This is a genomic window from Blautia sp. Sow4_E7, assembly GCF_052116245.1.
In the GTDB taxonomy this organism is placed as follows: Bacteria; Bacillota; Clostridia; order Lachnospirales; family Lachnospiraceae; genus Blautia_A.
This window is the reverse complement of sequence record NZ_JBQKLL010000009.1, coordinates 1-109,904: the sequence shown is the minus strand read 5'-3', so window position 1 is coordinate 109,904 and position 109,904 is coordinate 1. Positions and strand designations below refer to the sequence as shown.

At 44.8% G+C, this 109,904-nt stretch carries 97 protein-coding genes, 1 pseudogene and 2 riboswitches; of the genes and pseudogenes, 14 read left to right on the top strand and 84 right to left on the bottom strand.

The genetic code is table 11. From position 1 onward, the window contains the following. The coding region (locus ACTQ50_RS07855; RefSeq protein ID WP_441483724.1) for a transposase at positions 1 to 264 on the top strand (264 nt) is incomplete at its 5' end. Between the two features lie 300 nt (positions 265 to 564). Further along, positions 565 to 674: riboswitch (glycine riboswitch) on the top strand. Between the two features lie 2 nt (positions 675 to 676). Beyond that, positions 677 to 2,086, top strand: a complete 1,410-nt coding sequence (locus ACTQ50_RS07850) for an alanine/glycine:cation symporter family protein (RefSeq protein ID WP_441483723.1) — start codon at positions 677 to 679, stop codon at positions 2,084 to 2,086. Between the two features lie 150 nt (positions 2,087 to 2,236). Here ACTQ50_RS07850 and phoU read toward each other — a convergent pair whose 3' ends face one another. The 5 genes from phoU to ACTQ50_RS07825 form a co-directional block, all read right to left on the bottom strand. Then, positions 2,237 to 2,917 (bottom strand): phosphate signaling complex protein PhoU, encoded by a 681-nt coding sequence (phoU, locus tag ACTQ50_RS07845; protein WP_441483722.1) that lies wholly within the window; start codon positions 2,915 to 2,917, stop codon positions 2,237 to 2,239. 1 nt (position 2,918) lies between these two features. Continuing rightward, entirely contained in the window at positions 2,919 to 3,668 is a 750-nt protein-coding gene (gene pstB, locus ACTQ50_RS07840) for a phosphate ABC transporter ATP-binding protein PstB (RefSeq protein ID WP_441483721.1), read from the bottom strand. A gap of 86 nt (positions 3,669 to 3,754) precedes the next feature. Next, on the bottom strand, positions 3,755 to 4,612 hold the full coding sequence (pstA, locus tag ACTQ50_RS07835; RefSeq protein WP_441483720.1) for a phosphate ABC transporter permease PstA: 858 nt from the start codon (positions 4,610 to 4,612) through the stop codon (positions 3,755 to 3,757). Beyond that, complete coding sequence (gene pstC, locus ACTQ50_RS07830; RefSeq protein ID WP_441483719.1) at positions 4,605 to 5,459, bottom strand: phosphate ABC transporter permease subunit PstC; 855 nt, start codon at positions 5,457 to 5,459, stop codon at positions 4,605 to 4,607. Before pstC ends, pstA begins: the two co-directional genes overlap by 8 nt. A 117-nt stretch (positions 5,460 to 5,576) precedes the next feature. Continuing rightward, positions 5,577 to 6,437 carry a substrate-binding domain-containing protein gene (locus tag ACTQ50_RS07825; RefSeq protein ID WP_441483718.1) on the bottom strand — a complete coding sequence of 287 codons (861 nt, stop codon included), beginning with the start codon at positions 6,435 to 6,437 and terminating at the stop codon, positions 5,577 to 5,579. Between the two features lie 283 nt (positions 6,438 to 6,720). On the opposite strand from ACTQ50_RS07825, the gene ACTQ50_RS07820 reads away from it, so the two are divergent. Beyond that, positions 6,721 to 7,401, top strand: coding sequence for a GTP pyrophosphokinase (locus tag ACTQ50_RS07820; protein ID WP_441483726.1), 681 nt, complete (start codon positions 6,721 to 6,723; stop codon positions 7,399 to 7,401). 57 nt (positions 7,402 to 7,458) lie between these two features. Here the strand turns inward: ACTQ50_RS07820 and ACTQ50_RS07815 are convergent, their stop codons facing one another. The 6 genes from ACTQ50_RS07815 to ACTQ50_RS07790 form a co-directional block, all read right to left on the bottom strand. Then, positions 7,459 to 7,788 carry a hypothetical protein gene (locus ACTQ50_RS07815; RefSeq protein ID WP_441483717.1) on the bottom strand — a complete coding sequence of 110 codons (330 nt, stop codon included), beginning with the start codon at positions 7,786 to 7,788 and terminating at the stop codon, positions 7,459 to 7,461. A gap of 57 nt (positions 7,789 to 7,845) precedes the next feature. Continuing rightward, complete coding sequence (locus tag ACTQ50_RS07810) at positions 7,846 to 8,853, bottom strand: ABC transporter ATP-binding protein (protein ID WP_441483716.1); 1,008 nt, start codon at positions 8,851 to 8,853, stop codon at positions 7,846 to 7,848. Then, a complete protein-coding gene (locus tag ACTQ50_RS07805; protein ID WP_441483715.1) occupies positions 8,846 to 10,042 on the bottom strand; it encodes an ABC transporter ATP-binding protein in 1,197 nt (398 codons plus the stop codon). The genes ACTQ50_RS07810 and ACTQ50_RS07805 overlap by 8 nt, the downstream gene beginning before the upstream one ends. Before the next feature lie 8 nt (positions 10,043 to 10,050). After that, complete coding sequence (locus tag ACTQ50_RS07800) at positions 10,051 to 11,793, bottom strand: ABC transporter permease (RefSeq protein WP_441483714.1); 1,743 nt, start codon at positions 11,791 to 11,793, stop codon at positions 10,051 to 10,053. Positions 11,794 to 11,803: 10 nt separating this feature from the next. Further along, positions 11,804 to 12,790: an ABC transporter permease gene (locus tag ACTQ50_RS07795; RefSeq protein WP_441483713.1), complete on the bottom strand. Its 987-nt coding sequence runs from the start codon at positions 12,788 to 12,790 to the stop codon at positions 11,804 to 11,806. Positions 12,791 to 12,895: 105 nt separating this feature from the next. Next, positions 12,896 to 13,003: a DUF6783 domain-containing protein gene (locus ACTQ50_RS07790; RefSeq protein WP_441483725.1), complete on the bottom strand. Its 108-nt coding sequence runs from the start codon at positions 13,001 to 13,003 to the stop codon at positions 12,896 to 12,898. Here ACTQ50_RS07790 and ACTQ50_RS07785 point away from each other — a divergent pair. After that, positions 12,962 to 13,117 (top strand): annotated as a pseudogene (locus ACTQ50_RS07785) (DUF6783 domain-containing protein); the annotation flags it as partial. The gene ACTQ50_RS07790 and the pseudogene ACTQ50_RS07785 sit on opposite strands and share 42 nt — an antisense overlap. Before the next feature lie 23 nt (positions 13,118 to 13,140). Here ACTQ50_RS07785 and ACTQ50_RS07780 read toward each other — a convergent pair. The 16 genes from ACTQ50_RS07780 to ACTQ50_RS07705 form a co-directional block, all read right to left on the bottom strand. Continuing rightward, entirely contained in the window at positions 13,141 to 15,402 is a 2,262-nt protein-coding gene (locus ACTQ50_RS07780; RefSeq protein WP_441483712.1) for an ABC transporter substrate-binding protein, read from the bottom strand. A 202-nt stretch (positions 15,403 to 15,604) separates the two neighbouring features. Then, positions 15,605 to 16,177 carry a hypothetical protein gene (locus tag ACTQ50_RS07775; RefSeq protein WP_441483711.1) on the bottom strand — a complete coding sequence of 191 codons (573 nt, stop codon included), beginning with the start codon at positions 16,175 to 16,177 and terminating at the stop codon, positions 15,605 to 15,607. 100 nt (positions 16,178 to 16,277) lie between these two features. After that, entirely contained in the window at positions 16,278 to 17,954 is a 1,677-nt protein-coding gene (locus ACTQ50_RS07770; protein WP_441483710.1) for a M3 family oligoendopeptidase, read from the bottom strand. Positions 17,955 to 18,121: 167 nt separating this feature from the next. Beyond that, the gene (locus ACTQ50_RS07765) at positions 18,122 to 19,420 is read right to left on the bottom strand and encodes a hypothetical protein (RefSeq protein WP_441483709.1); all 1,299 of its coding nucleotides are present in this window, start codon (positions 19,418 to 19,420) and stop codon (positions 18,122 to 18,124) included. 217 nt (positions 19,421 to 19,637) lie between these two features. Then, positions 19,638 to 20,630: an ABC transporter permease gene (locus tag ACTQ50_RS07760; protein ID WP_441483708.1), complete on the bottom strand. Its 993-nt coding sequence runs from the start codon at positions 20,628 to 20,630 to the stop codon at positions 19,638 to 19,640. Further along, positions 20,631 to 21,728, bottom strand: coding sequence for an ABC transporter permease (locus tag ACTQ50_RS07755; protein WP_441483707.1), 1,098 nt, complete (start codon positions 21,726 to 21,728; stop codon positions 20,631 to 20,633). Then, a complete protein-coding gene (locus ACTQ50_RS07750; RefSeq protein ID WP_441483706.1) occupies positions 21,729 to 23,261 on the bottom strand; it encodes an ABC transporter ATP-binding protein in 1,533 nt (510 codons plus the stop codon). It abuts the gene before it with no gap. A 213-nt stretch (positions 23,262 to 23,474) separates the two neighbouring features. Further along, positions 23,475 to 24,779, bottom strand: coding sequence for a BMP family ABC transporter substrate-binding protein (locus ACTQ50_RS07745; protein ID WP_441483705.1), 1,305 nt, complete (start codon positions 24,777 to 24,779; stop codon positions 23,475 to 23,477). 305 nt (positions 24,780 to 25,084) lie between these two features. After that, positions 25,085 to 26,068 (bottom strand): AraC family transcriptional regulator, encoded by a 984-nt coding sequence (locus ACTQ50_RS07740; protein WP_441483704.1) that lies wholly within the window; start codon positions 26,066 to 26,068, stop codon positions 25,085 to 25,087. Between the two features lie 226 nt (positions 26,069 to 26,294). After that, positions 26,295 to 28,319 (bottom strand): beta-galactosidase, encoded by a 2,025-nt coding sequence (locus ACTQ50_RS07735; RefSeq protein ID WP_441483703.1) that lies wholly within the window; start codon positions 28,317 to 28,319, stop codon positions 26,295 to 26,297. 48 nt (positions 28,320 to 28,367) lie between these two features. Then, positions 28,368 to 31,469: a glycoside hydrolase family 2 TIM barrel-domain containing protein gene (locus ACTQ50_RS07730; RefSeq protein WP_441483702.1), complete on the bottom strand. Its 3,102-nt coding sequence runs from the start codon at positions 31,467 to 31,469 to the stop codon at positions 28,368 to 28,370. 290 nt (positions 31,470 to 31,759) lie between these two features. Then, complete coding sequence (locus ACTQ50_RS07725) at positions 31,760 to 32,587, bottom strand: carbohydrate ABC transporter permease (protein ID WP_441483701.1); 828 nt, start codon at positions 32,585 to 32,587, stop codon at positions 31,760 to 31,762. Further along, entirely contained in the window at positions 32,580 to 33,479 is a 900-nt protein-coding gene (locus tag ACTQ50_RS07720) for a carbohydrate ABC transporter permease (protein WP_441483700.1), read from the bottom strand. Before ACTQ50_RS07720 ends, ACTQ50_RS07725 begins: the two co-directional genes overlap by 8 nt. Before the next feature lie 124 nt (positions 33,480 to 33,603). Next, the gene (locus ACTQ50_RS07715) at positions 33,604 to 34,890 is read right to left on the bottom strand and encodes an ABC transporter substrate-binding protein (RefSeq protein WP_441483699.1); all 1,287 of its coding nucleotides are present in this window, start codon (positions 34,888 to 34,890) and stop codon (positions 33,604 to 33,606) included. Positions 34,891 to 35,177: 287 nt separating this feature from the next. Further along, the gene (locus tag ACTQ50_RS07710) at positions 35,178 to 35,690 is read right to left on the bottom strand and encodes a hypothetical protein (protein ID WP_441483698.1); all 513 of its coding nucleotides are present in this window, start codon (positions 35,688 to 35,690) and stop codon (positions 35,178 to 35,180) included. A gap of 1 nt (position 35,691) precedes the next feature. Further along, positions 35,692 to 36,624 carry an AraC family transcriptional regulator gene (locus ACTQ50_RS07705; RefSeq protein ID WP_441483697.1) on the bottom strand — a complete coding sequence of 311 codons (933 nt, stop codon included), beginning with the start codon at positions 36,622 to 36,624 and terminating at the stop codon, positions 35,692 to 35,694. A 230-nt stretch (positions 36,625 to 36,854) separates the two neighbouring features. Between ACTQ50_RS07705 and ACTQ50_RS07700 the strand changes: the two genes are divergently transcribed. Then, a complete protein-coding gene (locus ACTQ50_RS07700; RefSeq protein ID WP_441483696.1) occupies positions 36,855 to 37,238 on the top strand; it encodes a DUF3783 domain-containing protein in 384 nt (127 codons plus the stop codon). A gap of 170 nt (positions 37,239 to 37,408) precedes the next feature. On the opposite strand, the gene ACTQ50_RS07695 is transcribed toward ACTQ50_RS07700, so the two are convergent. The 4 genes from ACTQ50_RS07695 to ACTQ50_RS07680 form a co-directional block, all read right to left on the bottom strand. Beyond that, on the bottom strand, positions 37,409 to 38,431 hold the full coding sequence (locus ACTQ50_RS07695; protein ID WP_441483695.1) for a substrate-binding domain-containing protein: 1,023 nt from the start codon (positions 38,429 to 38,431) through the stop codon (positions 37,409 to 37,411). Between the two features lie 108 nt (positions 38,432 to 38,539). Continuing rightward, positions 38,540 to 39,544, bottom strand: a complete 1,005-nt coding sequence (locus ACTQ50_RS07690; protein WP_441483694.1) for an ABC transporter permease — start codon at positions 39,542 to 39,544, stop codon at positions 38,540 to 38,542. A gap of 2 nt (positions 39,545 to 39,546) precedes the next feature. Beyond that, positions 39,547 to 40,542 carry an ABC transporter permease gene (locus ACTQ50_RS07685; protein ID WP_441483693.1) on the bottom strand — a complete coding sequence of 332 codons (996 nt, stop codon included), beginning with the start codon at positions 40,540 to 40,542 and terminating at the stop codon, positions 39,547 to 39,549. Then, the gene (locus ACTQ50_RS07680) at positions 40,542 to 42,053 is read right to left on the bottom strand and encodes a sugar ABC transporter ATP-binding protein (RefSeq protein WP_441483692.1); all 1,512 of its coding nucleotides are present in this window, start codon (positions 42,051 to 42,053) and stop codon (positions 40,542 to 40,544) included. Before ACTQ50_RS07680 ends, ACTQ50_RS07685 begins: the two co-directional genes overlap by 1 nt. Before the next feature lie 256 nt (positions 42,054 to 42,309). Between ACTQ50_RS07680 and ACTQ50_RS07675 the strand changes: the two genes are divergently transcribed. Both ACTQ50_RS07675 and ACTQ50_RS07670 read left to right on the top strand, forming a co-directional pair. Continuing rightward, the gene (locus ACTQ50_RS07675) at positions 42,310 to 43,857 is read left to right on the top strand and encodes a response regulator transcription factor (protein ID WP_441483691.1); all 1,548 of its coding nucleotides are present in this window, start codon (positions 42,310 to 42,312) and stop codon (positions 43,855 to 43,857) included. An 87-nt stretch (positions 43,858 to 43,944) separates the two neighbouring features. Beyond that, positions 43,945 to 45,792, top strand: a complete 1,848-nt coding sequence (locus tag ACTQ50_RS07670; protein WP_441483690.1) for a sensor histidine kinase — start codon at positions 43,945 to 43,947, stop codon at positions 45,790 to 45,792. Between the two features lie 166 nt (positions 45,793 to 45,958). On the opposite strand, the gene ACTQ50_RS07665 is transcribed toward ACTQ50_RS07670, so the two are convergent. The 16 genes from ACTQ50_RS07665 to ACTQ50_RS07590 form a co-directional block, all read right to left on the bottom strand. Next, on the bottom strand, positions 45,959 to 47,377 hold the full coding sequence (locus tag ACTQ50_RS07665) for an arabinose isomerase (protein WP_441483689.1): 1,419 nt from the start codon (positions 47,375 to 47,377) through the stop codon (positions 45,959 to 45,961). Between the two features lie 36 nt (positions 47,378 to 47,413). After that, a complete protein-coding gene (rhaB, locus tag ACTQ50_RS07660) occupies positions 47,414 to 48,817 on the bottom strand; it encodes a rhamnulokinase (protein WP_441483688.1) in 1,404 nt (467 codons plus the stop codon). A gap of 276 nt (positions 48,818 to 49,093) precedes the next feature. Next, the gene (locus ACTQ50_RS07655) at positions 49,094 to 50,206 is read right to left on the bottom strand and encodes a substrate-binding domain-containing protein (protein ID WP_441483687.1); all 1,113 of its coding nucleotides are present in this window, start codon (positions 50,204 to 50,206) and stop codon (positions 49,094 to 49,096) included. A 181-nt stretch (positions 50,207 to 50,387) separates the two neighbouring features. Continuing rightward, on the bottom strand, positions 50,388 to 51,365 hold the full coding sequence (locus tag ACTQ50_RS07650) for an ABC transporter permease (protein WP_441483686.1): 978 nt from the start codon (positions 51,363 to 51,365) through the stop codon (positions 50,388 to 50,390). A 10-nt stretch (positions 51,366 to 51,375) separates the two neighbouring features. After that, the gene (locus ACTQ50_RS07645; protein WP_441483685.1) at positions 51,376 to 52,887 is read right to left on the bottom strand and encodes a sugar ABC transporter ATP-binding protein; all 1,512 of its coding nucleotides are present in this window, start codon (positions 52,885 to 52,887) and stop codon (positions 51,376 to 51,378) included. A 20-nt stretch (positions 52,888 to 52,907) separates the two neighbouring features. Continuing rightward, on the bottom strand, positions 52,908 to 53,885 hold the full coding sequence (locus ACTQ50_RS07640; RefSeq protein ID WP_441483684.1) for an ABC transporter permease: 978 nt from the start codon (positions 53,883 to 53,885) through the stop codon (positions 52,908 to 52,910). Positions 53,886 to 54,280: 395 nt separating this feature from the next. Continuing rightward, entirely contained in the window at positions 54,281 to 55,267 is a 987-nt protein-coding gene (locus ACTQ50_RS07635) for a substrate-binding domain-containing protein (protein ID WP_441483683.1), read from the bottom strand. Beyond that, positions 55,254 to 57,068, bottom strand: coding sequence for a sensor histidine kinase (locus ACTQ50_RS07630; RefSeq protein WP_441483682.1), 1,815 nt, complete (start codon positions 57,066 to 57,068; stop codon positions 55,254 to 55,256). The genes ACTQ50_RS07635 and ACTQ50_RS07630 overlap by 14 nt, the downstream gene beginning before the upstream one ends. After that, positions 57,065 to 58,186 (bottom strand): FAD:protein FMN transferase, encoded by a 1,122-nt coding sequence (locus tag ACTQ50_RS07625; protein WP_441483681.1) that lies wholly within the window; start codon positions 58,184 to 58,186, stop codon positions 57,065 to 57,067. Before ACTQ50_RS07625 ends, ACTQ50_RS07630 begins: the two co-directional genes overlap by 4 nt. Beyond that, positions 58,183 to 59,805 carry a response regulator gene (locus ACTQ50_RS07620; RefSeq protein WP_441483680.1) on the bottom strand — a complete coding sequence of 541 codons (1,623 nt, stop codon included), beginning with the start codon at positions 59,803 to 59,805 and terminating at the stop codon, positions 58,183 to 58,185. Before ACTQ50_RS07620 ends, ACTQ50_RS07625 begins: the two co-directional genes overlap by 4 nt. 338 nt (positions 59,806 to 60,143) lie before the next feature. After that, positions 60,144 to 61,154 carry an aldo/keto reductase gene (locus tag ACTQ50_RS07615; protein WP_441483679.1) on the bottom strand — a complete coding sequence of 337 codons (1,011 nt, stop codon included), beginning with the start codon at positions 61,152 to 61,154 and terminating at the stop codon, positions 60,144 to 60,146. 172 nt (positions 61,155 to 61,326) lie between these two features. Further along, positions 61,327 to 62,256, bottom strand: coding sequence for a 1-phosphofructokinase (gene pfkB, locus ACTQ50_RS07610; RefSeq protein ID WP_441483678.1), 930 nt, complete (start codon positions 62,254 to 62,256; stop codon positions 61,327 to 61,329). Positions 62,257 to 62,260: 4 nt separating this feature from the next. Then, a complete protein-coding gene (locus ACTQ50_RS07605; protein ID WP_441483677.1) occupies positions 62,261 to 63,310 on the bottom strand; it encodes a galactitol-1-phosphate 5-dehydrogenase in 1,050 nt (349 codons plus the stop codon). Between the two features lie 14 nt (positions 63,311 to 63,324). Further along, complete coding sequence (gene xylB / locus ACTQ50_RS07600) at positions 63,325 to 64,839, bottom strand: xylulokinase (RefSeq protein WP_441483676.1); 1,515 nt, start codon at positions 64,837 to 64,839, stop codon at positions 63,325 to 63,327. Then, positions 64,836 to 65,843: a LacI family DNA-binding transcriptional regulator gene (locus ACTQ50_RS07595; RefSeq protein ID WP_441483675.1), complete on the bottom strand. Its 1,008-nt coding sequence runs from the start codon at positions 65,841 to 65,843 to the stop codon at positions 64,836 to 64,838. Before ACTQ50_RS07595 ends, xylB begins: the two co-directional genes overlap by 4 nt. Positions 65,844 to 65,854: 11 nt before the next feature. Next, the gene (locus ACTQ50_RS07590; protein WP_441483674.1) at positions 65,855 to 66,703 is read right to left on the bottom strand and encodes a class II fructose-bisphosphate aldolase; all 849 of its coding nucleotides are present in this window, start codon (positions 66,701 to 66,703) and stop codon (positions 65,855 to 65,857) included. Between the two features lie 257 nt (positions 66,704 to 66,960). On the opposite strand from ACTQ50_RS07590, the gene ACTQ50_RS07585 reads away from it, so the two are divergent. Beyond that, positions 66,961 to 67,404: an RbsD/FucU family protein gene (locus ACTQ50_RS07585; protein WP_226817955.1), complete on the top strand. Its 444-nt coding sequence runs from the start codon at positions 66,961 to 66,963 to the stop codon at positions 67,402 to 67,404. A gap of 94 nt (positions 67,405 to 67,498) precedes the next feature. Here the strand turns inward: ACTQ50_RS07585 and ACTQ50_RS07580 are convergent, their stop codons facing one another. Further along, complete coding sequence (locus tag ACTQ50_RS07580) at positions 67,499 to 68,608, bottom strand: hypothetical protein (protein WP_441483673.1); 1,110 nt, start codon at positions 68,606 to 68,608, stop codon at positions 67,499 to 67,501. 235 nt (positions 68,609 to 68,843) lie between these two features. Beyond that, positions 68,844 to 70,640, bottom strand: coding sequence for an L-fucose isomerase (locus ACTQ50_RS07575; RefSeq protein ID WP_226817957.1), 1,797 nt, complete (start codon positions 70,638 to 70,640; stop codon positions 68,844 to 68,846). Between the two features lie 238 nt (positions 70,641 to 70,878). Between ACTQ50_RS07575 and ACTQ50_RS07570 the strand changes: the two genes are divergently transcribed. The 3 genes from ACTQ50_RS07570 to ACTQ50_RS07560 all read left to right on the top strand — a co-directional run bounded on the left by ACTQ50_RS07570 (position 70,879) and on the right by ACTQ50_RS07560 (position 72,914). After that, positions 70,879 to 71,727: an AraC family transcriptional regulator gene (locus tag ACTQ50_RS07570; RefSeq protein ID WP_441483672.1), complete on the top strand. Its 849-nt coding sequence runs from the start codon at positions 70,879 to 70,881 to the stop codon at positions 71,725 to 71,727. 579 nt (positions 71,728 to 72,306) lie between these two features. Further along, positions 72,307 to 72,543: a hypothetical protein gene (locus ACTQ50_RS07565; protein WP_441483671.1), complete on the top strand. Its 237-nt coding sequence runs from the start codon at positions 72,307 to 72,309 to the stop codon at positions 72,541 to 72,543. Between the two features lie 110 nt (positions 72,544 to 72,653). Next, positions 72,654 to 72,914: a heavy-metal-associated domain-containing protein gene (locus ACTQ50_RS07560; protein ID WP_441483670.1), complete on the top strand. Its 261-nt coding sequence runs from the start codon at positions 72,654 to 72,656 to the stop codon at positions 72,912 to 72,914. Positions 72,915 to 73,092: 178 nt separating this feature from the next. On the opposite strand, the gene ACTQ50_RS07555 is transcribed toward ACTQ50_RS07560, so the two are convergent. The 16 genes from ACTQ50_RS07555 to ACTQ50_RS07480 form a co-directional block, all read right to left on the bottom strand. Next, a complete protein-coding gene (locus ACTQ50_RS07555) occupies positions 73,093 to 74,208 on the bottom strand; it encodes a cob(I)yrinic acid a,c-diamide adenosyltransferase (protein ID WP_441483669.1) in 1,116 nt (371 codons plus the stop codon). Between the two features lie 139 nt (positions 74,209 to 74,347). Further along, positions 74,348 to 75,499 carry a 1-propanol dehydrogenase PduQ gene (locus ACTQ50_RS07550; protein WP_441483668.1) on the bottom strand — a complete coding sequence of 384 codons (1,152 nt, stop codon included), beginning with the start codon at positions 75,497 to 75,499 and terminating at the stop codon, positions 74,348 to 74,350. Between the two features lie 48 nt (positions 75,500 to 75,547). Beyond that, positions 75,548 to 76,321 carry a DeoR/GlpR family DNA-binding transcription regulator gene (locus tag ACTQ50_RS07545; RefSeq protein WP_441483667.1) on the bottom strand — a complete coding sequence of 258 codons (774 nt, stop codon included), beginning with the start codon at positions 76,319 to 76,321 and terminating at the stop codon, positions 75,548 to 75,550. 42 nt (positions 76,322 to 76,363) lie between these two features. Then, positions 76,364 to 76,912: a BMC domain-containing protein gene (locus tag ACTQ50_RS07540; RefSeq protein WP_118577770.1), complete on the bottom strand. Its 549-nt coding sequence runs from the start codon at positions 76,910 to 76,912 to the stop codon at positions 76,364 to 76,366. Between the two features lie 16 nt (positions 76,913 to 76,928). Next, positions 76,929 to 78,257 (bottom strand): 4Fe-4S dicluster domain-containing protein, encoded by a 1,329-nt coding sequence (locus ACTQ50_RS07535; RefSeq protein ID WP_441483666.1) that lies wholly within the window; start codon positions 78,255 to 78,257, stop codon positions 76,929 to 76,931. Positions 78,258 to 78,261: 4 nt separating this feature from the next. Next, on the bottom strand, positions 78,262 to 78,528 hold the full coding sequence (locus ACTQ50_RS07530; RefSeq protein WP_117850917.1) for a EutN/CcmL family microcompartment protein: 267 nt from the start codon (positions 78,526 to 78,528) through the stop codon (positions 78,262 to 78,264). A 106-nt stretch (positions 78,529 to 78,634) separates the two neighbouring features. After that, positions 78,635 to 79,279, bottom strand: a complete 645-nt coding sequence (gene pduL / locus ACTQ50_RS07525; protein ID WP_177290545.1) for a phosphate propanoyltransferase — start codon at positions 79,277 to 79,279, stop codon at positions 78,635 to 78,637. 47 nt (positions 79,280 to 79,326) lie between these two features. Next, positions 79,327 to 79,605, bottom strand: a complete 279-nt coding sequence (locus ACTQ50_RS07520) for a BMC domain-containing protein (protein WP_005427721.1) — start codon at positions 79,603 to 79,605, stop codon at positions 79,327 to 79,329. Positions 79,606 to 79,808: 203 nt separating this feature from the next. Next, complete coding sequence (locus ACTQ50_RS07515; protein ID WP_226817965.1) at positions 79,809 to 80,111, bottom strand: BMC domain-containing protein; 303 nt, start codon at positions 80,109 to 80,111, stop codon at positions 79,809 to 79,811. Positions 80,112 to 80,132: 21 nt separating this feature from the next. After that, a complete protein-coding gene (locus ACTQ50_RS07510) occupies positions 80,133 to 80,408 on the bottom strand; it encodes a BMC domain-containing protein (protein WP_118577773.1) in 276 nt (91 codons plus the stop codon). A gap of 126 nt (positions 80,409 to 80,534) precedes the next feature. Then, on the bottom strand, positions 80,535 to 80,849 hold the full coding sequence (locus ACTQ50_RS07505; protein ID WP_226817966.1) for a BMC domain-containing protein: 315 nt from the start codon (positions 80,847 to 80,849) through the stop codon (positions 80,535 to 80,537). A gap of 23 nt (positions 80,850 to 80,872) precedes the next feature. Then, positions 80,873 to 82,108 (bottom strand): zinc-binding dehydrogenase, encoded by a 1,236-nt coding sequence (locus ACTQ50_RS07500; protein WP_441483665.1) that lies wholly within the window; start codon positions 82,106 to 82,108, stop codon positions 80,873 to 80,875. A gap of 17 nt (positions 82,109 to 82,125) precedes the next feature. After that, positions 82,126 to 83,514 carry an aldehyde dehydrogenase family protein gene (locus ACTQ50_RS07495; RefSeq protein WP_226817968.1) on the bottom strand — a complete coding sequence of 463 codons (1,389 nt, stop codon included), beginning with the start codon at positions 83,512 to 83,514 and terminating at the stop codon, positions 82,126 to 82,128. A gap of 72 nt (positions 83,515 to 83,586) precedes the next feature. After that, positions 83,587 to 84,450, bottom strand: a complete 864-nt coding sequence (locus tag ACTQ50_RS07490; RefSeq protein WP_441483664.1) for a class II aldolase/adducin family protein — start codon at positions 84,448 to 84,450, stop codon at positions 83,587 to 83,589. A 196-nt stretch (positions 84,451 to 84,646) separates the two neighbouring features. Then, a complete protein-coding gene (locus ACTQ50_RS07485) occupies positions 84,647 to 85,153 on the bottom strand; it encodes a EutP/PduV family microcompartment system protein (protein WP_441483663.1) in 507 nt (168 codons plus the stop codon). A gap of 6 nt (positions 85,154 to 85,159) precedes the next feature. Beyond that, complete coding sequence (locus ACTQ50_RS07480; protein WP_021924989.1) at positions 85,160 to 85,537, bottom strand: BMC domain-containing protein; 378 nt, start codon at positions 85,535 to 85,537, stop codon at positions 85,160 to 85,162. Between the two features lie 272 nt (positions 85,538 to 85,809). On the opposite strand from ACTQ50_RS07480, the gene ACTQ50_RS07475 reads away from it, so the two are divergent. Further along, positions 85,810 to 86,523, top strand: coding sequence for a phosphatase (locus ACTQ50_RS07475; protein WP_441483662.1), 714 nt, complete (start codon positions 85,810 to 85,812; stop codon positions 86,521 to 86,523). 162 nt (positions 86,524 to 86,685) lie between these two features. Here ACTQ50_RS07475 and ACTQ50_RS07470 read toward each other — a convergent pair whose 3' ends face one another. From ACTQ50_RS07470 to bsh, 13 genes are all read right to left on the bottom strand, one after another. Then, a complete protein-coding gene (locus ACTQ50_RS07470; protein ID WP_441483661.1) occupies positions 86,686 to 86,997 on the bottom strand; it encodes a cysteine-rich small domain-containing protein in 312 nt (103 codons plus the stop codon). Between the two features lie 381 nt (positions 86,998 to 87,378). Then, a riboswitch (cobalamin riboswitch) is annotated at positions 87,379 to 87,565 on the bottom strand. A gap of 152 nt (positions 87,566 to 87,717) precedes the next feature. Further along, positions 87,718 to 88,749 carry a GDSL-type esterase/lipase family protein gene (locus ACTQ50_RS07465; RefSeq protein WP_441483660.1) on the bottom strand — a complete coding sequence of 344 codons (1,032 nt, stop codon included), beginning with the start codon at positions 88,747 to 88,749 and terminating at the stop codon, positions 87,718 to 87,720. 203 nt (positions 88,750 to 88,952) lie between these two features. Continuing rightward, a complete protein-coding gene (locus ACTQ50_RS07460) occupies positions 88,953 to 90,293 on the bottom strand; it encodes a C40 family peptidase (protein ID WP_441483659.1) in 1,341 nt (446 codons plus the stop codon). Between the two features lie 314 nt (positions 90,294 to 90,607). Then, positions 90,608 to 92,128, bottom strand: a complete 1,521-nt coding sequence (locus ACTQ50_RS07455; protein WP_441483658.1) for an N-acetylmuramoyl-L-alanine amidase family protein — start codon at positions 92,126 to 92,128, stop codon at positions 90,608 to 90,610. Positions 92,129 to 92,460: 332 nt separating this feature from the next. Beyond that, a complete protein-coding gene (locus tag ACTQ50_RS07450) occupies positions 92,461 to 93,447 on the bottom strand; it encodes a diaminopimelate dehydrogenase (RefSeq protein WP_441483657.1) in 987 nt (328 codons plus the stop codon). Positions 93,448 to 93,592: 145 nt separating this feature from the next. Further along, positions 93,593 to 94,252: a J domain-containing protein gene (locus ACTQ50_RS07445; protein WP_441483656.1), complete on the bottom strand. Its 660-nt coding sequence runs from the start codon at positions 94,250 to 94,252 to the stop codon at positions 93,593 to 93,595. Then, positions 94,236 to 95,090, bottom strand: a complete 855-nt coding sequence (locus tag ACTQ50_RS07440; RefSeq protein ID WP_441483655.1) for a DUF5685 family protein — start codon at positions 95,088 to 95,090, stop codon at positions 94,236 to 94,238. The genes ACTQ50_RS07445 and ACTQ50_RS07440 overlap by 17 nt, the downstream gene beginning before the upstream one ends. A gap of 1 nt (position 95,091) precedes the next feature. After that, positions 95,092 to 95,505, bottom strand: a complete 414-nt coding sequence (locus ACTQ50_RS07435; protein ID WP_441483654.1) for a hypothetical protein — start codon at positions 95,503 to 95,505, stop codon at positions 95,092 to 95,094. Between the two features lie 120 nt (positions 95,506 to 95,625). Continuing rightward, entirely contained in the window at positions 95,626 to 96,828 is a 1,203-nt protein-coding gene (locus tag ACTQ50_RS07430; protein ID WP_441483653.1) for a class I SAM-dependent rRNA methyltransferase, read from the bottom strand. A 233-nt stretch (positions 96,829 to 97,061) separates the two neighbouring features. Beyond that, complete coding sequence (locus ACTQ50_RS07425) at positions 97,062 to 97,670, bottom strand: ECF transporter S component (RefSeq protein ID WP_441483652.1); 609 nt, start codon at positions 97,668 to 97,670, stop codon at positions 97,062 to 97,064. Between the two features lie 362 nt (positions 97,671 to 98,032). Then, positions 98,033 to 99,673, bottom strand: coding sequence for a DUF1002 domain-containing protein (locus tag ACTQ50_RS07420; protein ID WP_441483651.1), 1,641 nt, complete (start codon positions 99,671 to 99,673; stop codon positions 98,033 to 98,035). 189 nt (positions 99,674 to 99,862) lie between these two features. After that, entirely contained in the window at positions 99,863 to 102,127 is a 2,265-nt protein-coding gene (lon, locus tag ACTQ50_RS07415) for an endopeptidase La (protein ID WP_441483650.1), read from the bottom strand. A gap of 195 nt (positions 102,128 to 102,322) precedes the next feature. Next, positions 102,323 to 103,297: a choloylglycine hydrolase gene (gene bsh / locus ACTQ50_RS07410; protein ID WP_441483649.1), complete on the bottom strand. Its 975-nt coding sequence runs from the start codon at positions 103,295 to 103,297 to the stop codon at positions 102,323 to 102,325. 295 nt (positions 103,298 to 103,592) lie between these two features. On the opposite strand from bsh, the gene ACTQ50_RS07405 reads away from it, so the two are divergent. Further along, positions 103,593 to 104,828 (top strand): nucleotide sugar dehydrogenase, encoded by a 1,236-nt coding sequence (locus ACTQ50_RS07405; RefSeq protein ID WP_441483648.1) that lies wholly within the window; start codon positions 103,593 to 103,595, stop codon positions 104,826 to 104,828. 187 nt (positions 104,829 to 105,015) lie between these two features. Here ACTQ50_RS07405 and ACTQ50_RS07400 read toward each other — a convergent pair whose 3' ends face one another. From ACTQ50_RS07400 to ACTQ50_RS07375, 6 genes are all read right to left on the bottom strand, one after another. After that, complete coding sequence (locus ACTQ50_RS07400; protein WP_226817985.1) at positions 105,016 to 105,738, bottom strand: LytR/AlgR family response regulator transcription factor; 723 nt, start codon at positions 105,736 to 105,738, stop codon at positions 105,016 to 105,018. Next, the gene (locus tag ACTQ50_RS07395; protein WP_441483647.1) at positions 105,732 to 105,884 is read right to left on the bottom strand and encodes a hypothetical protein; all 153 of its coding nucleotides are present in this window, start codon (positions 105,882 to 105,884) and stop codon (positions 105,732 to 105,734) included. The genes ACTQ50_RS07400 and ACTQ50_RS07395 overlap by 7 nt, the downstream gene beginning before the upstream one ends. 196 nt (positions 105,885 to 106,080) lie before the next feature. Further along, the gene (locus ACTQ50_RS07390) at positions 106,081 to 107,019 is read right to left on the bottom strand and encodes a hypothetical protein (protein ID WP_226817986.1); all 939 of its coding nucleotides are present in this window, start codon (positions 107,017 to 107,019) and stop codon (positions 106,081 to 106,083) included. 267 nt (positions 107,020 to 107,286) lie between these two features. Further along, positions 107,287 to 108,042: a tRNA threonylcarbamoyladenosine dehydratase gene (locus ACTQ50_RS07385; RefSeq protein WP_441483646.1), complete on the bottom strand. Its 756-nt coding sequence runs from the start codon at positions 108,040 to 108,042 to the stop codon at positions 107,287 to 107,289. Positions 108,043 to 108,147: 105 nt separating this feature from the next. Continuing rightward, entirely contained in the window at positions 108,148 to 108,702 is a 555-nt protein-coding gene (locus ACTQ50_RS07380) for a flavin reductase family protein (RefSeq protein WP_441483645.1), read from the bottom strand. A 166-nt stretch (positions 108,703 to 108,868) separates the two neighbouring features. Continuing rightward, entirely contained in the window at positions 108,869 to 109,219 is a 351-nt protein-coding gene (locus tag ACTQ50_RS07375) for an arsenate reductase family protein (protein ID WP_441483644.1), read from the bottom strand. 177 nt (positions 109,220 to 109,396) lie between these two features. Here ACTQ50_RS07375 and ACTQ50_RS07370 point away from each other — a divergent pair, with 177 nt between their 5' ends. After that, complete coding sequence (locus ACTQ50_RS07370) at positions 109,397 to 109,669, top strand: hypothetical protein (protein ID WP_441483643.1); 273 nt, start codon at positions 109,397 to 109,399, stop codon at positions 109,667 to 109,669. Positions 109,670 to 109,904: the final 235 nt, after the last annotated feature.

Sequence of the window (109,904 nt, the reverse complement as noted above, 5' to 3'; positions counted from 1 at the left end):
CATACCAGAATCGTAAATGCAAACAGACTTCAGGTACACGCGCTTGCTTATAACATATTTAATTGGTTTAGACGATTGGCGTTATCAGCAAATATGCGAAAACAACGCATTGATACCGTCCGTTTAAAACTGCTGAAGATTGCTGCAAAAGTAGTTCATTCAGCAAGATATATCACATTCAAGCTGTGTAGCAGCTGCCCTTATAAAAATGAATTCTATGAGACACTTTCAAATATCGGTAAGCTGAATGTACAGCTGGAATAGCAACTATTAACAAACCTTGACAGCTTAATAACCGCTCAGAACTCTGCCACAGGGATTTTATACCCTTTTTGGAAACTGATTGAGCGATGTTTAGGCTACATGGGTCAATTTTCGGATTCATGGTACAGTTATCAGTTTAGATACTGTTCCGTGAATAATTCAGGATAAAATATTTTTCTAATATTTTCATTGAAATTTATGATCGTATATGATATTCTGTGTGTTAGTGTGTTTCTGCACAGTACGAATGACCGTCATGTCCGTACATTTTTTTTATAAAGAATGTATAGGCAACCGTTTTTTCGTAACTCAGGAGAGTCTCTTCAAAAAAATTTATGGAAGAGCGCCGAAGGTGTACGCAGCATTTGTAATGCTGTTAATCTCTCAGGCAAAAGGATGGAGGAAAGAGAACATGTTTACACAAATCAACAACTTTATCACCTGGTTTGACGGAGTCGTTTGGGGACTTCCGTTGATCATTCTGATCCTGATCACAGGATTCCTTTTAACCGTTCGGTTAGGCTTTTTACAGGTAAGACATCTTGGAAAAGCACTGAAATTCATGGTAAAAAATGAAGATGGCGGTGAAGGTGAAGTCACAAGCTTTGGTGCACTCTGCACAGCTTTATCGGCAACCATCGGAACTGGTAATATTGTAGGTGTTGCCACAGCTATCGCAGCAGGCGGACCTGGAGCCCTGTTCTGGATGATCGTTGCAGCATTTTTCGGAATGGCTACCAAGTACGCAGAAGGACTTCTGGCCATCAAATACCGGACCATTGACAAGGACGGACACGTTCTTGGCGGACCATTTTATTATATTGAGAATGGTATGGGAAAACAGTGGAGATGGCTTGCGAAGATTTTCGCATTCTTTGGAGCTGGCGTTGGTCTTTTTGGAATCGGTACCTTTACACAGGTAAACGGTATTGCTTCTGCTGTAAAGAACTTTTTTGATCCGGATACGGTACACACCGTTTCCCTTTTTGGAAATACATATTCCTGGGCAACTGTAATCGCCTGTCTGATCCTTACCTTATGTGTAGGACTTGTAGTTCTTGGCGGAATCCAGCGTATTGCAAAGGTTTCCCAGATCATCGTGCCATTTATGGCAATTTTATATGTAGTACTTGCCCTGATCATTGTGATCACAAATATTACAGCAGTTCCTGGTGCCATCGCTACAATCGTAAAAACAGCATTTAGCGGAAGCGCCCTCGCAGGCGGTGCTATGGGAACCATGGTTGTGGCAATGCAGAAAGGTATTGCCCGTGGTATTTTCTCTAACGAATCTGGTCTTGGTAGCGCTCCTATCGCAGCTGCTGCCGCTCAGACAAAGGAACCGGTTCGCCAGGGACTTGTTTCCATGACCGGTACTTTTATTGATACCATTGTAATCTGTACGATGACAGGTCTTGCAATTGTCATTACCGAAACCTGGAATACAGGACTTGAAGGTGTGGCCATTACTACTGCTGCCTTCCAGAAGGGACTTCCCTTCCCTGCACAGTTTGCATCCTTTGCACTTATGCTGTGCCTGGTATTCTTTGCATTTACAACCATCCTTGGATGGGATTATTACGGTGAGCGCTGCCTGGAATATCTGTTCAACCGCAACATGACCGCAGTAAAAACTTACCGCTGGTTATATATCATCTGCGTTTTCTTCGGACCATACATGACAGTTGCAGCTGTATGGAACATCGCAGATATCTTCAACGCCCTGATGGCTTTCCCGAACCTGATCGCCCTGCTTGCTTTAAGCGGTGTGGTTGTAAGGGAAACAAAGGATTTCTTTAAAAAACATAAAAATTACGAATAAGATAAAATATAAGAAAGAATTCCTCTCCTGAAAAACATAGAGCCTTGTCTGATACGATGCTTTTAGCCAGTCAGACAAGGTTCTTTTATATGTAACTTTCCTGCTAAAAAGAGGCAAAGCATGTTTGCCCCTGTCTTTGTTCCAATCCTTTTATAAGGAATCCGGATTAAACAGATCGCTGATGCTGTCGCCGTTTCTGTGGATTCCATCTACGGAGAATTCTGCCCACTCACCGATGTTGGTGGCGTGGTCGCCAATCCGCTCGTAATATTTGGAGATCATCAGAAGGTCAAGGACCTCATCACTGGAAAAGCCTATGGTGTTCTGATCCAGTGCATTTCTTACCTTGTCAAAAAGGTTGTCCAGAATATCGTCGCTGTCGATCACCTTTTTCGCTAGATCACTTTTTCCCTCCACGTAAGCGGTAACACTGTCATTTACCATGCGCATGGCGTGGTCAGCCATTTCCTGAAGGGGAATCTGTGTCACTGGAACATGGACGCTTCCTGTGTTCATGATCTCTGCAATATCTGTTGCCTGGTCACCGATCCGCTCCATATCTGTCACCATCTTAAGAGCTGCAGAAATTTTGCGAAGGTCAGCGCCAACCGGCTGCTGCTTCAGAAGAAGCTGCATGCACAGAGCCTCAATATTGTGCTCTTTGTCGTCAATCTCCTTCTCAATTCTTCCAATCTCCTTTGTGGCAGCCTCACGGATATCCACACTTGCCAGAAGCTGACAGGTCTTCATGATGGCCTGACCGCACAAATTTCCCATTTCCAGGATCTCATCTGTAAGCCTGGAAAGCTTTGCGGTATACACATCTCTCATATCAACCAAACCTCCCTGTTATATACTCTTCTGTTTTCTTGTTCTGTGGTCTGGAAAACAGTTCTGTAGTATCATTGTATTCAATGATCTCACCCAGCAGGAAAAATGCGGTCTTATCGGAAATACGGGCTGCCTGCTGCATGTTGTGGGTTACGATCACGATGGTGTAGCGGTCTTTTAATTCCAGGGCCAGATCCTCAATGTGGGATGTGGAGATCGGGTCAAGTGCTGAGGTAGGCTCATCCATAAGAAGCACCTCCGGCTCTACTGCAAGAGCTCTGGCGATGCAAAGTCTCTGCTGCTGTCCACCGGACATACCAAGGGCGCTTTTTTTCAGGCGGTCCTTTACCTCATCCCAGATGGATGCGTTTCGAAGGGCCCGCTCTACAATGTCGTCCAGTTTCTCTTTGGAACGTATCCCGTGAGTACGTGGTCCGTATGCAATGTTGTCATAAATGCTCATTGGGAAAGGATTTGGCTTCTGGAAAACCATTCCCACACGTTTTCTAAGAAGGTTTACGTCAATGTCGCCGTAAATATCCTCCCCGTCCAGGCGGATGTCACCTGTGATCTTGCAGCCTTCCACAAGATCGTTCATGCGGTTTAAGGATTTCAGCAATGTGGATTTTCCGCAGCCGCTTGGACCAATAAAAGCGGTAATCTTCTTTTCCGGAATCTCCAGATTAATATTTTTTAAGGCATGGAAGCTGCTGTAGTACAGATCCATATTTTTTACATCTATTTTACCCATAATTCTCCTTGCTGCAAAAGTTTTCAGTTCATTTTCTGAAAACCTGCTGAGTGTGAATTTTCACAAAAATTCTCTTATCAAAACGTTCACTGTCCGTTTGTGGCTTTGCTCAAATGTTTTGCACAGAAACCGGATACCCAGTTCAGCACAAGTACGAAGATCAGCAGAATAACCGCTGTGGCATATGCCTGATCCATATAAAGTCCCTCACTGGAAAGCACATACATGTGTACAGCCAGGGTACGTCCGGATCCCATCAGGTTGGATGGAACCTTTGCCACAGAACCAGCAGTGTAGATCAGTGCTGCGGTCTCACCAACAATACGTCCTGTTGCAAGTACGACTCCGGAAAGGATTCCTGGGATGGCACTTGGAAGTACCACTTTGAAAACGGTACGGAGCTTTCCTGCACCAAGACCTAAGGAAGCCTCCCTGTACGCATCCGGCACACCCATAAGTGCCTCTTCTGTGGTACGGATGATCAGCGGCAGGATCATGATCACCAGTGTCATAGCGCCAGCCAGAAGGGAATATCCCCAATAGAGGGCGGTACTGAAAAACAGAAGACCGAACAGACCATAGATAATGGACGGGATTCCCTGAAGGGTTTCTGTTGTAACGCGGATGACTTTAACCAACTTGCTGCCTTTTTTCGCATATTCAACCAGATAGATTGCTGCGAAGATTCCAAATGGCACCGCGATCACCAGAGATAACAGGGTGATGATCAGGGTGTTGATCAGCGCCGGCATAAGAGAAGCATTGTCGGAATTGTATTCCAGTGCAAATAAGTCTGGTGTAAGATTTCTGACACCTTTTATCAGAATAAAACCAACGAGAAACGCCATAACTGCCACTGTAACAATTGCAGATAACCATACCAGGAGCCTTAGGATGGCAGAACCAGGATGATTTTTCCAGTAGGATAATTTGCTTTTACTCATCTTCTGCTCTCCTTTTCAGGGCTGATACACACAGGTTGATAATCAGGATGAATACGAAAAGTACTACACCTGTAGCAATCAGCGCTTCCCTGTGAAGATCGGTTGCATAGCCCATTTCAATTACAATATTTGCGGTCATGGTTCGAAGTCCTTTGAAAAGGCCCTGGGGCATCCATGTCTGGTTGCCTGCTACCATGATCACTGCCATCGTCTCGCCAATGGCACGTCCGATTCCAAGAACCACGCCAGCTAACACACCGGATTTTGCAGCCGGGAAAACAGTGCCAAACACACTTTTTTCGTGGGTTGCTCCAAGTGCCAGCGCCCCTTCGTAATAACTTGTGGGAACACTTTTTAAGGCTGGTTCTGCGACGCCGGTTACCGTTGGGAGGATCATAATTCCAAGAAGTACGGAAGCCGTCAGCATGGTACTTCCATCATGACCGGTAAGCTGCCGAAGCAGAGGTACAAACACAGTCAAACCGAAAAATCCATATACAACAGATGGGATTCCTGCAAGAAGGTTTACCATTGCCTTTAATGGTGCATACAGTTTTTTCGGACAATAAAATGCAAGGAAGATTGCAAGCAGAAGGGCTGTTGGAACTCCCACCACTATTGCCCCGGCTGTTACATAAATACTTCCAAGAATGAATGGAAAAATTCCATACATTCCATTGGATGGTTTCCATTTCATTCCAAACAGGAAATCTGGCAGACCAATTTTCGCCATTGCCGGGATTCCGTTTGCAAACAGGAAAATGCAGATTAATGCAACGGCTAATACGGAGGTACAGGCCGCTGCAAGGAATACGAATTTCATTCCAGTTTCTTTGATTGATTTCATATAAAGTAAGTTCCTTTTTATTCGGAAAATTGGGATCCTGCAAAACTTTTTGGCGGCTTTGCAGGATTCCTTATTCCTGTTTCATGTTTCGTAACTGTAAAGGTACTTTATTTCTTATTATTTGGTAAGGTCTTCCCAGGTTGTGATGTTGCCTGTGTAAACATCTTTTACCTGCTCACTGGTAAGTTCCTCAACACCGCTGTCGTTGTTTACGATTACTGCGATACCATCTTTTGCGATAACAGTTGCGGTAAGGCCAGCCTCAAGCTCGCTGTCTTTTAAGTCACGGGATGCCATACCAATGTCGCAAAGTCCGTCGATTGCAGATGTCATACCAGTTGTAGAATCGCTCTGCTGAACCTCGATGTCTACTTTATCGTTTACTGCTTTGTAGCCCTCTGCAAGTTTCTCCATAACTGGTGTTACAGAAGAAGAACCAGCTACTACAACTTTTCCTTCAACGTCAGCTGCTGCATACTCTGGTTTGTCGCCAACTGCGATGTAGCCGTTGTCTTCGATGATCTGCTGTCCTTCAGCGCTCATGATGTATGTAATGAAATCCTGTGCAGCTTCGCTGACATCATCTTTTGTTGCAATGTTGAATGGACGAACAACTTTGTAGTCACCAGATTCGATGTTCTCTGCTGTTGCCTCTGCACCGTCGATCTTTACTGCTGTTACGCTGTCATCCAGGGAACCAAGGGATACATATCCGATCGCGTTCTCATCCTGAGCTACTGTGCTAAGCATAACGGATGTGCTGTTTGTGATCTTTGCTGCTTCTGTTGTGTTGTCTACTTTATTTCCATCTGCGTCTTTTTCTTCAATTCCAAACAGTTCGATGAATGCGCCTCTTGTACCGGATCCGTCCTCTCTGGAGCAGATTGTAATATCTCCTGAAGCTGCTGCCATAACTGTTGTTCCCATTGTTGCTACTCCTAATAATGCCGCCATTGCTACTGCTAAACCTTTTTTCATGATTCATTTCTCCTTTTCTTCGCGGTCCTTATGTTTTTTACCTCTCTCGCGATTACAGTATGTATCTTACTGTCCGGATGTAAAATACACTAGCTTTGGAATGTAAAATCATAGTAAAATATAGCAGGGGTATTTTATATGTTTTTTAACAATATTTTCTTTCCTTTCACCAGACATTTCGAAGGGATTATCCGTTGCTTCCACAGCGTTTTTCTTATATAATAGGGCTATATAAAATTCTGTATACAGAATAATCTGTATGTTAAAAATGAAAGGATCTGCCATGAACGAAGAAGAAAAGAAAGCGCCCTGGCTGGATACGCCGGATCCACAGCGTTTTATTAATAATGCAGCGAAGTTTAATGATCTGATGATGATGTACCGATGTGCCATCCGGGAGGTACAGACCAAGCTGGAGGTTCTGGATGATGAATTTTCCGTGGAATATAAGAGAAATCCTATTTCTTTTATTAAGACAAGGATCAAGAAACCGGAGAGCATTTACCGGAAGCTGCAGAAGCTGGGATATGATTTTACAGCGGAGAATATTCAGGAGCAGTTAAATGATGTGGCTGGTGTCCGGGTGGTCTGTGCTTTTATTGACGATATTTATACGGTAGCTGATCTGATTGCCGGACAGGATGATATTAAAGTCATCAAGATCAAGGATTATATCAAGAATCCCAAGCCAAATGGTTACCGCAGTTATCATATGATTGTGGAAATCCCCGTCTTCTTTTCCAAGGGAAAAACACCTATGCGAGTGGAACTCCAGATCCGCACCAACGGCATGGACTTCTGGGCCACACTGGAGCACCAGCTCCGCTACAAAAAGGGAATCGAGGACCTGCCAGGATATGCGGAGATCAGCGAGGAACTGCTCTGCTCGGCCCAGGCGGTGATCGAGACGGATAATGAGATGCAGCGGATCAAGAATAAGATTGGGATGTTTCATGATATCTAACTTACAAAAAAGCGGCTTTACCTATGAATCTTATCTTTCACAGGTAAAACCGCTTTTTTATTTCAGCCACACAAATACACAAAATAGAATAAATAAAAACGCTGCGCCACCAAAAATCAAGCCAACCGTCAGTGACGCCTTCAGCGAAAGCCAGATCATTCCTCTCCGCTCTTCCTTTGTCATCGGCGGATTTTGAAAAGCAGTCAGCTCATCCGGCACATCACTTTCCATCCCCGGCTCTGGCACCTTTACATCAAATTCTCTCCTGCGTTTCGCTGGATCTCCCGGAAGTATCTGCCACGGTCTTCTTGAATTCCAAGGCATACCATCCACATCCATGTTGGCAACCGTATAATCCGGTAATTCTTCTTTCTGCTTCTTTCCCATGATAGAACCTCCTGATCAAAAACTTACAGGCCAGGAAGTCCCCGGCCTGCTTTCTTCTTAGTCATACAGATGACAACGCACCTTATGCCCATTCCCCATATCCTTAACTTCCGGAACCTGAGTCTTACAGATTTCCATGCATTTCCGGCATCTGGTATGGAACTTACATCCCTTAGGCGGATTCGCCGGAGAAGGAATATTTCCTTCCAGGATAATACGGTTTCTCTTCAGATCCGGATCCGGCATAGGAATAGCAGAGAACAGAGCCTCTGTATACGGATGAAGAGGATTTGCAAAAATATCTGCTGTAGTACCAGTCTCCACAAGACCTCCCAAATACATAATACCGATGGTATCGGAAATATGTTCTACAACAGAAAGGTCATGAGAAATAAACAAATAAGTCAGATTTCTCTTCTCCTGAAGTTCCTTTAACAGGTTAATAATCTGTGCCTGTACAGAAACATCAAGCGCAGAAACCGGCTCGTCACACACAACAAACTCCGGATTCAGAGCAAGTGCTCTTGCAATACAGATACGCTGTCTCTGTCCACCAGAGAACTCATGAGGATAACGGTCTTTATGATAAGACTGAAGTCCACAGTCATCCATGATCTTGGTCACATAATCTGCGTATTCAGACTTGGGAACCAGGTTATGCTCTCTTACTGCTTCCCCAATGATTTCACCGACTGGCAGTCTTGGAGAAAGGGAAGAATAGGGATCCTGGAAAATGATCTGCATCTTGGTACGCATATCGCGCATTTCTTTACCAGAAAGACCATAAACATCTTTTCCATTGAAGAGAACCTGTCCGTCTGTTTTCTCAATCAGTCTTAAGATGGTTCTTCCTGTGGTAGATTTACCACATCCGGACTCTCCAACAAGTCCCATTGTGGTTCCTCTTTTTAAAGTAAAGGAAACATCATCAACTGCCTTTACGGAACCAACCTGCTTACCGAACATTCCACCCTTGATCGGGAAATATTTCTTAAGATGGGATACCTCCAGAATGTTATCGGACTGCTGATTCTTTGTATTTTCTGCTGTCTTATTCTCACTCATGAGTTTTTCCCCCTTCCCCTGGATGAACATTTGCCAGCCATCCTGCTTCCGGACGGTCTGCATAGCGATAACAGCTTACTTCATGTGTAGGACTTAATTTGATCACGCCTGGATAGCTTCCCTGACACTTGTCACAGCTAAGCTCACAACGGTCACGGAAATAACAGTAATCCGGCATATCAATAGGGTTCGGAACCTTACCTGGAATACTGTAAAGCTTGTCAACCTTTTTGCCTACAACCGGTTTGGAACGCATAAGTCCAATGGTGTATGGATGAGACGGGTTCTTAAAAATCTCACTTGCAGTACCTTTCTCAACTACACGACCGGCATACATAACAACTACATAATCTGCCATCTCTGCAATAACACCCAGGTCATGAGTGATCAGCATAATGGAAGAATTGATCTTATCCTTCAGGTTACGCATCAGGTCCAGGATCTGTGCCTGAATGGTAACGTCAAGAGCTGTAGTAGGCTCATCTGCGATGATCAGTCTTGGATTACATGCAAGACCGATTGCGATACATACACGCTGACGCATACCACCGGAAAGCTCATGAGGATACATCTTATAAACGCCCTCACTGTTGGCAATTCCAACCAGCTCCAGCATTTCGATGGTTCTGGCCTTTATCTGCTCTTTGCTCATATCCGGATTGTGAAGCTTGGTGATCTCGTCTACCTGCTCTCCAATACGGAATACCGGGTTCAATGCTGTCATAGGCTCCTGGAAAATCATGGAAAGCTCATTTCCGCGAAGCTTCTGCATTTCACTTGTAGGAGTATTTACAATATTGTAAACCTTATCTCCGGTATTAAAACGGATTTCGCCTTCTACAGTCTGTCCCTGAGGACGCTGTACCAGCTGCATAAGAGAAAGGCTTGTTACAGACTTTCCACAACCGGATTCTCCAACAACACCAACTGTTTTTCCCTGGGGAATTTCAAAGCTTACACCGTCAACGGCTTTAACAGTTCCGATATCTGTAAAGAAATAAGTATGAACATTGTCAAACTCAACTACGTTTTCCGGATTCTTCATGGTAGTGATATACTCTGACTCCGGAATATTCTTTCTGTTTCTCTTCTTCTCTATCTCATTGGTGATCTTTCGATTCTCTTTGGAGATTCTTTTGGTTTCCTTAGCTGAGATATAGTTTGCGTTTTTCTTACCAAATAATGCCATATTCGCACCTACCGTTTCATTTTCGGGTCAAATGCATCACGAAGACCATCACCCACAAAGTTAAATCCAAGAACGGTCAGCAGGATTAAGAATCCGGCCGGGATCCATACGAACCAGAAGTTGGTCAATACGTATACATCATTTACCGCATTTACAATATTACCCCAGGAAGCGTATGGGAATTTAACACCGATTCCAAGGAAGCTAAGAGTTGCCTCCATCAGGATAACATCACCAAGTCCCATTGTTGCAATAACGATCAGCTGTGGAATAACGTTCGGAATCAGGTGACGGAAAATACGTCTTGAAATACGAACACCGGTAGCTTCTGTAGCAACCATAAATTCCTGCTCACGAAGAGACAGGATCTGTCCTCGAACCATACGGGCAATTCCCGGCCATCCTACGATACCAAGAATTGCACAAAGTGCATAAATTCGGATTCGCGGATCAATTTTGTAATAATCCATGACAGAACCGATGATAATGTACAGTGGCATTGCCGGAATACAGATTACAACATCAACCACACGCATGAGAATGGTATCTACCCATCCTCCAAAGTAACCGGACACACCACCGATCAGAATACCGATAATACCTTCAATAATGATAACAACGAAACCAATCATCAGGGAAATACGTCCGCCATACATCAGTCTGGTCAGCATATCCATACCGTTTCCGTCTGTTCCTAACCAGTGCTTTTTACTTGGTCCGGAATAAGTATCATTTACAGTAGTTGCCTTCTGGCTTCTTACAACATACTGTGTATTCTTGGTCTGAAGCTGATAGGTTTCTTCTTCACCAGCCTCATTAATGGCTATAAATGTAGAAGCTTTGTCAGCAATTGCCTGTTCTACTGCCTCTTTAAAGGAAAGAGAAAGGAACACACCCTTTGCCTGAGGAGATACCAGAAGATTGGAAACAGTGGCATAAACTTCGCCATCCTTTACAACCTCTATGGAGGACTCTTCCTCTGTTGTAGTCAGCTCATAGGTTGCGCCATCGTATTCAAAGGAAGTATCTCCTGCTTCAATTGCATCAAGTGCTGCCTGCTGGAAATCAAATCCCATCTCTGCATCATTTGCCGCTGCGCTGAATACTTTCTTGGTTGCAAATGCAACTTCGCCGGAAATTGTGATCTGATTCTCACGTCCGGCTTTCTCAATTGTGTAGGTAGTTCCATCTACTTCAAAGGTATTGGCATCATTTGCCACTGCCTCTTCATAGCCTTCTTTGATTTCATCTGTTACTTCTGTATTTCCAGCCTGTTTATAAGTAGATTTCCCTTTCAGTGTAAGAACGGTTGCTACTGATTCTGAAGAATAAATAGCCCAGTAATCTTCACCTTTTTGTTCCAATCCGTAGGTTACGCCATTTGCTTCAAAGGAATCATTTCCCTTGTTTGTGGCAAGAATAAATTTCTGCTGTCCCTGCGCTGGAAATTCTGCACCATTTGCTGTTGTAAAAATATAAGATTTATTATAGGTAGCTCCTGCATAGTCTTTCCATACATGATCTGTTTTACGGAATACCTGGCTCTCATTGTAAGGGCTTACCATACCACCTATAAATGAAAACAAAAACATCGCTACCAGAATTACAAGTCCTGCCACAGCCAGTTTATTGCGGAAGAAGCGCTTTGCAACAAGCATTCCTGGTGAAAGGACTTTTACACGCTGTTCATCATCCAGTGCCTTGGAGGTACTGACATGATCGTCTTTTTTCTTTGTTGGATCTGTACTCATGTTTTTCCTCCTAATTTACTCGTACCCTTGGATCTGCCACAGCGTACAGGATATCTGCGATCAGATTGCCGGTTAATGTCAGAAATGCCAGAAATACCATATAGAACATGGTAAATGGAATATCTCCCTGGGTTAAAGCCTGGTAGGAGGTATATCCAATTCCCGGAATCTGGAACAAAGTCTCTGTAATCATTGCTCCACCGAACAGGTTCGGAAGTGTACTTCCAAGGATGGTGATGATCGGAATCAGAGTATTGCGGAATGCATGATGAGAAACCACCTTTTTCTCCGGAACACCTTTCGCTCTGGCAGTACGGATATAATCTGCATTCAGAACCTCCAGCATATTGGTTCTGGTATAACGCATAAGAGAACCAACACTTACAATGGTCAGGGTAATAACCGGAAGGATCATATGCTGTGCCATATCCAGCACCTTGCCTACACTTCCGTAGGACTCATGCATACGGCTTACAATACCATACAGGTCAACCCATTTCAGATTAATAGAGAAAATCCATTTCAGAATGGTAGCAAAGAAAAAGGACGGCAGCGAAATACCGATCAATGCAAAAACGGTGACTGCATAATCAATCCTGCTGTACTGCTTCGTTGCCGATATAATACCCAAAGGTATGGCAATTATAATTTCCAACAGGAATGCGGCCAGTGCCAGTGCAAAAGAATACCAGATAACGCTGGCAAATTTCTGGGTTACCGGCTGATGGAAAATCCAGGATTCTCCAAATTCACCATGAACAGCTTTTCCAAGCCAGATAAAATAGCCTTCCAGAACCGGCTTATCCAGTCCATAAGCAGCATTTAACTCAGCAACCAACTCATCATAAGGCTTTGCACCCTGTTTCATTGACATATCACGAGCTCTTCCCTCTACATAAGAAGTCGGAAGGGCTCTCTCAATTGAATAAATGATCATGGAAACGAAGAACAGAATCATCGCTCCAAGAAGTACACGACGTACAATAAATTTTTTCATTATATATATTATCCTTTCAGTATCGGGCGGGAAGACTGACTTACCTTGTTCTTACTGGCAGTGTGTCCTGCCGGTTCTGTCCGTTTTACCGGACCGGGTTCCAGATCATGTTTGAAAAAGGCTTTCTGCAAGATGTGCGTCACAATTTGTGGGAGATTTTGTCCGGATGAGGGCGCCGTAGCGGGCTACGGCAACCGAATTCGGGCAAAATATACCGCAAAGTGGGGCGTGCAGATTGCGGGAATGATTTTTCAAACACGCTCTAGCCCAAGGCATACTGCCAGTAAGGCAGTGGGCCCACTTATTATGGTGGACCCACTGCGCTAACAGGTCAATCTTCTTTTATACCTTTAGTTCATTTCGATATTAATGATATCTCCATACCATGGATAGAATGTAGTAACATCTTTCGTAAAGGTATCTGCATTGATACGCTCAGGGCTATAAATAACGCAGTTCTGTCTCTGATAGATCGGAATCTCAACTGCCCAGTCAAGAATAATATCCAGACACTGTTTGTAAACAGATTTTCTGTATTCCTGATCAGCTGTAGAACGGGCATCAATAATATCCTGATCCAGTGTTTCATCATTGATGTGGTAGTAATTGCTCTTTACACTTGCGCTGTGGTAAACCTGATACATATCAGGATCCACTGTTGCCTGCCATGCAGCTGCCCACATTTCTACGGTACCTGCATTTAAAGCATCCCACATAATGTTGGAGTCTGTAACATCATTGATCTCAAGTGTAAATCCGATGGACTCAAGAGCTGCCTTAGCATCTGTAAGGATTGCAAAGCTTGGGTGATCTCCACTTCCGTCAGCGCCGATGATGATCTCATAAGTCATCTTCGCACCTTCCGGAGCTGCTGTTACCTTGCCATTCTCTACAGTGTATCCGGCTGCTTCGAAGAAGCCAAGAGCTGCCTGTGTTGCTGCTGCAAACTTCTCATCATCCGTCATATCGTCTGTGTAAAGCGGATTTCCATCAACATCTACAGAGTAAGCTACCTGATAATCTGCATCAGATTTCTGAGGAGCTGCCCAGGATGTATTGGAGATCGGGTAGTTGATTACGGAAGCAGCATCTCCATAATAGGAATCGATTGCTACATCACGATATACAGCAAGTACAGTTGTAAGTGCTTTTCTTAAGTTCTTGGAAGCGTCAGATCCTGGCTCTCCGCCAACGTTGATTGTGTTAGCGTTAAGACCGATATATCCGTATCCAAGGTTGTCTGTTGCGTTAACGATGATCTTATCACCGCTGAGCTCATCGTTTCCGTTAATGCTCTTGATCTGATCAAATGCAGATTTGCTTCCGGATGGATCGGAAAGGTCGATTGTACCCTGCTCAACACCGGCAATCTTATCTGCGTCAGAAGTCTCACGCCACTGGAGGTACTTAGTCTTAGGAGCACCCTTGTAGTAGTTCTCGTTTGCTTCCATGTATACAGTCTTGTTCTCATATTTCACAAATTTGTACGGACCTGCACCAAGTGGCTGATTGGATTTATCACGTACAGCGGAGAGATCTCCTCTTGTGAAACCGAACTGATTGTTGTCATAATCATAGAGAGAAGCATCCCCATAATAATGCATTGGCTCAACGATTACGCCAAGCTGATAGATTGTAGTTGCCTCGAAACCATCTGTGGTAACCTCAACTTCGTAATCACCAAGCTTCTTGATTCCCTCAATGTTCGCAACTTCTTCACCTTCACCTGCTGCAGTTTTCTGCTCTACCAGGTATTCGGAAGCGATTGTTGCTGCATCTTCATCGAAGTATGCTTCATCGCCATATGCGGCTGCAAGTGCAAGATAGTCCTTGCCATACTGGTCTGCGATCTCATGAATGATCGTATCCTGATCTTTGCCATCTACAGAATAGTTCTCATCTGCTGCGTAAAGCATTCCAAAGAACTCATCTCCGTTAGTAACACCATAAGCATCTGCATAATCTTCCCATGCAGTCTGTGCCCACTCATACTCAGACGTAAGAAGCGGAACAATCAGCTCATCTTTCACTCTTGCAGCAACTTCATCCGGCATATCTGCAAGTGTATTTGCAACATCCTCATCTGTGATGGAATCTGCGGCTGTGGAATTCAGACGGTAGTTTTTCATACCTTTGATATTGGTGGAGTAGAAGGTTGCATTTCCATCATAATCTGTATCAGAAAGTACATAATATGTGAAAATCAGGTCATCTGCGGTAAGAGGCTCACCGTCAGAAAAGGTTACATCCTCACGAAGCTTGAAATTATATACAGTCTCATCCTCGCCCTCTGTAACAGTTACGTCGGAAAGTCCTGTGTAAGTATAATCCGTTCCGTTATACTCATGTGTCTCACCCTCGATACCATTGTAAATAATAGCACCTGTACGGTCACTTCCAAACAGAACTTCACCTACATTCTCTGCGATCTGCTGATCCGGAACTGCCTCGTGGAATAATCCACTGAATTTCTCGGAGAAGTTAGTCTGTCCAATAACAAGTGGTGTATCAGAAGAACCTCCCTCAGCTTCTTCAGCAAAAACAGGTACACTCACTGTTGATGCTGCCATGACACCTGTTAATAACAGGGCCATTAACTTCTTCTTGCTCATATCTTATCCTCCTTTTTTAAGATATTTTATTGTAACTATTCATCAGAGCCTGTTGGAGACTCCTGAGGCCAGCTACTACAGACAACCTGAAAATTTGTTGTCTTATACCTCTCTATTTTACCATGTTTTATTACATGTGCAATAGCTATATGGCGAAATATGTCTGGAATTTTGTCCATAATTGTCAAAAATTGAAAGATTTTCACTCAAAATTTGTAAATTTTGCTTTAATCCGCCAACTTTGCACAGCACTAACACTTCCCAGTACTAAAATCAGCACAGCTGCCGCCTCGAATAATAGTTCCCTTGTTAAGATAAGATTTTCGGAACCTTTTAAAAGAAAGATCAGGTTCGCCACGCTTGTGAAAAGCCCCAGCACTGTGATGGCAATGCTGCATCTCGCCGGACGGCGCACCCCTTTTTCATATTGGGCGCGGGTCATGTGGTCTATATGTTCTTCTGGAATCACCACCTGTGAGTTATCCACCTTCCCCTCCTGCTTTCTGCAAAAAAGGAATAAGGAGACACCTCCCATGATTCCATAGGAAACAGGGAAGACCACCACCATATAGGGAAGCAATATCCAGAAAATCCTGCTGCCTTCGTTATTCAGCATTAGACTGGCAAAATAGATCACAAGGGCGACTGCCATAAACCCGGTATAAAGAAGCGCATAACTTTTCAGCTCTGCGACAGACAGATTGCTGCCGTACCATTTCCCCGTATATTCAAATTGTTTCCCGCTCTGGCGGTAATCATTCCCATATTTTTTCACAAATCTTCCTCGGCTTTCCTATAAGATTACTGTCATTATCTAAACAGTACTCCCGTACGTTCCAAATCTCTTTTCTCCGGATTTTGCCGGAGCAAAATTCTCAGTCCAGTTTCTTATCCAGCTCATCCACGATTTTCTGGATGCAGCCATCTGTAAACGGAACGATAAGTCCCACCTGTTTCAGCATGGATGGATAGAAATCGCTTGCAGACAGACGACAAAGCTTCATATAGTCAGCCCATGCCCCAACCTGGTCTTTCTCCATGCGGATCTTAAACTGGAATGCACAAAGCTGTGCAAGTACATAATCAATATAGTAGAAAGGCATCTCAAAAATGTGATGCTGTCTCTGCCAGTAGCCGCCCTCTTCCATAAACTTACAGCCTGTGGAATCCATATACGGACGGTACTCCTGCTCCAGCCTGTTCCATGCATCTCGGCGCTCCTTCGGAGTCAGCTCAGGATTGCCGTATACAATGTGCTGGAATTCATCTACCATTGTTCCATAAGGAATAAAATCGATGGCATCCTCAAGGTGCATCTTGCGGTAGTCGTCTCCTCTTTCTCCGAAGAACAGCTCGATCCAAGGCTCAGCAAAGAATTCCATGGACATGGAATGAATCTCAGCAGTCTCCATGGTCAGATATCTGGAATGATCACTGATGGGATCCTTGCTGGATACAAAGTTCTGGAAAGCGTGTCCGCACTCATGTGTGATCACATCCACGTCCCCGCTGGTTCCGTTAAAGTTTGCAAAAATAAACGGTACCCCATAGTCCGGAAGCTCTGTCATGTAACCGCCGGTGGCTTTATTTTTACGTCCTAATACGTCAAAAAGCTCATTCTCCATCATCATGTTGAAGAAATCCTTTGTCTCCTCGGACATCTCGGTGTACATCTTACGGCCGCTCTCAAGGATTTCCTCAGGTGTACCGATAGGTGCCGGATCTCCCTGTGGGAAATAAACGCCCATATCATAATAGCGAAGGGCATCTACTCCAAGACGTGTCTGACGGTTCTTGTGCATCTTGGAAGCTAACGGTACAAAAACGTTCTTGATCTGCTCACGGAGCTTCTGCACATCTTCCTTGGTATAAGAATTACGGTTCATACGGCAGTAGCCCATATCAATGTAATTCTCAAAGCCCAGCATCTGTGCCTGTTTGGTACGGTTCTTCACCATCAGGTCATAGATTTCATCGATTTCAGACTGATTTTCCTCAAAGAAAGCGGAAAAAGCATCCCATGCTTTCTTACGGGTATCACGATCCTGGGAGCGCATATGCTTACGCATAAGGGAAAGGTTCAGTTCCTCTCCTTCCCACATGATCTTGGCAGAAGCGATCAGCTTGCTGTAACGGGAAGCAAGGGCATTCTCCTCCTGCATCAGCGGGATCAGGCTGTCATCAAAGGATTTCATCTCCAGTTCCATAGATTTAAATGCAACTGGTCCGATCTTCTCTTCCATATACGCACGGTATGGAGTGGCAAAAAGTACCTTCTTATACTCATTGGTCACTGCATCCAGTTCTGGAAGCTTCTCATTGTAGTAAGTCTTCTCGCCATCGTAAAACTCATTTGTCACATCCCCATCTCTGCGGATATGGGCGATGGTGTAAAGAGTTCTCACGTGATCCATCAGCTTATTAAATTCCTCATGGAGCGCAAACTGCTCTTCCCCGCTTTTTGCAGAGGATGCACGCTGGATAATCTCTTTCGCCTGTGCGATCACTGCTGGAAAATCCACACGGGTGTAAGGCATTTCTGAAAATTTCATCTCGTTCCTCCTTTATAGACGTAAATGGGCGGACAAACTTCCCGAAGCTTCTCCTTCAGAATGCTGTCCGTCCATTGTCGCGTATTATCTACTATAGCATAACTGGATTTAAAATAAAAGGCTTTAAATTATTAAAAAAGCATAAAAACATTCCAATAAGAATTGTCCTACTCTGCTACGCCTTCCTCACCCTCTTCTACGATCTCCATATCATCAAGAGTCTCATCCATCTCTTCGTCTTCCTCATATTCATCCTCTGTATAAGGCGCCTCTGTTACATTGGCTTTCTCCAGAAGAAGATCTGTCACCTTGCTCTCATAAAGGGCATTTACCAGTGTCTCACGGGTATACAGTGCCTCGAAATCAGATGCGGTTTCTCCATAGTAGTCTGCATATTCATTTACATAATCCACATATTCGTCTTCGGTTACTTCCACATTATTTGCCTGTGCATAAGCGCTGATGAAAAGGCGGCGGTTTACAAGGTTCTTCGCCTCTTCCTCGATGTCGCTGTCTGTAACACCAAACATATCCAGCACATCACTTACGTCTCCCCCTTCATCCACAAACATGGAATAACCGGAAAGTGCTTCCTCCTTGCAGGAAGCAAACAGATCATCCGGATACTCTCCTGTAAAATCTGTTTTCTCAATGCATGCGTTGATCAGCTCTTCTGCCTCATCATAGGTGCTCTGTTCCTCGTAGGACTGCTCCAGATATTCCTTTACAGCGGCTTCGTATTCTTCCTTCGTGTCATAACCGGTGTAATCCTTTACATAGTCATCTGTATACTCCGGTGTATTGGAGGTGGTAACATCTGTCACTTCCACAGAGAAATCAACTGTTTTTCCCTGCCAGTTCTCCTGCCAGGTATCGTCATCGTATGTGATGGTAAAATCAAGTTTATCACCAGTGGAAACGCCAGTCATTTTCTCATCAAATTCTGCACCGAATTCTTCCTGTCCAAGAGTGATAAAAGTCTCCTCCGGATCGTCAGCGTCCTCCCCTTCTACAGTGGCAGTAAGTGTCATGTATACAATATTTCCATCCTCAGATGGGGCATCCGTGGACTCTTCCTCGCTGGCATCTGCCAGTTCTTCCTGGATTTCCTCCTGGACCATGTCGTCTGTGATCTCATACGTATACTTCGTCACCTCAACTCCGTCGTAATCTCCCATAGTTACATAATCGGAGGCATTCTGGACCAGATAGTCAGATGGAGTGATCGGGTCAAGGGCAACTTCTTCCTCTGCGTCATCTGCATCGATCACTTCATTATTCTCTACATCCTGGGAAAATTCCGGATCCAGCTCCTCGCCGTTCTCATCCGGATCAGCGACGGTCAGATCCTCATCTGTGCTCTCTGTGGCTGTATTGTCTGTGCTCTCCTGTTTGGAAGAATTGTCTCCGCAGCCTGCCAGAACAGTCATAGCTGCAAGAGCAGCAAGTACATATCTTTTCTTCATATTTTTAATCCTTTCTGTATGTTTCAGGTGTGTCAGTTAATATCAATATAACATTTTCGCAATATTTTGTAAACTTTCTTTTCCAAAGACACTGTTTTTTCACAGATTGCGGTCCTCTATATAAAAAACCTCCATCCAGACTGTACCTTTTGGCAGTCTGGATGGAGGTCTTAAAATTTCAATTCATAAACCGATTCGCCTAAAACGCGGACCCTTTTTATCGTTCCTCGCGGAAATAGGAAAGTCCCAGGCTTTCCGGAGGCTGATTCTCTTTCTTCTTCCGGAAGCTTACCACAACCAGCACGATAATGGTAACCACATAAGGAACCATCTGGATCAAATCTGTAACGTAGCTTGCAACCTTGATTCCAAGAATACTTGGAAGGAACTGATACAGCCAGTAGAGCATACCGAAAAGGTAAGCGCCCCAGATGGCGTTCAGCGGTTTCCAGGTGGTGAAGATTACCAGTGCAACGGCCAGCCAGCCAAGAGCCTCAATCTGCTCTGTGGTCGCCCAGATTCCCTGGTTGTAATCCAGTACGTAGTACAAGCCGCCGATTCCGGAAAGACCGGCACCGATACAGGTTGCCAGGTATTTGTACTTGGTTACGTTGATTCCGGCAGCATCTGCTGTTCCCGGATTTTCACCAACTGCACGAAGATTTAAGCCCACTCTTGTCTTATTCAGCACATAGTGGAGAACCACCGCAAGGATAATTGCCACATATACCAGGAACCCATAACAGAAAACGGTTTTGCTCAGGATTCCAAGCTTGCTTGACAAAAACGGGATCTTCTTGGAAAAAGAAGCATAAGCCATCGGTGCTGCAGTATAACTTGCGCCGTTCAGGATAAATACGCCAAAGAAATTGGCAACACCCATACCAAAAGTGGTAAGTGCAAGACCGGTTACATTCTGGTTTGCACGAAGGGTGATGGTCAGGAAACTGAAGATCAGTCCGCCTAACATGGAAGCCGCGATGGCAGCCACAAGTGCCAGGATCACACAGATCCAGCCCTTTGGATCTGCGGAATTTTTCTCATAGAAATAGGAGCTTGCAAAACCTGCAAAACCGCCAAGATACATAATTCCAGGAACACCCAGGTTCAGGTTTCCGGATTTCTCAGTGGTGATCTCACCCATGGAACCAAACATGATGATCGTTCCAAATGGAATTGCCCTGATGATCCATGCAATCAGATTACTCATTTAGTGCACCTCCTTTTTGGAACCACGGAAAATCATCTTATAGTTGATAAAGAATTCACTTCCAAGGATAAAGAACAAGATCACACCTTCAATAATACTTGCCGCATAGTCATTCAGGCTGTATGCGGAAGCGATCTCTGCTGCACCTTTGGAAAGGAAGATCAGCAGGAAGGAGATCAACGCCATATAAAACGTATTAAACTTGGCAAGCCATGCAACAATAATAGCTGTAAATCCGTTTCCGCCTGCAGAGGTAGTGGAAATGGTCTGGTCTCTTCCGGCTACGATCAGGAAACCAACCAGACCGCAGATTGCACCGGAAATGATCATGGTACGGATGGTCACCCATTTTACATTGATTCCTGCATATCTTGCAGTGTTCTCAGATTCTCCAACAACAGTGATCTCGTATCCCTGTTTGGAATACTTCAGATAGAAAAACATGACGAACATCAGGATCACAACGATCAGGATGTTGATGTTATATCTCTGTCCCAGGAACTGTGGGAACCATCCAACCTGTGTGGACATGTTCAGTTTACCAAGGCTGGAAGCCTTTCCACGAAGGATGTTGGTCATGCAGGCCACAATACTGGTTGCCACATAGTTCATCATCAGGGTAAAAAGTGTCTCATTTGTATTCCAGTATGCCTTAAACACAGCTGGGATAAAGCCCCACAGACCACCTGCGATGACGCTGGTAAGGAACATTACCAGGAAAAGCACCGGTGTGGGAAGGCTGGCTCCGCATTTTACCATGACCATGGCAGTGGCAAGACCGCCCATGAGCACCTGTCCCTCTGCACCAATGTTCCAGAAACGCATTTTAAATGCAGGTGCAAGGGCGATACCAATACAGAGCAGAGTTACCAGGTCCCGCATAGCCCAGGAAAAACGGATGCTTGTCATAAAAGTACCGTTAAACATAACTACATATACAGATAAAGGATTCAGTCCGGTTACGCTGTAGATAAAAACTGCATCTACAACCAGCGCCAGTAAAATGGCAGCTGCGCGAACCCATACTTTGTAGCCGAAGCTGCTTCTGTCACGCTTTATAATTCGGACTAAGGGTTCTTTTGTTTTCACTTCACTCATTTATTTCCCCTCCTTCCGAAGATTTGTCATCAGCAGACCAACCTCTTCCTTGGTGGTTGTTCTTGCATCCAGAATGCCGTTCTCCCTGCCTCCGCAGAGAACCAGAATACGGTCGCACAGATCAATGAGCACATCCAGGTCCTCACCAACATAGACAACTGCAACGCCTTCTTTTTTCTCCTCGTCCAGAAGATTATAGATTGTATAGGAGGTATTGATATCCAGACCACGTACTGCATAGGCAGTCATCAGGACAGTTGGTGCCTCTGCGATTTCACGGCCTACCAGAACCTTCTGTACATTACCGCCGGAGAGCCGGGATACAGGAGTATTTAAGCTTGGGGTAACAACCTCCAGCTCTTTTTTTACCTTTTCTGCCATTTTCTTCGGGGCACGCATATCGGTAATCGGAGATGGACCATTTCCATAACTCTTTAACAGCATATTTCCAGTCATACCCATGGAACCAACAAGTCCCATTCCAAGACGATCTTCTGGAACAAATGCAAGATGCACACCGGCATCCCGGATTTTCTTTGGTGTTTTGCCAACCAGCTGAAGGGGCTGGTCTTCTTTACCTTTTTCATAGAATTCAATGCTGCTGCCCTGAGCTGTAATCTGAAGTCCTGCAATGGCTTCCAGAAGCTCCTTCTGGCCATTTCCGGAAATTCCCGCTATACCAAGGATTTCTCCGCTGAAAACATCGAAGCTTACATCGTCCAGCACCTTGACTTCCTCACGGTTATAAACAGTCAGATGGGAAACGGAAAGGCGTTTCACAGGATTTACAGGCGCAGAGCGTGCAATATTCAGTTCCACCTTCTTGCCAACCATCATCTCTGTAAGGGAATTTTCTGTAGCTTCACTGGTCTCTACTGTACCTATGTACTCCCCTTTTCGAAGGATTGCCACGCGGTCAGAAATCTCCAGAACTTCGTGAAGCTTGTGGGTAATGATGATAACAGATTTGTTATCTGCTTTCATGTTTCGGATCACTTCAAAAAGTCTCGCCGTTTCCTGAGGAGTCAGAACTGCCGTAGGCTCATCCAGGATCAGGATGTTTGCTCCTCTGTAGAGAACTTTTACAATTTCCAGAGTCTGTTTCTGGGATACACTCATCTCATAAACCTTCTGGTTTAAATCCAGGTCAAAGTGATATTTATCGCAGATAGCCTGGGCTTTTTTCTTAACCTCTTTCAGGTCAAATTTCTGTTTCTTATCAAGACCGAGGGCGATGTTCTCAGTGGCACTGAATACATCGATCAGTTTAAAATGCTGGTGGATCATACCAACCCCCAGATCGTAGGCATCTTTCGGAGAGCGGATCTCCACCTTCCTGCCGTCTATCATGATCTCGCCGGAATCCGGAAAATAGATACCGGAGATCATATTCATAAGAGTGGTCTTGCCACTTCCGTTTTCTCCCAGAAGGGAGAGGATCTCACCTTTTTTTACGTCAAGGTTGACATTTTTGTTGGCAACAACTTTTCCAAATGTTTTGGTAACATTTTTTAATTGAATGGCATATTCCAAAGTGTTGTGCCTCCCTTCCTGTTTTTATGCACAAGACAAACCCGGTTCTTCTGATTTTGCCCTGTTTCGGAGCGTTTTGCTAAAATCTTACGTCCGTGTAGACTTTAACTTCCCACTCACGTAACAAAAGGGAAGCCTTTTATAGCTCCCCTTTTGGATTTCATGTAATTCGTTACTGTCTGTAAATCACAGCAGCATGGTTCGCATTACTGCTTATTCAACAGCGTCTGCGTCCTCTGTAATTCCATCAATACGAAGTGTAAAGTATGGAGCGCTTCTGAATGTGGACTCTGCAAAGTGTCCATCCTCGATAGCCTCAACAGTCTCGCCCTGATATACAACAGTTGCAGGATCAGTTGTGTAATCCATGAAGGAAAGGTCAACCGGTGCAGAAGTAACTTCCTCACCGCCTACAGTAAATGTAGAGGTATCAAATACCTGAAGAGAACCATCTTTCAGTTTGCTCTCTACGTCAGCAACGTAGTCTGCAGTTCCTTCTGCACAGGACTCACCAAGCTCTGTGATTCCTACTGCATTGTCATTATATCCTGCTGACCAGTCCTGCTCAAGATCACCGCCGCCCATTACAGTTGCGATGGCATGTTTGTAATATACTGCCCAGTTATTTGTAGCAGAGGTAAGTGCTGCTGTAGGAGCAGTCTCAAGCATATCAATGTTATATCCTACAGAGTAGCAGATCTTGCCATCATCATGAAGCTTCTGTGTAGCTGCAGGAGCACCTGTAGAATCAGCATGCTGTCCGATGATCACACAGCCGTTTGCAATAAGTGCCTCAGCTGCTGCACCCTCTTTGTCAATATCGAACCAGGAGTTTGTGTATTTCACTTCCATTACTGTGTTCGGAACAACGCTCTTAACACCAAGGTAGAATGCAGTATAACCGGAAACAACCTCTGCGTAGCTGAATGCTCCAACATAACCGATCTTTACATTGCCATCTGCATCAAAGCTGTCTGGCTGTGTTTCTGTGGTAAGAGTGCCATCCTCAAGAATCTCTTTCAGCTTCAGACCAGCTACAACACCGGATACATAGCGGGATTCATAGATGTTAGTAAATGCGTTCTTAAAATTCTCGCATCCGCTGATTGCTGCAAAATCACCTGTCATGGAAACGAATGTTACATCCGGGTATTCCTGGGCAGCCTGTACCAGATAGGTCTGATGTCCATAACTGTTACCGATCACCAGGGAACATCCCTGTCCAACAAGATCGATTGCTGCATCATAGCAGCTGGAATCTTCCGGAACTTTGTATTTCCAGATGATCTGGCTGTCGTCAAGGCCCAGCTCTTTCGCAGCTTCCTTAACACCAGCGATATGAGCTGCAGAATATCCTTCTGTCTCATCACCTACAAGAATAACTCCCATCTTGAAGTTCGGATCAGCTTCTACGCTGTCCTCGTCAGCGGCATAAACAACAGAAGCGAAGGCGGTCATTGCGAGCACCATCACTGCTGCAAGAAGAAGACTGACAACTTTTTTACACATTTTCTTCATTTTACTTCCTCCTTGATATTTGTAATTTGCCTGAGACTTCCTACGATTTCTGTAATTTCCGGCTGTGGATATTGAAATATCGGCCGTCGGACATTACAATACGTAAGAAAAATCTTAAACGTTATGACCATTGTATTTTTTTTCCAATTGAATGTCAACCATTTGCATACAATTCAAAAAATCTTTTTGAACAAATGATAAACTTTTTGAAAATTTATTCACACTCTTGTCAACTTATGAACAGTTTTAGAGTCATATTTCTGCTGAATATTAAATCCAGCCTTTATTTTCGTTAAATCCAGGTGTTACAGCCGCACATGATCATTCTTCTTATTTTTCATGCGAAATGCCCGCGGTGTCTCATGATAGCGCTCCTTAAATACCCTGTGAAAATAACTGTTATTCTCATACCCCACTGCCGCGATCACGTCACTGATGGGAAGGTCGGTGTCACACATCAGCTCCACCGCCTTGCTGAGACGTTTTCGCTGCAGAAGTTCCTTAAAATTAAAACCAGTGGTTTTCTTGATCATTTTGCTCAGCACATGCATAGGAAGATGAAGCATGTCGCAAAGCTCGGTCAGGGTGGCGGTGCGGTATTTCTGCTCGATATAGTCCAGTGTGGTCATGGAGATCATATTTTCATACTGGTTTGGAAGACGCATCTCCACATACTGGACGGAATCCAGAAGATAAAGGAAAATAAGCCCCATAGTAGTCTGGTTGATCCGGTTCTGGTTGCCCCTTCCCGTTACCAGGGAGTAGATCATATTTTCCAGAAGGTTCTGGATCTGAAGCACCTCGGATACTTTGAAATGAAGATATTCCCCCTGCTGGTTGTCCCGGCGGAGCACATTTACCAGAAAATCAGCCAGCACGTTATTGCTTCCTGCCATGGAATATGCTACATCGAAAAACTCCGGCAGAACCATGAAATTAATGGCGATATCGTTCTTTCCCGCTGCCAGGATCTCGTGATGAGTGAACTGGTTCAGAAATAGCAGCTCTCCTTTTCGCACAATGACCTGTTTGCCATCTATAATATTGGTAAGGGAACCCTCACAGACGTAAAGCACTTCCACATAATTGTGGCGGTGAAGGGGAAAATGCACGAAGCGGGTGTGGGTGCGCACTGCGATCAGCTTTCCCTCTTCCAACATCTTGCCACTGTCCACAGTGAAATCGCTGCCGGAGGTGTAGAGATCTTTGTCCACCTCTGCTTCCCCATTTAAGATTCGTTTTTCTTCTTCTGTAATTTCCCGAAGCTGTTCCAAAAGTTCCCGCTGCACTATACACACCTCCCATCAAAGTTCTTATAAAGCGCGCCGCCTGTTCTGTGGACAGCTGCCTCAACTTTGCCCTGGCTCCTTTTTTCATACGCACATTATACACATAAAAAGAAGTTAGTGTCAAAAATTCTTTTCACACTAACTTCTCTTCTTATCTTATTCCGTTGCTGTCCACAGCCTGACCAGTAACCTTATTTCATTCCCTGGGGCAAAATGGGCCACCGTCTTATTTCTTTTTTCTTAAAACCCTGGTCGCCAGCGGCTGCATAACTTCCTCTTTGGTTCCATAGAGCACTTCATATCCTGCCGGAACCGGGACTGCCTTTGTTTCTCTTGCATAGTTCTGGATAAACAGATATTCATTTTCCTGGTTTTCACGTAAGGTGACGGAAACGCCTGCCGGTATAAATTCCAGCGGTGTCTGAACCTTGGCCTCTTTCGCAGCACGTCCGTAGAAATCGCTGTAGAAGGCCTGTTCCATATCTGCACCAACATAATATACGTGGCCTTTTCCATATGCTTTATGTGTCACCACCGGAGTTCCTGCATAGAAATCTTCGCCGTAATGCATAAGCACCTCTGCATCGGAAACCTTTACCAGCTCGCATAAGTTTTTGCAGGTATAGGTTCCGCTGATTCCAAGATGATTGCCAGGCTCTGAAACTCCATGGTTCTCTTCCCAGTCATAAAGGGCATCGATCTCCGCAGCGCGAAGTCCGGCTGCTTCCATAAGCCCGTATGGGGTGCCGCCAAGGAAGCACTTGTCTGTCTCATCCACAAGGCCGGTCCAGTAGGTGATCACCAGTGTTCCGCCATTTTCTGCAAATGTTCTTAATTTCTCTTCGTATCCATCCTTGAACATATAAGCCATTGGCGCTGCCACAATCTTATAATCGGAAAGATCGTGTTCCATAGAGATCACATCCACGTTCAGCCCCTGCTCCCGCAGAGCCCGGTACTGCTTCTGTACTGCTTCTGTGTAGAACATATTCTCATTTCGTGGTCCCTGTACCTCCTGGATAGCCCAGTTGTTCTCTCTGTCATAAAGAACTGCTGCCGGAGCATTCATCTGGCTGCCGCAGACTTCCTTCAGTGTCTCCAGAGCCTCTCCAACCTCAGTCACTTCTTTAAATACACGGGTGTCGTCTCCGCCGTAGTGGTCGATCACAGCTCCGTGGAATTTCTCAGAAGCACCCTGGCTCTGGTGGAGCTGGAAGTACAGCACACTGTCAGCACCGTGTGCCACAGCCTGCAGGGATGCTGCAAGGAGCATTCCCGGCTTTTTCAGCTTATTGATTGGCTTCCAGTTGGTTGCAGATGGGCAGGATTCCATAAGAAGGAATGGCTGTTTTTTAATGCTGCGCATAAGATCATGCTGCATACCAGCATCAATGGCAGTAAGAAATTCCTCTTTTTTGTGCCAGCCCGGATAATTATCCCAGGATACCACATCCAGAATGTCACGGAATTTCTTGTAGTCCAGTCCGTTGTAATCGTACATCAGATTGGCAGTTACCGGCAGCTCGGAACCGCCCTCACGGATCGCAGATACCTCTTCTTTGATAAAGTCGATGGTACGGTCTGTGACAAAGCGTCTCCAGTCCAGATTCAGTGCGTGAAGAGCATCTTCTCCCTTAGGTGAGGGTGCCTCGATCTGATCAAAGCTGTTGTAAATATGGCTCCAGAAGGTGGTGCACCAGCTGGAATTTAAATTCTCAATGGTTCCATATTTCTCTTTCAGCCATTCCCGGAATTTCTGCTGGCAAAGCGGGCAATAGCATTCTCCTCCAAACTCATTGGAAATATGCCACAGAAGCACGCCCGGATGACTGCCAAGTCTCTGGGAAAGCAGCTTGTCCATTGCATGGAGCTTCTCACGATATACCGGAGACGTATAGCAGTGATTGTGTCTGCCTCCGAAAAATCTTCTGGTGCGGTCCGGATCCATACGGAGAACCTCCGGATATTTGTCCGCCATCCACTTTGGTCTTGCGCCGGACGGAGTTGCAAGGATCGTGTAAATGCCTTCTTTATACAGATTGTCAATGATCTGCTCCAGCCAGTCCAGATTGTACTTTCCTTCTTCCGGTTCCAGCACAGCCCAGGAAAAAATTCCTACAGATACGGTATTGATATGTGCTTTTTTGAAATATTCAATGTCTTTTTCCAGAATGTCCGGGCGGTCCAGCCACTGTTCCGGGTTATAATCACCGCCGTGTAAAAAACGGCCGTATTCTATTTTTTTCGCCATTTTGTCCCCTTTCTGTTACTGGTCACAGGGTGAACAGTAACCCCTTTCTCAGATTCCCTTAAATACAAAGGAAAATTCCATTGGCTTACTTACATCCAGCAGATACTCTTCGTGAGTACGTGCTCCCCAGCTGTCGTCTCCTCCGATTCCCATCTGGTCTTTTGCCACACGGACTACGGTATAGTGAACTTCCGGCAGCTCATATGGATGCATGGCATTCTCCATCTCATGTGGGGTATAAGGAAGTGCTGAGAACATCATCGGACCATTTTCCTGATCCATTTCAAAGAGCATTCCTCTGCCCTTTCGGTCTGTGATCTTCGCCCATCTTACCTCTTCCTTGGCACCGCATTCCTGTGGAACCATGTATCTGGCTACGTTATCCTTTACCATATTGCTGTAGATTCCAAGCTTAGCGCCTTTCTTGCGGTCTGCATAAGTCTCGGATTCTCCAAGGCCATACCAGGTTACATGATCATAATCCGCATTGAATTTGAAGATCACGCCAAATTCCGGCATATCGCCAAGTTCCTTCACCGGATCATAGGAAAGGGTGGTACGTACTCTTCCATCGCCGTAAACCTCATAAGCAAGTGTACATTCAGCTGCCGGAGTGGTAGGAAGGAAGTACCGGTAGGATACTTTTACAGAATGCTCTTTTTCCTCTACCTTCGGCTCATTTCCAGGACCGTAGGCAGCGCCCCGGTATTCCTTATGGCTGGCATACAGGCTGGCAAGTTTCCACTGTCCATAGCGCATGGCCATCAGGTTTCCACAGTCGTTGTCTGTTGGTGCACGCCAGAAGTTTGGCTTCGGGATTGCCTCGATCATTTCTTTTCCTGCATATTTATAAGAGACAAGTCCGCCGTTCAGTACGGAGAAAAGCACCTCAAATTCTGCGCCTCTTACCCCGATATTGTGGGTGCTGCGGATCACATCCAGATGGTCGGTGCATGGTTTCACAGGTGCTTCCACCTGGTATACATACTGTCCGAAGGCTACCTCATGACCAGCCTTCGCCCACGGCTTGTCCTCTTTCAGATGGAAGGAAACAGTCACGGTGTACTCGCCGGATTTCTCTTCTTTCTTAAATGGAAGGGCATATTCTTTTTCGCTTAAAGGAGGGACTGCTGTGTCCATAGCTGCGGTACGGATCACTTTTCCGTCTTTCTGAAGAATCACCTTGCAGGCAAAAGTATCTGTATTTACAAACAGATTCTTGTTGATCACTTTCACTGAATCAGCAGTTACCTGTGCGGTAATGTTCTGGTAATTGAATTTCACTTCCTGCATTTTCGGGGAAGCATCACGGCTGCCGCCGTAGGCAATTCCGTTTCCACTGAAGTTATAGTCTGTAGGACGCTCGCCGAAGTCTCCGCCGTAGGCCTGGAATTCCTTTCCATAACGGTCTTTTTTGTAAATGGACTGGTCAATGTAATCCCAGATAAAACCGCCCTGGTATTTCGGTTCTGTGTCTGTGAGATCTGTATATTTATGCATTGCACCGCAGGAATTTCCCATAGCGTGTGTGTATTCGCAGCAGATGAATGGCTTGGACGCATCTTTTGCAAGGAATTCCTTGATTGCTTCTACAGATGGATACATCTGGCTTTCCATATCACTGGTGTCGTTGTATCTGCGGTCATGGCACAAGCCCTCATAATGTACCAGTCTGGTCGGATCTACCTTTCTGAAGAACTGGGACATTTCAAAAATATCCTTTCCTCCGAAAGACTCATTTCCACAGGACCAGATCAGGATGGCCGGATGGTTCTTATCTCTCTGGTACATGGAATTGGTGCGGTCCAGCATCATCTGCAGCCATTCTGGTTTGTCGTGGGGAACTACATAGGTGTAATCCCTGGTAAACTCAGCTACATCCCAGGAACCATGGCTCTCCAGGTTTGTCTCATCGATCATGTAGAGACCGAATTCGTCACAAAGCCGGTAGATCATGGAGGCATCCGGGTAATGACAGGTACGGATGGCGTTGATGTTGTTCTGCTTCATGGTTGTCAGGTCTTTGCGCAGCTCTTCTTCGGATACGCATCTTCCTGTGATGGAACTGAATTCGTGGCGGTTTACGCCTTTAAACACAATTCGTTTTCCATTTAAGGTCATGATTCCGTCTTTCATTTCAAAGCAGCGGAAACCAACTTTCTGAGGGATCACTTCCTGGAGGGCACCGTTCTCGTCAAAAACCTCCAGAACCAGGTCATAAAGCTGTGGATCCTCTGCACTCCAGAGAACCGGGTTCTCCACGGTCCAGGAAAATGTATCCAAAACGCCCGCTCCGGCACTCTCTTTCTCAGTACCAGTAGTGCCTGCCTCTGCAGTATTTTCGCCAAGGCACTTCTCCTCATCAATTACGGTCTGTCCATTTTTCGACAGAACAAAATGTACTTTTCCTTTTCCCCAGGTGTTGGTCTTAACCTCAAACTGGGCTTCCTTAAGGCTCTCATCCGGGATGGCGCGAACCTGAAGATCATACACATGTACTGCCGGCACTGTGTACAGATAAACCTCTCTGTAAATTCCGGAGAAACGGTAGAAATCCTGGTCCTCGCACCAGCTGCTTGCGGTCCACTTGAACACCTGGGCTGCCAGCTTGTTTTCCCCTTCTTTCACATAATTGGTAAGTTCAAATTCTGACGGGGTAAAAGAGTCTTCACTGTATCCCACAAACTGTCCGTTCAGCCAGAGGGCAATTCCACTCTCAGCACCCTGGAAAGAAATGAAAAGACGTTTTCCCTTCATCTGCTCTGGAACTGTGAAATACTTCACATAGCTTGCCACCGGATTGAAATGCTCCGGGATCTCACCTGGATGAATGTCCTCATGGCCTTCCCATGGATACTGTACATTGGCATACTGAGGTGCATCGTAGCCCTCCATCTGGATATGGGCTGGTACCCGGATATCGTCCCAGTCTTTGCAGGAGTACTCTTCTTTTTCGAAGCCTTTTATGGTATTTCCATAGTTGCGTGCATAGTGGAACTTCCAGATTCCGTTTAAGCTGTGGCGGTAGGAAGTCTCACCTGCGGATGCTTCTTCCTGGTTTGCATAGCTGATATGGTCGGAATGGGCGTCCATTCTTCCATCTTTAAAATACTCGGGATTCTTAACTAATGAATAATCAAATTCCTTCATATATGATCCTTTCTGCTACTGTTCACAGGTAATATTCCGCGAAGCGTGCTGCTGTGAACGAAGTGAACAGTAACTCCTTTCTCTACAAACATTGCGGTCAATATTTTGCGCAGATTTTATTATAGTAATGTAACTCTTTTATTTCCATGGAATTTCTGTAGAACATTATATAAAAATCATCCATATATTACTGTCCCTTCCATTCACAGACTCTTTCCTGTAAATGACCATCATCCATGTTCAAAAAAAGGGCGCCGCAAATAAATCGCAGCACCCTTAAATTTTCAATCTTATTTCACCGCACCGGTGATACCTTCTGCAAACTGTTTCTGCAGAACGAAGAATACAACCATGGTCGGAATGGAGCAGAACAATACACCGCACATCAACATACCGTAGTCAGTTACATAACCTGTGATCAGGTTGGCGATCAACATTGGCATTGTGATGGCTTTGTTGTCTGTCATAATTACCTTCGGCCATAAGTATGCGTTCCATGCGTTCATGAAGGTAATAACAGCGGCTGCCGCATAGGTAGATTTCATTGTCGGAATAAACATCTGGAAGAAAATTCTCACTTCGCTTAAGCCGTCAATACGGGCAGCTTCGATAATATCCACCGGAAATGCACGTGCATTCTGTCGGAACATCATGATCATAAACGGTGTGGAAATGATCGGAAGGATGAAACCGATGGAGGTATTCAGAAGCTTCGCTTTTGAGAACATCTTAAACAATGGAACCATAGTAGCAACCTGCGGAACCATCATGGCAAGAAGAAGAATGGAAAACAGTCTGTCTTTTCCTTTGTCATGATAAACTTCGAATCCGTATCCGGCGATGGAACAGATCAGAAGGCAGATCACAGTAGTCAGGATCGCATAGAGGAAAGAGTTTCCAAGAGCTCTCCAAAGTGGCTGCTGGGCTGTCAGGTTCTTAAAGTTCTCCATAAAATAACTTCCCGGAATAATACGTCCACGGGATACATCTGTGGAGGTATTGGTTGCTGCTGAAATCATCCAGTACAGCGGGAAAACGGAGAAAAATGATACAATGATCAGAAAAATGTATGTAGGAATCAATCTTCTCTGGATTGCGGATTTGTTTTTCTTAGTCACGAGTATCACCTACTTTCAAGTTGATAAATGCCAGAATCGCTACCATGATAAAGATAATAAAGGACATTGCAGCTGCATATCCAAAGTTCGGCACGTTAACAAAACAGGTATTGTAAACATAATGTGACATTGTGATGGTAGAGTTTGCAGGACCACCCTTTGTCAGGTTCATGGACTCATCGAACAGCTGTAAGGTACCATTGATGGACATGATGAAGGTCATGATAATTGTTGGCTTCAGAAGCGGTACTGTAATCTTCCAGAAGGTTTTCCATCCGTTTGCACCGTCGATCTTTGCAGCTTCATAAACAGAATATTCAATATTCTGAAGTCCAGCCAGGTAGAAGACCATGTTGTATCCGGTCCATCTCCAGATCAGGGCGATGATGATAACGATCTTCGCGCTGGTGGCATTTCCAAGAAAGTTATAGCCAGTGGAGAGGATTCCCATTTTCATCAGAACACTGTTGATCAGACCATCTGTTGCAAACATGGAACGGAAGATCAGGGAGTAGGAAACCAGGGAAGTCGCACATGGAAGGAATACACATGTACGGAAAAATCCTTTGAACTTCAGGTCCTTGTTATTCAGAAGCTGTGCAAGCAGAATAGCCAGGACCAGCATGATCGGAACCTGAATGATCAGATACAGGAATGTGTTTGCAATGGACTGCTGGAACACTTTATCTGCAAGGATACGTTTGTAGTTGCTGAAGATCGGATCTGCAAAACGCATATTTGCGCCAGCACCTGTCTGCAGTGAAATGATGAAGGCACGGATCATTGGGTAAAAACTCATGATGGCGATCATGATAGATGCCGGTGCCAGGAATATCCATCCGGCTGCTTTCTGTTTGGTGGCCAGTGTCATACCTTTTTTCTTGGAATTCACAGGAACTCCTCCTTTCAAGCCTAAGTTATTGCCAGTTTTTTGAATAGAAAACGGAGGACCATTTAGCAGTCCCCCGCCTCCCTATACTCATTTCTCATTCAGTCTAAATCACTTTCAGAAAGGATTACTCAGTCATCTTGAATGCTAATGTATCCTGTGCTTCCTGAAGAGCGTCGTCCTTAGCTGTTCCGTTTACGATATTTACAACAGCTGTGTTAACGCACTCTCTTGCCTCATAGTGATATGGAGTCTTTGTGAACTCCGGAATATGAGAAGAGTACTCTACGATTGTTGAGAAGATCGGCTGTCCGCCAAAGAACTCGTTTGGCTCGTTGTAAACATCAGACTCACCAGCTGGCAGGTAGCAGGAAATAGCACCTGTCTCCGGAAGGATTGCATCATAGAACTCTGTGCTGGAACCAAATGTGCTTGCAAGGAAGTCCTCAGCAAGCTCTACGTTCTTGCAGTTAGAGGTAATGTACCAGGAAGATCCACCGTTGTTTGCATAGTTTGTAGCTGTGTCAACACCGTCAACGCTTGGCATTGTGGTGATTCCCCATAAGCCCTTCTGATCCTCTGTGGACATCAGAGTAGCTGTGATCCAGTTACCATTTACAATACCAGCAGCCTCGCCGCTTGTGATTGTGGAGATGTACTCATCCCAGTTGTTTACAAGTTTTACAACGTCGTTCTGAACCAGCTCTGTGTAAAGGTCGATACATTTCTCAGCTGTCTCATTGCCAACGATATAAGCTTCACCATCTTCGTTTACGAAGTTAGCGCCGCAGGACTGGATCATCATCATAAGTGTATCGCCGCCTGTTGCTTCGCTGGTAAGAAGGTATTTGCCGGTTTTTTCGTGAACGTCTTTACCGATTTCTTCGAATCTGGACCATGTGATGTCTGTAAGGTCATCCAGTGTATATCCAGCTTCCTCAAGGATATCTGTACGGTAGCAAGCGATAACAGCACCGTTATCAAACGGAACACCGTAATGTGTATCATCAACCATGGAATAGGACTGTTTCAGAGCTCCGAAATCATCCCAGTTAATGTTCATGTCTTTCAGATCTGTGAAAGCATCTGGATATGCTTTCAGGAATTTCTGATAGCTGTTGTCCTGCATAAGAACAATATCAGGAAGTGTGCTGTAGTCACCAGCGTTAGCTGCTGTAGTAAGCTTGGTCTGGCAGTCATCAGAAGATGTCTCGATGATATCTACTGAAAATCCCTCATGATCTGCTGCATACTGGTCAGCTGCGATCTGCATGGACTTGATATTGAAGTTCTGGTCCCATGCCCATACGGTTAATGTGTTGTCGTTATCCTCTGCGGATACAACTGTTGCTCCAGCTGCCATGGAAGCTACCATTGCACCTGTGAGTAATACGGTAAGCATTTTTTTCTTCATTGAAATATCCTCCCTTAAAATTGTTTCTCTGTATTTCTTATGAATGTATTATACCATTCACCTGCAGGGGGATGTATGCAATACCGCCCATATAATGTGCAATTTCGACCATTATATCTATTGGGGCCTTCTTCATCTTTCGTTCATTTTTTTGTGTATTTTCGTCAAGGTTACGAAATCCGTCGTTTATTTTCACCAACAGGCACAAGAAAAATTTGATTTTCTGTACTTTTTCACAATATTTCTATGTATATTTTGTGAACTATTCACATTTTTTCATTTCTATTTTATGCAAAAAAAACTTTCTGCGGATATCGGGTTTTCATAGTGTGGAGCATTTCTTCCGTGAGATCCAGAAGCAGTTTGATCTTCCGCCCGTCTTCCTTAATGATCATGGTATAATAAGGAGTATCTTCCTCATAGGAGGTGTAGTCGAACTTCTTTAAGTGCTCTGTTCCACCGTTCTTTTTGTACCTGGCTACAGCTTCATGCCAATGGGGAGCTACCACTTCCAGCTGGCGAAGATCCAGCTCATGGGCCGTTTTTCTATATTTGTTTCCGTAGATCACGTCGATGGTGAGCATTTCATTTTCCATGGTGTACTCGTAATCTCTCTGGCAGAAGGTTCCATAGATGAAATATAATCCTGCCAGGCAAAAACCAGCCAGAATAAAGGCCTGGGAAATGGTGATTCCCATAACCACAAACACAACTGCAAAGAAAACCATGATCTTCTTCAATACCCCGGAAAGCTTCTTTTTCTTTCTGGATACCTGTTCTACTATTTTATAATCGTACATGTTACCATCCTTCCTCTGAATGAATATCAAATTTCAAAAGCTGCTGTTCATAGTTCTCCGGGCGCTTCCGCCATTCTGCCGGGGACATTCCCATCATCTGCCGGAAATTCCGGTTGAATGTGGAATTGGTAGTAAAACCGCATTTGTAGGCAATGTCTGCAATGGACTCGTCCGTCTTTTTCAGGATCTCGCAGGCAGTCTGGATCCGCACCTTGTTTATATATTCCAAGGGGCCCATATGCATGTAAGAAGTAAATACCCGCCGGAAATGGGTCTCGCTGATGTGGCAGGCCTTTGCCAGATCCCCGATCCGGATGTCTTCCATATAATACTGGGAAATATAGTCTATGGAGCGGGAGATCATGTTGCTGATCTTTCCCTTTTCTTCTATATTCTCATCTTCTGCGGAACGGTTCATCCTGGCAATCTCCGCGAGCAATGCCAACAGGATCCCTTTCGCTTCCTCCAGATAAAATTCCTCGCTTGTGCGCATGATTTCCAGAATCTTTATGATTTTATCCGAAAGGCTCCTGTATTCAGCTTCTTTCAAACAAAGTGCCTTGGAATAAATACGCTGGATCATTTTCTCAGCACGCACCGGAGTTCCTGCAGCAGTCTGCAAAAAGCCCTCCACGTCAATAAACAGATATTCCCATTTGCTGATATTTCCCACATCACTGGTTGTCGTATGGGGAAAGCTGGGTGGGATGATGGTGAATTCCCTTCCGGCGAAGCGAACCTTCTCTTCGCCCAGCACCAGCTCTCCTTCTCCGCTGTAGCAGAAACCGATTTCCAGATAGTTATGGAAGTGAAGGTAATCCACATCCCTTCCATAATTCTGCACCCACTTTTCACCAAGAAGTGCCAGAATGGGGATTCCATCCTGCATCTGGTAATAGCGGAATTCCATTTTCATTTTTCGTTTTTTCGCCATGTAGTCTCCTATAAGTCCATTCTTAAAACAAACACTTTCCTAAGCACCCAGCAGTTCGCATAATGCAATTCACTTTACTCCCAAATCACATTCTGCACTCCTGTATTTTCCTATCATACCATACTTTCTTCGTTCCATAAACACCAATCTCCCCGCTCCTTCTTGTAAAAAAGTATTTTTTCTGTTATGCTCTTTTCATAATTTCATTAGAATGAAAGGGAGACTTTACTATGTCCGAAGCACAGATTTTATTATATAACTTTAAAGAAGAAGACCGTCTTCGCCAGATCCACAGGTATTTAAACAAACACAAGGTTTCTGTCCGTATGGTACAGCCATCGGAATATCTGGAAAGTCTTGGGTTTCTCTTTGAGATCCCCGGATTTGCTAAGAATCCGGTATTTAACCTGGGAAAGAATTTTCAGGAAGAAATGATGGTGCTGAAGGATTTTTCCAGTGAGCAGCTGGATGAATTTCTGGCTTTCTTTAAGGAAAACGGAATGCCGTCAGTAAGCCTGAAGGCTATGCTCACTCCGGTAACCGTTCATTGGGATTCTGTGAAACTGCACGAGGAGCTGATGAAAGAGCATGCCGTAATGCACTCCCGCAAATAGCCCCACATAATTCAACCATCCACTCTCCTGCCATTTGTCAGGTCAGCCCGATGACTTTTTTCATTTTCTGTATTGTCTGCACTTTTTCAAACATTCTCCAGGACGCGAAAAGACCCTGCACACGGCAGGGCCTTTTCTTTATTACCATTTAATCTTTTTAGACTATCCGATTAGTACAGTTTAGCCATCTCTTCGATGTTGTCTGGGTTGAACTGAAGAGGAGCACCAAGAACAACTTCTGTGCCGCCGTCATCAGCCTCTGTGATTGTGTAGTCACCAAGGTCACCAGCTGTAAATGTCTCATCAAGAGCACCTGTGATCTCATCGTTGATCAGAGCGATTGTTGTCAGAGCGGAAAGTTTTCCAAGGCCCTGCATATCCCACAGATAGAAGTATGGGCAGGAATGCTCATCATCAGCACCTGTGTACTCAAGCATCTCAGATGGAAGTCCAAGACCTGTCAGTTTGCAAGCAGATCCGTTGTCCTGAAGGTATTTAGCAGCTGCAGCGATACCAACTGTTGTAGGTGCGCAGATAACTTTCAGATCTGGATATTTCTCAAGAAGAGCTGCTGTCTGGTCTGTAGATTTCTGTGGCTCGTCATCGCCATATGCAATTTCAACCAGCTCAAGGCTTGAATATTTGTCATCACTTTCCATGATGTTCTTCATAGCATCGATCCATGCGTTCTGGTTAGCTGCCTGAGAAGTAGCGGAAAGGATTGCGAACTGTCCCTCGCCACCAGCGATATCAAGGACTGCGTCCAGAAGAGCCTGGCCTACAGCTACGGTACCAGCCTGGTTGATGAAGATCTGACGGCTGTCTGGGTTTGTAGCAGAGTCGAAGCAGGAGATCTTGATTCCTTCGTCCATAGCTTCCTGTAATTTAGCCTGAAGAGCGTTCACGTCGTTTGCGGAGATGCAGATTGCATCATAGTCCTGAGAAATCAGGTTGTCAAGAACTTTGATCTGAGCATCTGCTGTAGCTGCCTCTGGGTAAACAGTATCAACTGTAGCACCCTCTGCCTCAGCTGTCTCTACGAAAGAAGAAGCTGCGATTTCGAAGAATGCGTTACCAGCGGATTTACCAACCAGTGCGATTTTCTTTCCGTCAGCGGAACCAGCCATAGCCGGAACTGCGGATCCGAGGATCATTGCTCCACAAAGAACTGCGCTTACGATTTTTTTGTTCATGTTTTTTTCCTCCCATGGAATAATATAGTTTTTATTTGCTACTGCTCCGCCTTCTGCGAAGCAGTGAACAAGCTTTATAAGGTTACATATGAGTTAGTTAAGGAATTTTTATTTTACTGTTTTCGCTTTTTTCTGAATCTCTTTGATGATGTTCGGAAGTGCAACTGCACCGATCAGAAGCACACCGATGATCAGCAGGATAACCTGCGGATGAATGTTTCTCTGTCCAAGACCAACACGAAGGCAAACGATAATAAATGCGGAGATCAGACCGCCGGCGATATTACCTTTACCACCTGTGGAGGAGATTCCTCCGAATACTGCCATTGCGATGGCGTCCATCTCAAATCCGTTACCAGTTGTGGTGTTTGCACCGAATGAAGAAGACATCAGGAACAGTGCGCACAGACCGGAAATCGTTCCCATCAGGGTGTAGATGATGAAACGGATCTTCTGTACATGGATTCCAGAGTAGTAAGCTGCAAGACGGTTGGTACCGATTGCGTATACCCTGCGTCCGAAGGTACATTTTCCAAGGATAATTGCTGCAATGATTCCAAGGATCAGAACCAGGAAAAGAATGTAAGGAACACGTCCTACTTTTCCGCCAAGTGCTGCAAATCCTTCTGTATTTGTTACGGAAATACTTCCGCCGCTTCCAAGAACGATCTCAGCGATACCTCTGAAGATGATCTGTGTTGCAAGTGTTACGATCATTGGAGGCAGCTCCTGGAATTTTGTGAGAACAAATGCGTTTACTGCACCGCAAAGTGTTCCAACAAGAAGTGTAGCAAGGATAACCACGATAAATGGTGCTCCGGTGTTTGCTACGATACAAGCCATTGTTGCGGAGAGACACACGATAGAACCAACGGAAATATCGATCTCACCAAGTACCAGAATGTATGCCATCGGCAGCATCAAGAAGATTTCTGCCAGATAAACAGGCATCTGACGAAGCAGGCTCTTCATATTATAGAATTCTGAAAAGTTTGCACAGAAAATATTTACTGCAATAAACAGGAGTACCAGAATGCCTTCCCAGCTGAAGATCATCTGTTTTACGGGGCTTTTCGGCACGTTGTTAATACTTCTACCAGATTTTCCAGCCATGATTACATCTCCCTTCCCTTTAATGCATTTTTGTCAGCTGTACGCTGTAAAACAATGTTTACAACAACTACTACAAGAATGATGACACCCTTGATGGTATTCAGCCACAGCTGATCGAAGAATGGGATCAGCGGAAGTGCTTTTGCGATAGTTGCAAGGATCAGGGATCCAAGAAGAGCACCAAGTACTGTACCACGTCCACCACTCATGCTTACACCGCCGATAACGCAGGCTGCGATAACATCCATCTCACCGCCCTGCTGCATATCAGGCATTGCGGAAGCGTAAATGGAAACCTGAAGGGCTCCGCCAAGACCAGCAAGAAGACCCATGATGGTGTAAACAAGAAGCTTAATGTTCTTTACATTGATACCGGAAACTTCAGCTGCACTTGGGTTACTTCCTACTGCGTAGATTCTTCTTCCAAGTGTTGTCCATTTCATGAATACGAAGAAGATCACATAGCAGGCGATGATCACCCAGATTACAAGGCTCATTCCCAGGAATTTTGTTGTTGCAAAATCTTTGAATTTACCAAGGGCTGCTGCACTTGCCCACTCACCGTTGTGGGAAACCAGATATCCCATTGCACGGTAGATGTACATGAAGCCCATTGTTGCGATGATCGGAGGAACGTCAGCTCTGGAGATTACAAGACCTACCAGGAAGCCACATGCGATTCCGATTGCCAGTGCGATCACAAATGCCAGGAAAGTACTGGAAATGTGGTCATATTTCAGAAGCATACCAATTGACATACCTGTCAGTGCCAATGTTGACATGATGGAAATATCAATTCCGCCAACCAGCATGACGCACAGCATACCAAGTGACATTACCATTGTTACCGCGTTGTTTTTCAGCATATCCGTCAGAGACTTAAACGTAAGGAATGACGGGCTGATGATTGTGATCACTACGAAAAGCAGAACCAGGATCACTGCAAGCAGTGCTTCACGGGAACCTGTCAGCTTTTTCATGAAAGATTTCTTTTCCATTAGTTAGCTGCCCCCTTTCCTGATGTACCTTTCTCCATAGCCAGCTCAAGGATCATCTCCTGAGTTGCTTCTCCTCTTCCAAGCTCACCAGTCTTGCGTCCGTTGCACATAACAACGATTCGGTCAGCCATTCCGAGGATCTCAGGCATTTCAGAAGAAATCAGGATGATGGCATAACCTTTCTTTGCAAGGTCACCCATGATCGCATAAATCTCAGCTTTGGCACCAACGTCAACACCCTTTGTAGGCTCATCCATGATAACGACTTTCATCTCCTGGCTAAGAGCCTTGGCAACTACAACCTTCTGCTGGTTACCACCTGACAGAGAGCTTGCCGGCTGGAAAATATCCACTGCCTTGGTATCAACCTCTTCCAGAAGTCTCTTGGAAAGATCTCTTTCTGTCTTCTCGTCGTTGAAGCCTTTCTTTGCATATTTGCTGATGGTTGGAAGGGTTACGTTTCTTCCAAGTCCCCAGCTCATGATCAGACCTTCTTTCTGACGGTCCTCAGGAAGAAGGATGATTCCTTTCTCCATTGCGTCAGACGGCTGTTTGATATGTACTTCCTTGCCTTCCAGATAAACCTTACCTTCATCTGGTCTTGTGATTCCACAGACGCTTTCTACAACCTCTGTACGTCCTGCACCAACCAGACCTGTAAGACCTACGATCTCGCCAGCGTGTACATTGAAGGAAACATCTTTGAAATATCCGGTACGGGATAAGTGCTCGATACGAAGCATCTCATCACCGATCTGAACCTCCGGTTTCGGGAACAGATCCTTGATCTCACGGCCAACCATGGCTTTGATCAGGTCTGCATTGGTGATTCCATCTACATCATAAGTACCAATGTACTGGGAGTCACGGAATACGGTAACTCTGCTTGCCAGACGGTACATATCCTCAAAACGATGGGAAATGAAGATAATGGAAACTCCTTTTTCTTTTAACTGGTCTACGATTCTGTAGAGCTCTTCGGATTCTCTCTTTGTAAGAGAAGCGGTAGGCTCATCCAGGATCACGATCTTTGCATTTGTGGACAATGCCTTTGCGATCTCAACCATCTGCTGCTGGGCTACACTTAAGGTTCCCATTTCTGCAGTGGAATCGAAATCTGCATTTAACTGCTTCAGAAGCTTGTTAGCCTCCTCATTCATGGCTTTCCACTGGATCATGTGATTCTTTTTGATCTCATGGCCCATGAAAATATTTTCAGCCACTGTTAAGTGTGGATAGGATGTTGGGTGCTGGTAAACAGCTGCAATTCCTGCTTCCTGTGCATCCTTTGGTCCTTTGAAATCCACTTTCTGGCCAAACAGGTACATTTCGCCTTCTTCTGCTTTATGTACACCGGTAATTACTTTAATGAAGGTAGATTTACCTGCACCGTTTTCGCCCATCAGTGCGTGAACTTCGCCTGGTTTTAACTGGAACTGTACGTTGTTCAGTGCTTTTACGCCGGGGAAAATTTTCGTAATGCCTTTTAATTCAAGAACATATTCAGACACGGCTTTTTCTCCTCCCTTTCTTGATCTGGTATTATTCTATCATTGGTCACTTTGTTTGGAAATGGGAAAATATTTTGAAACAGGGTAAAATATTTTCCACTTAATGGGTAAAATTTTCCACTGATCTTTCAAAATTCCACAAAAAGCGGCTCCTTTGGTATCGTATTTTGGATATAATTGTGGTATGATGAGTGAGGTATTTTTTATCAATTATGACCTCCGGATTTTCCCGGATGAAATATAACGGAGATTTATTATGAAATTACTGATCGTAGATGACGAGGAGCTTACCCGTACCGGCGTGATCTCTTCTATTGACTGGCCGTCCATCGGGATCCAGGAAGTACTCCAGGCAGATGATGGAATCAACGGAATCGAAGTTGCCAGAGTGCACAGGCCAGACATTGTTCTGTGTGATGTGCGTATGCCCCGTATGGATGGAATTGCCATGCTGGAGCGCTTGGAGGAGATCCTCCCGGATATTGTTCCTGTTTTTATGAGCGGCTATTCGGATAAAGAGTATTTAAAAGCAGCTATCAAGCTAAAAGCGGTAAATTATATTGAGAAGCCTCTGAACCCGGCAGAAATCCGGGATGCCATTATCGAAGCCCGTGATCTTTGCCTGGAAAAAAAGCGCACCAGACACAACGAGTCCATCCATTCCATGGAAAGTGCTTCCCGTCTGGCTCTTCTTCTCACACAGCCTTACGCCCATGCCCGGGAAAGCATTGACCAGCTGATGGCGGAGCTGTCCCTTTCCATCAGCGCTTCCACCACCTTTACCGCAATTGTGCTTAAGACGGATACAGAGGAGGATCTTCCCCTTTCGGAAGCAAATACCATGTACCTGTCTGTACGGGAATTTTTGAAAACCTTCCATATAGACTGCATTTTTGTGGAGAAGCGTGTGCAGTACATGGTTTACTTTTTGTTTGGACCTGCCCCCGGACCTGCGGTGCGAAAAAGCATTGAGGAATTTTTCTGTAATCTCTATTCCCGCTACAGCAGATTTTGTATTGCGGCCGGAGATACGGTTACTGGAGTGTCCAGAGCTTACCAGTCCTATACCTCCGCTGTTATTTCCCTGCAGAGCAGCTTCTTTTTCCCAACAGGTACTTTTCTGTCACCTTTTTACCAGACGCCTGTTTCCGAGAAACCAGCAGAGCTTCCTGCCAGCCCGGAGAATGAATTTCTCACTCTTCTCACTGGGAAAAATAAGGAAAAAGCGGAAGCCTTCCTTGACAATCTGTTCCTGTATTATAACCAGAATCAGAATCTTCTGCCCAACCAGGCTAAGGATCTTTATTACAAATTGTTCCGAGCTTTGGACGATGCAGCCCATCAGCTGAAACTAACCCTGTCGGATACCCAGGAGAACTTAATAGATACCCTGGAGAAGATTTTTTCTTATAATGAAATGCACCAGAAGCTGGTGAAAAAGACGGAAGATTTCTTCCAGACTGCAACCAGCACAGAAGAAGAAAATTCCACGATTTTCCTGATCAAGGATTATATCAGTCAGAAATATATGAACGAGACCTTATCTGTAAAGGATATCAGTGATCATGTATTTTTATCCACCTCTTATGTGTGCACCTTCTTTAAGAATGAGACAGGTCAGACCCTGAACCAGTATCTTACAGAGTACAGGATGGAAAAGGCCAAGCAGCTGCTGGCGGATCCCAGGTATAAGATTACAGATATTTCCTCGCGGGTGGGATACAGTGATGGAAATTACTTTAGCAAAAGTTTTAAGAAATATACGGGATTTTCTCCTTCTGAATATAGGGAGAAAATGAGTTAGATTTTTATGTGGCTTTTAAGTCCCTCAATTTTCATTTTTGAGATCAAATTGAGGGGCTTTCTTTATTAAAAAGGAGCGTGAACATATTTGCGTAAATTTAAGCAATGGTACCAGGATCTGAGCCTGCAGTCCAAGTTTACCCTGGTACTTCTTCTGATCGTGGCAATTCCTGCCATCGCCATTATTTTCTTTTTCTATGGAAGAGCCTATGACATGGTGGTTTCCTACACCATCCGCCAGGAACAGGACCGTTCGGCAGAGACAGCCCCGCTGATCGAGGAATCCATTCAGAAGATCCTGGATGTAAGTGAAGAGATTTCTTCCCTGGATTTTTACCAGACACTTTTTAAGAATGCCATAACCGGATCCTTCACAGATCTGGCAGATTCCCAGGATGCGGCATCTTTTTCCCGGAAGGTGGAGCAGCTGATCGACGATACGCCTGTCACCAATGTCAAAATTTATCTGGAGGTGCCAAAGGATTCGCCTTCGGATATGAATGCACTGCTTGAATCCGGAGATCTGAAGGATACCTTTCTTCCCCTAAGTCAGGTGCGGGGAACCTACTGGTACGGTATTTTCCGTGGAAGCCGCGTTTCCCAGCTTTTTTGTCCTTCCTTCTATCTTGGTACCAAGGAGCAGAAGGCATACGGGGATCAAGCCTACATTACCCACGCCTCTGTGATCTATGACAGCGGAACTTATGATGCTTACATGGCAGTTTATTATTCCGGAGATGATTTTCAGCAGATTTTATCCGGAAATCTGACTTTGGACGGCAGTGTTTCCTACATTATGAATGAACGAAATAACCTGGTGTCCGCTTCCAGTAATTCCCTAGCAGGAATTTACTGGCTGGATTATGACAAGATTATGGAATCCTACATGTCTTCCAACAGTTTTGTGGAGCAGGATATTCTGGGACAGACTGTTTATGTTGGATTCTACCGGATCAAACAGCCTGGCTGGTTTATGGTGACGGTACTGCCCTCCCAGCCTTTGATCACACAGAGTAACATTCTGGTACTGCAGTTTTTGTCCATTTATATTGCAGTGCTGGTGCTTGCCTTTTTGCTTGCAAGTACCTTATCAAAATCCATTACAGGGCGAATTTCTTCTGTCATCAGCCAGATGCGGACAGTCCGCCACGGTCCGCCGGTGCCCATGGACAGCCCCAGCGCTCACGATGAAATCGGTGATCTCATTGACACCTACAACTACATGACAAGGAAAATGAACCAGCTGATGGAAAAGCAGGCCCAGGCTGCAGAGGATCTTCGCATTGCAGAGTTCAATTCCCTTCAGGCGCAGATCAATCCTCATTTTCTTTATAATACCATGGATATGATCAACTGGATGGCCCAGCAGGGTCGTACTTCCGAGGTATGCAACGCTGTGCAGAGCCTTTCCCGCTTCTACAAGCTGACGCTTAGCCGTAAAAAGGGAATCAGCACCATTTCCAAGGAGGAAGAGCATGTTTCTATTTATGTTCATCTGCAAAACATGCGCTACCATGACAGTATTTCTTTTATCTCCGACATCCCGGACGAGCTGATGGAATACCAGATTCCCAAGCTGACTCTGCAGCCAGTTGTAGAGAATTCTATTCTCCACGGCATTCTGGAAAAATCATCTAAGTCTGGAACCATTGTACTTACCGGATGGATGGAGGATGGGGATATTGTGCTTCTGATTTCCGATGACGGAGTTGGAATTGCACCAGATAAACTGCCCGTGATTCTTTCCGGTGAAGGAACCAGCATTTCGGGGGGAACCAATATTGCCATTTATAATACCCACAGAAGACTTCAGGTACTTTATGGAGTGAATTATGGATTGACTTATTCCAGTGATGTAGGGAAAGGGACCGAGGTGCAGATTCGGATTCCAGCGAAGAGGGATGAAATCTCTGGCGAAACGCCAAAGCCCCTGTAAACTGATATTTTCAGCGCCGTCTTACGCAGGTGGCGCTTTTTGTATGAAATTTTACAGAAGATAACAAACGGGAGAGTCCGCAGGCTCTCCCGTTCATTGAATATGAATATGTGCACAAAACCATATAGATGGTCTTATTATTGCTATTATTTACACAGCGCGAAAATTATCTGGTCACGATATCAACCGGTACGTTGAAGATCTTAGCAACCTTCAAGATTGTATCGATATGTCTGCCTGTTGCAGCTGCCATATGATGTGTCGGGCCGGCTTCGCTCCAACGATTTACAAACTCTCTTGCGCCACATGTGAAACGTGTTCTCATGTTGGTATCACCAAAGGAAAGGATCGGTCCCTCCTCATTGATTCCCTCAGCAACAACGAATTTGAAACGTCCGTCACCATCCTGTGTAATTGCAAGATAGGTAACCGGGCCTGTGTATGGATAGAACTGTGTCAGATATCCGCCGCCTGTTTTGCCGTGGAATACTGGTACGATCTTCATGGTAGGCTTCTTATCAGAGATATCAGCATCACCACTTCCAGAGTGACCGATAATGCAGATGTCATCATTGAAGTCAATGGAGTACATCTCAGAAAGCTGGCCAGTACCGGAAATTGTTTTCAGAATACTCATTGCCATAGCAACCTTCATGTCACCCTCAACAGCACATGCAGTACCCTGTTTGATCAGCATGGAGAATGCCGGGATCAGCATGCTGTCAAGGACACCAGCCTTGCCCTGTGCAAATCCATCGTAATGGGAAGCGATCATTCCAAGATGCTCGTCCTTTACCCATTTCTCAAATGCTACAACGTATTTTGCCATATCCCATACTTTCTCGATTGTTCCGCCACCTTCGATATCAAAGGTATCCAGAATATCCTGAGCTTTTGCACGGATTGCATCCTCATCTGTGATGTCATCAGCGATTGCCCACATTTTCTCCCAGTCAAACTGTTTGGTGTAGAGGAACATTCTATTGTACAGGTTGGTCTCATCAATGTAAAGATCCATCATACCAGGATAAGGTCTTCCAATCTGTGCAATGTTTGTATCACGGAATCTTCTTCTTACCTGAGCTGCTTTGCACCAGTCTTCGATTTCAGCCTGAACGCCTGGATCTCCGCCTTCTACAACACCTGTGATAACGGCGTGTCTCTTGCCAGCTCTCTCAAGGTCTGCAACAGCTTCTCCAACAGCACCGCAGGCATAGCCTTCGCCAAGCCATGTAGCAATGTCTGTATGATCGTAATCCAGAGCTTTCAGTTTCTGAACATTTACCAGAACAACCGGAACATCAAGGTCACGGATCGCAGGAAGCATATTGTAGGATGTAGCATAGGTTAACATCTGAAGAAAAACGAGATCAACGTCTGCTGCACGGAATTTATCTCCAGCAGCCATAGACTCCTCTTTTGTTGTTACCATTCCTCCATCGATGATCTCTACGGTATCCGGAATTGTTTTCTTGAATGCCTCGTACTGAGCCTCAAACTCTGACACCAGTGACGGGAACTGAGGCAGATATGCGCCTAAAGCAATAGAAAATACACCAACCTTTGCTTTTGTGTTTACTAACATAGTAGTACCTCCTGTTTAATATAATTAAGGCTAAAATTAGGCCTGATATACTTTGATTCCGAAGGACTCATGAATGGTGGTACGAGCCTCTTCGATAGATCCAAACTCTCCAGCTTTTAACATCTGAGCGGTAATATTACCGATTGCAGTTGCCTCTCCAGGACCAGCGTGGACCTCTTTGCCTGTTGCTTTTGCAGTCAGCTCATTGAGGTATCCTGCATTGGAACCGCCGCCAACTACATGGATACGGCTGTAGGTTCTGCCCGTCATCTCTTCCAGTTCTTTCGCTGTCTTTGCATAGCACTCAGCAAGGCTGGTATAGATTACAGTTGCAATCTCGCCTAAAGTCTCCGGAACCTTCTGTCCGGTTCTGCGGCAATAATCCTTCACTTCCTCTGTCATATTCTCAGGGGAAAGGAAGCACTCGTCATTTGCATCTACTCTGGACGGGAAGTCCTTTGCTTCCTCTGCCATCTGGCAGATCTCTGCAAATCCATATTTATCATCAAACTCATGACGAACTGACTGGATCATCCAAAGTCCCATAATGTTCTTCAGATAACGGAATCTTCCTGCATAACCGCCTTCGTTGGTAAGGTTCATCTCACAGCTCTTCCTGGAGCAGTCAGCCTTCTCTCGCTCAAGTCCCATCAGTGACCATGTTCCGGAACTGATGTAAATGAAATCGTCGTCATTTGCAGGAACTGCGAGAACTGCAGATCCAGTATCATGTGTAGCTGGTGCTACCACTTCTACATCAAAGCCAACTTCTGCTTTCACTTCTTCTGTAAAATGTCCGATGCTTGTACCAGGCATGATCAGCTTCTGGAACATTTTTCTCGGATATCCCAGCATGTCGATCAATTCATAATCCCAATCCTTGGTGTCCGGGCTTACAAGCTGTCCAGTAGTAGCTTCTGTGTACTCACAGGTCTTCTTGCCTGTGAGCAGATAATGAAAGTAATCCGGTACATGAAGCATGGTCTCTGCCTGCTCTAAATACTCCGGATGTCTCTTCTTCACTGCCATCAGCTGATAAACGGTATTGAAAATTGCTTTCTGGATACCGGTACGTGCGTAAAGATCCTCAAGAGAAATGGTCTTGTATACTTCCTCGTCCATTCCCTCTGTTCTGTGATCACGGTAACCAACTGTATTTCCAAGAACCTTGTCATTCTTGTCCATCAGTACGAAGTCAACACCCCAGGTATCAACCCCCATGCTTACCGGAATCTTGCCAATCTCTTTACATTTCTTAAGACCGTTCTTGATTTCCTGGAAAAGTCTGTCGAATTCCCAACAAAGCTCGCCGTCTTTCTTTACCATTCCGTTCTCAAAACGATGAACCTCCTCAAGCTCCATCTTTCCATTCTCAAGATGTCCAAGGATCAGACGTCCGCTGGAAGCACCGATATCTACTGCTAAATAATATTTTGCCATTTTAATAAAACCTCCTCAATTGTAAAATTACGCTGTATGAATGTTTTCGTTCCCATACAGCCGCCTTCATAATTGATGATATCATAGTACTATAATATCTATCAAGATATAAGAACCTTGTTTGTCAAAAAAAGTGTCCTTATTTGCAATTTTTCCTGTATTTCAATATCTTCTCTTTCACCAGAAAACCCCCGGGGCAATGCCCCAGGGGTCTGTTTTATTCACAGTTTATAAACCTGCAAACATTGGACGTTGTGTCGTCTCTTTACTTTTTAATTAGTCGTAAAGGTTTGGAGCAATTTCTTCAGCGTCGATGTTTGTAGAATCATACCAGTAACCAGCTGTAGGAACATCCTCAAGCTCCTGTCCGTTAGCTGCTGCTGTCAGAGCATAGATTGCATAGTAGCCCATCATCAGAGGAGACTGTGTAACTGCGCCAAGGAATGTGCCATCTGTTACAGCTGCTTTAATGATAGAACCTGCGTCGAAACCAACACCGATAACGTCGCCGTTAGCTGCGTCAGAACCAAGAACGTTCAGGTTAGCGTTAGCTGCAAGAACACCCTCTGCAGAAACCTGGTTGGAACCGAAGATTGCGATACAGTTTTCCTGGGAAAGGATAGCCTGAGCCTCTGTGGAGCAAAGCTCTACAGTTGTCTGTGCCGGAACTGCAACCTGGATAACAACGTCTGCGTCAGCTTCTTCTGCGTCAGCACCTTCTGCTGCATTTACATAGAACTCATTACCTTTAACTGCTACTGTTTTTCCATCAGCTTTAACCAGCTCGATCATCTTGTTGATGAATCCTGTACCACGCTGCTGGATGTTAAGAGCTGTAGCATCCTGGTTAACCTCACCGATGATAACCTGTCCATCAGCGTTAGCGATAACATCTTTGATTGCCGGATACATATTCTCAGCTGCTACAGAACCAGCCTGATTGTTGTCTGTGCAGACTTCACAAACTACAGATCCTTCCGGAGCATCAGCGATACCAGTATCAAATGTAACAACCGGAATTCCTTTGTCAACACATGTCTGAAGAGCTTCCTGAACAGAAGATGTATCACAAGCTGCAAGTCCTAATCCAACAGGATTAGCTGCGATAGCTGTATTGATCATGTTAACCTGGTCAGCGATATCGGACTCACTGTTTGGTCCCTGTGCTGTATAGGTAACACCTAATTCTTCTGCTGCTTTGTCCATACCTTTCATAGCTGCTTCCCAGTATGTAGACTGGAAGGATTTAACCATCATAGGGAACTCATATGCTTCGTTAGCTGTAAGTCCATCAAACTGGTCTTCCGGAGCCGCCATAACAGTTGTTGCTGCTAAACCAGATACCATTGCTGCACAGAGTACTAATGCCATAACTTTTTTTGCTTTCATTTACTACTTCCTCCTTGAAATAAAATAATTATATAGTTTTTTATGATGATACGTCGCTACACTCTCCGACGCTTCACATCCGTTATGAAATTGTTGCTGTTTACCAGCTGTTCTGCTTATAAACAGAATTTTACTTTTCTTCAGGCTGACTGTCTGTAAGCCAGCCTGTATAATTCAGTTGTTAGTGTACACTTTTTTTCTCTTTCAGGATATCGATCAATACTGCAACGATCAATACAACACCTGTAATGATCTGCTGCCAGTTTGCCTGCAGACCAACATATGGAAGACCGGTCTTTAACAGCATGATTACGAAAATACCTACCAGAGTTCCTACTACAGATCCATAACCACCGGAAGCTGAAACACCACCAACGAATACACCGCCGATTGCGTCCATCTCAAGTCCGGCACCAGTACCAGGCTGTACAGTAGGAGTTACTGCTGCGTATGCGATAGCTGCAAGTCCAGTAAACAAACCGCAAACTACGTATACCATTACATGATAAAACTTAACATTGATTCCGGAAAGAGCAGCTGCTTCTTTGTTGGAACCAATTGCAATGGTGTAACGTCCGAATTTTGTATGATTCAGAACGAACTCCATCAGAATTACCAGAAAGATCATCCACAGAAAACCAAGTGGGTAACGGGAAGCGCTTCTTCCCTGTCCGATTGTCAGTTTAAAGATGGAATGGAACCATCCGCCTGGCTGATTCAGTGTTGGCCATGGTGTAGCACTGCAAAGAGAACCAGCACCACGGGTAATCATACAGGTACAAAGAGTAGCAAGGAATGGCGGCAGGTTCATGATACCAATGAGAACACCGTTCAATGCGCCGATTGCAATTCCAAGCACTACACAGAGCAGCATTGCTACTACTACTGGAACATTGTTGCTTCTTACAAGTGTTCCGCCGATCAATGCGTAACATACCATACCAGTTCCGATTGACAGGTCTACACCGCCTGTGATAAGCGGGAATGTAACACCGATTGCCATCAGAAGGTCATAATATGAGAAATCCAGCATACTCAGGATTGTGGTGTACTGTCTGAACTCCTTACTCATAAAGGAGAAAACAGCAGACAGTGCAATGATAACCAGCAAAACAATAAATCTCTGATCACTTAAAATACTTTTTTTCTTCTTAGCCATGACGTCCTCCTTAATCGATATTCCGTGTTGCCTTATTCATGATGTGTTCCTGTGTAGCTTCAGAAATATCAATATTTCCTGTCACCTTACCTTCACACATAACAATGATTCGGTCACTCATTCGGAGAATCTCGGTCATTTCAGAGGAAATCATAATAATGGATTTTCCTTCTGCTGCAAGCCTGCTCATTAACTTGTAAATCTCGTTCTTCGCACCAACGTCGATACCTCTTGTAGGCTCATCGAAGATCAGGATCTCACTGTCACGGGTAAGCCATTTTGCAATAACTACCTTCTGCTGATTACCACCAGAAAGATTCACTACCAGCTGGTCTGTAGAAGGAGTCTTGGTTGCAAGCTCTTTTACATATCTCTCTGTAACTTTTTTCTCTTTTGCTTTGTTGATGAATAAGCCGTTGCAATAATCTTCCATGGTAGCCAGGGTTGTGTTCTCTGTTACAGATTTCTGGACAACAACTCCATATCTTCTTCTGTCCTCAGACAGATAACCGATACCATATTTAACAGCATCCTGTGGGCTGTTGATGGTTGCTTCGTGAAGCTGTCCATCTTTACCCATAATGGAAATCTTACCGCCCTGTTTCGGATCTGCACCAAACAGTGCTCTGGCTGTCTCGGTACGTCCTGCTCCCATCAATCCTGAGAAGCCAAGGATTTCACCTTTACGAAGTTCAAAGCTTACATCCTGAACCATCTTGCCTGCGTTCAGATGCTCTACCTTCAAAACAACCGGAGCATCTGGTGCAACCATGCTATGATCCTTCGGATCTTCGTAAATAACACGGCCAACCATCATGTTGATAATATCTTCTTTTGTACTGTCTGCTGTGATCAGGGTTCCAACATAGCCACCATCTCGCATGACAGTTACACGGTCTGTGATGACCTTGATCTCATCCATACGGTGTGAGATATATACAATACCAAGATTCTTCTTACGAAGGTCTTTGATGATTTCAAATAAATCCGCAATCTCCTTCTCAGTAAGAGCTGCTGACGGCTCATCAAAAATGATCACCTCAGCTTTGTGTGAAATAGCTTTTGCAATCTCACACATCTGCTGCTTACCAACAGTAAGATTACTCATTTTTTCTCTCGGATCGATTTCAATATTCAGATCCTGAAATAATTTCTTGGAATCTTCGATCATCTTCTTGTCGTCTACACGGATTCCCTTCTTCGGTTCACGTCCGATAAAGATATTCTGTGCAACAGTCAGATCTCCGATCATATTTAATTCCTGATGTACGATTACCACTCCGGCGTCCTGAGCTTCACGGGTATTGTGAAATTCTGTCTCTTTGCCTTTATATGTAATTGTTCCGGAATCCTTCTGGTAAATACCGGTAAGTACCTTCATCAGTGTGGACTTTCCGGCTCCGTTCTCTCCCATAAGTGCATGTACTTCACCGCGTTTCACTTCGAAATTAACATGATCCAGGGCATGAACTCCAGGAAAGGACTTATCAATATCCTTCATCGTTAAAATAACTTCACCCATTGTCGAATCCTCCCTTATGATCAGTTCTTTCTGCGTCTTGCAGAAACGTCAGCGTAAACTGCTACAATAACAATGATACCTGTAATAATCATCTGCTGTCCTTTACCAAGACCAAATGCCATGATTCCCTGCTGAAGAAGAGAGATGATAAATACACCGATTACAGTACCGCCGATGGAAGCAAGTCCACCAACCATGGATGTACCACCCATTACACAGCCTGCAATTGCCTCGTTGTTATACTGATCGCCATATCCTGGCTGAACGGTTGTATAAGTAGCTACAAAGAACAGTGCTCCGATTCCTACCAGGAATCCACAGATCACATATGCAAGCATTCTCCATTTTCTGGTGTTGACACCGGAAAGACGAACTGCCTCGCTGTTAGATCCAAGGCAAAGGATATAACGTCCTGGTTTTGTATTGTAAAGAACAATACCGCAAACCACTGCCATTCCAAGGAAGATCACAAGACCAACCGGGAATCCATTATAAGATGTGATATTACGGAACCATCCGTTTACCGGATCAGAACTCTGTGGCCAGCTGACTGACTGAGTCTTGGTAAATACGGAAGCGATACCTTTCGCAATGTTCATGGATGCCATGGAAACGATGAATGGCGGAACTGACATATAAGAAACCAGCCAGCCATTGAATACTCCAAATGCAAGACCGATGAGTACGCACAGTACCATGGCAGCTGCACAAGGAACTCCATAAGAAGTCATGCAGTAACCGGAAACCAGTGCACAGCAGAACATAACCGGTCCGATGGAGAAATCAATTCCTCCTGTAGCGATTACAAATGTTACTCCAAGTGATAAGAAGCCCAGGAAGTATACATAGTTCAAAGTAGATTTGATACTGTCACCAACAGGAAATTTACTTCCGAGCACTACCTTGAAAACTACGAACATCAGAACAAGAATACAGACAAGCAGTATTCTGTTCAGGCCGAGCTTTTTCACAATTGGATTTTGTTTTAACTTTTCCAACTTTTCACCCTCCTTAATTTTTTGTTATTACTCAGAATCCTCAAATTAAGATTCTCCGCGATCTTATTCTGAACAATAACTCTTTTGCACTCTCTCTGCGTTTTCTATATCATACCGTGAATCCTGCACAATTGTAATAGAATATTTTCCAGAAAAAGGTTAAATATTTACGGTATGGTCATAAATTATTAACCTTTTATGGAAAACATGCTCTAACACTCTACTATATAAAACTAAAAAAGCCTCGGGATTCTCTCTTTTTCATTTACAGGAAACGTAAGAGATTAACCCCGAGGTTTCGTTTTATCCGATCGTAAGTATGCCGCAACGTCTGCTTCTCATATTCTGACCGTCCCGATAGCAGCTGATTTCTATTCTTTACATCGTAAATGGATTTATTTCAGGATATTAAATGGAAAAATCAGTTTCTCAATTTCACTGGAATACATATTTTCCGGAGTAACCAACTGACAGCCGGAGTTTACATTCTCATCATAGGGCTTGCCCTGGAGCATGCGTACCGTCTCCGTTACACCTAAATATCCCATCTTAAATGCTTTCTGCACCACAATTCCCTTGAAAACGCCTTTTTCCATAAGCTGTACTGCTTCCTGGGAGCTGTCAACTCCCACCACCTGGATCTTACCTTCCATATCATGCTTCTGGACGGCCCTGGCAGCACCTACTGAGGAATACTCATTCATACCAGCGATCATTTCCAGATCCGGATACTTTTCCATCAATTCCTCTGTAAGCTGGGAGGCCTTATCAAACTGGGAATTACAATATACTACGTCTACAACATTCTTATTATAATCTCCCAGTCCTTCCCGAAAGCCCTGCTCTCTCTCAATTGCTGTGGATACCCCCTTCACATGGCTCACAATGGCAATCTTGGAATCCTCATCTAATAACGTTCTTGCATATTCTCCCAGTTGTTTTCCAGCCTCCAGATTATCAGTTGCAACCGTCATGTCCTGGATGTCATTCTCTGTATAGGAATCTATAAAGGTAATCTTAATCCCCTTCTCCTTAGCTTTCTGAAGCAATTCATCTGAAGCATCAAAGCTGGATGGGGAGAACAGAATCGCATCCGGGCTTTTTTCAATAGCTTCCTTCAGTAAGAGATTCTGTACCTCGACGTCCTGTTCCCGCTCTGGTGCCAGAATTTCCAGAGACGCGCCGCATTCCTGGGCGGACATTCGGGTTCCTGAAATCAGAGAGGTCCAGAAATCGTTGGTTCCATCTTCAGTTTTCGGGATATAAATTAAAGACCATTTTTTACTGTAGTTTTTCTGCCGGATATAAAGCATGCCTCCAGAGACCAGGCACACTGCCAGTGCGATACTCACCAGCATAAGCCATTGTTTACGCTTTTTCATGATGTTCCTCCTGATCAATGGGGATTACCACGGTAACTGTGGTACCTTTTCCCTTCTCACTCTTATATCGCAAACCATATTCCTTTCCATAGTACATGGAAAGTCTCCTCTGAACATTGTATACGCCAACACCATTGGAGCGGTAATTGACTTTATGCTTCTCAAAAATACGGTCTAAGGTCTCCTCATCCATTCCAACACCATCATCTGTAATTTCAATCACTGCATCACCATCCTTCTGATATCCAGTAACTGTAAGCAGGCCTTTCGATTCTTTGTATTTCAATCCATGGTAAATTGCATTTTCCACAATGGGCTGAAGTACCAGCTTGACGATATGAACACTGTTAATAGAAGGATCCACATTGATCTCAAATTCCAGTTTATCCTTATAGCGCATTTTCTGAATGGTGAGATAGCTCTTCACATACTGGATTTCCTGCCCGATCAGCACTGTCTCATCTTCATTGCTGATGCTCTGGCGCAAAAGTCTTGCAAGAGACGCCGTCATCAATACCACATCCTCATATTTCTTTCCTTCTGCCATCCAGATAATCGAATCCAGGGTATTATATAAGAAATGTGGATTGATCTGGGACTGAAGTGCCTTCAGTTCACTTTTTCTCTTCAATTCCTGTTCATGGACATTCTGGGCCATCAGATCTTCTATTTTGTGAGTCATTACGTTAAATGAGGTGGTAAGACTTCCAATCTCGTTCTGGGACGGAACAAGCAAATCATCTGCGGCCTTGAAATCACCTTCCTGTACACGCTCCATGGAATCACGAAGCTTCTGGATCGGAAGGGTAATACTGCGGGCAATAAAACTGGAGATCAGCATAGCAATGGCAACCAATACGATGGCTGTCATAACATAAATATTGTTTGCTTCTTTACTGCCCTTTAACAGCTCTGCCATGTTCATACAGCCCACAATGGTCCAGCCAGTGGTTTCGGAATGGGAAAGTGTGTAAATCTTTTCCTCGTCCCCCTCGCCAGTTACCACCGTATCTGAATCTGCATTCATTACAATATCGATATTCTCCGTCTGTAGCTCATTGTACAGCTGCTGCTGACTTGGATGATAAACAATATTTCCATCCTGATCCAGAATGAACACATAGCCTTTATCCCCAATGCTGTTCTGATCACACAGTTCACTAATAGCACTATAGTTCAGGTCAATAAATACCACGCCATCACTATTTCCCGTTCCATAAAAATTGTGGACCTCACGGCTCAGGGTGATCACCCATGGACGCTGCCCCTTGATCACATGCTGTACATGGGAAGAACTTAGACAATACTGATTATAATTATCTACCGCATTGGTGTACCACTCCTGAGTGGACAGATCCAGATCCGGATTGGTAGCCTGATAACCGCTGTTAATAAGCATAACACCGTCTTTTTGTACAATTCCGATGTTGCAGATATCATCTCGCCCCTTCAGAATGGTGCTGAACTGTTCCAGAAGACGCTTCCGGTGCCCTTCTTTCACTGCTTCATCCTCACCGATCTGCTGATACAAAAGCTGATAAGCATCCTGGCTTTTGGCAATGACAGATGCTATGTTATCCATATATGTAATGTAAGAATCGATATTCTGATTCAGCTGCCGGATAATGGTCTGGGTATAAATGGCTGAATTTTCATAAATCGTAGAATTTGTATAGCGTACCGACACTGCGGTTGCCACAAGCACTGCACAAAGGACCAGCACAGATGTGGCTACAAATATGGTACTCTGAATACTTTTAAAGCCTTTTAAAAATTTTCGTTCTCTGTTTTTTTCGTTCATCGGCCGTTTCCCCGTATTATCTCCCACTCCCGTTCTGACTGGAAGTCCTCCTGGAGACTATCTGAAATATGTATTTTTCCATCGTCAGTGACCAGAATGATATCAAATTTCTCTTTATGCTGCTGCCAGAACTGGCATGCTTTCTCATATCCCATAATGTAGAGAGCTGTAGACATTCCATCCGCCAATGTCCCATCCTTCGACACAATTGTGACAGACAGTAAATCTCCCTCTGCCGGATATCCTGTTTTCGGATTGATAATATGGATATAAGTGTGTCCATCTTTCTCAAAGTACCGCTCATAGCCTCCTGAAGTGACTACTGCTGCATCTTTCACAGACAGGACGCCAATATAATCCTGCTGTTCCCCTTCCGGGTCACGGATTCCAACCTTCCACCTGCTGCCGTCCGGCTTCGTGCCTATCGCCTGGATATTTCCGCCAAGGGAAAACAGTGCAGAAGAAACTCCATATGATTCCATTAGTTCTGCCAGCTTCTGACCGGTATAGCCTTTGGCAAGTCCTCCCAGGTCCATTTGCTGGTTTTCCCCTAACGTCACATAGGTCACTGTTTCTTTCTTTTCACTATCGTTACAGTTCTCAGCCTTTTGTCCTTTTTCGTCTTGTTCTTTTCCTATAATGTACTTAGCATCTGGTATCTGGACTTCTACTTTTTCTCCATCTACCAATGCCAACGCCTTCTGCACTTCCTGATCTGATGGAACATAATATTCCCCGGTTGGAAATCCCCATAATTTCATCACCGGATAAATAGTATCGTCAAAAAGGCCGCCTGTTTCCTGAAAAATCTCTTTTCCTCTCTTTATAAGTTCTGCCAGATCATTGGATACCGGAAGACTTCCCTGCTCATTTAGAGCATACACTTCACTGGTTTCATCCTGCGCGGACAAAAGCTGATCCAGTCTCTGAACTTCTTCCATGGCTGCGTCGACTGCCTTCTCGCTGTTTGGGCCATATGCGGTAAATTCCATATAGGTATCCATTGCAAACAGCTGTTTCTGACACTTCTGGTTCTGCCTGAAATGCCAGCGGCCTGCCCCTGCCAGAAGTAAGATTCCAGCCCCTATAGCAGCGGCTATCAGTACTTTTCTTTTCATACAGATCGTTTTTCCCTTGCGTATTCTGTAGGTGTCTTGCCTGTCATTTTCTTAAAAGAGATTCCGAAATAGTGCGGATCAGAATATCCTACCATCTCCGCAATCTCATAGTTCTTAAGTGTAGTCTGCTCCAAAAGCTCCTTTGCTTTCTCCATTCGTACCTTACTGAGAAATTCCAGGAAGGTTCCTCCTGTAGTTTCTTTAAAGATCGTACTGAAATAGCTGGTGCCAATATTCAGATAGGAGCAGATATCATTCAAACCAAATTCCGGTTCATTATAATGTCCCCGAATATATTCCATGGCAAGCAGTGCCTGTTTCTGACCGCTGGAGCTGTTCATGGAAGAACATCTTTCAAATACTTCGTAAACATAATCCTCCACCATCCTGAATGCCTCACTGAAGGTCTTCTGCTCCGTCACCTTCCCCATAAGAAGTTCTCTTTTATGAAACAGATCTTCGTTCTCTGAAGAGAGTGATTCCCAGCAGCTTCCTGCATGACGCAGAATCATCTGCAGGCAGACACAGGCCTGGCTTTTATCTGCTCTGGCCTCCTTAATCTCAGACTTCATAACTGCAAGAGCCTGCTGCAGTTCTTCTTTATTCTCCTTCTTAATTCCATCAACCAGGTCACTTAAAGGCTGCCGTAAAGAGAGACTTCTCTCCGGGCTAAGTGTTTCTGTATCAATAAGCAGGTTTCCTCCCAGCAGATAACGCAGTTCAATCGCTTTTTCTGCCTGGTTATGAGACCGGATGGTCTCCCCTGGATTTCTTACCCAGCCGCCGATTCCTGCTGAAACTTCGATACCGATCACTTCTTTTACTTTTTTCTGGATTTCCTCACAGATTTCCTGTATTTCACCTGCAAATTCCCGGCTGCGGTTTCCCATAAAAAGGATACATACCCGGTTATTTCCCTCCTGATAAGCAATTCCTGCATTTCTCCCAGTGACAATCTCATCTGCCACATTAAATAATACAAACGCCATCAGCGCACTCTCCTGGCGCTTCTCCATATCAATCTGGTGAATGTCAGAAAACAGATCCATATCAAACACTGCAACACGGTATGATGCTGCCTCCAGACGGATGCCCATTTCTGCAAGCTCGTCCAGGCTCTCCTGCACGTCTCTTGTACAGCTTACCAGGGACTCAATAGCCTTGGAGCGGATTACCAGCGCATTTTTGTGATAGTCCTGGGAAGTTTTTGTGAGAGACTCCATTTTCTTCTTTTCTTTTCGCTGCTGATCTACTTTTTCTTTCATTTTGCCGATCACTTCCCGAAGCTCCATGGCTGTCACAGGCTTTAACATGTATTCGCTCACATTATACTGAATGGCCTTCTTGGCATATTCAAATTCTCCAAAACCACTGAAGATCACGATCACGATCTCCGGGTAGTGATCATGCAGAAAATGACTCAGTTCCATTCCGTCCATATAAGGCATAAGAATGTCAGTAAGGACAATATCCACCGGGTGTGTTTTTACAAAATCTGCTGCCTGCTTCCCATTCTCACAATCTCCAACAAGCTCACAGTCCATAGATTTCCAATCAATATTTTCCTTAATGGCATCACGTACCAGGATCTCATCATCTACAAGTAAAATTCGATACATAGTTTTTGCTTTCCCTTTCTGTATATAGCATGTATCTCATCGGCGTCCCCCCGGTGCCGGTTTGCACATAGCGTTCTATTAATTTCGTCTAAATATTATATTATCACAGACCATAAATCTAAGCAAACTAAACAAAATATTTCTGACAGTTTTTTAATATTTTTAAGCATAATTAAAAAAGGACACAAAAGCTGCAAAGTTATATTTCAATTATAAACTCTGCAGCTTTTGTAACTATTCAGCTTTTCTCTTATGTGTATATCTGTATAAAATTTCTCTGGCCGCAGGCATAACCTGCAAAGCACTTTGTAAAACAAGCTTTCTTAAATGACAGTCTTTTACTTTACGATTACGCCATCCTCATCCCAAAGGTCATGCCAGTCTTTGGCACCTTCCCACAGGAATACATGTCCTTTGATCAGACGGTTGTTCTTATCCAGGGAACGGATTGTCTCCATCTCTTTCTCTGTCAGCGGATCCTCTGTTACACACTTCAGATTCATGGTATAGTTCTTCTCTTTCAGAGAGAACGGGATTGGAGATGCCCCTCTCTGTACCGCCCATTTGATACATATTACTGCCGGATGAACACCGTGTGCTGCTGCAATCGCTTTCAGCTCTGGCAATTCAATGTCTGCAATATCTTCTGGCATTTTATCACGCTCAGGACGCTCTGGAGAACCAATCGGGCAGAAGCCTACTACCTCAATACCATGTTCTCTGCAATAATCAAACAGCTCCGGCTGCTGGAAGCATGGATGAAGCTCCATCTCGATTGCAGCTGGTTTGATTCTGCAAAGCGGAAGTACAGCTTCCAGTTTCGGAATGGTCATATTTGACATACCAATATGCTTGGTCAGTCCCATATCTACCAGACGCTCCATCTGACGCCAGGTCTTCATAAAGCGCTCTACTGTAAATGGCTTGGAATCAGGATTTCTGGAATCCACATCACAATGTGGTGCATGATAGTTCGGGAATGGCCAGTGTACATAGTACATATCCAGATAATCAAGCTTCAGATCCTTTAAGGTCTTAGCACAGGCAATGAGTACATCTCCGTCGCCATGCATGTCATTCCATACTTTGGATGCAATAAAAAGTTCTTCTCTTTTTACAATTCCTTCTGCAAAGGCATCTGCGAAAATCTTTCCGATCATGTCTTCATTTCCGTAGCATGCAGCGCAGTCAAAGGAACGATAGCCTACACGAAGTGCACCTGCAACAGAAGCGGAAACTGCATCTGCGTCTGCATGGTCACTTCCGAAGGTTCCCATTCCTACAGCTGGCATCTTGGCACCAGTGTAGAGTGTTCTCTGTGGAACAATTGCTGGATCGATCATTGTCATTTTCTTGTCCTCCTTAACATTCCGCACATTTTTATGCGGATAAAATTTATAGTTTTACACCCTTTTAATCGTTACTGCCCGCATAAAATACCTAGAGGAATACCCACAAACAGCAACATTTCATTTTATGTAATTCAATTGATTTTTACGTAATACCCTTTGCTGAATTGCATTATAACTTCGTAATCTCAATCTGTGGAAGCAGCTTCTCCATGTCTTCCATTACAAAGAATCCTGTCTCTTCCCGCATGGCTGCTGCCGCTGAAATGGCACTTGCCAGCTTCAGAGTCTCTGGAAGAGAGAGCCCCTTGGATAAACCAAGAGCAAATCCTGCGATCATGGAATCACCACAGCCTACCGTATTCACTGCATCGATTTTTGGAACACGTGCCCGGAAAATCCCCTCGTCACCTACAGCAATAGAGCCATCACCTCCAAGGGAGACTGCTACGATCTCCACGCCTTTTGCATGGATTTCCTTCGCTGCATTTATAATATCCTGAATATCATCACAGTGCTTGCCTGTGAGCATACGGATCTCATCAATGTTCGGCTTGATCATAGTCGGTGCTGCTTCAATTCCCATTTCCAGAAGCTTGCCGCTTGTATCCAGAATTACCGGGATTCCTGCATCCTTCACGATCTTTACCAGACGCTGATAGGCAGTTCCGTCAAGTCCCTTGGGAACACTTCCAGACATGGCTACTACCTTTGCTTCTTTTACAAGGCCTCGGAATTCCTCCTCAAATCCTGCAAAATCCTCATCTGTAAGTGTAAATCCCGGCTCCAGAAATTCTGTCTGTACCTGATTGATCTCGTCCCAGATATTGATGCAGGATCTGCTTTCTGCACCCACATGGTAAAAAGCACTCTTAATTCCAAATGGCTTCAGGGCATCCTCAATATAGGCGCCTGCATGGCCACCAACAAATCCTGTAGCAACTACCTCAGCCCCATAAATGGAAGCAGGCTTGGAAACATTCAGCCCCTTGCCCCCAGGTACATACGTGCATTCCTTTACACGATTTACCTCGCCGGTCTTAAAATTATCCACTACATAGCGCTTATCAATGGCTGCATTTAATGTTACCGTCAGTATCATATCCTTAATCCTCATTCATCAGAAGAATCTTGCCTTTTACCAGACCTGGAGTCTTATAAAGCTGGAACGCTTCCTGTGCCTGGCTCATTGGCATTTTGCGGTAAATAAATCCTGGATCAAATTTCAGCTGTCCGGTTGCAAAATAGTGAGCAGTAAGATCCCACTCTTTGCCTGGGAACGGAGAGCTATAGGACATCCAGGAACCAGTAAGTTTGAACTCTTTACGGTTCATGTTCTCCCACTGCTTTGGTGTGAAGGTCAGATCTGCATGAGGAGTTCCGATGAAGCATACATGAGCCTTGTTTGCTGCAAGCTCAAATGCCATATGCATAGTCGGTACCTGTCCTGCTGTCTCAAATACAAATTCGTAGCCTTTGCCGCCAGTAATTGCCATAGCTTCTTCCATGAAGTTTTCTTTGGTTGTATTCACAACTGCATCTGCGCCCATTCTTAAAGCAAGATCCAGACGCTCATCACTGATATCAAATACGACAACCTTCTTAGAGCCAAAGATCTTCGCCCACTGCATGGTGAAAATACCAATTGTTCCGCATCCTAAAATTGCTACGCAGCGTCCGCCCTGATAGTCATTCTGAAGGAGTCCGTGAAGGGCAACGGTAGATGGCTCAAACATAGCGCCCTGCTCATAGGAAATAGACGGATCAAAAGGAATTGCATTCTGCTCTGGAATCACTACATAATCCGCATTGCTTCCCTGCTGTCTGGAACCAATGAAACTGTAATGCTTACATAAGGAGAAGTTTCCATTCTGGCAGTCATCACATTTCATACATGGAAGCAGAGGAGCTCCGGAAACACGATCTCCAACTTTTACCTTGGTAACGCCCTCTCCAACTTCTACCACATCACCGGAAAATTCATGTCCAAGAACGATAGGATAAAAATGCACACCATGATTTAATACTCGTGGAACATCAGATCCGCAGATACCGGATGCTTTTACTTTGATCTTTACCCAGCCTGGCTTTGCCTGTGGCTCTTCGATTTCCTGATACTGTACGTCCTCGTTTGCAACTACAACTGCTGCTTTCATCTTGAAATACCTCCTTACTGCCGCACCATCATATTCTTGAGAGATTCATATAACTCTCTGTATGTACGGTATGCCTTATCATAAACTTCTTTGTTCAAAGGATCAGGTTCATGGCGTCTTGTTTCCTTAACAGTCATAGACACTGCTTCCTCATAATCTTTATACAATCCTACTCCTACTCCAGCCAGGATCGCCGCTCCCAATGTCGTCGCGGTATCCGAGGCAGGAACAACCACGGTCTTCCCGGTCACATCTGCCTTGATCTGTGTCCAGAGAAGAGAATTCGCAGAACCGCCCATGGCTCTGAGCACCTCTGCCATGGCTCCAGCAGCTTCCGCAACCTCCAGATTGTGACGCAGGGAAAACGCCACGCCTTCCATGCAGGCCCTCACCATATGACCCTTTTTCTTGGCAAAATCAAGGCCATAGAAGACCCCCTTTGCATATGGATTCCAGATAGGGGATCTCTCACCAGACATGTACGGAAGGAATACAACACCCTCACTTCCAGCTGGTATCTCCTGGGCAATTTCGTTCAGCTGGTCAAGGGAAGATTTCCCAGTCTCAGCCTTCTGGCTTCTCTCATAATCCGCAAATTCCCGCTCAAACCAGCGCATAACACCACCGCCTCCGGTAGTTCCTCCCTGGAGGAGCCACTGACCTGGCACTACATGATATCCAAGGATCAGACTTGGATCAGCTTTATAAGTATCCATGCAAATACTCATGCCGCCAGCCTGTCCGCCCTGCTCCTGTGTCTCTCCTGGATGGATCACGCCAGCTCCAAGTGTACCACAGGCTGCATCAAGCCCACCTGCCACTACAGGAGTTCCGACAGCAAGCCCGCTCTCCCTGGCAGCTGTTTCGGTCACAGTTCCAACAACCTTGTCACAGGGAACGATTTCTGGAAGAAATTCCATGGGAATTCCCAGTTTCTCACACATCTCTTCATCCCAGGTACCGGTACGCATATTAAAGCAATGCAACCCATATCCCTGTGAAAGATCCTGTGTAATAGCCCCCGTCAATCTGTAAGCAATAAAGCTATTGGACTGAAGGATCTTATAAATCTTCCCATACACTTCAGGCAGATTTTCCTTATACCACAGGATCTTCGCCGTGGTATAAGAAGGCTGAAGGGAATTACCGGCAACCTCAAAAATCTTTCCACTGCCAATCTCATGATTGAGTCTGTCACAGATTTCCTGGGCTCTAGTATCCATCCAGATCGGTGTATCTGTCAGTACATGGCCTTCCTTGTCAATGGCAATGGCTGACCAGCTCTGCCCATCAATTCCCACACCTGCAATCTGACCGCTGGAAATACTGCTCTTCTCCAAACAATCTTTAATGGCACCGCATACTGCGCTCCACCATTCATCTGGCTTCTGCTGTGCCCATCCCTCATGTGGATAGTAAACAAGATAATCACCATTTGCAGAAGCCATCACCTGTCCGTTCCTATCAAATATGGCAACCTTGCATGCGCTGGTTCCAATATCAATTCCTAATAAATAGTCTTTGCTCATCCTTGTCTCCTTATGGATTTCCCCATAAAAATATCGGTCTGAAGTTTCCGTACAATGTGCTCAGGAAGATTCTCTGCATCTTCCAGCCGTTCCAGCATGATCTGTGCAGTTTCCCTGGCAATTTTCTCAGTGGGCTGGGAAACGATGGTCAGAGATGGCCTGCATGCGCGGGCAAAGGGCAGGTTATCAAATCCAACCAGGGAAATCTCATCTGGCATGGACACCCCCATCTCATTAAGTCCGATCACCGCACCCATGGTCATTTCGTAATTGGTCACGAAAATAGCTGTCATATCCGGATTCTCCCTCACCAGTTCTTCCACTGCCTGTACGCCTCCCTGGATGGTGTAATCGCCATGACAGATCAGCTTCTCGTCAACAGCAATTCCATGAGCCTTAAGAGCTTTCAGGTAGCCGGACATACGCTGTCTGGCTGTGAATACCTCATCCGGTCCACCGATCAGGCCAATCTTCTCATGCTGCTGTTCTACCAGCATAGCTACAGCTTTCTCGGCGGCATTCTCATTGTCTACCAGTACGCAGTCGCAGGAAATTCCCTGGATCATACGGTCAATCAGCACGATCGGCTTACCGGTTCTCTGAAATTCCTTCAGATGGGCACCGGACATATCTACCGGCATATTGATAATTCCGTCCACCCGCTTCCTGGTAAGGAAATCTATAGCTTCCTTCTCAAGCTTCTTATCGGTCCTGCAGTCACAGACAATGGCTGCATAACCGTGGCTTCTCAGAATATCCTCCATTCCGCTGATGATCTCTGCACAGAATACATTGTTCAACTCCGGAATCACAACTCCCACCGTCTTGGTAGCATTGGTCTTCAGACCCCGGGCAACTTCATTCACCTCGTAGTGTAATTCTTCGATGGCTTCCTCGATCTTGATGCGGTTCTTCTCTCTTACATTGCCCCCATTAAAATAAGAGGAGATCGTTGCCAGGCCAAGTCCTGTCCGTCTGGCAATGTCTTTCATCGTCGCTGCCATAAAACCGCCTCTTATTCAGCCTTTCCGTCACAGCCGCAAACTTTCATACGAGCCATTACAAGTTCCCTCACAGCTGCAATTCCTGCCTTGCCGTATGCTTTCGGATCAAATACCTTCTCATCTTCAAGTGTCTCTCTCACAGCCTTGGAATATGCAGCACGAAGCTCAGTAGCGAAATTCACCTTGCAGATTCCTCTCTTTACGCAGTCCATAACGTCTTCGTCACTAAGTCCGGATGCACCGTGAAGAACAAGCGGAATATCTACAACTTCGCGGATCTCACTTAAACGCTCTTTATCAAGGACAGGTGTTCCTACATAGAAACCATGTGCTGTACCGATTGCAACTGCAAGGGAAGTAACGCCTGTGCGCTCTACGAATTCCTTGGCTTCCTGTGGATCTGTATTGGTATCTGCTACTGCAACCAGGTCATCCTCCTTGCCGCCTACCTTACCAAGCTCTGCCTCACATGGAATTCCCATGGATGCTGCAACATCAGCCACTTTCTTGCTCACCTCAATGTTGCCCTCATATTCCAGCTTGGAGCCATCGATCATAACGGAAGTATAACCAGCCTTCAAAGCCTTCATGGCAAGGTCAAAGCTGCTGCCGTGGTCAAGATGCAGGCAAACCGGAACGGAAGCCTTCGCAGCCTCTGCAGCAACAATAGCCTGGTAGGTCTCAAGAGTACCATACTTAATTGTGGATGGGGTGGTCTGGATCATAACAGGTGCCTTCAGCTCCTCGGCTGCCTGAATGATAGCCTTCACCATCTCCATATTCTCTGCATTAAATGCACCTACTGCGTAACCGCCCTGCTGAGCCTTCAACAACATTTCCTTAGATGTAACAAGTGGCATATTCTCCTCCTTCTGCCTGCTGATGCAGACTGTGAATCTTCTGTTTTTTGGATAACCGAAACGTTTCCGTTTGAGTTTATATTACCTCTTTTACCAGGTTCTGTCAACAGTAAATATTTCATCTTTTTGCGTAAAATTTTACCTTGTAATTTTTGTCAAAGAAAGGTAACTTATAGAGTAGAATACTTTCGAAATCGGCATTATGGTTTTGGATCCCTATGCCTGGTTTTCGAAAAAGAACGAAGGGAGAATATATTATGTTAAAAGGAATTCCGGAAATACTTTCACCACAGCTTTTAAAGGTTTTATGTGAGATGGGTCACAGTGACCGTATCGTCATCGCAGATGGTAACTTCCCAGTAGAATCCATGGGTAAGAACGCAGTTGTTGTACGCTGTGACGGACATGGGGTTCCAGAGCTTCTGGATGCCATCCTCACCGTTATCCCGCTTGATTCCTATGTTGAGAAACCAGTAACCTTAATGGAAGTTATGCCTGGTGATCCGGTTAAGACTCCAATCTGGGATACCTACAAAGAGATCGTTTCCAAACATGACGAGCGCGGTGCTGACGCAGTTGGAAATATTGAGCGTTTCGCATTCTACGAAGAAGCAAAGAAAGCTTACTGCATCATCGCAACAGGTGAGAAAGCCGTTTATGCAAACGTTATGCTTCAGAAGGGTGTTGTGATCAACAAATAAAATCCGTTTCGAAACATGTGTTTTATAACAGACGCCTATGAAAAAAGCTCCGCCGGAATTTCCCAGCGGAGCTTTTGGTTTCTCTTAATCTCGATTATTCGCTTTTCTTACTGTTTCTTTTTACAAGCCAGATCACAACTGCAATTCCAATAATGATTACAACGATCAGGATCCAGATTGCAGAACTCATTCCATTGGATGTGCTCTCTACGCTCTCACTGGATGCTTCCTGGTCTGCGCTGTCTGTAGGCGCTGCGGTCTCAGTTGCTGCTACTGTCTCAGTTGGCTCTGGTGTTGGTGTACTGGTCTCGGTCGGTTCCGTAGTCGGTGTACTGGTTTCAGTGGGCTCTGGAGTCGGTGTGCTGGTCTCAGTGGGTTCCGGTGTTGGTGTGCTGGTGCTAGTCGGCTCTGGTGTTGGTGTGCTGGTACTGGTCGGCTTTGGAGTCGGTGTACTGGTGGGCTCTGCATTCTTTGCATCTGTTTTCTCTTCTTCGCTCTGTGCAGAAGCATTTCCAGCCTCAGCAGTCTCTTCTTCACTGCCTTCGGTCACTCTGTCACCTGCGGACTGTGCCTCGGCATCTGTCTCCGGGATCAGCTCTACAGAATTCTCTTCTGTGTTGGTAGCCTGTGCAATATTTACCCAGCCGGAAACTCCGCCGGCTTCTGTTTTGCCCCAGATGCCATCTTTGCCGGTGTCTACTTCGGTATCAATATGAAGCTTCTCACCATTGGCAATGTTGCAGCCTCCGGAAACGGTACCATATTTCTTACCTGGTCCTTTATAAAGGGAAACAGATCCATCTTCTTTTGCATTTACTGTAATGTCGTAATTCACATCTGTGCTTCCGTATAAAGCAAGCTCAGAAGCGATCGCCTCTGAAAGAGTAGCCGGCTTCAGATAATCCTCCTGAAGGAATCCGAATACACTGTGAAGCTGTGCATAGATCCAGGTCTTGCCTGCTTCATCTGTGCTCTCACCTTCCACATGAATAGCTGTCCCATTTGGAATAAGCTCATCATTCAGCTTCGGGCTGTCCACGCTCGCCTCAGAATACATATCGATACCGCCATCCGGCGATTCTACGATCATATAGTAATCGGTCTTATAATCTACCTGCTGTGTCTTTCCTGCATCTGCAAAAACCACTGCGGACATGCAGAAGGTAAGAACCACAGCCAGCAGCATTCCCAGCTTTTTCTTCATATATATCCCCTTTTCCCTGTTATATACTTTTTTATATCATTTTTCATTGTACCACACAACCAGAAAGATGCAACCATTTTTCTCATATTCTTCCCGTCTTTTTTCCAGTACAAAAGCCTTCTCAGGCGATTTTTCCCGTATACAGCAAAGGAGCAGGACCCGAAATCCTGCTCCTTTGTTTCCTTCTTTCTGAATCTTTTTGGGGGGATGAAAGAAGGGAATTATAAAAAGCTAATTATTTGTAAAGAGGGCCATAGTTCTTGCAAGCTCTGAAGTCTGCACCTTCTTTATCCATTCCGAATGCGTTCCATGCTGCCGGACGGAAGATATCCGTTTCCGGTACATTGTGCATGCAAACCGGGATTCTCAGCATAGAGCACATTGTGATCAGATCTGCTCCAATGTGTCCATAGGAGATTGCACCGTGGTTAGCGCCCCAGTTGTTCATAACATCATAGGCACTCTTGAATGCGCCATCTTTGCCATCGCATCTCGGCACGAACCATGTACATGGCCATGTATAGTCAGTACGTTTCCAAAGTGTATCAGATACATCCTCTGGAAGCTCTACAGTCCAGCCCTCTGCGATCTGAAGAACCGGTCCAAGACCTTTTACAAGGTTCAGACGGATCATGGTTGCCGGCATAGTAGCTCTTGTCTCAAATCTGGAGGAGAATCCGCCGCCACGGAAGTATCCGTTATCAGCTGCATTCCAGGTAGTAGCCTTCATGATGGCTTTCTGGTCTTCCTCTGTTACGTTCCACCATTCCTTCATAACGCCTTCGCCGTTCTCATCCTTTACAACACCGGAAGCGTCAAGGCAGCATGCGCCAGAGTTGATCAGATGGATGATACCATCGTTCTCTTTTGCAACACCTTCAAGATCATATCCTGTAACACGTTTTACAGCATTTGCACTCCAGTATGTACGAACATCTGCGAACATCTGGGCACGTCCTGTAAGAAGTTTCATAAACAGCATTCCAAGACCGTTGAGAACGTCGTTCTCTGTAGCAAGGATATATGGCTCTCTTGCTCCGTTCCAGTCAAAGGAAGTATTCAGCATTGCCTCTGCAAAGTCACCGTTCGGATAGAAGTCTGTCCACTGTCTCTGTCCCTGGAAACCAGCAGCGATTGCGTTATGTCCGATCGCCTCCTCAGAGAATTTCGGGTCAAGCTTATCGCATCCATTCATAAGCTCCTGGATGATAACTGCCATTTTAACAACAAACTCGAACTGCTCTTCTTTCTGCTCTTCTGACATCTGAAGTTCTGGCGGGTTCTTGTCGAAACCGATGGTACAGTTCTCTTTTGCCCATTTCATAGCTCTGTCAAATTCTTCGTGATCATAGATGCCTTCTGTCATACGACGGATGATCTCAACCTCGTCAACAGACTCAACACGCATGCCAAGATAGGACTCGATGAAATCAGGATCAATGATAGATCCGCCGATACCCATTGTAACGGAACCGATCTGTAGCCAGGATTTGTTTCTCATAGTTGCAACTGCAACTGCTGCACGACCGAATCTTAACATTTTTTCTTTTACGTCTTCTGGCATTTCTGTGTCGTCAGCATCCAGAACCTCATGTCCATAGATACCGAAAGCCGGAAGGCCTTTCTGTGCATGTGTAGCAAGAACGGAAGCAAGGTAAACAGCTCCTGGTCTCTCAGTCGCATTAAATCCCCATACAGCCTTGATGGTCTGTGGATCCATATCCATTGTCTCTGCACCGTAGCACCAGCAAGGTGTAACAGTTACGGTAATATCAACGCCTTCATGTCTGAACTTGTCTGCGCAGGCAGCAGCCTCACCAACACGTCCGATGGTGGTGTCAGCGATTACAACTTTTACAGGCTCACCGTTGGAATATCTTAAGTTTGCCTCATATAATTCCTTAACGGATTTCGCCATGTTCATGGTCTGCTCTTCCAGAGATCCTCTTACATCAAGGGCTCCTCTACGTCCATCGATTGTTGGTCTGATACCGATTACAGGGTAGCTTCCGATTAATCTGCTCTTTGCCATAGTAGTTTCATACCTCCTGTTATAAATAATTTAAATTGTTCTTTCATTTCGTTCTCAGGCGCTGTGCCTGGGGTGCCGCTGTCGGGAAAAGCCTCTCCCTCTCTTGGCCTCTCATATTTTTTATTATAGGATTGATTCTGGAAAATTACTTGTGCTATAATAGCAAATAATAGTACAATATTCACATTTTCTGTCGAAGCAGTAAAATTTCTATAAATTTTTGAAGGGAAGAAAGATTTTGCAGATTATTGATCAGAATGAAGACCGTCCCAGAGGCACTTATGAGTTTCCTTTTGAGTTTCATCACATTGACCAAAACCATCCCAAATATGTTATGTCTTACCACTGGCATGTGGAATATGAAATTATCCGGATTCTTTCCGGAGAATTTACCATCACTTTAGACGAAAAAAGTTTCAAAGCAGTACAGGGTGATGTAATTTTTATCCATAGTGGAATTTTACATTCTGGAATTCCTGTAAATTGTGTCTATCAGTGCATTGTATTTGATATGAACATATTTTTGAAGCTGAATTCCGTCTGTGCCGATCATATCCAAAAGATCGTCCACCAGGATATTTTGATTTTTCACCACTTTGACAATCGTTATCCAGATATTTTAAGTGTCGTAAATTCACTTTTTCAGGCTATGGAGCAACACAAGCCTGGATATGAGCTTTCTATAATCGGACAATTTTACCACTTTTTTGGTATCGTTTTTAGTAATCATTACTATCTGGACAGCCAGCCCAAGGCACGTCGTGATTACAAACGCATTCTTCAGCTGAAGCAGGTGGTGGAATTTATTGAAAAAAATTATGCTTCCCCTCTTACCCTAGGGCAGCTGTCTGATTCGGTATCCATGTCGCCAAAATATTTCTGCCGTTTCTTTTCTGAAATGACACATCAGACACCTATGGACTACCTGAACCGCCAAAGAATCGAGCATGCCTGCTATGAGATTTCAACAACAGATGACTCCGTCACGGATATTGCATACCGCAACGGTTTCAATGACTTAAGCTATTTTATCCGTACCTTCAAAAAGTACAAGGGAACTACACCGGGAAAATACAAGAAGAGTTGATCAGCAGGCGGGCACTGGCCAGATGTCCGCCCGTAAATAAGGGACAGATTTCCCCTCCTTTTCTTCTAACGTTGCAGATATGTAGAAGAGATGTTATTTTTGTCGTCAGAAGAACGACAGAGAAGCATTCCTGTATTCTCACAGGCTACGTTGGCGCACTTTATGCGCTTTCTTTTGCTGTACAGACGCGAAAAAGCCCCTATTTGTTCTTATTTCGCTACACATGCCATTTTTTCCAGAATGGTCTCTTATTCCAGGACCCTTATGCAAGAGATTTTCAAGTAAATGGATGATGGAATTGCTGCTGTTCAGGCCGATTAGCCCATGGCAGAAAACTGTCCGCACATACTGCTGCAGAACGCCGCAGAAAATCAGAAATTGTTTTTCTCTTTCGTTTCTTCTATTCTAACAAAAGCGGACTGCTATTACAATGAAATTCGGTCGTAAAATTCTCCCATAATCCGACATGTAAATGATAAATTTTATCAGTTATCAGAGTTTTCTTTTTCTTCAAACGTGCTATAATATTTTCAGTTAGAAAATACTAACAAAAGTACGAAGAAGGGAAGCTGTTGGATCATGGGAAGATGTTATCATTTATCAAAAGCTGTTACAGATGACCAGGCAAACGAAATCATAAAAGAACTTGCAGAGCGAGGCGATGTGAAACACGCTGAAATTTCCGCTGACGGACATTATCTTCATGTGGATACCATTGACGGGGAATTTTCCGTAGTTATGTATTCAGCCGTAAATATCTGCAGCCGTATTGCAAACTGTGAGCTGTCCTTTGTGAAATTTGATTATACAGCCTAAGGTCTGCAGATTGCAGGAATGATCTTTGAGGCACGCGCTAGAGCCGCTTCTTCCTGGAATATGCCGCCAGGATGTTTATGGCAAATCTATTAGGAAATGGAGAATAAATTATGCAGCAGATCACATTAAAAATAGACGGAATGATGTGTGGAATGTGTGAGTCCCACATTAACGAAAGCATTCGCAATAACTTTTCTGTAAATAAAGTTACCTCTTCCCATACAAAAGGAGAGACGGTTATTCTTACAGAAAATGATCTTGATGAAGCGAAACTGAAAGAGACCATTGATAAAACAGGTTATAAACTTCTTTCTGTCTCAAAAGCTCCTTACGAAAAAAAGAAAGGCTTTTTCTCTTTTTTGAAAAAATAACCTTTCTTTTCCATAATAATCTCAACCCCCATAAAAAGGCCCTGCCTCGTTTATCAGAATTTTTCTGTCAGACGATGCAGGGTTCTTTGCTATTTTGCTTGTAAATCTTTATAATTATCTTAGAATAAATTTCCAGAATCACTTCGAAAATGTGCATAATCCTGTACTTATATTCCCATTATAATATCTCTGGCAATACAGAAAGCGCATATTCCGCAAGGCTGTGGTCTTCCTCTCCTGTGCCTCCGCTTATGCCAAGTCCTCCGATAATAGTATCCCCGGACTTCAACGGTACTCCGCCTCCGAAAATCACGATCTTTCCACCATCCATCTTATCGACACCGTAGAAGGTTCCACCTGGCTGGGCCAGTTTAGATAATTCCATGGTGGACATCTTCACTGCAACGGAAGTATAAGCCTTTTTCAAAGCGACATCAAAACTTACCAGAAATGCTCCGTCCATTACATGAACGGCAATTGGATTTCCATCTGGACCACAAACTGCGATAACAGCCTTTTTGCCCCGTCGAAGGGCTTCCTGTTCGATTTTCTCGATTAACTTCTTCGCTCCATCCAGTGTAATCTTATTCTGCATTCCCATGCGGCGCAGTACAGCCTGGATCACTGCTTCATCTACAGAATCAGAAGTACCAGATATAGGAGAATTTTCAACTTTCGTATCCACGCTCACGCTTCCTCCTGCCATTTTCTCAGTTCCATCTGCCTGTATTTCCACATTTCCAGCAGACAGGCCATTTTCTACAGACTCTGGCGTTCCCGCCTTCTGACCTGCAGCCTTCGTCTCTTCATAGCGTGCAAGCGCATACAGATAATCTGCCAGGCGGTTCATATATTTCTTACTTCCTGTATCGGAACCAAACTTCACGCTTACAGAGGCAAGATCGCGTTCTGCTCTTCTTGCAACAGCCCGGGTCACATCGATCTCGGCTGATAAGCGACAGGCACCTGGCAGAGAGGCTTCCTTTGGTAAATGGAACAGTCCCTCCAGACGATCAATCTCTTCTTCCAGAAGCTCTGTCTTATCATCATTGATCTTATATTCTCGATTGTACGGATCCGCCACTCCTCCATCAATTCTGACCAGGTTTTCCTGAATTTTCTCAAGAAAACGGATGGTATCCCCGTCCCCGATCATGGTTTTCAGCACTCCGATGTGGCTGGAAAGTTCCTCTATGGTTCCCTCAAGCTGAATTCGGTCATCAGATTTGGAAACATTTTTTGTATGGACAAGATTGGTAGTTCCCTTGTCACCATTTTTTGTATAAATACTCATAGGACTCTCTCCTGATCTTCCTTCTATCAGTACACTGAACACAAAGCAATACCTAAATTGTTTTTTCTTCACTATACTAATAAAATATTTTAAATCAGCTTAAGACAGATCATTTAAGTTCTGTCTTAAGCTCATATTTTTAGAATGACCACAATTTCTTGTAGATCTTCACAATATCTTCCTTGGTTGGAACTCTTGGGTTGGCTGGTGTGCAGGCGTCTGCAAGTGCTGCGTCTGCCATCTTGTCAATAGCCTCAAAGTACTCGTCTGGTGAAATCGTTCCGATTTCCTGAATGGTAAGCGGAATATTCATCTCTTTTTGCATAAACTGGATCCAGTTTACAAGAGATCTTACGGACATTACTTTGTTGTAATTGCTAAGTCCAAGAATATGGGCGATATTTGCATATCTCTTTACCGCCGGAAGATATTCTTTCTGGCTCTTGCTGTGCTTGTTGATGTTCGCATTAAACTCCACAATGTGTGGAAGCAGCATAGCGTTGGCACGTCCATGAGGAATATGGAAAACAGCGCCAAGCTGGTGAGCCATACTATGTGTAATTCCCAGTCCTGCTGTGTTAAAGGAAAGTCCTGCAAGACAGGAAGCTACGTGCATTTTCTGACGGGCATGCATATCCCTACCGTCCAGGTACGCTCTTAACAGAAAGACTCCGCAGATTTCAATTGACTTTTCTGCAAGAGCAGATGAAAATTCATTGTGATTGATACTTACATAAGACTCAATGGCATGAGTCAGCACGTCCATACCTGTATCTGCTGTGATAGAAGGCGGAACGCTCTTTACCAGCTCTGCATCCAGAATTGCCTCATCAGCAGTAAGGCTTTCTGAGATCAGCGGATACTTCACATGGTTCTCTGTATCATTTACAACTGCAAAAGAGGTAACCTCAGATCCAGTACCACTGGTAGTAGGAATTGCAATAAGACCCACTTTTCCGTAATTGTTGATCTTCAGGGCAAACTCACGGATTGCCTTGGAAGAGTCAATTGCAGAGCCGCCTCCGACAGCTACTACAACCTCCGGCTGGTACTCCAGAAACTTCTTTACACCTTCTGCGATTTTTCCTACCGGTGCGTCCGGTACAACATCACTGAATACTTCAAACTCCTTGCCACCGCTTTTCAGTGGGTCTGTGATCAGATTGATCATTTCCCCTTTTGCGATGAATGGATCTGTGATCACCAGAACTTTTTTGTATGGCAGTTCTGCCAGTCTATCCAGGGCATTGTCACCAAAGTGGATGACTGTTTTCATTTCAAAAGTTTTCATAATTCAATGCTCCTTTATTGCAGCTCTCTTTTGTACTTTTGAAAGCTTCTATCGGACAGATTCCGGATATCTGCACTCCACACCCTCTTCTTCAAAAAGCTTTAGCCATTTGTCAGAAGGCTTCATATCTGTCACAACAATATCAATATCCCGCAGTCTTCCTGCAACGGAAAATGCGGTCTGGTCAAATTTCGTATTGTCCACAACCAGGATCTTCCTACGTCCGGAATCCAGCATTGCTTTCTTCGCCGTTCCAAAAGCCTCCTGTGATTCCATCACTCCCCATTTCTCATCAAGAGCCTTGCAGGAAAAGACCACAGTATCTACAAAATAAGAGCGAATGACTTCTTCTGTCCGGGATCCAAGGAAGGCAAGGTAACCTTCCTTCATCATCCCACCTGTGGAAATAATGTTCCACCCTGACACATCTGCCAGTTCCAGAAGAATCTCCATGGAATTGGTGATCATAGTCAGACGCTCCTTTTCTTTTAATGCTTTTGCAACGAACACCGCAGTTGTACTGGCGTCCAGAAGCAGATGTTCCCCGTCATGCACAAGAGAGGCTACGATTTCCGCCATCTTCTGTTTCCCAACTACATTCTGATTCTTACGCACGTTAAAGGGAAGATCAATGCTTACATCTTCATTGATCACAGCTCCGCCATAACTTTTAATGGCAAGCCCTTCCTTCTCCAGCTTGTCCAGATCCCGTCTGATGGTCTCTTCGGATACTCCGTATAACTGGCTCAGTTCACTTACTACTACGCGTTTTTCATTCTGTAATTTCTCAAGGATCAGATTTCGTCTCTCTAATGCAAGCATATTCAGATCCCCTCCGTGTTCGTTTTATTGGTCAGACCAGAATTACAGAAGGCTGTCGATCATTCTCTTATCCGGATGTGCGATAACAGATGAATCCAGATACATGCCTTTCTCAGCAACAAGCTCTTTTGCTCTGTCGATTGATGCGGATACGGCAGAAACCTCACCAGTGATCATCATGTAAGATTTTCCGCACATACCTTTTGCAATACGAAGCTCAATAAGATCTACAATTGCAGTCTTTGCAGCCTGATCTGCAGCCTCGATAATGGAAGCTGCGTCATATGTTTCAAGAATTCCCAGTGCACTGATCTCCTCAACCTGAGTAGTTCCGTAAATAGCCGGGAAAAGAGACTCGTGTGGATTACCCAGTACGAAGCTGTCAATACACTTGTCCTCATATGTTGTTACAGCTGTATCAACGGCAGCTTTTACCGCACTGAGATCACCGGTGATAATTGCAATATATTTACCCGGACACACGGTCTGCGCCTCAACGATTTCTACATCAGATGTCTTAACCATTGCATCTGCTGCAGTAACGCCGGTAGCTGTAGTTTTGAATTCAATCATTCCGATTGCTTTACTCATGTTCTGCACGTCCTTTCTAATTCTTTGCAACTACGATCCAGCGATCTGTCACTTCGGTAACTTTACCGGAGATGGTTGCATGGATACCAACACTTAAGCCCTGGGCCGGGGAAGCGATCATCTGACCTCGTGCCACCTGATCTCCAACCTTTACAATTGCCTGCGCCGGAGCTCCGATATGCTGGCTAAGAAGAATTTTAACCTTTGGAATTTCAACCAGTGTCTCGTCCATTGGTGCGTCTTTGTCGTATTTTGTAAGACCAAGACGTGCCATCAGGCGTTCTTCCGGAACCTTGCGGTATTCTCTGGATTCCTTAACTGGTACTGGCTGTACTCCCTGAGGAGGACGAATACCTGCCTTACGAAGTCCACCCTTCATGTCTGCAAGAAGTGTTCTTGGAGCAAGGCTCTGAGGACATGCGTACATTTCGCACACACCACAGGAGCTGCAGAAGCTTGCATTAATGTAAGGATTTACATCTCTGAAATCCTGATTGGAAGCTGCGCGCATGAAGCGTGCCGGATCAATCGGATGTCCCAGATTGTTACGTGGACAAAGATCAGTACAAGTATTACACTGGCAGCAAATAGATGCTGCGCGTTTTAAATCTATAGCAGAAGTCCGCATCTTCTTCTGTACGATTAAATGGTCTTTTGGCAGAACCAGAATCGCATTTGTTGTCTTCGTCACAGGGTCAGAACCTTTTCCGATTCTTCCCATCATCGGTCCACCAATAAAGTAAACCGGATCTTTTACAGTAGTTCCGCCTGCCTGTGCAACTACGTCATCCATGGTACATCCAAGAGGTACTCTTACAGTTACCGGATGATTTACCTCAGCTACAACAGATACATATTTAGATGTTACAGGCTCTTTTTTCTCTACTGCCTGGTATATATTATACAATGTCTCTACGTTGAACACTGCCACTCCCTGCTCAATAGGAAGTCCGCCAGGTCTTACAACTCTACCAGTTGCTTCGTAGATCAGTACAACCTCATCACCCATAGGATATACTTCATCCAGAAGATGGATGCGCATTCCCGGGAACTCTTCAATATGCTGTTTCAGAGCATTTACTGTCTGAACATAAGATTTTTTGATTCCAATAATGGCCTCAGAAGCTCCAACAGTCTCCTGAACCATATGGAAGGTTTTCATAATTTCGTAAGCGTGCTTCTCTAATAACTGTCTATGTAATTTCAGTAAAGGTTCGCACTCTGCACAGTTCATAAGAATGGTATTGGCTTTATCTGTCAGCTTCATATATGTAGGAAATCCTGCACCGCCGGCACCAACTACACCATTCTCCTGTATAATATTCTGTAATTCTTTGATATCCATGGCGTTACTCCAATCCTGCACCGTCATCAACGATACCTACAATGGCGGCATCTACCGGTGCTGTTTCTACGCCGCAGCCAATTCTTGCCGCGCTTCCTTGTGCCACCAATACATATTCTCCGATTCCTGCACCGATAATATCGATTGCAACAATCTGGCTGAGGTCACCTTTCATGTGATGAACCGGTTCCACGATCATAAACTTATTGCCGATCAGCTTTTCGTTTTTTCTTGTGGAAACAACGCTTCCTACTACCTTGCCAACTATCATGTGAACCTCCAAATTTTATACCAGTTCAGCCACGCACGTATCTGTCCCCAAATCCTGCATGGCTGAACATTTTATTTTCGTAATGAGGAATGTAACTTCCGCTTCATTACTTTATGATTGTAACTGTATTGCCTGTGGCAATTTTTGCTGCATTTGCTTCATCTGTATCAATGTGCATCTCCAGTGTAAAACTGTCGTCCACACGGATCTTCACATGATTGAAAATAGTACCTCTCTCATTGTCTGCCTTAACAGAAACGATATCTCCGTCCTTCACGCCGGCTGCCTGGGCATCCTTCGGGGACATGTGGATGTGGCGCATTGCTACGATACATCCCTCTTTCAGATAGATCGCACCTTTCGGTCCGACAATAGCGATAGGAGCACTTCCCTTAACATCTCCAGACTCACGAACCGGTACTTTCATACCAAGCTTGATGGCATCTGTAGCTGATACCTCAACCTGGGAAGCCTTGCGGACCGGTCCGAGAATGCGGACATTCTCGATGGCACGGAGCTTCAGTCCAACGATGGTTACTGTCTCATTGGACGCAAACTGTCCTCCCATCAGCTCTTTCTTCTTGGTGAGCTGATATCCTGGTCCGAATAAAGCTTCAACATGTTCCTGTGTCAGGTGGATATGTCTTGCGGAAACTCCGATCGGCACCATGAAACCATTGCCTTTTTCTTCTTTTTTATTAAGAGCATCCAGTACCATTCTGGTGATCAGCTCAACATTATTGGTTTCCAAAAGTACACCTGCTTTCTTCCTGGATTATGTAATAATCTAGGCGTGAATTATTTGAGAACTGGAAGAATCTTCTCAACATCAGTATGAGGTCTCGGAATTACGTGTGTAGCTACAAGCTCTCCAAGTCTGGATGCTGCTGCGCTTCCGCTCTCAACTGCAGATTTAACTGCTCCAACATCTCCACGAACCATAACAGTTACAAGACCGGAACCGATCTTCTCTGTTCCAACTAATGCAACGTTAGCTGCTTTACACATCTGGTCAGCTGCCTCGATAGCTGCTGTAAGTCCTCTGGTTTCTACCATTCCTAATGCTTCCTGTGTCATGATTTTTTCCTCCTTATGAATTGCTGGTTTCTCAGCTTCTATGTGTTTGGTTTCTGTAATCTCTTTGTCAGCTGCAGTGGTCTTCGGCTCTTCTGCCTTTACCTCTGCTGCTTTTGCTTTGGTTGTTCTGGCCGTTCTTCTCGGAGCGGCTGCCTTTTTAGGGGCTGCTTTTTTCGCTGTCTCTTTCTTTTCTTCGTCAGCCATTATTCATCCCCCTTTTTCTTTCTCCATCGACTTGCGCTTAACTCCACCATTTTGACGATTTCCTCATGGGGATTGGCAATTACTGCATAGCTTGCCGGTTTCTTGATGGCTTGTGTTGCGGCCGCTTCCACGGCCTCTGTAACAGCTGCCACATCGCCTTGTACAATAATGGTCACCAGTCGTCCGCCCAGCTTACGCTCCCATGACGCCAGCTCAACGTCTGCCGTTTTGCACATGATGTCCAGGGCATCCATAGCCGCTACAACACCTGTGATTTCGATAAAACCATATGATTTACTCATGAGCGAACTCCTTTTTGTTCATTAGATGCTTGGAAGGATTTTCTCCACATCTGTATGAGGTCTTGGGATTACGTGTGTAGCTACAAGCTCTCCAAGTCTGGAGGCTGCTGCGCTTCCACTCTCAACTGCTGCCTTAACAGCTCCAACATCACCGCGAACCATAACAGTTACAAGACCGGATCCGATTTTTTCTGTACCAACCAGTGTAACCTCTGCTGCTTTTGTCATTGCATCTGCTGCCTCGATTGCAGCTGTAAGTCCTCTGGTCTCTACCATTCCTAAAGCTTCCTGTGCCATGATGAATTCCTCCTGATTTATCTCATCTTCTCAAGTACGCTCCAGCGTACTTGCTGTGAGGTACCTGTCATGCTCCGCATGACTGTTCGTTATTATTATAGATGTTTCTTCACTGGTTAGCAATAACTATTCCTTATCCAGTGCGCTGATTTTCAGCATTTTTTGTGTACCGGGTTCCGGATTTGGTATTACGTAGTGCTGTACCACACCGGTCATACTCTCTGCTACTCTGATTCCAGCTTCCACAGCCTCTGTTACATCAGAAACGCTTCCGCGGAACTTGATGCAGACAAGGAGCGGTACCGGCAGACTGTCCGCATTTGCAGGTTTATTTTTATCAAAAACCTCCAGATGGACATTTGCTGCCTTGCAGCCGGCGTCGGCCGCCACAAATGCTGTTGCCAGTCCGAACACCTCCAAGATTCCTACAGCTTCTGCCATCTTGATTCTCCTTTATCCGGCAATTATTTATTTACAACTGCGATCTTAAGACCGGTCATTGCAAGGTTCTTCTTTAATGCTTCATTGATCTCCTCAAGCGGATACTTGTCTGTGATCAGTTCAGACATTGGAAGTCCGATTGCGTTTGCTCTCTTAAGGAAGTCAAATGTTGTAACGTAATCTCTTAAGGTGTATACCCAGGAGCCTACGATTGTGATCTCTTTGGAGCAGATGTCAAAGTGCGGGTTGATTGTAGCATCTCCACCATTGATGAAGAAACCAAGCTCGCAAAGACCGCCGCCGTTGCGGATAAATTTGTAGATGTTTGCATGAGCAACAGGTGATCCTGTGCACTGGAATGCAAAGTCTGCAAGATGTCCGCCGAACTGATCCTTAACAGCCTCAGCAAGTGCTTCGATTCCTTTGTGCTCCATGAAGTTTACGCTCATGGTAGCGCCCATTCTCTTAGCGAAATCAAGACGCTGCTGATTTCCATCTACTGCGCAGATGTTCTCGATACCCATGGTACGAAGAACTGCGATGCAGATCAGACCGATCGGTCCGCATCCCTGTACAACAACTCTGCTGTTGAAACGAAGGATACCAGTTGTTTTTGCTCTCTCAACTGCATGTACAAGAACTGCACATGGCTCGATCAGGATACGGGAATCCAGATCAAGGTCGCTTACGTTGAAGAATGTGCTTCCGAAGTTTCCGCCTCTGATGAAGATGTAATCAGAGAACCATCCGTTCAGATGTACATCATCATCTGGAAGAAGTCCGTATACGTCAGCTCCGCCAACGTTCTTTTTGTTCAGGTCGAACATTGTGATCTCCGGATCATCCTTGAAGATCATACAGGTAACAACTTTATCACCGATCTTAACTGGTTTTCCAGCTGTATCAGTCTTAACATTTTTACCCATGGCAACGATCTCACCAGTTCCCTCATGTCCAAGTGCAACTGGGATCAGGTTAAATGGGTCTCTCTTGAATTCGTGAGCATCAGTACCGCAAACGCCGCAGCCTTCTACTTTAACAAGGATGTCGTCGTCACCAACTGGTGGGATCGGGTACTCTTTGATGTCGAAATGCTCTTTCTCAGTCAGAACTGCAACGTGTGCAGTTTTCGGGATAGCGCCTGCCGGTGCAGCAGCAGCTGGAGCTGCAGCTGCTGCAGAAGCTGCCGGTGCAGTTCCAGCCATTCCAGCAAGAACCTGTTTTACGATTTCTTCGATATTTACGTTATTCATATCCATTTTTATGTTTCCTCCTGTCAGCGAATGCAAAGGCTGTCTGCCATTACGCAGCGTCTTCTCTTGGTGAATGTGCTTGCGCTTGTAAGTCCCTCACCGGTACGGCTTGCGATTGTGAATGTGCAGTAACCCTCTCCGCCAAATCCAAGTGCTGCATAAGAAGGTGCATTCTTAACAAGGATTGCGGTATCGATTGCTTTCGCATATTTGGTGATATTGTCAATGTTCTTGGAATGAATGTGTGCAGAGTGGCGGTTGCCATGCTCAAGCCATACGGCCTGCTCTACTGCATCATCAAAGTCTTTTGCTCTTACAACGCCAAGGATCGGCATCATAAGCTCTGTGGCGATAAGCGGATGTTCCTTCGGTCCCTCGAATACGATGCAGCGGATGTTTGCAGGAGCATTTACTCCGATCATGGAAAGTAATGTTCTTGCGTCACGTCCAACGCATTTACGGTTCAGCTTGCCGCCTGCAAGAACAGTCTCAACAAGTTTGTCCTGTTCTTCCTTGGAGGCCAGGTAACAATCATTCTCGCTTACCAGATAATGCATAAGCTCATCTGTGATGGAAGCAACTGCTACGATCTCCTTCTCTGCGATGCAAGGAAGGTTGTTATCGAATGTACATCCGTTTACGATATCCTGGGCAGCTTTTCTTACGTCTGCTGTCTCATCTACAACTGCTGGTGGGTTTCCTGCGCCAGCACCGATTCCACGTTTTCCAGAGGAAAGAACTGCGGTAACAACGCCAGGGCCGCCTGTTGCAGCGATCAGCGGGATATCTTTATGTTTCATCATGATGTTGCTTGTCTCTAATGTAGGTTTCTCTACTGTAACTGCGATATTGTCCGGGCCGCCTGATTCCAGGGATGCCTCGTTCAGAAGGTTGATCGCATAAATAGAGGTCTTGATTGCTGCCGGATGTGGGTTGAATACAACTGTATTTCCGCCTGCCAGCATACCGATGGTATTACACAGAATGGTCTCACTTGGGTTGGTACACGGAGTGATGGCTCCGATTACGCCGAATGGTCCCATCTCGATCAGAGTTAATCCTCTGTCGCCAGACCATGCTGTTGTGCTGAGATCTTCTGTACCTGGGGTTTTATCTGCTACCAGATGGTGTTTCAGGATCTTATCCCCTACATTTCCCATTCCGGTCTCATCAACACCCATACGTGCAAGGATTTCTGCATTTTCTTTGGTTTTTCTACGAATGCAGGTAATAATTTTTTCTCTCTGGTCCAAGGACATTTTCCGAACGATCTTCTGGGAAGCTTTCGCTGCCTCGATAGCTTCGTTCATATCTTTGAAAATTCCATGTTTACCGGCCGGAGCGTCTGCAATCTGCATTTTTGCCATTACTTCCTGTACAATATCCTGTACCATGCTTTCGCTGATTGGCATGAGATTGTTCCTCCTTAAAAATCGCCTGTAGCTGCTCGGGTTTCTCACAGCTGCCAGCCTTTATAGTTTTGATTATTTCAGTCCTAACTGAGCCATAACCTGTTTTGTGATCTTAGCTACTAACTCTGCGTCTGCGTTAGCTGTATCTGCTGCTGGAGCATCGCTTCCGCCAACGAAATCATACTGATATCCTGGGAACTGTTTGTAGTCCTCATTATGGCAAGCGCCGCCGCAGTTGTGGCAGTTCATGCCGTCTTTGTTCTGACAGAGGTTTGCAGGATGTTTTCCTGGCATACCGAATTTACGACGGATCTCATAAAGTTTCTTGATGTTCTCTTTGTCGAATTCCTTCGGGCCGCCAAGAAGTTTGCTCTGATACAGAAGCTGTGCGTAGAACTCTACGGACTCCATCTTCATGTATGCAGCGTTCAGGTCTGTGCTCCATGTAAGAGCTCCGTGGTTTTCAAGAAGAACTGCATCGAAGTATGGAAGATATTTCTCAAGGTTGTCCGGGATCTCCATTGTAGACGGTGTACCGTACTCAGCGATCGGAACGCATCCAAGAGCGATAACAGCCTCTGGCATGATCGGCTGTGTAAGCGGGATACCTGCGATAGCGAAGGATGTTGCATAAATCGGATGAGCATGTACAACAGATCCTACATCAGGTCTCTTCTCATATACTCTCATGTGCATCTTGATCTCAGAAGATGGTTTGAATCCTTGGTTAGCCTGAAGAACATTACCCTTAGCATCTACTTTACAGATGAACTCTGGAGTCATGAAGCCTTTGGATACACCAGTAGGTGTGCAAAGGAACTCATTGTCATTCAGTTTTACGGAGATGTTACCGTCATTTGCTGCAACCATGTTACGGTTATAGATTCTTCTTCCGATGTCGCAAATCTGTTTTTTGATTTCGTATTCGTTTACCATGCTTTTTTCCTCCTTAAGCACATTCAGGTACGGTGGATTATGTAAGTTATAGTACCGCACCGGGTAACTTATCATGGCTAGGCATAGCTAGCCTGTTACTTTTTTTGGTTATGGTGTAAGTTTACACCATTCCACACCATAAGTCAAGGTTTTTCCGTTGTTTTATGTTGTTTTGTGTGGAATTTTTCCCAGATTGCTATGTTGTTTTTCGTGGTTTTCCTGTTTTTTCCACATCTTCCTGATTGGCTTCTGCTTCTTCCCATGGCATCACATCCCCTTCTTCCCGAAGATGCTCCAGGATTTCCGGGATTCCCTGCTGTTTCTTGGAATCCACATAAATAATGGTCTTGCAGCCGGCAAGCTTCAGCCAGGATGTGGCAAGCTTCACGTTGGCATTTGGATCATTGATCTTGGTCACGATCCCGATCACCTCACGGTTCGCCATGCAGGTGATACAGGGCGGGAAAAGGCAGTAGGGCTCGATGGCGGAAACCAGCAGGCCTACCACATCAGATTCATATGTATATAACGCCAGGGCGTGTCCCAGTCCCTTGGTCTGGGCATACTCTCCTGGCGTATCCACGATCACATCAAAATTATTCACATACTGTGTTTTATGGTAATGTATTTTTTCACCGCGTAGGGCCTGGGTAAGAGTGGTCTTTCCTGCCTCGCTGCGGCCGATCAGAACAAGTTTCTTCATATTATATCAGGTCCTTGTGATCGGGCATAAAGTAAAGCCCAGTTTATTTCCCACGTAGTCCAGAATAGCGCTGGTGGATGCTTCCACTTCTGATACCGTACCGGTGATGATCAAGCTGCCGCTGAAACGGTCTACAAATCCCAGTTCGATCCCGGATGACTTCATAGCGATATCCGCCATAATGATAGCGGTCTCTGCCGGGCTTACGGTCATGATTCCAATGGCTGCCCTTGAATAATCCAAAGAGGGATCCAGTCCCAGTTTGGTATAAAGGATCTTATCCGGATTGGCAATGATGTGGGCCAGGGAAATCTGCTTGCCCGGTACCAGTTCCTGCACAATCCGCTGTTTCATTTCCGGAGACATATTATCTGTATATCCCATGTTTACCTCCTAAAACGGACATGTCGCCTGGCGGCGGCATCACCATATATGAAAGTCCGTATCTTCCTATAATCCTGTTTCTGAATGTATCTCTGTCCTTAATTATACCTTTCCATTTCTTCACTGTCAACAAAAAGCAACAGGTATCAGCACACTATATGTGGTTTTTCCTGTATTTCATTGTTGTTTTTATTTGTTTTCTATCTTTTTTCCGTTTTTACTGTTGACATGCTATTTTTCCTCTGTCATACTAAAACAAAGGAGTTGATTTTATGTATCTTTCTGATATACATACTCATTCTATCGCCAGCGGGCACGGTACTAGCTGTACCATCAGCGACATGGCGAAGGCAGCTTCCAGGAAGAGGCTGAAGCTTCTTGGGATCACAGACCACGGGCCGGCTACTCTGGCAGCTGGGACTTCCTCTTATTTTCGAAGTCTGACCTATTCCCCCAGGAAACGATTTGGAGTGGAATTATTGTATGGAATTGAACTGAATATTCTGGATACAGATGGAAAAGTAGATCTGGAACAGGAGCTTCTTAATAAGCTGGACTATGCCATTGCCAGCATGCATTATCAGAATTTCCGTCCAGGGACACGGGAAGAAAATACCACAACATTTCTGAACGTAATGAAAAATCCTGTGGTAAAAATACTGGGACATATTGACAATACCCAATATGATGTGGATTACAATGCAGTTGTAAAAGCCGCCGGCGAAAACGGCGTGATCCTGGAGATCAACGAAGCTTCCCTGGCTCCTTACGGATACCGGGGCGACACACGGACTAACTGCGCACAGATTCTGGCCTGCTGCCGGAAGTACCTGGTTCCTATCGTACTTTCCAGCGACAGCCATGGGGCCGAACATATTGGAGATTTCACTTATGCTGCTGATTTCGTCCATGAGGCCATGTTTCCGGAAAGCCTGATTCTCAACAACCAGATTCCCAAATTAAAAATGCTGTTAAGTATAAGATAGCAAAAAACTCTCCTGAATTATAAACCACTTTTTTCACTTCGTTTATATATTCAGGAGAGTTTTCTTTTACTATTCACAGATATTTTTTCGCAAGATGATTTCTGCAAACAGGATCTGCAGAAAACCCAGGCATGCAGTGTGAAATGCCATCTGTGCGATTAACTATTTCTCATCTGTATTTCCCTGCTCTGCCTCTCTTACTTTCTGCATCATTGCCGCCAGTTCCTGGTATTTTCCAGTCACATAGCCGTAGTTTTTCCTCTTATGGGGAAACTGGCAATTGGTGCAGTCCTTGAAGCCTTTTTCGTTATATTTAAAATTCCCGCCGCACTTATCTCCCAGTGCATAAAGAGGGCAATAGCAGAACAGGCAGTTAAAATCTTCCGGGTCTGCCCCTTTGTGGCAGGGGAAAAATTCGCATTTCTTGTGGCTGAAATAAGAGTATTCTTTGTCTTCCCAATATTTCTTCTTCATACTGTTCTACTTATCTCCTATAGTTCAAACTCTTCTGTGCAAACCGTTTCATAATGTACAGCGCTTAAGCAGCACAAACTTGTTTCCACCAGCTGACTACAATGTGTTTTTGCAATAAAAGAGTAAAAAAAATACCGCTATAGCGGTTTCCAAATCATCGTCCTTATTTAAGAGGGAGCGATGCTACCCCGGGGTAGAATATGATCCGTTCATATATACGCGGAGGGAACGGTTTCATCCGAAGTAGTATCGCCTGCCATTTAATCTGTATAATTCTTCTGAACAGGCGATTATTCCATAAAAAATGTCCACTCACAAAAGCGGACAACATCTCGGGGCTGCGGATTCCCCAAAACTGGTTGTTACACTTTCATCGGAAGTTTAACCTCGCCATACCAAGCAGGTTTCCTGGCTCCAGGATCATCGCTCCTCTCTCCTTCTCATGCATCTGCACAATGGACTCTGAGATTCGCTCCTCTGTTACAGTGACCGGATCGCTCAGGTTTCACACCTGATTCCCTCTTTCTGCCAGCTCATAGCCTTCAGCACTTAATATGTTCAATATGGAATTATACTGACATTATAGTACCACCGGTCACTGTGTTTGTCAACCCTTGATGAGAAACTTTTGTTATTTTTTTATCAACCTGTAGCGGCTGTCCGCAGATTGCCTGGCAATGACTGCGCGGGATCTTGTTCATAAGCAAAGTTTAACGCGATTCAGCCTGCAATCTCACGGATCTTCTCCACCAGAACTTTCGCTGTCTTCTCATGGGATGGATGTCCTGGATGCTGTCTTGAGCCAAATTCCCCTTCCAGGGTATCTGGCAGTTCCACAAACTCAACACGTTCATCCCCGGACTTTGTCTTATAATTCTGAATCGCATTTTCAATGGTAGACTGGATTCCATTTCCAAGCATTCCGTAACACCACAGAATATAGCTTTCCGGATTACAGTCACGCAGTTTTTTCAAAAAATCCTCCACTGCATTTCCCACCTTTTCCATATCCTTGGTGCCGCTGCCGTCATTTGTTCCCAAATTTACCACAATCACGTCTGGCTGGAATTTCTGGAAATCCCATTTTTCAAAAGCTCCCAGTTCCTTGTTTCTCTCTCCGTTCAACAGGCCGCACACCTGCTCGTAATAGGGCGGGATTGCCTGTTTTTCATCCCCTTCCCAGGAACAGAAAACGCCCCATCCGCTCTGGCTTATGCAGTGATAAATTGCATCCAGCTCTTTCGCTGCCATATACGCATAATTGTCCACACAATTAAAGCAAAAAGAATTCCAGGTCATTTCCCCGCCTGCTCCGCTTCCGCCTTCCCCGGAAGTGATACTGTCTCCGATCACCTCCAGCCTCATTTTCGGCTCTTCAAGAGGGCAGAATTCTCCGTCTGTCTGCACTTCCAGTATCTGAAATAGTGTTTTCTCATCTGTTGGAAAAGCAGGCGTATCACGAAGAAGCTTCACGTTCCGGATCTTATCCCCCTCCATGTTTCGAAAAAGACAGATTTTCTGTTCCCCTTTGTTTACCATAAGACGCTGACTCAGTGCACCGTCTACGATCACATCTGCCCAGGGCTCAAACAGCTCGTAATCTGAGCGGACCGTCACCCACGCTTCTGTGGCCTTTATATTCATTTCAATCCCGGAAGCCGTCCAGAACAAGGTAACCGGCTCCAGACTTCCATTTGTCCTGCCAAGAACTCTTAAATATGGAATTTCCCTGATCTTATAATCTTTCAGCATTTTCTTTTCCTCTCTTCTGGTTCTATGAAGCGCATTTTTCGTTATCCTAAACGTTTTCGCAGCTTCACAGCTGAATGCATAACAGTTATCGCTATTATACTTCTTTTCTATTTACATTTCTATATTCCAATAGAATTTTTCTCCTATGAAAAAAGCCCTCCCGGACTTTCATCCGAAAGGGCTCTCCTATTCATTTGTTCAGACTACACAAGACGTCTTACAGAAGTAATGGTTCTGTATGCAGCGTTGTTGCTGATCTTGATTCCATCTCTGGAGTTGGAAGCATGTACGATCTGTCCATTTCCCATATAGATTGCAACGTGTCCGCCATAGCAGATCAGATCACCTGGCTGTGCATCTGCATAAGATACTTCATATCCTGCATTCTGCTGCTCATAAGAGGTTCTTGGAAGGCTTACGCCGAAGTTTGCATATACACTCTGTACAAAACCGGAGCAGTCAGCACCGTTTGTAAGGCTTGTTCCGCCCCATACATACGGATTTCCAACGAACTGTGTCGCATAATCTACAACAGAAGATCCTGAACCGGAAGAACTGCTGGAGCTGCTGGATGAGCTGGAAGAGGAATCATCAGAAGAATCATAATCTACTGTATTCTCTGTGTCGATCACATTGCCATACTCATCATATTCATAATCAGAAGAAGTATCGGAAGAACCGCTTACAACGTTTCCATCCTCATCATACTCTACCTCCTCGGAAGAATCATAATCTCCGTTCTCCTCAGCTTCCTGTGCTGCTGCGGCTGCGGCAGCCTCTGCTTCTGCCTGGCGTCTTGCTTCTTCCTCAGCTGCAATACGCTCTGCCTCAAGCTGCTCGATTTCAGCCTGCTGCTGTTCCAAAAGGTTTGCATACTCGGTTGCCTGCTGCTGTGCATATGCGATCTCGTTCTCGCAATCTGCATTGTTGGCGCGGGTTACATCCAGCTGATACTGAAGGTTGGACTGCTGAGCCTCATACTCTTCTTTCATTGTCTCGAAATCAGCTTTCTCCTGCTGATACTGATCTTCTAACTTCTGAACCTCTTCAATCGTTCTTGCATATTTCTGAAGGCTCTCTCTATCCTGCTCGTACATCTGCTGTGTGTACTCAGCTCTTGTAAGAAGATCTGCAAGGTTATCTGCGTTCAGCATCATCTGGAACCATGCATTGTTTCCACCTTTTTCGTAAAGGTACTGGATACGTTTCTTCATGGAGCTGTACTGTTTATCTTTGGCGTTCTGAGCCTTGGTCAGGTCGCCTTCTGTTTTCTCAATTTCGGCCTGTTTGGAAGCGATATCATTCTCAAGAGTCTGAATGGAAACCATTACATTTACAAGATCAGAATTCAAAGATTCGATCTGGCTCTCAAGCTGCTGTTTCTGCTCCCACAAAGCACTCATACGCTCATATGTAGCATCCAGCTGCTGGCTTGTCCAAGCCTGCTCTTCTCTTAAGTCGCTCTCACGGTCAGCCATTACGCTTACTGCCTGTGAGCCGCACATTAAAATTGCCAGTGTCAGACATACAATTCTTTTCTTCATGTTTCATCACCCTCGTTAATCTTTTTGATAATCTAAATAGCTCAATTTGTAAGATGTTTGCAATATCTTTTTCAATCTTGCTACATATTAACACACCCTTGAAAAGATTTCAACCCTAAATTGCAATAAATTTTAAATTTCTGTAACATTTCGTAATATATTTGTTTTAAACAAGTCAACCACATTCTGTGAATCCGGCTTGTTATCGCGGCAGCCGCCGAATTCTTATGCAATCTCCAGCTTGTTGTTTATAAAAAAGAAGGAAACCAGCGTCTTCACTGATTTCCTTCTATAAAATATCTTATTAATTCTTATTACTTGCCAAACAGATCATACAGGATCTGGTCTGCTGTCATGTTTCCATAACCATCCGGATCAGAAAGAACACTGCTGTTCCATCTTAAGAAATTACCATTACGGATGTAATTTCCAACTGAAGGATGATAGCTAAAAATGTTATATCCAGCATACATGGACATGTACTTCTTCGCCAATGCAACTGCCTGGCTGGAATAATCACCTGTAGGAGTGGTGGTTCCAGAAATCTGAACACCAGCCTGTGGGGTAGAATGTACGATTACAACACTCTTGTCACTGCACTGTCCGATTACGATCCAGGTATGTCCGGAGTTATATCCAATATCGCCAGGCTTCAGTGTCCATCCATTCTGGGACAGATAGCTCTGATTTACAATGCTTCCCCAGCCTTTGCCTGAATAGTAGCTTCCGATTTCACCGGATACAACCGTATATCCATATCCTACATTTGACTGTGTCTGCATTACCTGATAAGCAGCCCATCCTACAAATCCGGAACAGTCAAATCCCTTCGCTCTATTCGAAGTAGAAAGATCACGATAATTATTGTAATTATAGGCAGATGGATTGGAAGACCATTTGTTATACCAGTCTGTCATTGTCTGGCTCAGACCTTTTCTTGTGGAATCATTCCAGCCGCCGCCCCATACATAAAGGGCTTTTCCAACAGGCTGCAATGCGCCAAGCAGATAGTTCTTAATGGTCTTGGTACCTGTATTGGTACTTGGAGTCGGTTCATCCTTCTTCTCGCCCAGGCAGATACCTGCACTTGAAAATTCATATTTCACGCCATCAATGGTCTGGATACCAGTATACATGGCGCCTGATGTCTTATCAAAGTAGTACTTGGTTCCTTTATCCTTATTCTCTACCCAGCCAGTCGCCATGGCGCCTGTGCCGCTGTAGAAATAATATGTAATATTATTGATCTTCTTAAAGCCAACCGCCATAATACCGTTGGTGGAAGTAGAGGAAGTACTCTGGAAATAACGCTTCACGCCAGAAGAGCTTGTCAGCCAGCCTGTTGCCATAATTCCGGTCTTGGAGAAATATCGGGTATTTCCTTTGCTGTCCTTTACAAAACCAGTAGCTGCAACTCCTGACTTCGAATAGAGATAATAGGTCTTACCTCCCAGCTTCAGCCACTTCGTCTTCATATAACCGGTAGACGGGGCAAAATAGCGTCTCTGTCCTTTGGAATTGGAGAGCCAGCCTGTTACCATAACACCAGCTTTGCTTGTGAAGTAACGCTTTCTTCCCTTGCTGTCTGTCAGCCAGCCTTTCACCTGAACACCGTTGGATTTCTTAAAGTAGTATTTCTTGCCGTTCAGTGTTAACCAGCCTTTGACTTTCTTGCCATTTTTGTAGTAGTATGTTTTTCCATTTACTGTACGGAATCCATTCTTTGTCGCTGCCTGCACCTCTGTAGAGGATGCATGACATGTAAAACCAGCTGCCATGACCATCAGAAGCAGCAGGATACTCCACAGTCTGAATTTTTTGCGTTTGCTTTGCATACTTACCTTCCTTTTTTAAATCGTTTTGATATTTTTATCACAAGTTTTACAAAGTTGTTACATCTTTATGTAGCTCATTATATTACAGATTCTGCTTACCGTCAACATGAAAGTAAAACTCTGTAAGATTTGCACAACATTTCCGTATAATTTTTAGAACTTGCGTAAAAGCAAAATATCGATCACAGGGGACTTTGGCTCGTTACCCGTTATCGCCGCAGCTGCCAGGTTCTTATGCGATCGCGTCTTTTTCCCACACATGAAAAAGGACAGCTCCCACAAAATTGCAGAAGCTGTCCTCTTTTTATCTTTTGTAATATATCTGTTATAGATTATAACAGATGTTTTCTTAATTCTTCCCCGCTTGCAGCGCTTAAATAAGCTGGTGCCACATCAAATACGGTCTTGCAGCCCTTCTGACCTTCCTGGTTCATGCGGTATGCAGCTCTTGCATATGCTACGATCACAGAAGAAGTAAATTCCGGGTTGGAATCCAGCTTCAGGCTGTACTCGATCACATGGCTGTTCTCATCGTTCCAGCCAGTCTTTCCAGTACGGATCACAAATCCACCGTGTGGAATTCCGCTGTGGTCACGTTTCAGCTCTTCTTCAGAAATGAAATGTACAGTGGTATCATACTCATCAAAATAGTTCGGCATGGTCTTGATCTCGTTCTCGATTCTTGCAAGATCAGCGCCTTCCTCAGCTACCACAAAACACTCTCTTGTGTGTTTCTCTCTTGTAGTAAGCTCCGGGTTCTTGCCGCTTCTTACTGCTTCCAGTGCAGACTCAACCGGGATTGTGTACTGCTTGCCGTCTTTTACACCTTTGATGCGGCGGATTGCATCAGAATGTCCCTGGCTTACGCCTTTGCCCCAGAATGTGTAATCCTTTCCATTGGTCAGGATTGCATTTGCATACATACGGTTCAGGGAGAACATTCCTGGATCCCAGCCTACGGAAATAATTCCAACATGTCCATTCTCAGAAGCTGCTTTATCAACATTAGCAAAATGCTCCGGAATTCTCTTATGAGTGTCAAAGCTGTCTACTACATTAAACCACTGGGCATATTTCGGTGTCTGCTCTGGCAGATCCGTAGCACTTCCGCCGCAAAGGATCATAACATCGATCTGATCTTTCATCTTCTCGGCGTCATCTACAGAATATACCTTGGCTGTCTCAGTCAGGATCTTAACCGTTTCAGGAGCACGACGGGTAAATACACCCACCAGTTCCATATCAGGATTGTGTTTGATGGCGCACTCTACGCCACGTCCTAAGTTACCATATCCCAGAATACCAATACGAATACTCATTATCTGATTCCTCCTATACCACCGCATACCGGATGCTCTGCATCACCTTTTGAAAAAGCAGGTTGGACTGCGGTATCTATCTCTATTTCACGCTTTAACAGTTTAATACGTGTGAGTTTTCTTGTCAATTGCTTTTTGTAGAAAATTAGCAGCACAGCACGCCGCTTCCCGGGCAGCACATTCCACAAAGGGCATTTGCCAGACAAAGTTTCAGGCACATATCATCCCCAGCCACTGGCATTCCGCCAAATGGCCCCTGCTGGGTCTCATACCAGCTTCCGCCGCCTTCCATCCGGTTCAGAAGCATACGATACTGCTGGTTATTCGGCTCCAACCGCACAGCTTCCCGGATATGCTCAAGCGCTTTTACATTATTTCCCATTCCCATATTGGCCATGGAAGAAATGTAATACCACTCTCCATTCTTCTGGTAAAGGGAATTCAGCACATTCATAGCCTCCTGATAATGTCCGCTCTGGACAAAATTTGCCGCCGCACGTCTGCGGACGCTCTCTTCATCCTCGTAGGTACTCTGGCGCTGCTGTCCTCCGAAACCTCCGAAGCCGCCATATCCATAACCGCCGTATCCACCAGAAGCTCCGCCGCTGCTTCCATACTCCCGTTCTTTCATGATCTGTTCGTATGCCTGCTGCACTTCTTTAAACTTCTCTTCTGCCTGGTCCTTGTTCGGATTATTGATATTGGCGTCCGGATGATACTTCCGGCTCAGCTTTCTGTACGCCTTTTTAATTTCTTCATCTGTCGCATTTCTGGAAACTCCCAGTACGCTATATGGATCCAACATGTTCTTTCTCCCGTTCTTCCCTGCGCTTCCTGCTCACTTCCTCAAAGCGGCACCACACACCGGAATATAAAATGTTCCGAAGAATATCCCCATATTTTATAATAGGAAGCTTCTCGAATTCTCTGCAGGTTTCCGCCATCATCATCATGAGGATCTGGCGTACTTCCCCCTCAAACCCTTCCATTGTATATTTTTTTGCGAAAGGATTGTAATCTTTATTTTTCACATCCTCTTCCACATCATCATATGCGTCCAGAAGATAAATGAATTTTCCAAGATAAAAGCCTATTCTTCGAAGGCTTCTCTCCCACTCATCCTGCCTGTAGGCAAGGATCTCCTCCATAATATGCCCGAAGATTCCGGACATTCTGTCAATGTCTGTCTCTCCCTCTTTTTCCAAAGCGGAAAGCTCATCCAGAAGCTCCACGATCCGCTTCGCCTTATCCGGATAAAGCTTTAACAGACGGTTATTTTTCCCCTCCAGAAGCTTTGCATAGCCAAGCTTCACATATTTTCGGTCGTCATTCCAGTCGTCCAGACATTTATAATAAGTAAGAAGAATGTTCATGTCTGCACAGTACTCTGTCATCACATTCTTCCGCACTGGCTGCTTTCTCACCGGATGAAGCACACATCTGGTTGTTCCTTTATAGGTCTTCGGCTCATAAAGCCCGGAAAGTAGCATGATCACAAAGGTCATGTCATAACTCAGTGTAATCTGACCGGAAATCCCGTATTTCTCCCGCAATTCCCTGCAAAGACCGCAATAAAAGGATCTGTACATGTCAAAATCCTTCATCTTGATCTCCGGCTTGTTCATCACAATATATCCAAACATATCAGCGCCTCTTTATAAATTTTGTGTGACACTTTGGACATTCGATCTCCACTTTCTTAAAACCGCCTCTTGGAATACGGATCTTCTGGCCGCAGCCCGGGCAGCTGTAAATATGATAATCCTTGCGCTGGCTCATCATCCGCTTTTCTTTCTGGAAACGGGCTCTTAATTTGTCCGTTGCCTGCAGATATTTCTGATTTTCCTGATAACGCTTGGAAATATTTTTGGAAAAGATTCTGAAATAAGTATACACAATTGCTGCCATACCAAACAGATCCAGGAAAGTTCCAATTCCACTTCTGGTTCCGGTAAACAGAGTCAGCACAATAGCAACCAGTGCCACTCCCATAGTAAATCTGGAAAACTGATCCACTCCATTACGTCCCTGCATAAACCTCATAAATTTTTCTCTCAATAGAATGCCTTCTTTCTTTGGCGCTCACCTGCTGACAGGCAAGCGGCTGATTTTTGAAACGCTATATACTTCTCCCTATTCCTAACCCTGTACAACGAACCATGACCATCTGGCAGCTTCCTATCTGTCGCTGCAAACCTGGAAAATATAGAATTTCAAATAATAAGACTCATCTGCAGACCACAGGATCGGATGATCCGGTGCCTGGGTGCGGTATTCCACCTGACGGAGGCGCTTGTGCACATTCTTGGCAGCCTGTCCAATGGTCTGGGTAAAAAGCTCATAGTCCATAAAATGTGAACAGGAGCAGGTGGCAAGAAAGCCGCCGTCCTTTACCAGCTTCATGGCACGTAAGTTGATCTCACGGTAACCCTTTACCGCATTCTTGATGGAGCTTCTTGACTTGGTAAACGCTGGGGGATCCAGAATTACCACGTCGTATTTCTCCCCCTTCTCTTCCAGTTCTGGAAGAAGGTCAAATACATCCTCACAGATAAATTTCACTGAGTCAGAAAGTCCGTTTAAGGCTGCATTGGCTGTGGCCTGGTCTACTGCAAGCTGTGAAGCATCCACACCAGTTACCTCTTTTGCTCCTGCATATCCTGCATTTAAGGCAAAAGATCCGGTATGGGTAAAGCAGTCCAGAACTCTGGCGTTCTTGCAAAGCTTCTGGATAGCCAGACGGTTATATTTCTGATCCAGGAAAAATCCGGTCTTCTGGCCATCTTTTACATCAACCTGGTACTTCACTCCATTTTCCACAATTTCAACCAGGGTAGGAAATTCTTCTCCGATAAAGCCCTTGTATGGCTCCATTCCCTCCTGCTTGCGGACCTTCACATCACTTCGCTCGTACACGCCGCGGATCTGAATCCCATCTTCTGCCAGAACTTTTTTCAAAAGTTCTACCAGCATTTCTTTGTAGCGGTCAATTCCAAGTGCAAGGGACTGTACCACCAGCACATCAGAAAACTTATCTACAATAAATCCAGGCAGGAAATCTGCCTCTCCGAAGATCACACGGCAGCTGGAGGTGTCTGTCACCTTCTTACGGTACTCCCATGCATCCCGAATTCTTTTCTCGAAAAAGCCCTCGTCAATTATGGTATTCTCATCTCTGGAAAGAAGACGCACCAAAATCTTGGAATTGGTATTGATAAATCCTCTTCCCAGAGGATATCCATCAAAATCATGAACCAGTACAATATCTCCATTTACAAAGCTTCCCATAATAGAAGCCACTTCATTATCAAAAATCCACATTCCGCCGGATTTTAAAAGGCGTCCTTCTCCCTTTTTCAGGGTTACTACTGCCAGACTCATAGCACTTCTCCTTTGCTTTTGCGATTTAGATAGTATTGTAGCACACAATCCCTGGTTTTACCAGTGTTTCCAGGGGTTCTGGGGAAAAGTCACAGAAATTTCATGAATCTTAAAATTTTATAAAACGCCCGCAGATAGGCTTTCCCATCCTAAAATAAAGTCTCTTTTCCATTTATAACGAAAAAAGCTCCGGAATGCATTCAAACATTCCAGAGTTTTCAATTCTTTACACTTTATTTCGCATTTGCTGCAACATGTACATCGATCAGGTTTGCCTTGATTAAAGCCGGGCGGACTGCATTGTAAATGATCACAACCAGAATGGTTGATACGATTGCATTTACAAAAGTAGCACCAGCGCTTAATTTTGCAAGAATGCTCGCAACCTCCTGAGGCTGTCCAAGAATGTACTGTTTGTAGAAGTAGCCAACGATAGGATCTGCGATCACGTTAAATGCAAGACCTGCGATGGAAGCGATCAGGCTCCATTTAAATACGTATTTCTTATCGTTGGTCTCATTGATCTTGGCAATCTTGTGGGCTACAAGACCGGTAACAAGGCCAATGCAAAGCTTCAAAACGAATGTTTTCGGTGCTCCTGTAATGTAAACCGGATCCATAAGGTCTGCGATGGTCATTCCAATGGAACCTGCAAGACCGCCGTACCAGCCGCCCAGAAGCAGTGCACCAAGTACGCAGAAGGTATTTCCAATGTGAAGGGAAGTGGCATCTCCACCTGGTACCGGAATCTTAATCTGTAAAAATGTGAAGGATACGTAGCAAAGTGCTGCAAGAAGTGCCGTCTCCGCAAGTTTCATAACGGTAGAATTCTGTTTGTTCATATGTTTCTCTCTCTTTCCCGGAACTTTAATAAGGTTCCCTTTAATCAACGTTTATCTTACCCATATACTGACATGTCTTCAATGGACAGTTTTGAAGTTTTTTACAGGGTCAGTTTAACGTGCTACCCGCGCAAAAGGAGCAGCAGGTTCACTATCCTCACAGTTACACTCTTTGCGGAATCGCACCTGCTGGATCGTTACAAAAAAGGGACAGAAACAAATCTTTTAATATAGATTCATTTCTGTCCCTTATCTTTTTAAATTTGTAAGCAACAACCAGGAATTCACTTATTTGCTGATTCTCTTAGTGATTCAGCATTTTCACCGTTTTTATCGTTCCTGTATTTACAGCATCCCTGAGATTATTCTTCGTAATCCTCCTCAGCAATCGCCTCATCGTAAGAGTCCTCGCCAACCTCATCTGCTGCGCTGTCGTCAATTGTTACATCCTCGGAAGCATCTGCGCCGTCGTAAGTATCCGTAACTTCTCCATACAGCTTCTCGAAGAACTTCATAGTATCTTTATATAAGGTCTCTTTATCTTCAGAAGAAACCGCAGTACCAAGAACATCAATATCCTCGGAGGTTGCGCCGTCATCGATCACATCAATGCCGAAAAGCTTCTTCAGCTCTTTATCCAGCATGTTCAGCTCTGGAGTCACATACTGCTCTGTGCCATCTGTCTCGTAAGAAACAGCTCCATTGCCAAGGATTCCAAGATATTTCTGAAGAACCTTGATGGAAAGCTTATTCGCAGTATCGGAATCCAATGTAACGGTAGATGCAGCATCTGCTCCCATTGCCTCATAAAGAGCATCCTCGTCCCCTTCGTACTCGCCCTTGCAGAAGGTCTTCGCCTGGTCGAATTTTGCCTTGGCATCATCACTTAAGAAGTCTGTAGCCAGCTGGGATACGTCTGTGATCTCATCTGTGGTATCGGAACCATCACCAACTTCACTAATGTCTCCATCTGTGTTCTCTTCGCTGCCATCTTCTGCAGTATCGTCTGCGCTTGCATCATCTGTATTCTCAGTTCCATCCTCTGTAGGGAATTCTTCCCACTGCTCCTCAGCAGAGCTGTCTGCTCCAGTTTCCTCTGCCAGTCCCGGATCCTCTGTGGAGCTCTCGATCACATTGTCGCCAAGTGCACTCTGATCTACATTGTCCACGATGCTGTCCGTATCTTCCTCGTCAGAAGAATCATCGCTCTCGTCAGCCTGGCCTGTTACGTTGTCATTTACACGCTCCAGAGTCTCCTGCATTTCAGAATAATCATAATTCTGCTCTGCAATCTGCTTCAGCAGGTTCACAATGGTATTGATCTCATCATCAGAAAGAGAGACATTATTATTATTGGAGATATTTACGACAATGTTGTAGATATCGTCTGCATTCTGGATATTGTCTGCAATAACCTGCATCTTCGCCTGGTTGATAACGGTGGTGGCATCGTTCTGTCCTACAGAGTCTGCAAGATTACCAGTCACTACCATCTCCTCAGTAGCAAGCTCCTTCTTCGTCTCGTCAAGCTTCTCACCGCTGGCTGTCTCATAAGCCATCTGGATACCGGTAAGAGCTCCTGTACCAGATACCTCAAACGGGCAGGCAGCTACAACTTCACAGTTGGTCACACCAGAGGTGGAAAGGGAACTTGCGATCATATTGCAGGTAACCCAGTTCAGGTTCGCGGTACGGACCTTGATGCCGCCGGAAGTGGTTGGCTTCACATATGCGCAGCTGACTGTTCTGGTACCGATCTGCTCCAGCGGAACATATGCACTTAAATGATCTCTCTCATCCTGATTGGTAACATAGATGATCTGTGCCTGGCTGGAATCAACCTTAAAATATCTCAGCATGGTGTTCTTCTGATCCTCGGAAAGATCTGCTCCAAGTGTGACAACCTTCATGGCATCTGCCATCGCCGGAATTGTCGGAACCATGCTTCCCATAACCATGGATGCGCTGCAAAGCAGCGTAGCAAATAATTTACCTTTCTTCATAACATTTCCTCCAACTTTCTGTCTGGATTATACTCAGATCTGTGCTTGCAGATCTTCTCAATTGGTAAACACATTATAGCATACTTTTTCTCAAATTTGTAATTTTAATTATCGTTTTGGTCCACTTTTCGAAAATATGTTTGCAATCTGATGATCGGTACTTTATAGCATATTCCAGATTACCATCCACTATTTCAGTACTTTGTCCAAAACCTCCTGAACCGTCTTCACAGGTGTGATTTCCAGTTTCTCTTTCACTTCCTCTGCCACATCCTCCAGGTCATCCACATTTTCATAAGGTATAAACACATGTTTTACACCAGCCCGCTGGGCAGCCATCAGTTTCTCCGGAAGCCCGCCGATCGGCATAACACCGCCCCGAAGGGATACTTCTCCTGTCATGGCGATTTCAGATGGCGCAGGCTTACCTGTTACTAGGGAAGACAAAGCCGTTACCAGTGTAATACCTGCTGATGGTCCGTCCTTAGGAACAGCCCCGGCCGGAACATGGATATGAAGGTCATTTTCTTTAAACTTATCCGCAAAGTCCGGATAAAGGGACTTTACAAGGGTAATGGCAATCTGGGCAGATTCCTTCATCACGTCTCCCAGCTGTCCGGTAATAATTACTTTTCCATCTCCCTTTGTAAAAGAGGTCTCGATAAAAAGGATCTCGCCCCCTGCACTTGTCCAGGCAAGGCCAGTCACTACACCAGGAGCTGGATTTTCCAGGATTTTCTCGTGATGGATTCCGTGTCCAAGGAATTCCGGCACACGCTTCCCGCTTACGGTAATGCTCTTCTGTTCTCCCTTTACCAGCTTCACAGCTGCGTAACGGCAAAGCACATCCATCTGCTTCTTCAAGCCGCGCACTCCAGCCTCCGCAGTATATTCCTCGATGATCCGGCGGATCGCTTCATCTGTTACTTTCAGATACTGCGCCTTAATTCCCATGCTCTTCATAGCTTTGGGCAAAAGATGGCGTCTGGCGATCTGGAATTTTTCCACTGCTGTGTAGCCTGGGAACTGGATCACTTCCATACGGTTCAGAAGCGGCTCCGGAATGGTATCTGTAGAGTTTGCGGTGCACACAAACAATACATTGGAAAGATCATAAGGGACATTCATATAATGATCCGTAAAGTTTCCGTTCTGTTCCGGATCCAGCACCTCCAGAAGGGCACTGGCCGGATCACCGCCGTAATCCTTGGCAAGCTTGTCAACCTCATCCAGCACCATAACCGGGTTGGCTGCGCCGCTTCGTTTCATGCCTTCCATGATCCGTCCAGGCATAGCACCTATGTAGGTTCTTCTATGTCCGCGGATCTCCGCTTCATCACGGATTCCCCCAAGACTGATCCGCACATATTTGCGGTGAAGCGCCCGGGCAATGCTCTGTCCGATGCTGGTCTTGCCGGTACCTGGGGCACCTACAAACAAAAGGATGGAACCGGACTGCTTCTTATTAAGAGCCATCACAGCAAGCTGCTGGATGATCCTCTCTTTTACTTTTTTCAGACCATAGTGGTCTTCGTCCAGGATTTCTTCTGCCTCATTCAGATCAATGGCTGCAGGTTCCTCTGTTTTCCAGGAAAGACTGGTAGCAAAGTCCAGATAATCGTACAACATACCATATTCGTGGCTGTCCTTTCCCTCCTGTTTCATACGGTTCAGAACCTTCTCCGCTTCCTTGCGGGCTTCCTCATTCATGCCAGATTCCTGGATCTTCTTCTGGAAACGGCGCACATCGGAAATATTCTCCGGATGCATTTCGTCCAGCTGCTGCTGAAGAAATTCGATCTGCTTCTTGATGGCAGACTCCCGGTAAACCTTTTCGTTGGAATTCTTCTGGGCCGTCTCTGCTTCCTCGCTAACGCGGAAAATCTCCATCAGCTCATAGACAGCCTCTTCCATCAGACGCATACGCTCTTTTCTGGAATCCACCTCGATCATGTGGTATTTTTCTTCCCAGGAAAGGCTCATATAACCAGCCAGGGCACTGACAGCCTCCGGATAGCTTTTCCAGTGATAGATCATGCTCCGTACCCAGACACCCCACTGGAATCCTTTTGCAAAATCCATCAGTTCTTTCTTGATCTTATCAAACTTCACCTTCTCTTCCTCCGGGGAAATGTCCTGAATATCCGGAAGGTCAACGGCTTCTGCCTGCACGACTCCATCCACATATTCTACAGCCGTTACCTGTACCCTGCCTTTCGTCGTAACCTTGACGCTGCCTTCCTCATCTATGCTCTCAATGGTTCCCATTACTCCCACTGGAAAAATATTTTCCATGGAAATTTCCTCTGGAGCCATCTCTTTTTTCTGTAAAACAAAGAGAATTTCTTCTCCTATATTCTGTTCTTTGATCCTGCCTTCCGGAAACATATCTTTTTTAAAGAAAAATGTAACTTCCGGTAAAAGAAGAAGTTCATAAACTGGTATTGTGATCATACATGTTTCCTCCTTGTATTATCAGCACTCGTTTATTATGAGTGCCAGAGTTATTTTATAGAAAATGGCGAACTCATATGAATTCGCCATCAGATTCTATGATAGTTCATTATAACACTAAATTTAGATTTTGCAATAAAAAACGAACTAAAACACGCTCTGCAAATTTTGCTGGTTATCGCAGCAGCCATTCCCTTAGTTTTGCATATAAATCTGCTCCCCTTTTACCAGCGCAAAAGTGGAAAGGTTTTCCCCGTCCAGATTCGTTTTGTGCATATCTACTGCACTGATCTGATGATTGTCGTAGGTATTGTAATAGTAGATTCCCTTATCTGCATTGCAGCAGGAGGTATACAGGGTAATCTCATACTTGTCTTCTCCCAGCTTGCAGCAGCCTCTTTGCTGATCCACACTGCCAAGGATGTGGAAAAACTGGCTTACGCTTTCTGCCTCAGAATCCCCAGACAGAGAATTCATTTTCACAAAAGCCACTCTCACAAATCTGGACTGGGAAGAAAGATCTCCCGGAAGGCCCAGGCCTCCCATTCCACGGCTATACTGGTTCAGGTCCAGATCTTTTGAAAACGTATTCTCCCTGTTTTCCACAGCAAGGTGCATATAATTGTTCAGATTGAACATCTGGTACTGAAACGGTGGATTGTTGGTAAGGACACCAACCGGATTTTCATAAATCTTCAAGCCTTCTTCTACAGATTCCAGGGTGATGCACTCTTCTTTATCTGCAATGATCCAGTGCAGCTGGGCCACTGGCAGATTTTCCAGAAATGGAGTGTCGATCAGGTTCATTCCGGCAAGAAGCCTGCGCGCTTCTTTTACAGTCGCACACTTTCCAAGGATCCAGGGGATCAGCTCAAACTGGGTGATGTTGTCCTTTCCCTCCACTGGATTTTTGTAATGGGCATTTCCCACAAAATTAAGGCCGGCAATTCCAAGCCCCTTCTCATTGACTGCATCATAATATAATGGGTAGTCCTGCATCACACAAGCCATTCCGATCATGGCATAGTGACTTTTCAGCTGACCGCCCTGACGCAGGTCAAACACATAGTTTCTGGGAGTGACCACCACCTGGTCTCCATAAGAAATCTCATAATCCAATGTTCTTCCGAAATAGAAATCCTTTGTTTTATAGGTTGCTGCTGTACACATAATCGGTTCCTCCTACACTTATTTTCGCCCTTTGTGCAATTGCGCTTCACAATGGCCAGCCCCTTCCATCCCCGTTACTGTTCACTCCGTGACTAGCAAACCGTCCCTCAGATCATCCTGAATCATCGAACAGGCTGCATTGCAATTTGCCGCTCATCATGTTATGATTGATAAAACTATATGCGAAAAATATTTTTTACTATTTTCTCAATTAGTGGGATATATTGTAACACATAATTTTCGATTTTAAACTGTTTTTTCATAATTTTAGACTTTTTTAAGAAAGGACGTTCCTATGAATAAATCCATTGCAGTCGCTGGTACTGGCTATGTCGGGCTTTCCCTTTCTGTTCTTCTTGCACAGCATAATCATGTTACTGCGGTTGACATAATTCCAGAGAAGGTTGCTCTGATCAACAAACGCAAATCCACCATCCAGGACGAATATATTGAAAAATATCTGGCAGAAAAAGAGCTGGACCTTACTGCCACCACAGATGGCGCATCTGCCTATCAGTCGGCTGACTTTGTAATCGTGGCGACTCCCACCAACTATGACAGCCGGAAAAATTATTTCGACACTTCCTCCGTGGAAGCAGTCATTGACCTGGTTACAAAGGTAAATCCTTCTGCCGTTATTGTGATCAAATCCACAATTCCCGTTGGATATACCAAATCTGTACGCCAGAAATTCCATAACCCTAATATTATTTTCAGCCCGGAATTTCTCCGGGAATCCAAGGCGCTTTATGACAATCTTTATCCCAGCAGGATCATTGTTTCCTGCGATGAGAAGACTGCCGAAGCTGCCCATACTTTCGCTGATCTTCTAAAAGAGGGCGCTTTGAAGGAAAACATTGATACCTTATTTATGGGCTTCACAGAAGCGGAAGCGGTAAAGCTTTTTGCCAACACCTATCTGGCCCTTCGCGTTTCTTATTTTAATGAGCTGGATACTTATGCAGAAATAAAGGGGCTGAACACCCGTGATATTATAAACGGCGTGTGTCTGGATCCCAGGATCGGAACCCATTACAACAATCCCTCTTTCGGATATGGCGGCTATTGTCTGCCCAAAGACACCAAGCAGCTGCTCGCTAACTATGATGATGTCCCACAGAATATGATGTCCGCCATTGTGGAGAGCAACCGCACCCGCAAGGATTTTATTGCAGACCAGGTGCTTCAGAGAACTGGCTATTACAGCTATAATGAGGACAATCTGTACCAGTCTGCCATGGAAAAAGAGGTGGTGATCGGCGTCTACCGACTGACCATGAAAAGCAATTCTGACAACTTCCGCCAGAGCAGCATCCAGGGGGTTATGAAGCGGATCAAGGCAAAAGGAGCCACCGTTATTATCTATGAGCCTACTTTGGAAAACAGCTCTACCTTTTTCGGAAGCAAGGTGGTAAATGATCTGAAGGAATTTAAAGAAAAAAGCCAGTGCATTCTGGCAAACCGGTATGACCGGGTTCTGGATGATGTGAAGGAGAAGGTGTATACAAGGGATTTGTTTGCCCGGGATTAAGGCAGCTATGTTTTGAATTTCCCAATATATATGATTGCATCAATCGCCAAGATTTCATGCAAACATGGACTTTGGCCCGCCTGTTGCACAAACAATCCCCCTTAAGCAGAATTCCTTATCCGCTTAAGGGGGATCTTAATTTTTACTTTATCCAGTTCTCTATCCGCCTTATATTGCAGCGAATCTCTCAGCCCTCTGCGGACTGTTTTTTAAAATAGTCATTATAGCTATCCAGTACATCCTTACGTCCTCTTACCCTGATGGGAACCTGGGCTCCATTTCGAAGAATAAAATCCTCCTGCACATCTGTAATGTGCTCCATGTTTACCAGATAACTTTGATGACAACGACAAAAACGAGGGTCATCTATCTGTTTCTCCAGATCCCCCAGCTTCTCCGTGGTCTCAATCTCCGAACCGTCCAGCATATGTAAGGTTACCGTATGGCGATCACTTTCCAGATATAAAATTTCATCCACAAATGGATAACGGTACTGTCTTCGGCATTTCACAGAAATACGTTTGCGAAGCTCCGGCTTCAGCAGTCTATGCAAAAGTGCAGTCGTCTGCTCTTCCTCCGCAGGCTTCAACAGATAACCAGATGCCTCCACCTCATAGCTCTCCAGAGCAAAATCAGGCGAAGCAGTCAGAAATACGATCGGCGCCTTTACTCCCAGCTCCCGCAGCTTCCTGGCGGTGTCCATTCCGTTCAGCGCTCCCATATAAATATCAAGAAAAATCAAGTCCGGCCATAGATAGCCGTCTTCGATGTCTGCAAGGAGGCTCTCTCCAGACTCATACTCCTGGATCTGAGCCTCCCCACCATTTTTCTGAAAGTACACCATTAACTGACGCTTCAGCACAAACCGCTCAACTTCCACGTCATCACATATGGCAATTTTGTTTACCAAAGCTCTCCCAAAGCCTCCTTGTACTTTACTTTTTTATTATAACAGAAAATTCCATCTTTTGGAAAAATCTGCATAATCGTCATGTTTTCGAGCATAATCCTCAATTTTTGAAGCTTCTGCAGAGCCTTTCCAACTTTTTCCTTCATACTTTTGAAATTTCCATACATCTATAATAGTTTTCTGATAAAAATATATCACTAAAAAAAGCACTCGTCAAGTAAGGATTAACTATCTGAAATATAAAAAATACCGCAGCAGATCCAGTTTTTCGTGGATTTTGCCTGCTGCGGCTGTTCTATTTTATATTATGACTCTCCAGGAATGCTGAATGGTCATGAGTTTTTAGTTGGCAGAATCTTCAGACTCAGCTGCTGTATCATCAGAAGTGGAATCTGTTGTCTCCTCTGCTGTACTATCTTTAGACTCTGTGTCGGAAGCATCACCTGCATCAGAAGCTTCTGCTTCTGAATCGGTCTGACCTTCTTCTGCATCCTTGCTATCCTCTGCAAGAACAGTTGCTGACTCAACTTTTCCGTCTTTATCCAGTTTCAGGATGATAACATCGCCTTCCTTGATGTCAGCTGCCTTGATCGTAGAAATCTGGGCATCTTCACCAACTACCATTGTATAGACATCATCTGCTTTTTCATCCTCAGCAGCTGCGGCATCTGTATCTTCTGTTGTCTCATCTGCTGCAGCGTCATCCGCATTCTCGTCTGTAGCTTCTGCATCATCCGTTTTCTCGTCTGCTGCTTCGGCATCATCGGTTGCCCCATCTGTAGCTTCGGCATCATCTGTTTTCTCGTCTGCTGCCTCTGCATCATCTGTTGTCGCATCTGTGGCTTCGGCATCATCGGTACTCTCATCTGCAGCTGCAGCATCATCTGCTTCTTTGGCAGCTTCCAGAACCTCAAGCTTGTTATGTCCAGTTGCAGAATACAGTGGCGTATCCTCGCTTATATCATAAGACTGGGTTTCATCCTTCAGCTGCAGAGACATGCTCTCAGATTTCTCCTCAGCTTCCTTCTCCCCATCTTTATTTTCTTCTGTCTTATCTTCACTTGCCTCTTTCAGAACTTCACCTGTTTTTACCTCAATAGAAGTATCGGAAACTTTGGTTACCTGACCGATTATGTATTCTGAAACTTCTGTCTCCTCTTCATCGTCAGCAGCAGCGGCCTCTGTCTCTGTCGCCTCTGCAGTATTATCAGCTGCGAGCACACCTACTGGTGATAAAACCATTGCCATACTTAATACGATTGCTGCATATTTACGTTTCATTGAAACACACATCCTTTCAAATATTAAACACCTATCTGGCATTTTTATGAGGCATATTGGAAATCTTTTTCCATCACCTCTAAAACGATTATTAATATAATCTTAAATTGTGATGGGATTGTGTTTCAATTGTGAGAGAATTGTGATGAATTTCTTAAACAATTCTAAATTCACATACAAAATTAGTTCAATTTTAGCTGCGATTTGCTTCATATACAGCGTCTTTTACAATTCTCTGTTATGAGTTTTTTCTTTTAAGGCTTTCTTTCAGGCTTTGCAAAGATCCTTCACAACTTCTCCAGCTATGATCAGCCCCACTACAGAAGGTACAAACGCCACACTGCCTGGGATATCGCGACGTTCTGTGCACTTATGCTTTGCCCCTGGCGGACAGATACAGTGAGTTCTGCAGCTGATGGACATATCCTCAATTGGTCTTGTGGGGATTTCCTCAGAATAAACTACTTTCAGCTTGTGCACACCGCGCTTCTTCAGTTCCCGGCGCATAACCTTGGCAAGAGGGCATACCTTTGTCTTGTAAATGTCTGCCACCTTGAACTGGCTTGCATCCAGCTTATTGCCTGCACCCATGGAACTGATGATGGGAACCCCTTTCTCCTTTGCTTTCATGACCAGAGAAATTTTGGCCGTAACAGTATCGACAGCATCTACAATATAGTCATATTCCTCGAATGGGAAATCATCTGCATTTTCTGGCAGAAAAAAGCATTTATGTGTTTCCACCTTCACGTCCGGATTGATTTCCAGCATACGCTCTTTCATCACATCGGTCTTATATTTTCCCACTGTTTTTCGGGTTGCAATGATCTGTCGGTTCAGATTGGTAAGGCAGACCTTGTCATCATCGATCAGGTCAAAAGCACCTACCCCGCTTCGTACCAGGGCCTCACACACATATCCGCCAACACCGCCAATTCCGAATACTGCCACTCTGGCGCCGGCAAGCATCTTCATCCCCTCTTCTCCAAGAAGAAGCTGGGTTCTTGAAAACTGATTTAACATATATTATTATCTCCTCACATAAAAAGCCCGGGGAGTTTATCTGCCCAGGCTTTTGTCAACATTACCTTGCGGAAATATTTTATAATGATAGCTTTTTTCTGTCAATTATTTTTTCAGCGTTAAGCCATCTTTAAAGGCATTTCCAACTTTCTCACCAAGAACCAGGTAATCATTGTTTACCGGATCATAGCTGATTGGTTTCAGTTTTGCAGGATCAATGCGTCCGTCTGTAAGGATGCTCTCATCTGCATTGATGTTTACGATCTCGCCTACCAGAATGCCATTTTCGAAACTTTTTACCTTGCACTCAAGTGCCATTGGAAGCTCGTCAATAAGAGGAGCGTTTACAAACTCGCTCTTAGTTGCATGGAATCCGGACTTTGCAAATTTGTCCGGCACTTTTTTCGCAGACTCGATTCCAACATAGTCGCTGGCGGTAACGGTATCAGCAGTTGCCATACTTACAGTGAAGGCGCCCGTCTTGGCCATGTTCTCGGTTGTCTTGTGGTCAGCCATACTGATGCTGATCTCATTCATATCTGTAATAATTCCCCATGCAGCATTCATTGCATCCGGTACGCCATTCTCGTCGTAGGTTGCAACGATCAATACTGGCATTGGATATAACCAGGGTTTTGCTCCAAAATTTACTCTGCTCATAATTTTTGCCTCCTGTTTTCTTAGTTTTTGTTTTCTTAGTTTTTGTTTTCTTAATTTCTTGGTTCTTTGTTTTGATTTTCTTGATTTCTTGGTTTCTATTTTTTCTATATGCTTTCGTTCTTTTTAATAACCGGGCTCGGGACGAGTTAGTTGCAGAAAACTCCATTTATAATAACTTTTCTTCCCATTCAGCTTCCTTAAAGCCTGTAAGAACAGCATCCTCTTTTACGATCAGAGGTCTCTTTACAAGCATACCATTTGTGGCAAGAAGCTGCAACTGCTCCTCCTCACTCATAGCTGGCAGCTTATCCTTCAGCTGCATCTCCTTATAAAGCATACCACTGGTATTAAAAAACCGCTTCAAGGGAAGTCCGCTTCGCTGGTGCCATTCCTTTAATTCTTCGTATGTGGGATTCTTCTCCACAATATGGCGATCCGTATAAGTGACCTGGTGCGCATCCAGCCATTTCTTTGCCTTCTGGCAGGTGGAACATTTAGGGTAATTTATGAATAACATAGGTGACCTCCTTTTTCTCTCTATAGTTTCATATTTTACTCTATCTGATTCCCGTTTGCATAGTCCCAATTATAATTTTTCCCATATTGTCACAGGAACCAATAAATTTTATTTCAAAGCATATTTTCCCTTTTTGCATAATATATAAGTACGTACAGCGTATATACGAGTTCAATTATGAACTGTTCAAATAATAAGCCCAGAAACTGCTGCAATGGGTGCGGAGCCTGCGGCACCTACGTAACCATCCAGGGTCCACCCGGTCCAGTCGGTCCTATGGGACCAAAAGGAGATCGCGGGGAAAAAGGGGAACCGGGTATCCAGGGGCCTGAAGGTGAGAAAGGCGAGCCTGTGGAAACGCCTGTAATTACAGTTGTGGAAGACACACCTTTCTTTCCAACGGCGCAGCCAGATCCTCTATCTGGATCCAGTGGTGCGAGGTTGATGTAAGTTACGATCCGCCTGTTGAATAGACGATTTTGTCCTATAAGTCACGATTTCCCAGAATAAAGCAACGAGATCAAATATTTTCTGCAAATTTCGCCCGTTATCGCGGCAGCCGCCAAGGTCTCATGTAAATGGTGAATAACCAGTCAACTTCCTTGCGTCTCCAAAAGATGAGATAATGGTGTGAAAAGTGTAAAAAGTGTGTTTCACACTTTTCACGAAAAACACCACAGGAGGT

What these genes read in the sequence shown, in the direction of transcription:
- ACTQ50_RS07850 (WP_441483723.1), top strand. Translation starts at nt 677, where the DNA reads ATGTTTACACAAATCAACAACTTTATCACCTGGTTTGACGGAGTCGTT.
- phoU (WP_441483722.1), bottom strand. Translation starts at nt 2,917, where the DNA reads ATGAGAGATGTGTATACCGCAAAGCTTTCCAGGCTTACAGATGAGATC.
- pstB (WP_441483721.1), bottom strand. Translation starts at nt 3,668, where the DNA reads ATGGGTAAAATAGATGTAAAAAATATGGATCTGTACTACAGCAGCTTC.
- pstA (WP_441483720.1), bottom strand. Translation starts at nt 4,612, where the DNA reads ATGAGTAAAAGCAAATTATCCTACTGGAAAAATCATCCTGGTTCTGCC.
- pstC (WP_441483719.1), bottom strand. Translation starts at nt 5,459, where the DNA reads ATGAAATCAATCAAAGAAACTGGAATGAAATTCGTATTCCTTGCAGCG.
- ACTQ50_RS07825 (WP_441483718.1), bottom strand. Translation starts at nt 6,437, where the DNA reads ATGAAAAAAGGTTTAGCAGTAGCAATGGCGGCATTATTAGGAGTAGCA.
- ACTQ50_RS07820 (WP_441483726.1), top strand. Translation starts at nt 6,721, where the DNA reads ATGAACGAAGAAGAAAAGAAAGCGCCCTGGCTGGATACGCCGGATCCA.
- ACTQ50_RS07815 (WP_441483717.1), bottom strand. Translation starts at nt 7,788, where the DNA reads ATGGGAAAGAAGCAGAAAGAAGAATTACCGGATTATACGGTTGCCAAC.
- ACTQ50_RS07810 (WP_441483716.1), bottom strand. Translation starts at nt 8,853, where the DNA reads ATGAGTGAGAATAAGACAGCAGAAAATACAAAGAATCAGCAGTCCGAT.
- ACTQ50_RS07805 (WP_441483715.1), bottom strand. Translation starts at nt 10,042, where the DNA reads ATGGCATTATTTGGTAAGAAAAACGCAAACTATATCTCAGCTAAGGAA.
- ACTQ50_RS07800 (WP_441483714.1), bottom strand. Translation starts at nt 11,793, where the DNA reads ATGAGTACAGATCCAACAAAGAAAAAAGACGATCATGTCAGTACCTCC.
- ACTQ50_RS07795 (WP_441483713.1), bottom strand. Translation starts at nt 12,790, where the DNA reads ATGAAAAAATTTATTGTACGTCGTGTACTTCTTGGAGCGATGATTCTG.
- ACTQ50_RS07780 (WP_441483712.1), bottom strand. Translation starts at nt 15,402, where the DNA reads ATGAGCAAGAAGAAGTTAATGGCCCTGTTATTAACAGGTGTCATGGCA.
- ACTQ50_RS07770 (WP_441483710.1), bottom strand. Translation starts at nt 17,954, where the DNA reads ATGAAATTTTCAGAAATGCCTTACACCCGTGTGGATTTTCCAGCAGTG.
- ACTQ50_RS07765 (WP_441483709.1), bottom strand. Translation starts at nt 19,420, where the DNA reads ATGAAGAAAAGATATGTACTTGCTGCTCTTGCAGCTATGACTGTTCTG.
- ACTQ50_RS07760 (WP_441483708.1), bottom strand. Translation starts at nt 20,630, where the DNA reads ATGAGTAATCTGATTGCATGGATCATCAGGGCAATTCCATTTGGAACG.
- ACTQ50_RS07755 (WP_441483707.1), bottom strand. Translation starts at nt 21,728, where the DNA reads ATGAGTGAAGTGAAAACAAAAGAACCCTTAGTCCGAATTATAAAGCGT.
- ACTQ50_RS07745 (WP_441483705.1), bottom strand. Translation starts at nt 24,779, where the DNA reads ATGAAGAAAATGTGTAAAAAAGTTGTCAGTCTTCTTCTTGCAGCAGTG.
- ACTQ50_RS07735 (WP_441483703.1), bottom strand. Translation starts at nt 28,319, where the DNA reads ATGGCGAAAAAAATAGAATACGGCCGTTTTTTACACGGCGGTGATTAT.
- ACTQ50_RS07730 (WP_441483702.1), bottom strand. Translation starts at nt 31,469, where the DNA reads ATGAAGGAATTTGATTATTCATTAGTTAAGAATCCCGAGTATTTTAAA.
- ACTQ50_RS07715 (WP_441483699.1), bottom strand. Translation starts at nt 34,890, where the DNA reads ATGAAGAAAAAAATGCTTACCGTATTACTCACAGGTGCAATGGTAGCT.
- ACTQ50_RS07710 (WP_441483698.1), bottom strand. Translation starts at nt 35,690, where the DNA reads ATGTACGATTATAAAATAGTAGAACAGGTATCCAGAAAGAAAAAGAAG.
- ACTQ50_RS07705 (WP_441483697.1), bottom strand. Translation starts at nt 36,624, where the DNA reads ATGGCGAAAAAACGAAAAATGAAAATGGAATTCCGCTATTACCAGATG.
- ACTQ50_RS07700 (WP_441483696.1), top strand. Translation starts at nt 36,855, where the DNA reads ATGTCCGAAGCACAGATTTTATTATATAACTTTAAAGAAGAAGACCGT.
- ACTQ50_RS07695 (WP_441483695.1), bottom strand. Translation starts at nt 38,431, where the DNA reads ATGAACAAAAAAATCGTAAGCGCAGTTCTTTGTGGAGCAATGATCCTC.
- ACTQ50_RS07690 (WP_441483694.1), bottom strand. Translation starts at nt 39,544, where the DNA reads ATGGCTGGAAAATCTGGTAGAAGTATTAACAACGTGCCGAAAAGCCCC.
- ACTQ50_RS07685 (WP_441483693.1), bottom strand. Translation starts at nt 40,542, where the DNA reads ATGGAAAAGAAATCTTTCATGAAAAAGCTGACAGGTTCCCGTGAAGCA.
- ACTQ50_RS07675 (WP_441483691.1), top strand. Translation starts at nt 42,310, where the DNA reads ATGAAATTACTGATCGTAGATGACGAGGAGCTTACCCGTACCGGCGTG.
- ACTQ50_RS07665 (WP_441483689.1), bottom strand. Translation starts at nt 47,377, where the DNA reads ATGTTAGTAAACACAAAAGCAAAGGTTGGTGTATTTTCTATTGCTTTA.
- rhaB (WP_441483688.1), bottom strand. Translation starts at nt 48,817, where the DNA reads ATGGCAAAATATTATTTAGCAGTAGATATCGGTGCTTCCAGCGGACGT.
- ACTQ50_RS07655 (WP_441483687.1), bottom strand. Translation starts at nt 50,206, where the DNA reads ATGAAAGCAAAAAAAGTTATGGCATTAGTACTCTGTGCAGCAATGGTA.
- ACTQ50_RS07650 (WP_441483686.1), bottom strand. Translation starts at nt 51,365, where the DNA reads ATGGCTAAGAAGAAAAAAAGTATTTTAAGTGATCAGAGATTTATTGTT.
- ACTQ50_RS07645 (WP_441483685.1), bottom strand. Translation starts at nt 52,887, where the DNA reads ATGGGTGAAGTTATTTTAACGATGAAGGATATTGATAAGTCCTTTCCT.
- ACTQ50_RS07635 (WP_441483683.1), bottom strand. Translation starts at nt 55,267, where the DNA reads ATGAAAAAGCGTAAACAATGGCTTATGCTGGTGAGTATCGCACTGGCA.
- ACTQ50_RS07630 (WP_441483682.1), bottom strand. Translation starts at nt 57,068, where the DNA reads ATGAACGAAAAAAACAGAGAACGAAAATTTTTAAAAGGCTTTAAAAGT.
- ACTQ50_RS07625 (WP_441483681.1), bottom strand. Translation starts at nt 58,186, where the DNA reads ATGAAAAGAAAAGTACTGATAGCCGCTGCTATAGGGGCTGGAATCTTA.
- ACTQ50_RS07620 (WP_441483680.1), bottom strand. Translation starts at nt 59,805, where the DNA reads ATGTATCGAATTTTACTTGTAGATGATGAGATCCTGGTACGTGATGCC.
- ACTQ50_RS07615 (WP_441483679.1), bottom strand. Translation starts at nt 61,154, where the DNA reads ATGACAATGATCGATCCAGCAATTGTTCCACAGAGAACACTCTACACT.
- pfkB (WP_441483678.1), bottom strand. Translation starts at nt 62,256, where the DNA reads ATGATACTGACGGTAACATTAAATGCAGCCATTGATAAGCGCTATGTA.
- ACTQ50_RS07605 (WP_441483677.1), bottom strand. Translation starts at nt 63,310, where the DNA reads ATGAAAGCAGCAGTTGTAGTTGCAAACGAGGACGTACAGTATCAGGAA.
- xylB (WP_441483676.1), bottom strand. Translation starts at nt 64,839, where the DNA reads ATGAGCAAAGACTATTTATTAGGAATTGATATTGGAACCAGCGCATGC.
- ACTQ50_RS07595 (WP_441483675.1), bottom strand. Translation starts at nt 65,843, where the DNA reads ATGGCAGCGACGATGAAAGACATTGCCAGACGGACAGGACTTGGCCTG.
- ACTQ50_RS07590 (WP_441483674.1), bottom strand. Translation starts at nt 66,703, where the DNA reads ATGCCACTTGTTACATCTAAGGAAATGTTGTTGAAGGCTCAGCAGGGC.
- ACTQ50_RS07585 (WP_226817955.1), top strand. Translation starts at nt 66,961, where the DNA reads ATGTTAAAAGGAATTCCGGAAATACTTTCACCACAGCTTTTAAAGGTT.
- ACTQ50_RS07580 (WP_441483673.1), bottom strand. Translation starts at nt 68,608, where the DNA reads ATGAAGAAAAAGCTGGGAATGCTGCTGGCTGTGGTTCTTACCTTCTGC.
- ACTQ50_RS07575 (WP_226817957.1), bottom strand. Translation starts at nt 70,640, where the DNA reads ATGGCAAAGAGCAGATTAATCGGAAGCTACCCTGTAATCGGTATCAGA.
- ACTQ50_RS07565 (WP_441483671.1), top strand. Translation starts at nt 72,307, where the DNA reads ATGGGAAGATGTTATCATTTATCAAAAGCTGTTACAGATGACCAGGCA.
- ACTQ50_RS07560 (WP_441483670.1), top strand. Translation starts at nt 72,654, where the DNA reads ATGCAGCAGATCACATTAAAAATAGACGGAATGATGTGTGGAATGTGT.
- ACTQ50_RS07555 (WP_441483669.1), bottom strand. Translation starts at nt 74,208, where the DNA reads ATGAGTATTTATACAAAAAATGGTGACAAGGGAACTACCAATCTTGTC.
- ACTQ50_RS07550 (WP_441483668.1), bottom strand. Translation starts at nt 75,499, where the DNA reads ATGAAAACTTTTGAAATGAAAACAGTCATCCACTTTGGTGACAATGCC.
- ACTQ50_RS07545 (WP_441483667.1), bottom strand. Translation starts at nt 76,321, where the DNA reads ATGCTTGCATTAGAGAGACGAAATCTGATCCTTGAGAAATTACAGAAT.
- ACTQ50_RS07540 (WP_118577770.1), bottom strand. Translation starts at nt 76,912, where the DNA reads ATGAGTAAAGCAATCGGAATGATTGAATTCAAAACTACAGCTACCGGC.
- ACTQ50_RS07535 (WP_441483666.1), bottom strand. Translation starts at nt 78,257, where the DNA reads ATGGATATCAAAGAATTACAGAATATTATACAGGAGAATGGTGTAGTT.
- ACTQ50_RS07530 (WP_117850917.1), bottom strand. Translation starts at nt 78,528, where the DNA reads ATGATAGTTGGCAAGGTAGTAGGAAGCGTTGTTTCCACAAGAAAAAAC.
- ACTQ50_RS07520 (WP_005427721.1), bottom strand. Translation starts at nt 79,605, where the DNA reads ATGACACAGGAAGCATTAGGAATGGTAGAAACCAGAGGACTTACAGCA.
- ACTQ50_RS07515 (WP_226817965.1), bottom strand. Translation starts at nt 80,111, where the DNA reads ATGAGTAAATCATATGGTTTTATCGAAATCACAGGTGTTGTAGCGGCT.
- ACTQ50_RS07510 (WP_118577773.1), bottom strand. Translation starts at nt 80,408, where the DNA reads ATGGCACAGGAAGCTTTAGGAATGGTAGAGACCAGAGGACTTACAGCT.
- ACTQ50_RS07505 (WP_226817966.1), bottom strand. Translation starts at nt 80,849, where the DNA reads ATGGCAGAAGCTGTAGGAATCTTGGAGGTGTTCGGACTGGCAACAGCA.
- ACTQ50_RS07500 (WP_441483665.1), bottom strand. Translation starts at nt 82,108, where the DNA reads ATGGATATGAATAACGTAAATATCGAAGAAATCGTAAAACAGGTTCTT.
- ACTQ50_RS07495 (WP_226817968.1), bottom strand. Translation starts at nt 83,514, where the DNA reads ATGCCAATCAGCGAAAGCATGGTACAGGATATTGTACAGGAAGTAATG.
- ACTQ50_RS07490 (WP_441483664.1), bottom strand. Translation starts at nt 84,450, where the DNA reads ATGGTAAACGAATACGAAATCAAAAAACAGATTTGCGACATCGGAAGA.
- ACTQ50_RS07485 (WP_441483663.1), bottom strand. Translation starts at nt 85,153, where the DNA reads ATGAAGAAACTTGTTCTGATCGGCCGCAGCGAGGCAGGAAAGACCACT.
- ACTQ50_RS07480 (WP_021924989.1), bottom strand. Translation starts at nt 85,537, where the DNA reads ATGGGATATACAGATAATATGTCTCCGGAAATGAAACAGCGGATTGTG.
- ACTQ50_RS07475 (WP_441483662.1), top strand. Translation starts at nt 85,810, where the DNA reads ATGTATCTTTCTGATATACATACTCATTCTATCGCCAGCGGGCACGGT.
- ACTQ50_RS07470 (WP_441483661.1), bottom strand. Translation starts at nt 86,997, where the DNA reads ATGAAGAAGAAATATTGGGAAGACAAAGAATACTCTTATTTCAGCCAC.
- ACTQ50_RS07465 (WP_441483660.1), bottom strand. Translation starts at nt 88,749, where the DNA reads ATGCTGAAAGATTATAAGATCAGGGAAATTCCATATTTAAGAGTTCTT.
- ACTQ50_RS07460 (WP_441483659.1), bottom strand. Translation starts at nt 90,293, where the DNA reads ATGAAGAAAAGAATTGTATGTCTGACACTGGCAATTTTAATGTGCGGC.
- ACTQ50_RS07455 (WP_441483658.1), bottom strand. Translation starts at nt 92,128, where the DNA reads ATGCAAAGCAAACGCAAAAAATTCAGACTGTGGAGTATCCTGCTGCTT.
- ACTQ50_RS07450 (WP_441483657.1), bottom strand. Translation starts at nt 93,447, where the DNA reads ATGAGTATTCGTATTGGTATTCTGGGATATGGTAACTTAGGACGTGGC.
- ACTQ50_RS07445 (WP_441483656.1), bottom strand. Translation starts at nt 94,252, where the DNA reads ATGTTGGATCCATATAGCGTACTGGGAGTTTCCAGAAATGCGACAGAT.
- ACTQ50_RS07440 (WP_441483655.1), bottom strand. Translation starts at nt 95,090, where the DNA reads ATGTTTGGATATATTGTGATGAACAAGCCGGAGATCAAGATGAAGGAT.
- ACTQ50_RS07430 (WP_441483653.1), bottom strand. Translation starts at nt 96,828, where the DNA reads ATGAGTCTGGCAGTAGTAACCCTGAAAAAGGGAGAAGGACGCCTTTTA.
- ACTQ50_RS07425 (WP_441483652.1), bottom strand. Translation starts at nt 97,670, where the DNA reads ATGAACAAACAGAATTCTACCGTTATGAAACTTGCGGAGACGGCACTT.
- ACTQ50_RS07420 (WP_441483651.1), bottom strand. Translation starts at nt 99,673, where the DNA reads ATGAAGAAAGGTAAATTATTTGCTACGCTGCTTTGCAGCGCATCCATG.
- lon (WP_441483650.1), bottom strand. Translation starts at nt 102,127, where the DNA reads ATGATCACAATACCAGTTTATGAACTTCTTCTTTTACCGGAAGTTACA.
- bsh (WP_441483649.1), bottom strand. Translation starts at nt 103,297, where the DNA reads ATGTGTACAGCAGCAACCTATAAAACAAAGGATTTCTATTTCGGAAGA.
- ACTQ50_RS07405 (WP_441483648.1), top strand. Translation starts at nt 103,593, where the DNA reads ATGAATAAATCCATTGCAGTCGCTGGTACTGGCTATGTCGGGCTTTCC.
- ACTQ50_RS07395 (WP_441483647.1), bottom strand. Translation starts at nt 105,884, where the DNA reads ATGAAGGAAAAAGTTGGAAAGGCTCTGCAGAAGCTTCAAAAATTGAGG.
- ACTQ50_RS07390 (WP_226817986.1), bottom strand. Translation starts at nt 107,019, where the DNA reads ATGAAACGTAAATATGCAGCAATCGTATTAAGTATGGCAATGGTTTTA.
- ACTQ50_RS07385 (WP_441483646.1), bottom strand. Translation starts at nt 108,042, where the DNA reads ATGTTAAATCAGTTTTCAAGAACCCAGCTTCTTCTTGGAGAAGAGGGG.
- ACTQ50_RS07380 (WP_441483645.1), bottom strand. Translation starts at nt 108,702, where the DNA reads ATGAGCAGAGTAAATTTTGGAGCAAAACCCTGGTTATATCCAATGCCA.
- ACTQ50_RS07375 (WP_441483644.1), bottom strand. Translation starts at nt 109,219, where the DNA reads ATGTTATTCATAAATTACCCTAAATGTTCCACCTGCCAGAAGGCAAAG.
- ACTQ50_RS07370 (WP_441483643.1), top strand. Translation starts at nt 109,397, where the DNA reads ATGAACTGTTCAAATAATAAGCCCAGAAACTGCTGCAATGGGTGCGGA.